Origin of the sequence: Vibrio sp. YT-18 (assembly GCF_033337345.1) — a bacterium.
Classification (GTDB): Bacteria; Pseudomonadota; Gammaproteobacteria; order Enterobacterales; family Vibrionaceae; genus Vibrio; species Vibrio alginolyticus.
Genome location: NZ_JAWOQO010000017.1, coordinates 1 through 90,543 on the forward strand (window position 1 = coordinate 1; position 90,543 = coordinate 90,543).

At 45.0% G+C, this 90,543-nt stretch carries 82 protein-coding genes and 1 tRNA gene; 32 read left to right on the forward strand and 51 right to left on the reverse strand.

All coding sequences use genetic code 11. From position 1 onward, the window contains the following. Nucleotides 1-529 precede the first annotated feature (529 nt). The 7 genes from R7M72_RS19125 to R7M72_RS19155 all read right to left on the reverse strand — a co-directional run bounded on the left by R7M72_RS19125 (nucleotide 530) and on the right by R7M72_RS19155 (nucleotide 7,216). Complete coding sequence (locus tag R7M72_RS19125) at nucleotides 530-1,783, reverse strand: HD-GYP domain-containing protein (protein WP_005381029.1); 1,254 nt, start codon at nucleotides 1,781-1,783, stop codon at nucleotides 530-532. A 130-nt stretch (nucleotides 1,784-1,913) separates the two neighbouring features. Further along, nucleotides 1,914-2,912, reverse strand: a complete 999-nt coding sequence (locus R7M72_RS19130) for a LacI family DNA-binding transcriptional regulator (protein ID WP_315956594.1) — start codon at nucleotides 2,910-2,912, stop codon at nucleotides 1,914-1,916. Nucleotides 2,913-3,016: 104 nt separating this feature from the next. Then, nucleotides 3,017-3,772 (reverse strand): chitin disaccharide deacetylase, encoded by a 756-nt coding sequence (gene chbG, locus R7M72_RS19135; protein WP_315956596.1) that lies wholly within the window; start codon nucleotides 3,770-3,772, stop codon nucleotides 3,017-3,019. Between the two features lie 17 nt (nucleotides 3,773-3,789). Then, nucleotides 3,790-5,112: a 6-phospho-beta-glucosidase gene (locus R7M72_RS19140; RefSeq protein WP_005381048.1), complete on the reverse strand. Its 1,323-nt coding sequence runs from the start codon at nucleotides 5,110-5,112 to the stop codon at nucleotides 3,790-3,792. A gap of 12 nt (nucleotides 5,113-5,124) precedes the next feature. Then, nucleotides 5,125-5,436, reverse strand: a complete 312-nt coding sequence (locus R7M72_RS19145) for a PTS lactose/cellobiose transporter subunit IIA (protein WP_031777269.1) — start codon at nucleotides 5,434-5,436, stop codon at nucleotides 5,125-5,127. A gap of 51 nt (nucleotides 5,437-5,487) precedes the next feature. Further along, nucleotides 5,488-6,822, reverse strand: a complete 1,335-nt coding sequence (locus tag R7M72_RS19150) for a PTS sugar transporter subunit IIC (RefSeq protein ID WP_005381064.1) — start codon at nucleotides 6,820-6,822, stop codon at nucleotides 5,488-5,490. An 88-nt stretch (nucleotides 6,823-6,910) separates the two neighbouring features. After that, nucleotides 6,911-7,216, reverse strand: coding sequence for a PTS sugar transporter subunit IIB (locus R7M72_RS19155; protein WP_025767645.1), 306 nt, complete (start codon nucleotides 7,214-7,216; stop codon nucleotides 6,911-6,913). Nucleotides 7,217-7,463: 247 nt separating this feature from the next. Here R7M72_RS19155 and R7M72_RS19160 point away from each other — a divergent pair, with 247 nt between their 5' ends. Beyond that, a complete protein-coding gene (locus R7M72_RS19160; RefSeq protein WP_315956597.1) occupies nucleotides 7,464-8,747 on the forward strand; it encodes a carbohydrate-binding protein in 1,284 nt (427 codons plus the stop codon). A gap of 247 nt (nucleotides 8,748-8,994) precedes the next feature. Here the strand turns inward: R7M72_RS19160 and R7M72_RS19165 are convergent. Together R7M72_RS19165 and R7M72_RS19170 are read right to left on the reverse strand one after the other, a co-directional pair. Next, nucleotides 8,995-9,079, reverse strand: a tRNA-Leu gene (locus R7M72_RS19165). Nucleotides 9,080-9,269: 190 nt separating this feature from the next. Continuing rightward, entirely contained in the window at nucleotides 9,270-9,935 is a 666-nt protein-coding gene (locus R7M72_RS19170) for an SDR family NAD(P)-dependent oxidoreductase (protein ID WP_017636177.1), read from the reverse strand. A gap of 227 nt (nucleotides 9,936-10,162) precedes the next feature. Here R7M72_RS19170 and R7M72_RS19175 point away from each other — a divergent pair, with 227 nt between their 5' ends. Together R7M72_RS19175 and R7M72_RS19180 are read left to right on the forward strand one after the other, a co-directional pair. Continuing rightward, nucleotides 10,163-11,431: a DUF2254 domain-containing protein gene (locus R7M72_RS19175; RefSeq protein ID WP_017636178.1), complete on the forward strand. Its 1,269-nt coding sequence runs from the start codon at nucleotides 10,163-10,165 to the stop codon at nucleotides 11,429-11,431. Between the two features lie 184 nt (nucleotides 11,432-11,615). Next, nucleotides 11,616-12,095, forward strand: coding sequence for an RDD family protein (locus R7M72_RS19180; protein ID WP_318056294.1), 480 nt, complete (start codon nucleotides 11,616-11,618; stop codon nucleotides 12,093-12,095). 87 nt (nucleotides 12,096-12,182) lie between these two features. Here the strand turns inward: R7M72_RS19180 and lptG are convergent, their stop codons facing one another. Both lptG and lptF read right to left on the reverse strand, forming a co-directional pair. Next, nucleotides 12,183-13,253 carry an LPS export ABC transporter permease LptG gene (gene lptG, locus R7M72_RS19185; protein ID WP_005381071.1) on the reverse strand — a complete coding sequence of 357 codons (1,071 nt, stop codon included), beginning with the start codon at nucleotides 13,251-13,253 and terminating at the stop codon, nucleotides 12,183-12,185. Nucleotides 13,254-13,256: 3 nt separating this feature from the next. Beyond that, nucleotides 13,257-14,357: an LPS export ABC transporter permease LptF gene (lptF, locus tag R7M72_RS19190; RefSeq protein ID WP_170897657.1), complete on the reverse strand. Its 1,101-nt coding sequence runs from the start codon at nucleotides 14,355-14,357 to the stop codon at nucleotides 13,257-13,259. Between the two features lie 200 nt (nucleotides 14,358-14,557). On the opposite strand from lptF, the gene pepA reads away from it, so the two are divergent. The 5 genes from pepA to R7M72_RS19215 all read left to right on the forward strand — a co-directional run bounded on the left by pepA (nucleotide 14,558) and on the right by R7M72_RS19215 (nucleotide 21,214). Then, nucleotides 14,558-16,066, forward strand: a complete 1,509-nt coding sequence (gene pepA / locus R7M72_RS19195) for a leucyl aminopeptidase (RefSeq protein WP_005381073.1) — start codon at nucleotides 14,558-14,560, stop codon at nucleotides 16,064-16,066. Nucleotides 16,067-16,181: 115 nt separating this feature from the next. Next, a complete protein-coding gene (locus R7M72_RS19200; protein ID WP_025998737.1) occupies nucleotides 16,182-16,631 on the forward strand; it encodes a DNA polymerase III subunit chi in 450 nt (149 codons plus the stop codon). Nucleotides 16,632-16,727: 96 nt separating this feature from the next. Continuing rightward, a complete protein-coding gene (locus R7M72_RS19205) occupies nucleotides 16,728-19,586 on the forward strand; it encodes a valine--tRNA ligase (protein ID WP_042523474.1) in 2,859 nt (952 codons plus the stop codon). Between the two features lie 202 nt (nucleotides 19,587-19,788). Continuing rightward, nucleotides 19,789-20,193: a DUF2061 domain-containing protein gene (locus R7M72_RS19210; protein WP_005381078.1), complete on the forward strand. Its 405-nt coding sequence runs from the start codon at nucleotides 19,789-19,791 to the stop codon at nucleotides 20,191-20,193. A gap of 115 nt (nucleotides 20,194-20,308) precedes the next feature. Continuing rightward, a complete protein-coding gene (locus R7M72_RS19215) occupies nucleotides 20,309-21,214 on the forward strand; it encodes a bifunctional helix-turn-helix transcriptional regulator/GNAT family N-acetyltransferase (protein ID WP_085570022.1) in 906 nt (301 codons plus the stop codon). 19 nt (nucleotides 21,215-21,233) lie between these two features. Here the strand turns inward: R7M72_RS19215 and R7M72_RS19220 are convergent, their stop codons facing one another. Together R7M72_RS19220 and rraB are read right to left on the reverse strand one after the other, a co-directional pair. Next, nucleotides 21,234-22,034 (reverse strand): glycosyl hydrolase 2 galactose-binding domain-containing protein, encoded by an 801-nt coding sequence (locus R7M72_RS19220; protein WP_005381080.1) that lies wholly within the window; start codon nucleotides 22,032-22,034, stop codon nucleotides 21,234-21,236. A gap of 154 nt (nucleotides 22,035-22,188) precedes the next feature. Then, on the reverse strand, nucleotides 22,189-22,602 hold the full coding sequence (gene rraB, locus R7M72_RS19225; RefSeq protein WP_005381081.1) for a ribonuclease E inhibitor RraB: 414 nt from the start codon (nucleotides 22,600-22,602) through the stop codon (nucleotides 22,189-22,191). Between the two features lie 583 nt (nucleotides 22,603-23,185). Here rraB and arcA point away from each other — a divergent pair. The 6 genes from arcA to R7M72_RS19255 all read left to right on the forward strand — a co-directional run bounded on the left by arcA (nucleotide 23,186) and on the right by R7M72_RS19255 (nucleotide 27,775). Further along, the gene (gene arcA, locus R7M72_RS19230; RefSeq protein ID WP_005381082.1) at nucleotides 23,186-24,406 is read left to right on the forward strand and encodes an arginine deiminase; all 1,221 of its coding nucleotides are present in this window, start codon (nucleotides 23,186-23,188) and stop codon (nucleotides 24,404-24,406) included. Between the two features lie 156 nt (nucleotides 24,407-24,562). Then, nucleotides 24,563-25,567, forward strand: a complete 1,005-nt coding sequence (locus R7M72_RS19235; RefSeq protein WP_213915392.1) for an ornithine carbamoyltransferase — start codon at nucleotides 24,563-24,565, stop codon at nucleotides 25,565-25,567. A gap of 99 nt (nucleotides 25,568-25,666) precedes the next feature. Then, the gene (locus R7M72_RS19240; RefSeq protein WP_005381084.1) at nucleotides 25,667-25,762 is read left to right on the forward strand and encodes a hypothetical protein; all 96 of its coding nucleotides are present in this window, start codon (nucleotides 25,667-25,669) and stop codon (nucleotides 25,760-25,762) included. An 86-nt stretch (nucleotides 25,763-25,848) separates the two neighbouring features. Next, the gene (pyrB, locus tag R7M72_RS19245; protein ID WP_005381085.1) at nucleotides 25,849-26,778 is read left to right on the forward strand and encodes an aspartate carbamoyltransferase; all 930 of its coding nucleotides are present in this window, start codon (nucleotides 25,849-25,851) and stop codon (nucleotides 26,776-26,778) included. Nucleotides 26,779-26,793: 15 nt separating this feature from the next. After that, a complete protein-coding gene (gene pyrI / locus R7M72_RS19250) occupies nucleotides 26,794-27,255 on the forward strand; it encodes an aspartate carbamoyltransferase regulatory subunit (protein ID WP_005381086.1) in 462 nt (153 codons plus the stop codon). A gap of 130 nt (nucleotides 27,256-27,385) precedes the next feature. Continuing rightward, the gene (locus R7M72_RS19255; protein ID WP_005381087.1) at nucleotides 27,386-27,775 is read left to right on the forward strand and encodes a RidA family protein; all 390 of its coding nucleotides are present in this window, start codon (nucleotides 27,386-27,388) and stop codon (nucleotides 27,773-27,775) included. A gap of 85 nt (nucleotides 27,776-27,860) precedes the next feature. Here the strand turns inward: R7M72_RS19255 and R7M72_RS19260 are convergent, their stop codons facing one another. The 8 genes from R7M72_RS19260 to mlaF all read right to left on the reverse strand — a co-directional run bounded on the left by R7M72_RS19260 (nucleotide 27,861) and on the right by mlaF (nucleotide 33,302). Further along, the gene (locus tag R7M72_RS19260) at nucleotides 27,861-28,586 is read right to left on the reverse strand and encodes a 1-acylglycerol-3-phosphate O-acyltransferase (protein WP_005381088.1); all 726 of its coding nucleotides are present in this window, start codon (nucleotides 28,584-28,586) and stop codon (nucleotides 27,861-27,863) included. Between the two features lie 155 nt (nucleotides 28,587-28,741). Then, nucleotides 28,742-29,998 (reverse strand): UDP-N-acetylglucosamine 1-carboxyvinyltransferase, encoded by a 1,257-nt coding sequence (gene murA, locus R7M72_RS19265; RefSeq protein WP_005388419.1) that lies wholly within the window; start codon nucleotides 29,996-29,998, stop codon nucleotides 28,742-28,744. Between the two features lie 9 nt (nucleotides 29,999-30,007). Beyond that, nucleotides 30,008-30,262, reverse strand: coding sequence for a BolA family iron metabolism protein IbaG (ibaG, locus tag R7M72_RS19270; RefSeq protein WP_005381092.1), 255 nt, complete (start codon nucleotides 30,260-30,262; stop codon nucleotides 30,008-30,010). Nucleotides 30,263-30,265: 3 nt separating this feature from the next. Continuing rightward, complete coding sequence (locus R7M72_RS19275; RefSeq protein ID WP_005381093.1) at nucleotides 30,266-30,586, reverse strand: lipid asymmetry maintenance protein MlaB; 321 nt, start codon at nucleotides 30,584-30,586, stop codon at nucleotides 30,266-30,268. Then, complete coding sequence (gene mlaC, locus R7M72_RS19280) at nucleotides 30,586-31,224, reverse strand: phospholipid-binding protein MlaC (protein WP_033907408.1); 639 nt, start codon at nucleotides 31,222-31,224, stop codon at nucleotides 30,586-30,588. Before mlaC ends, R7M72_RS19275 begins: the two co-directional genes overlap by 1 nt. 2 nt (nucleotides 31,225-31,226) lie before the next feature. Beyond that, nucleotides 31,227-31,715 (reverse strand): outer membrane lipid asymmetry maintenance protein MlaD, encoded by a 489-nt coding sequence (mlaD, locus tag R7M72_RS19285; protein ID WP_005381099.1) that lies wholly within the window; start codon nucleotides 31,713-31,715, stop codon nucleotides 31,227-31,229. A gap of 2 nt (nucleotides 31,716-31,717) precedes the next feature. Beyond that, the gene (mlaE, locus tag R7M72_RS19290) at nucleotides 31,718-32,509 is read right to left on the reverse strand and encodes a lipid asymmetry maintenance ABC transporter permease subunit MlaE (RefSeq protein ID WP_005381100.1); all 792 of its coding nucleotides are present in this window, start codon (nucleotides 32,507-32,509) and stop codon (nucleotides 31,718-31,720) included. Further along, a complete protein-coding gene (gene mlaF / locus R7M72_RS19295) occupies nucleotides 32,499-33,302 on the reverse strand; it encodes a phospholipid ABC transporter ATP-binding protein MlaF (protein ID WP_005388422.1) in 804 nt (267 codons plus the stop codon). The genes mlaE and mlaF overlap by 11 nt, the downstream gene beginning before the upstream one ends. 374 nt (nucleotides 33,303-33,676) lie before the next feature. Between mlaF and R7M72_RS19300 the strand changes: the two genes are divergently transcribed. The 11 genes from R7M72_RS19300 to mgtE all read left to right on the forward strand — a co-directional run bounded on the left by R7M72_RS19300 (nucleotide 33,677) and on the right by mgtE (nucleotide 42,439). Next, complete coding sequence (locus R7M72_RS19300) at nucleotides 33,677-34,642, forward strand: calcium/sodium antiporter (protein WP_005381102.1); 966 nt, start codon at nucleotides 33,677-33,679, stop codon at nucleotides 34,640-34,642. A 29-nt stretch (nucleotides 34,643-34,671) separates the two neighbouring features. Beyond that, on the forward strand, nucleotides 34,672-35,643 hold the full coding sequence (kdsD, locus tag R7M72_RS19305; RefSeq protein ID WP_005381104.1) for an arabinose-5-phosphate isomerase KdsD: 972 nt from the start codon (nucleotides 34,672-34,674) through the stop codon (nucleotides 35,641-35,643). An 86-nt stretch (nucleotides 35,644-35,729) separates the two neighbouring features. Then, complete coding sequence (gene lptC / locus R7M72_RS19310; protein WP_005381106.1) at nucleotides 35,730-36,293, forward strand: LPS export ABC transporter periplasmic protein LptC; 564 nt, start codon at nucleotides 35,730-35,732, stop codon at nucleotides 36,291-36,293. Continuing rightward, on the forward strand, nucleotides 36,274-36,768 hold the full coding sequence (gene lptA, locus R7M72_RS19315) for a lipopolysaccharide transport periplasmic protein LptA (RefSeq protein ID WP_005381109.1): 495 nt from the start codon (nucleotides 36,274-36,276) through the stop codon (nucleotides 36,766-36,768). The genes lptC and lptA overlap by 20 nt, the downstream gene beginning before the upstream one ends. Before the next feature lies 1 nt (nucleotide 36,769). Beyond that, complete coding sequence (lptB, locus tag R7M72_RS19320; RefSeq protein ID WP_005381111.1) at nucleotides 36,770-37,495, forward strand: LPS export ABC transporter ATP-binding protein; 726 nt, start codon at nucleotides 36,770-36,772, stop codon at nucleotides 37,493-37,495. Between the two features lie 50 nt (nucleotides 37,496-37,545). Next, nucleotides 37,546-39,015 (forward strand): RNA polymerase factor sigma-54, encoded by a 1,470-nt coding sequence (locus R7M72_RS19325; RefSeq protein ID WP_005381112.1) that lies wholly within the window; start codon nucleotides 37,546-37,548, stop codon nucleotides 39,013-39,015. Nucleotides 39,016-39,039: 24 nt separating this feature from the next. Further along, on the forward strand, nucleotides 39,040-39,327 hold the full coding sequence (gene hpf, locus R7M72_RS19330; protein ID WP_005381114.1) for a ribosome hibernation promoting factor: 288 nt from the start codon (nucleotides 39,040-39,042) through the stop codon (nucleotides 39,325-39,327). Nucleotides 39,328-39,329: 2 nt separating this feature from the next. Continuing rightward, nucleotides 39,330-39,776: a PTS IIA-like nitrogen regulatory protein PtsN gene (gene ptsN / locus R7M72_RS19335; protein WP_005381116.1), complete on the forward strand. Its 447-nt coding sequence runs from the start codon at nucleotides 39,330-39,332 to the stop codon at nucleotides 39,774-39,776. A gap of 14 nt (nucleotides 39,777-39,790) precedes the next feature. Continuing rightward, complete coding sequence (rapZ, locus tag R7M72_RS19340; protein WP_005381118.1) at nucleotides 39,791-40,654, forward strand: RNase adapter RapZ; 864 nt, start codon at nucleotides 39,791-39,793, stop codon at nucleotides 40,652-40,654. A 2-nt stretch (nucleotides 40,655-40,656) separates the two neighbouring features. Next, entirely contained in the window at nucleotides 40,657-40,932 is a 276-nt protein-coding gene (locus tag R7M72_RS19345) for an HPr family phosphocarrier protein (RefSeq protein WP_005381120.1), read from the forward strand. Between the two features lie 148 nt (nucleotides 40,933-41,080). Further along, the gene (gene mgtE, locus R7M72_RS19350) at nucleotides 41,081-42,439 is read left to right on the forward strand and encodes a magnesium transporter (protein WP_005381121.1); all 1,359 of its coding nucleotides are present in this window, start codon (nucleotides 41,081-41,083) and stop codon (nucleotides 42,437-42,439) included. Between the two features lie 64 nt (nucleotides 42,440-42,503). On the opposite strand, the gene pmbA is transcribed toward mgtE, so the two are convergent. Further along, on the reverse strand, nucleotides 42,504-43,847 hold the full coding sequence (pmbA, locus tag R7M72_RS19355; RefSeq protein WP_025767615.1) for a metalloprotease PmbA: 1,344 nt from the start codon (nucleotides 43,845-43,847) through the stop codon (nucleotides 42,504-42,506). Nucleotides 43,848-43,957: 110 nt separating this feature from the next. Between pmbA and yjgA the strand changes: the two genes are divergently transcribed. Next, the gene (yjgA, locus tag R7M72_RS19360) at nucleotides 43,958-44,485 is read left to right on the forward strand and encodes a ribosome biogenesis factor YjgA (protein ID WP_025767614.1); all 528 of its coding nucleotides are present in this window, start codon (nucleotides 43,958-43,960) and stop codon (nucleotides 44,483-44,485) included. A gap of 89 nt (nucleotides 44,486-44,574) precedes the next feature. Here the strand turns inward: yjgA and R7M72_RS19365 are convergent, their stop codons facing one another. Further along, complete coding sequence (locus tag R7M72_RS19365) at nucleotides 44,575-45,537, reverse strand: D-2-hydroxyacid dehydrogenase (protein WP_318056295.1); 963 nt, start codon at nucleotides 45,535-45,537, stop codon at nucleotides 44,575-44,577. A 103-nt stretch (nucleotides 45,538-45,640) separates the two neighbouring features. Next, nucleotides 45,641-46,393: a pseudouridine synthase gene (locus tag R7M72_RS19370; RefSeq protein ID WP_318056296.1), complete on the reverse strand. Its 753-nt coding sequence runs from the start codon at nucleotides 46,391-46,393 to the stop codon at nucleotides 45,641-45,643. Between the two features lie 342 nt (nucleotides 46,394-46,735). Between R7M72_RS19370 and R7M72_RS19375 the strand changes: the two genes are divergently transcribed. Next, nucleotides 46,736-48,001 (forward strand): NRAMP family divalent metal transporter, encoded by a 1,266-nt coding sequence (locus tag R7M72_RS19375; RefSeq protein WP_005381130.1) that lies wholly within the window; start codon nucleotides 46,736-46,738, stop codon nucleotides 47,999-48,001. 109 nt (nucleotides 48,002-48,110) lie between these two features. Here R7M72_RS19375 and rapA read toward each other — a convergent pair whose 3' ends face one another. Beyond that, the gene (gene rapA / locus R7M72_RS19380; protein ID WP_005388434.1) at nucleotides 48,111-51,020 is read right to left on the reverse strand and encodes an RNA polymerase-associated protein RapA; all 2,910 of its coding nucleotides are present in this window, start codon (nucleotides 51,018-51,020) and stop codon (nucleotides 48,111-48,113) included. Nucleotides 51,021-51,581: 561 nt separating this feature from the next. Here rapA and R7M72_RS19385 point away from each other — a divergent pair. Further along, nucleotides 51,582-52,958 carry a PhoH family protein gene (locus tag R7M72_RS19385; protein WP_005381133.1) on the forward strand — a complete coding sequence of 459 codons (1,377 nt, stop codon included), beginning with the start codon at nucleotides 51,582-51,584 and terminating at the stop codon, nucleotides 52,956-52,958. Between the two features lie 66 nt (nucleotides 52,959-53,024). On the opposite strand, the gene tldD is transcribed toward R7M72_RS19385, so the two are convergent. The 26 genes from tldD to R7M72_RS19515 all read right to left on the reverse strand — a co-directional run bounded on the left by tldD (nucleotide 53,025) and on the right by R7M72_RS19515 (nucleotide 83,646). Further along, nucleotides 53,025-54,470, reverse strand: coding sequence for a metalloprotease TldD (gene tldD, locus R7M72_RS19390; RefSeq protein ID WP_005381134.1), 1,446 nt, complete (start codon nucleotides 54,468-54,470; stop codon nucleotides 53,025-53,027). An 11-nt stretch (nucleotides 54,471-54,481) separates the two neighbouring features. Next, complete coding sequence (locus tag R7M72_RS19395; RefSeq protein WP_315956602.1) at nucleotides 54,482-55,303, reverse strand: carbon-nitrogen hydrolase family protein; 822 nt, start codon at nucleotides 55,301-55,303, stop codon at nucleotides 54,482-54,484. Nucleotides 55,304-55,336: 33 nt separating this feature from the next. Further along, complete coding sequence (locus R7M72_RS19400; RefSeq protein ID WP_213885803.1) at nucleotides 55,337-59,218, reverse strand: YhdP family protein; 3,882 nt, start codon at nucleotides 59,216-59,218, stop codon at nucleotides 55,337-55,339. A 12-nt stretch (nucleotides 59,219-59,230) separates the two neighbouring features. After that, nucleotides 59,231-60,700: a ribonuclease G gene (gene rng, locus R7M72_RS19405; RefSeq protein ID WP_005381138.1), complete on the reverse strand. Its 1,470-nt coding sequence runs from the start codon at nucleotides 60,698-60,700 to the stop codon at nucleotides 59,231-59,233. 18 nt (nucleotides 60,701-60,718) lie between these two features. Then, a complete protein-coding gene (locus tag R7M72_RS19410) occupies nucleotides 60,719-61,288 on the reverse strand; it encodes a Maf family protein (protein ID WP_025767607.1) in 570 nt (189 codons plus the stop codon). A 4-nt stretch (nucleotides 61,289-61,292) separates the two neighbouring features. Beyond that, nucleotides 61,293-61,781 (reverse strand): rod shape-determining protein MreD, encoded by a 489-nt coding sequence (mreD, locus tag R7M72_RS19415; RefSeq protein WP_005381141.1) that lies wholly within the window; start codon nucleotides 61,779-61,781, stop codon nucleotides 61,293-61,295. Continuing rightward, on the reverse strand, nucleotides 61,771-62,667 hold the full coding sequence (gene mreC / locus R7M72_RS19420) for a rod shape-determining protein MreC (RefSeq protein WP_005381142.1): 897 nt from the start codon (nucleotides 62,665-62,667) through the stop codon (nucleotides 61,771-61,773). The genes mreD and mreC overlap by 11 nt, the downstream gene beginning before the upstream one ends. A gap of 150 nt (nucleotides 62,668-62,817) precedes the next feature. Next, nucleotides 62,818-63,861: a rod shape-determining protein gene (locus tag R7M72_RS19425; RefSeq protein WP_005381144.1), complete on the reverse strand. Its 1,044-nt coding sequence runs from the start codon at nucleotides 63,859-63,861 to the stop codon at nucleotides 62,818-62,820. A gap of 151 nt (nucleotides 63,862-64,012) precedes the next feature. Continuing rightward, nucleotides 64,013-67,906, reverse strand: a complete 3,894-nt coding sequence (locus tag R7M72_RS19430; protein ID WP_315956606.1) for a DUF6701 domain-containing protein — start codon at nucleotides 67,904-67,906, stop codon at nucleotides 64,013-64,015. A gap of 4 nt (nucleotides 67,907-67,910) precedes the next feature. Continuing rightward, nucleotides 67,911-68,342 carry an MSHA biogenesis protein MshP gene (locus R7M72_RS19435; protein WP_149191732.1) on the reverse strand — a complete coding sequence of 144 codons (432 nt, stop codon included), beginning with the start codon at nucleotides 68,340-68,342 and terminating at the stop codon, nucleotides 67,911-67,913. Continuing rightward, nucleotides 68,332-69,060 carry a PilW family protein gene (locus R7M72_RS19440; protein WP_149191731.1) on the reverse strand — a complete coding sequence of 243 codons (729 nt, stop codon included), beginning with the start codon at nucleotides 69,058-69,060 and terminating at the stop codon, nucleotides 68,332-68,334. The genes R7M72_RS19435 and R7M72_RS19440 overlap by 11 nt, the downstream gene beginning before the upstream one ends. After that, nucleotides 69,060-69,644, reverse strand: coding sequence for a prepilin-type N-terminal cleavage/methylation domain-containing protein (locus tag R7M72_RS19445; protein WP_149191730.1), 585 nt, complete (start codon nucleotides 69,642-69,644; stop codon nucleotides 69,060-69,062). Before R7M72_RS19445 ends, R7M72_RS19440 begins: the two co-directional genes overlap by 1 nt. After that, nucleotides 69,641-70,189, reverse strand: a complete 549-nt coding sequence (locus R7M72_RS19450) for a type II secretion system protein (RefSeq protein WP_005381149.1) — start codon at nucleotides 70,187-70,189, stop codon at nucleotides 69,641-69,643. Before R7M72_RS19450 ends, R7M72_RS19445 begins: the two co-directional genes overlap by 4 nt. Nucleotides 70,190-70,304: 115 nt before the next feature. Continuing rightward, complete coding sequence (locus tag R7M72_RS19455) at nucleotides 70,305-70,538, reverse strand: type II secretion system protein (RefSeq protein WP_005381152.1); 234 nt, start codon at nucleotides 70,536-70,538, stop codon at nucleotides 70,305-70,307. Nucleotides 70,539-70,609: 71 nt separating this feature from the next. Then, nucleotides 70,610-71,077: a type II secretion system protein gene (locus R7M72_RS19460; protein WP_005381181.1), complete on the reverse strand. Its 468-nt coding sequence runs from the start codon at nucleotides 71,075-71,077 to the stop codon at nucleotides 70,610-70,612. 291 nt (nucleotides 71,078-71,368) lie between these two features. Further along, entirely contained in the window at nucleotides 71,369-71,830 is a 462-nt protein-coding gene (locus tag R7M72_RS19465) for an MSHA biogenesis protein MshF (RefSeq protein WP_149191729.1), read from the reverse strand. A 3-nt stretch (nucleotides 71,831-71,833) separates the two neighbouring features. After that, a complete protein-coding gene (locus R7M72_RS19470) occupies nucleotides 71,834-73,057 on the reverse strand; it encodes a type II secretion system F family protein (protein WP_005381186.1) in 1,224 nt (407 codons plus the stop codon). Nucleotides 73,058-73,065: 8 nt separating this feature from the next. Further along, a complete protein-coding gene (locus tag R7M72_RS19475) occupies nucleotides 73,066-74,790 on the reverse strand; it encodes a GspE/PulE family protein (protein ID WP_005381188.1) in 1,725 nt (574 codons plus the stop codon). Continuing rightward, nucleotides 74,787-75,881, reverse strand: a complete 1,095-nt coding sequence (locus tag R7M72_RS19480) for a tetratricopeptide repeat protein (protein WP_315956607.1) — start codon at nucleotides 75,879-75,881, stop codon at nucleotides 74,787-74,789. Before R7M72_RS19480 ends, R7M72_RS19475 begins: the two co-directional genes overlap by 4 nt. Continuing rightward, on the reverse strand, nucleotides 75,878-76,723 hold the full coding sequence (locus tag R7M72_RS19485) for an ExeA family protein (RefSeq protein ID WP_176311176.1): 846 nt from the start codon (nucleotides 76,721-76,723) through the stop codon (nucleotides 75,878-75,880). Before R7M72_RS19485 ends, R7M72_RS19480 begins: the two co-directional genes overlap by 4 nt. A 44-nt stretch (nucleotides 76,724-76,767) precedes the next feature. After that, nucleotides 76,768-78,408, reverse strand: a complete 1,641-nt coding sequence (gene mshL, locus R7M72_RS19490) for a pilus (MSHA type) biogenesis protein MshL (RefSeq protein WP_005388471.1) — start codon at nucleotides 78,406-78,408, stop codon at nucleotides 76,768-76,770. Nucleotides 78,409-78,428: 20 nt separating this feature from the next. After that, nucleotides 78,429-78,761 (reverse strand): hypothetical protein, encoded by a 333-nt coding sequence (locus R7M72_RS19495; protein WP_005381196.1) that lies wholly within the window; start codon nucleotides 78,759-78,761, stop codon nucleotides 78,429-78,431. Next, on the reverse strand, nucleotides 78,754-79,404 hold the full coding sequence (gene gspM, locus R7M72_RS19500) for a type II secretion system protein GspM (protein WP_005381197.1): 651 nt from the start codon (nucleotides 79,402-79,404) through the stop codon (nucleotides 78,754-78,756). The genes R7M72_RS19495 and gspM overlap by 8 nt, the downstream gene beginning before the upstream one ends. Continuing rightward, complete coding sequence (locus R7M72_RS19505) at nucleotides 79,401-80,846, reverse strand: MSHA biogenesis protein MshI (protein WP_167415479.1); 1,446 nt, start codon at nucleotides 80,844-80,846, stop codon at nucleotides 79,401-79,403. The genes gspM and R7M72_RS19505 overlap by 4 nt, the downstream gene beginning before the upstream one ends. Nucleotides 80,847-80,857: 11 nt before the next feature. Further along, nucleotides 80,858-82,867: an RNase E specificity factor CsrD gene (gene csrD / locus R7M72_RS19510; protein ID WP_171346111.1), complete on the reverse strand. Its 2,010-nt coding sequence runs from the start codon at nucleotides 82,865-82,867 to the stop codon at nucleotides 80,858-80,860. Nucleotides 82,868-83,109: 242 nt separating this feature from the next. After that, nucleotides 83,110-83,646, reverse strand: a complete 537-nt coding sequence (locus tag R7M72_RS19515) for a single-stranded DNA-binding protein (protein ID WP_315956608.1) — start codon at nucleotides 83,644-83,646, stop codon at nucleotides 83,110-83,112. Nucleotides 83,647-83,923: 277 nt separating this feature from the next. Here R7M72_RS19515 and R7M72_RS19520 point away from each other — a divergent pair, with 277 nt between their 5' ends. The 4 genes from R7M72_RS19520 (at nucleotide 83,924) to R7M72_RS19535 (ending at nucleotide 90,421) form a co-directional block, all read left to right on the forward strand. Further along, entirely contained in the window at nucleotides 83,924-84,568 is a 645-nt protein-coding gene (locus R7M72_RS19520) for a LuxR C-terminal-related transcriptional regulator (protein ID WP_005381237.1), read from the forward strand. Nucleotides 84,569-84,727: 159 nt separating this feature from the next. After that, on the forward strand, nucleotides 84,728-85,600 hold the full coding sequence (galU, locus tag R7M72_RS19525; protein ID WP_005381239.1) for a UTP--glucose-1-phosphate uridylyltransferase GalU: 873 nt from the start codon (nucleotides 84,728-84,730) through the stop codon (nucleotides 85,598-85,600). 149 nt (nucleotides 85,601-85,749) lie between these two features. Continuing rightward, on the forward strand, nucleotides 85,750-88,572 hold the full coding sequence (gene uvrA / locus R7M72_RS19530; protein ID WP_005381241.1) for an excinuclease ABC subunit UvrA: 2,823 nt from the start codon (nucleotides 85,750-85,752) through the stop codon (nucleotides 88,570-88,572). Between the two features lie 67 nt (nucleotides 88,573-88,639). Next, the gene (locus R7M72_RS19535) at nucleotides 88,640-90,421 is read left to right on the forward strand and encodes a PglL family O-oligosaccharyltransferase (RefSeq protein WP_053350598.1); all 1,782 of its coding nucleotides are present in this window, start codon (nucleotides 88,640-88,642) and stop codon (nucleotides 90,419-90,421) included. Nucleotides 90,422-90,543: the final 122 nt, after the last annotated feature.

Consider the following 90,543-nt stretch of genomic DNA (forward strand, 5'->3'; position numbering starts at 1 on the left):
GCCGCCAGCGTTCAATCTGAGCCATGATCAAACTCTTCAATTTAAGATTTTGTTCGGCTCAATGAATACTGAACATTACATAAGTAATGTTTGAATTGACTGTGCTGAATCTTTCGATTCAATGGTCACTTCGTATCATTGAAACCTAAATTGTTTCCGAAGAAACTATTTGGATTATCATCAACGAGTGCCCACACAGATTGATAGGTCTATATTGTTAAAGAGCTTGCTTTGCGAGAAGTTTTTCTCTCAAAGCGGAGGTGCATTCTAGCGATTTAGTTGTTAGTGTCAAACACTTTTTTAAACTAATTTTTTGTAGAAGCTTTTTACCTCTTCGACCCTGCTAAAGCCTTGTGGCGTCTGCCGTGTCGATGGATGCGCATTATAGGGAGAAGATTTTCTTTGGCAATACTAAAAATGCATTTTTTCTAAAAAAACATGCCAAATGGATACTTTCCATCCAACCCTAAAATTACCCAGAAATAACACTCAGGATTTATACAATTTACCCACAAAAAGCTGTGGATAACTACTCATCACTATCAAAGAAATAAGAAATACGCGAACGCGGATTTAGATACTCTTTTACTTTATCCGGTAATTTTGACGGATGAATCGCGTTAACTATCTTTATATCTTTTGAGGCAAGATCAATGATTGGCGCTTGCGTCCTTGGTACTGATGGATCGTAAACCAAGACATTCGGGAATAATAAATGCGATGCATTCACTGAGATAACCAGGCCGACCATATTATTAGAAAGCTGAACTACGGTACCCGGAGGAAACACGCCCATAAACTTAATTAGGATGTTCAGGTTCTCTTCTTTATATAGGTGTTTACAGTTCTTATATAAATGAGAGAGTGCGGTATAAGGAATCTTTTGATCTGAGACTATCGGTGTATGACACAAGTTATCAAACGCATTGGCTACAGCAATAATTTGAGCAAACTCGTTGATCTCATCTCCTTTCAGGCCTTTAGGATAACCAGACCCATCTCTTAGCTCATGGTGCTGCGCGATCACAATTCTCGCGACTTCGGGAAAAGCCTCGATTTGACTCGCAAGATCGACGCCATATTTAGTGTGCAACTTTAAGTAGTTGGTTTCTGGCTCTGTTAGAGGTAGTTGCTTTCTTAATATTGCAGTCGGGATTTTTATTTTCCCGATATCATGGAATAGTGCGGAGAAGGAAAGCTCTTTCAACTGTGCTGCTGAGTACCCTTTAGCACGGCCAATCATCATCGAGATAACAGCCACGTTCAATGAGTGGAAATAAATATCTTCAAACTCATTTTTTCCGTTCATCAGATGTAACGTAACATTATCATCGCACATTAACTTCTCGACGATATCTTCAATAAGAAGCTTTGCTTCATCAACTGCTGCTGTCGGACGGTTACGGATTTTAGTCATGACTGAACGCATACGTGCCAGAGAGCGCTCAAACTCTTTTTCACACTGAATCACGCGTCGACGGTATGCACTTAACTTTTCTATGCGGTTCTGTTTTTCTTGCCACATTTTTTGAGTTTCATGATCTAACGACGCTTCATTTGTTACTCTGTCAGCTTGTCTTTGATCAACAGGGAGTGGAACGGCATCGCTTTGCTCTGGATTAAAGTAAACGAACTTTACGCCGAGGTGGCGGATCATCTCGACTTGCTCTTGGTCTTTAATCTTAAAGCTATTGAGTAGAAAGGGGTGATCGTTCCACTTTAGCGGAAGACGGATATGTAATCCGGGTTGAATACGATCGACCGTTAGTTTAATGGCTGCCACTTATTCACTACTGATTTATATTTCTTAAGAGAGTTAGAATACTAGTAAATTTTGTGAATAAATTCATCAGTAACTATCAAAACATCAAACCGTTATTTCTAAGCGACTCACTTAATTAGATAGAAGTAAGCTACTTTAAGGAGCGATCTGCTTTGCGTATTTTAAGCTTGGCCTCGAACACTGGCTTGTCTATTACTTCTTGATCTTTGACTAGCCCCATTAACGTTTGTACCGCTAGACGGGCCATGTCACTGATAGGAAAGTGCACTGCTGATACTGTAGGGTAAAGACTTTCACAAAGATCAACACTGTCAAAGCTAGTTAATGAGATTTGCTCTGGTACAGAAATACTGTGCTCGTGTAAGTACTGCATTGCGCCAACCGTCATTTCTTCACTGCACGAAAAGACAGCCGTCACATCAGGGTGTCGTTGTAAAATTGCAGCCATTGCATCATAACCACTTTGCCGACCATAATTCCCTTCTTCACACCAGCTTTCATCAATATCTATACCAGCATCCTTCATTGCATCAATATACCCAAGCTTTCTCAATACACTGTTATGACGTTGGGATGGACCGGCAATACAAGCAATCTTTCGATGACCACCAGCTAAAAGGTGCTCAACGGCAATACGGCTTGCATGATGATGGTTAAAGGTAACACAACGCTCTTCTATTCCTTCCACGTAGCGATCCAGAAGAACGAAAGGTGTTGGCTGTTTAGCTAATTCACGTAAGTCATCATCTGACAAATAACGACTATGAAGTACATAGCCGTCACAACGTAAATCATTAAAACGCTGAATTGCCTCTTTTTCACCTTGTGCAGAATGATGGCCTTGAGCTGTAATCAAAAACTTCTTATGAATATCCAGCTCGGTCTGAACCTGCTCCATCATCTCGCCAAAGAAGCCCCCCGTATAGTAAGTCACCAATAACCCAACCATATTACTGGATGAGGTTGCGAGTGAACGAGCAATTGCACTAGGACGATAATTCAATTGCGCCATAGCTTGCTCTACTTTTTTTCGAGTTTCCTCGCGAAATTTCCCCTCTCCATTAATAATTCGAGAAACGGTAGAGCGATTTACACCGGCGAGTTCGGCTACATCTTTAATCCTTGCCATAATGCTATTGGGTCCAACTGCAATTGTTATTAAATATTCGTTTGTGTAGAACGGCTGCCAGCAATTCGTAAGGTGCTATAGGGGGCGAAGCTGGCAGCCTTTAATCATACACCGACCATTTGATTGGTAGAAACAAGCTCAGAGTAATCCGTAACAGTTATACCATGATGAGCTAACTGTTCTTTTAAAATGGGAGAGGTAAGAACTTGTAACTCTAGCTCTCGCTGAAGCGCATAGCCACTCTTTAAGATAAGCGCCTGATCGGCCTCTGCCGGGTGGCACATCACCTCAACCAAGTCATAGTCAGCTTTTAAGCTCAATAGATGTGCCATTAAGCCATCCAAGCTCACTTTTTGATCATAAAACTCATCAGTAAAGATATACCTGATTGTCATCGATTCTTGACACAAGCCACTGCCCCGCAGTGGCACTCGGTATTCATTCGCTACTTCTTTAATAACGGGCAAAATTTGAGGGTGAGTATGCGCGTGATGATGGCTATCTAAGTGGCTTAGCTCTAACCCAAGCGATAAAAAATGTTCCACCTGAGCTTTTGCTTCATCATAAATGACCTGAGTTTCGAAGTCCTGCTTACTCCAAAGTTCGTCATAGTTGATAAAGTGCGCTCGGCCGTTGGTCAAGTTAGGATGCTTCGTTATAGGCACACCTGCTGTAAACCTAAGATGAACGCCAATTTTCAAGTCTGGATTATGGCGAGCTAGTTCTAAGGCATGTTGCTCAGCATCCATACCCACCATCATGGTGGTTGAATGAACCACACCTTGCTGATGAGCTTTAACGATGCCGCTATTTACACCTCTCGTTAAACCAAAATCATCAGCATTAAAAATGACTTTCATCGGCGCCCTTCCTTGTCTTACAACGTCGTTAGTTTAAATTGAGGTAAATACGGAGCGTTCACCGCTAGGATATCATCCAGGATTGACTTGGCGCGGCCAATGTCAGGCACCAATGGGTTATTGGTTAATGCCATAAGCGCCTTGTCATAATTACCTTCGACAGCAGCTTCTATTGTTAGCTGCTCATACGCTTTAACTTGATGGAGTAATCCTTTGATATTGTTTGACAACTCGCCAACCGCAAGAGGTTTCGCCCCCCAGCTACCAATCACGGCACTACATTCAATCACAGCATCGTCAGGTAGGCCGTTGATCGCTCCATTATTTAAAACGTTAACAACATGAATACTATTACGATTGTTATAAATTGAATCAACTAGGTTCAGTGATGCATCAGAATAATAAGCACCACCCCGCTCCTCTAACTCTTTCGGCTTATGATCGAGGGTAGGATCTTGATAGAGCTTAAATAGCGCATTTTCTGTTTCCATTACCTGCTCAGCACGAGTGCCTTTTTCATCGGCACTTTGTTTCTCTTCAGCAAGCATGGCATCAGTTTGGTAGAAGTAACGATGATAAGGACATGGTATCGCCCCCAGTGCTTTTAGAAATGCCGGATCCCACGGCTCTTCCCAGATATTCTTCATACTGAAGTTGGCACCATCACCGACTTTCTCTAATACCGTTTGAGTAATATCTTCCCCATTGAGCCATGCTTTGTGTACCCACACGAGATGGTTTAACCCAGCAAACTCAAGTTGCAGCTCTTTTGGCTCGCACTCCATCATTTCTGCAATCATCATTTCCATTGAAACGGGCACATTGCATAAACCAATACTCTTTACTTTGGTGTACTTACTGACCGCTTCGGAAACTAAACCCGCTGGGTTGGTGAAATTGAGCATCCATGCGTTTGGAGCCAACTCTTCAATGTCTTTACAGATATCCAGAATGACCGGAATGGTTCGCAGTGCTTTAGCAAAACCACCAGGGCCCGTTGTTTCTTGGCCGATGACGTCGTACTTGATTGGGATTCGCTCATCGTTAGCGCGTGCAGCAAGGCCACCAACACGAAACTGCGTCATCACAAAATCCGCATCTTTTATCGCAGCACGGCGATCGAAACCGGCTTTTATCTCAATTTTTGCTCCGGCTTTATCGACCATTCGCTGAGCCAATCCTTTGATGATCTCAAGCTTCTCAGCTCCTGACTCAATGTCCACAAAATGAATCTTCTTAACGGGTAAATATTCTAAGCGCTTAATAACCCCTTCAACCAATTCCGGGGTATAGCTACTACCACCGCCAATAATGGCAAGTTTGATCGCCTCTCTAGACATTTTCATCCCCCTTTACTTGTTCGAGATTTTTTTGTTCAGTGCGACGATTTCTACAGCCATCTCTTGAGCCAAAATCGTAGTCATCAGGTGATCTTGAGCATGCACCATCACTAACGTCATCGGGACTTTCCCTTCTCCCTGATCTTCTTCAATAAGCTGAGTCTGTATTAAGTGGGCTTTATTAATGCACTCTCTTGCTTGAGAGAGCTTCTCATCAGCCGCTTCAAAATCTTGTTCTCGAGATAAACGCAATGCCTCGTAGCTTAAACTTCTGGCTTCACCAGCATTGCAAATGATCTCCATTACAACCAATTCTTGTTCCATCATTTTCTCTCCGAAAATCGGGCCGCGGTAATTGCGGCCCATTAAGCACAGTTAAGCAGTAACGCCTTCGCCTGACGGCTGCGTGTCACCTTTAGTTTCCTTCGTCGTTGGTAGTTCTTGCTCCAACATTTGCTTCTCAAACATTTTGAAGAATGGGAAGTAGATGATTAGATCAAGAATCAATAAACCAATGACGAGCAATACTGGCGCAAAGGTCCAACCGCTACCCCACGAAGCACCTATCAGTGCCGGTGTTGTCCAAGGTGTTGTAGCGACACCCATACCCACAAAGCCGACATGCACAGCAAAATACGCAATCGTAGCGTTGATGACTGGAGCGAAGACGAACGGGATAAACAAGGTCGGGTTCATCACAACTGGGCTACCGAAGATCACTGGTTCGTTGATTTGGAAAAAGCCAGGCACCGCACTCATTCGACCAATGCTCTTAAGGTGAACAGAACGGCTAAACGACATCAGCATAACAAGAGCAAGTGTTGCACCAGAGCCGCCAATAAAGATGTAAAAATCCCAGAACGGTTGAGTAAATACGTTTGGAATCGGTTCACCTGCAACAAAGGCTTCAATGTTGGCACCAATGTTGGTCAAAAAGATTGGAGAAAGCAGTCCAACAACAATTGCAGCACCATGAATACCCGCAAACCAAAGCAGCTGGCAAAGCAATAAAGCGCCAATAATGGCAGGCAATGAGTTAGACGCACTAATTAGCGGTTTAAAGATAGCCATAACAGCGTCTGGAATCAGCATGTCGTACTGGGTTTGTACGAAAAGGCTAAGTGGATATAAGGTAATGAATATCGCTAAGACTGGTAGCAATACTTCAAATGATCGCGCAATCGCCGGTGGCACCTGCTCTGGCATGCGAATCGTAATATTGTGCTTTTTCATAAAACGGTAGAGCTCCACCGAGAAAAATGCACACATCACTGCGGTGAAGATCCCGGTTCCGCCCATGTGAGACATAGACAACGCGCCATCTTTAGCTGGGGCCGCAATGAGTAAAAAAGACATTAGTGACAATACAGCACTCGTGATCCCATCCATCTTGTAAGCCTTCGCTAAACTATAAGCAACGCCCAGCGAAACAAAAATGGTCATGATCCCCATCGACATGTTGTAGGGCATCATTATGGTATCAAAATGTGTAGTGGCGAAATCGAGCCAAATTCGACCAAAAGTAAAGGTTGTATCTTCGGCAAATGGGGGGAATGCAAAAATCAAAATGAAACTACCAACAATAATAAACGGCATTGCGACAATAAAACCGTCTCTCATTGCGCGAACATGGGGCTGATTCCCCACTTTAGCTGCTATAGGGGCTATATGCTTTTCGACTGCGCCTATAATTGCGTCATAAAGCTTCATAGAATCCATCCTTATTTTAGGCAAAAGAATCCCGCATCAAATATTTATATTTGATGTACAGTTATCTTTTTTAATTTAAAACTATGGTTTAGTTAATTAATTCTAATGCTTGCTCTAGTACTTCCTCTCCCTTCATCATTCCATAATGCTGAGGAGAAATCGCGTCAATGTTTTTACCATGCTCTTGCGCCGTTTTTCTTAGCTCTTCTAGCTGAAAACGTACTTGAGGCCCGAGAAGACAAACATCGTACTCTTTAATTGCATCTTCAAATGCATTCACTGACATCGCATCAATTTTGCATTCAATTCCTTTATTTTCAGCAGCTTGCTCCATTTTCTTAACAAGCATACTGGTTGACATCCCTGCGCTACAGCATAAAAGGATCTTTTTCATAGCCTTACTCCCGTTGTGTAAATTTCAACCTGCAAAAACTGTAGCAAAAATAACCAAGACAAAAAAGCGCAACCGGTTGCATTATTCGTGAACACAATCCCAATTTAGAAAATACCACCTATTTTTTTGTAATTATTTAGGTCTAGGATAAAAGTCATAAAATAATTTAAGACATCACATTAAGTTTCAAATTATCAATATTTTACTACTGACAACGTCGTTATTAATTTCTTAAAAGGAATAGAGAATGAAATTTAATAAATTGGCTATTGCAACGCTTGTAAGTGCCGCACTATCACAACACTCATTTGCTCAAACCGACTCTAAAGGCACAATTTATCTAACGTTTGATGATGGACCAATCAATGCATCTATTGACGTTATTCAAGTACTTAACCAGGAAGATATCAAAGCGACGTTTTACTTTAATGCTTGGCATTTAGATGGAATTGGTGATGAGAATGAAGACCGTTCCCTAGAAGCCTTAAAGCTTGCATTAGACACTGGTCATATTGTTGCGAACCACAGTTACGATCACATGGTGCACAACTGCGTGGATGAGTTTGGACCGAACAGTGCTGCGGAGTGTAATGCGACCGGGGACCACCAGCTTAACTCGTATCAAGACCCTGTTTACGATGCCTCAATGTTTACGGAAAACTTATCTGTGTTAGCAAAGTATTTGCCGAACATTACAAGCTACCCGAACTACAAGGCAACAGAGTTTGCTAGACTGCCCTACACCAACGGTTGGCGCGTGACGAAAGACTTCAAAGCAGATGGGTTATGTGCCACGTCTGATAACCTGAAACCTTGGGAACCAGGATATGTATGCGATACATCCAACCCATCCAACAGTGTAAAAGCAGCTATCGAGGTTCAAAATATCCTAGCGAATAACGGCTATCAAACTCACGGTTGGGATGTGGACTGGGCACCCGAAAATTGGGGCATTGAAATGCCAGCAAACAGCCTTACAGAAGCAGAAGCATTTCTTGGATATGTGGATTCCGCGTTAAACACTTGTGCACCAACAACGATTAACCCGATCAACTCCAAAGCTCAAGAGTTCCCATGTGGTACACCTTTACACGCCGATAAAGTTATCGTATTAACTCACGAGTTCCTATTTGAAGATGGTAAGCGTGGCATGGGTGCAACGCAAAACCTACCTAAGCTCGCTATGTTTATACAGTTAGCAAAACAAGCGGGTTATGACTTCGACACAATGGATAACTACACACCGAACTGGCAAGTTGGTCATAACTACGACGCTGGCGATTACGTCTTACACCTAGGTACTGTATACCAGGCTGTAACAAACCATACTGCACAACAAGATTGGGCACCGTCTCCAACCTCTAGCCTCTGGACAAATGCGGACCCAGCCACTAACTGGACTCTGAATGTTTCCTATAAACAAGGCGATGTGGTGACTTATCAAGGTTTGCGTTATCTAGTTGATGTACCGCACGTGTCCCAAGCAGACTGGACTCCGAACACTCAGAATACCTTGTTCACTGCTCTATAGGCTGTTCCTACTATCACCATGTAGTAGTTTGCGCGAGGCATACCCCTCGCGCTTTTTTGTTTTGAAGATCAATATACAACAAAGCCCCGACTTTCATCGAGGCTCTGTCTTAAAATATGGTACCGGTGGACAGAGTTGATTGGACTGGCATCCCTGCCGCCACCGCGAAGGCAACGCTAACTTCCTTTTGATATTTACGAGCACCTAAAACGACGAAAGGCCGCTATAAAAGCGACCTTTCTATGTATGGTACCGGTGGGCGGACTTGAACCGCCACGCCCGAAGGCAACGGATTTTGAATCCGTCGTGTATACCAATTTCACCACACCGGCATCTTTGGGCTATTGCCCTTTGATGGTTGGCATTATACGTAAGCTTTTGACCTGCGCAAGCAGAAATACCTTAAATAACTATCGTTTGCTGATAATTTCGCCACAAAGTGTGACAAAGCTGTACTCATAAGAAACGTACGCTCCATTTTCTACTACTCTTCCAGATGAAAAAGAGTATACGAAACTCTTTTTAAGTTCTATTCACTGTAATATCAGAAACATAACCATTCCCAATGCTCGACAACGCATTATGGAGCATCTCTGCGGCATCTTGTGCTTGCATGAAGTGACTCGTGTCCATCGTATTGCCGCTTGTTTTCCAGAATTCCGTATCCATTCCACCAGGATAAACCGCGATAATTTTCATAGGTTTTCCTTTTAGCTCCAAACGAACCGACTCAATTAATCCTTTGATGGCCCATTTCACTGCACAATACGTAGACTCTTGCGCTTTAGGTTGTTGCGCGGCTGTGGACATGATCATGACCACTTTTATTGGATGATCTTTGTAACGCTTTACTAACTCTCTTAGCACATGAATCGCAGAATTCAGGTTGTTATCAATCAACTTTTGAATCTCTTTCGGCTCCTGCTCTTCCAGTAAGCCAAAATAACCACTTCCCGCACTATGAATGACCATTTCAGGGGACTGTTTCACCCCATCAAAGAGCTGTTTCACATTTTGGTGCAATGAGAGGTTGCAAGCTTGATAACCAACGTTATGAGAGAGTTGTTTTGCTAGTGCGGATAGTTTTTCTGTATTTCTTCCTATTACATACGTCTCTTTGCCTTCCGCATCATAACGCTTTGCTAGTTCCGCCCCTAAGCCGCTACTTGCACCTGTAATTACAATCATGCGCTACCTCTTTTCAATCACATACTTTTAATTCATCTATCAATTAAGGTAACAGAATCGTGGTAATTCACACCTCAAGAGCACCATTCTTTGAAGCAAGCAGCTTTCTTACTTTCGTGATGCATGAAATATCAAGCAGAACGACGGGCATTTAACCTATGCTTAAGCAAGAATAACTTTCTGAATTTTCTATCGACTTTCTAGTGAGAACTGAATAGGAGCAAAGAATGACTGGGTCCAAATGGCAGTGGTTACTGAAACAGATGACGCGAAAACTGTGGGTCCGGACGTCACTCTACGCATTACTTGCTGTTGCTACCGCCTTAATGTCGATTGTTTTAAACCAGTTCATTACTCTGCCCCCTGCCATCAACGTCAGCAAGGATTTGTTGAACAACATATTAAATATCCTCGCAACCTCCATGCTTGCAGTGACTACATTCTCTCTCAATATTATGGTCTCAGCGTACAGTGCCGCTAGTGCAGGGGTAACGCCGCGAGCGACAAAACTGTTGATGGAAGACAGCACAACACAAAATGCCTTAGCAACCTTTCTTGGCTCTTTTCTATTTAGTTTGGTAGGAATTATCGCGCTAGGTATTGGGGCCTATCATCAACAAGCACAAATTTATCTGTTCATCGTGACTATCGCCGTAATCGTGATGATCATACTCACTCTGCTACGTTGGATTCAGCACCTTTCCGTACTAGGAAGGGTCAGTGAAACTACTTCATACGTGGAGCAAGCCTTGTTAGATGCGATAAGAAAACGGGGCAAAGAGCGTTGGCTAGGTGCTCACCCGTGGAGCCACCCAGAACATAAACCCAGAGGAAGTAAACCTATTTTGAGCCAAGAAATTGGCTACTTACAGCATGTTGATATGCATCATCTCGATAGTATTGCTGAAGCAAACCAATGCACCATCTACCTTGAGCGACAACCGGGAAGTTTTGTGTACGTAGGTCAACCATTGGCTTGGGTTTGTGGAGAATTGCCAGACGAAAGCGAAGTAACGGCAGCCTTCACGATTCGAACAGAGCGTTCATATGATCAGGACCCTCGCTTTGGTTTAGTCGTTATGGCGGAAATCGCCTCACGAGCACTATCTCCGGCTGTAAATGATAATGGCACCGCAATTGACGTTCTTGGGCGTTCTGTACGAGCACTTTCATTATGGGGAGACCTACTCAGTGAGCCGCCTACCAAAACTCGATATCCTAGACTATTTGTGCCCGCATTGAGCTGCCAGGATTTGTTTGATGATGTCTTTTTGCCGATAGCACACGATGGTGCAGCGCAACTCCAAATACAGATTCGCCTACAAAAGGCCTTGCTAGCTCTCTCTAGTATGCACCCTAAGTTATTTTTGTCACCAGCAATCAAGCTGTCAGAAAAAGCTTTAGAGCTTTCATTAAGCCAACATTATACCGAAGATGAGAAACACCAACTCTCTCAGCTATCTAATCTGGTCACAGACCAAAGAGCCAATGGTTAAGAGAATCGAATTCAGTTGAAACATATTGCTGCACGGCCTCGTGTATCATGACATGTGCTGATAACGTAGGGCAGAAAAGTCACTTAGTTTATACACAATTAAAGACTCTGTGCGTTAGGTCTCTTTTCTCTTGGTGAGGGAATCTATATTCTGACGCACAATTTTTAAGGTAAGTGATGGAATAATGACAACGTCTACAACTCTTCCACCTGCTGGTCTCTTTCGTCGACTTGCAGCGTTGATTTACGACACATTGATTATTATCGCAATTGAAATGATGGCCGCTGGTATTGTTATGGCCGTTGTGTTTGCACTAAATGCAGCAGGATTGTTGAGCTATGGCGAGTACGCTGATGCCGCAGATATGCTCGGAAAGCACCCTGTATTCAGCCCTCTATTTACACTTTATCTTGCGGGTGTGTGGATATATTTCTTTGTGTTCTTCTGGACGCGAGCAGGACAAACTCTTGGGATGCGCGCTTGGAAGCTTCGAGTTCGCAATGCCAAAGACGGAGCACCAATTGCGGTAACTCAAGCTCTGATTCGTATTTCGACATCTGGCTTTGGCTTGGCAAATCTGACTGTACCGATTGATCCGAAGAAACGTGGTTTCCACGACATTTGGGCCAAAACAGAGGTTGTTGTATTACCTAAGGCAAATTAACTTGTCTAGGAACACAAAAAAGGAAGGCGTAATGCCTTCCTTTTACATTTGGTTCGGTAAAACTTGGTTTATTCGATGATGCTTCAGTTATAGCTTTCTTCGTAGCAGTGCAATCGCAATAGCTAAGAACACCAAACTCGGGGCCAAAGCACCAAACACTGGGGATATGCCATACACCAAGCTTAATGGGCCAAAGAACTCACTGGATATGTAAAAAGTAAACCCGGCAACCACGCCCGACAATACCCTTGCCCCCATGGTCACGCTTCTGAGTGGACCGAAAACAAAAGATAGCGCCATTAACATCATCACAGCAATTGAAAGCGGCTGAGTCAACTTACGCCAAAACGCCAACTCATAGCGAGATGCATCTTGTTCCGATGCTTTTAGGTAAGTCACATAATCATACAAACCGCTCAGTGACAGTTCTTCTGGCTTCACGGTCACCACGGCTAGCTTATCTGGTGCCAAAGAGGTGTGCCACTCCATCTGTTCGATGTCTTGCTTCGAAATTACGTTTTCATTTTCCATGTCCGTAATTTGTACGTAGCGCATCAGCCAGTTGTTATCTTGTTGGTAGTCGACTTCTTCGGCGAAAATAACTTTTTGTAGATTCTTATCATCATCAAAACGCCACATATTTAAAGCATAAAGCTTGTCGTCTTCGACTTTACCTATAAAGATAAAGTCGTTTGCGTCACGAGCCCACACACCTGAGCGCACAGACACAATGCTACCACCTGATATCGCAAACGCACGTAAGTCACGGGCCATCTTCTGGGCCTCAGGAGCGCCCCATTGACCTAACGCCATAACGACTATCATGAGCGGGACGGCCGTTTTGAGTACCGATAACCCGATATCTAGCTTAGAGAAACCAGCAGCTTGCATCACCACCAGCTCAGAGCTTGAAGCCAACATACCTAAGCCGATCAGGGCACCGAGTAATGCCGCCATTGGAAAGAACATTTCGATATCACGCGGCACACTGAGTAACACAAAGTACAACGCATGAGTGAGGTCGTACACACCTCGCCCTACTTTACGTAGCTGTTCTACATATTTGATGATGCCCGATAAGCCAACAAACGTCGCTAAAACCAAGGCAGTGGTAGAGATGATGGTTCTACCGATGTAAAGGTCTAAGATTTTGAACACAGCTTACGCGAGCCTCTTCTTGCGGAATTTGTCTTTTATTCGTCTAGCAGCAACGCTGTCCATCATATTCGCCATGATAGCAACAATCAGCAACATCGTATTGATTGGCCACATACCAATAGCAGCCGGGATGTCACCATCTTCTAATGCAGATTTGGTTGCACTGATCGCCAAGAAATACGCTAGGTAGATCAGAATCGCAGGCCCCATTTTGGCAAACCGTCCCTGACGCGGATTCACCGCAGACAAAGGAATAACGAGCATTGTTAAGAGTGGAATACACACAAATAACGAAATTCGCCATTGTAGCTCCGCTTGCGCCTCTGGATCTGGGTGACCTATCAAGTCAACCGTTGGGTATGCTTCCCAGTCTCGCCCTTTCTTTTTGACCTCACGTTGGCCGATAACACCTTCGTATTCATCGAATTTCGTGATCATATATTCAACGCGAGTAGGCACACCTTCATAACGCGTACCTTCTTTCATAGTGATGATCTGACGACCGTCCGAAAGCTCTTTTACTTCACCAGAAGATGAGAACATCACACTCGGTAACACCGAATCTCGAGGGCGCATCTGCGCAACAAAAACGTTGCTCAAGGTATTGTCTTTAATGTCATCGATGAACACAACCGATGAACCGTCTGGTGTACCTTGGAACTGGCCTTTTTTAAGTAGGTCAACGCTGTTTTCTGACGCTACCTGCTCATAAAGCTGCTCAACGCGGTCTTGAGACCACGGCGATAGCCACAACGCATTGAAAGCCGCCACCGCTGAAGTAATCAACGCTAGGTATAAGGCCGCTTGAACCAAGAATTTATTACCAATACCTGTCGCGTTCATTACGACAATTTCGCTCTCTGCATACAGACGACCAAATGTGATCAATATGCCGATATACAGACTTAAAGGCAGCATTAACAGACCCATTGCTGGCATGTTCAAACCAACAATCGAGAAAATCAATCCAGCAGGAATATCCCCATCAGAAGCATCAGCAAGAACACTTATGAATTTCTGGCTTACAAACACCAAAAAAAGTACGAAAAAAATCGCAAATTGGCTCTTGAGTGTTTCGCGGATCAAATATCTAACAATAATCACGCTGAAATTACCTATACAAAACTTGTTTTTTTGGTCGAATCACTATAGTTTCCCGTTGAACCATTTATTTTTTTAAAAATTATAAACTAGATGTTAGTCGCTTAATCAGCTCTGCATGTAAGCCTGGAGCTAAAATTCAACAAGTAAGCGATCATTATCTAACATTTAGAGCAATTTGTCTTCAGGATGTAGGAGTACGCATGGAGTTCAGTGTAAAAAGTGGCAGTCCAGAGAAACAACGTAGCGCATGTATCGTTGTTGGTGTGTTTGAACCACGTCGCCTTTCTCCAGTAGCCGAACAACTTGATAAAATCAGTGACGGTTACATCAGTTCACTACTTCGCCGTGGTGATCTAGAGGGTAAACCTGGTCAGATGCTGCTACTGCATCAAGTACCAGGTGTTTTGTCAGAGCGCGTTTTACTTGTCGGTTGCGGCAAAGAGCGTGAACTTGGCGAGCGCCAGTACAAGGAAATCATTCAAAAGACGATCAGCACACTTAACGAAACAGGCTCAATGGAAGCGGTATGTTTCCTAACTGAACTGCATGTTAAGGGTCGTGATACATACTGGAAAGTGCGCCAGGCTGTAGAAGCGACTAAAGATGGTCTATACACATTTAATCAATTCAAGAGCGTGAAACCTGAGACTCGCCGCCCACTGCGCAAGCTTGTTTTCAACGTACCAACGCGTCGTGAATTGAACTTGGGTGAAAAAGCAATCACTCATGGTCTTGCTATCGCATCAGGTGTCAAAGCCTCAAAAGACCTTGGCAACATGCCGCCAAACGTAGCTAATCCAGCTTACCTTGCTTCTCAAGCTCGTCGTCTAGCGGACGATTACGAAACTGTAACCACCAAAATTATTGGTGAGCAAGAGATGGAAAAGCTGGGTATGACCTCTTACCTAGCAGTAGGCCGTGGTTCTAAAAACGAATCTATGATGTCTATCATCGAGTACAAAGGTAACCCTGACTCAGATGCAAAACCGATTGTGCTCGTAGGTAAAGGGCTAACCTTCGATTCAGGCGGTATTTCTCTAAAACCGGGCGAAGGTATGGATGAGATGAAGTACGACATGTGTGGTGCGGCATCGGTATTCGGTACAATGAAAGCGCTGGCGAAGCTAAACCTACCAATCAACGTTATTGGTGTTCTAGCGGGCTGTGAAAACATGCCTGGCAGCAACGCTTACCGTCCAGGTGACATCCTAACGACCATGTCTGGTCAAACTGTAGAAGTTCTGAACACGGATGCTGAAGGCCGTCTTGTTCTTTGTGACGCACTGACTTACGTAGAGCGTTTCGAACCAGACTGCGTGGTTGACGTTGCAACGCTAACTGGTGCTTGTGTTATCGCACTAGGCCACCATATCAGCGGCGTAATCTCTAACCACAACCCTCTTTCTCACGAGCTAGTAAACGCTTCTGAGCAAGCGAGTGACCGTGCATGGCGTCTACCAATGGCAGACGAGTACCACGAACAGTTGAAAAGCCCGTTTGCGGATATGGCAAACATTGGTGGTCGCCCTGGTGGCACAATTACTGCGGGTTGCTTCTTATCTAAGTTCGCGAAGAAGTACAACTGGGCACACGTCGATATCGCAGGTACCGCGTGGAAATCAGGCGCAGCGAAAGGCTCAACGGGCCGTCCTGTCTCAATGCTTGTCCAATTCCTTTTGAACCGCAGCGGCCAAGAGACAGAAGAGTAATTTCTGAACAGAATCTAAAAGGGCCGCAAGGCCCTTTTTTATTTTCCTAATTTTCTAAAATGAAAGTGGGACTTAAGATGGTCTTAGGAAGAGACCCAAGGCAAGTGAGAGAATGATGCAAACTGCAACCTTCTACATCATTAACGAAGAGAGCCCGCAAGCAACGGTGGCTGGCTTTGAAGAATACATCGTGTTTTTGGCTCAGCACTTTGCTCGCCAAGGCGCTAAAGTGTATTTAAACTGCCAAGACAAACCACACGCCGAGCAGCTCGCTGAAGCCTTTTGGCAAGTTGATGCAGACAAGTTCATGGCACATAACCTCGTAGGCGAGGGACCGAAATACGCCACCAATATTGAGATCGGCCATAACGGTGTAAAACCTAATTGGAACCGTCAGCTGGTAATTAATTTGGCGGAAAATGAGACAACCTTTGCGAACAAGTTTGCTCAAGTGGTAGACTTCGTGCCCTGCGAAGAAAAAGCTAAACAACTCGCAAGAGAAAGATATAAAATTTACCGTCAAGCAGGTTACCAGCTGCAAACGATCGAAATTCAATATCCTTAACGGTCAATCCTTATAGTTAAGGCGATCTTGTTAAGATCCCTCACTTATAAAGATTGACTAAGATTCAACCATCAACGTATCCATTAAAAGAGCGCTATGGAAAAGACATACAACCCAACTTCAATCGAACAAGCTCTGTATCAGACTTGGGAAGAGAAAGGCTACTTTAAGCCACACGGTGACACTACTAAAGAATCATACAGCATCATGATCCCGCCACCGAACGTCACTGGTAGCCTACACATGGGCCACGCGTTCCAAGATACGATCATGGATACGCTTATCCGTTGTGAACGTATGAAGGGTAAAAACACCCTTTGGCAAGTAGGTACTGACCACGCTGGTATCGCAACTCAGATGGTTGTTGAGCGTAAGATCGCTGCAGAAGAAGGCAAAACAAAACACGATTACGGTCGTGAAGCTTTCATCGACAAAATCTGGGAATGGAAAGGCGAATCTGGCGGCACTATCACTAAGCAGCTTCGTCGTCTTGGCGCATCTGTAGACTGGGATCGTGAACGCTTCACGATGGACGATGGTCTATCTAACGCCGTTCAAGAAGTGTTCGTACGTCTATACGAAGACGATCTAATCTACCGCGGTAAGCGTCTAGTTAACTGGGATCCAAAGCTACACACAGCGATTTCAGATCTAGAAGTAGAGAACAAAGACACTAAAGGCCACATGTGGCACTTCCGCTACCCACTAGCAGATGGCGCTAAAACAGCGGATGGCAAAGACTACATCGTTGTTGCAACGACTCGTCCAGAGACCGTGCTAGGCGATACGGGTGTTGCAGTTAACCCAGAAGATCCACGTTACAAAGATCTTATCGGTAAAGAAATCATCCTTCCTATCGTTGATCGTCGCATCCCAATCGTGGGCGATGAGCACGCAGATATGGAAAAAGGTACTGGCTGTGTGAAAATCACACCTGCGCACGACTTCAACGACTACGAAGTAGGTAAGCGCCACCAGCTACCAATGATCAACATTCTGACTTTCGACGCGAACATCCGCGACTCAGCAGAAGTATTCAACACTAACGGCGAAGCAAGCGACGCTTACAGCACTGAGCTACCAGCTAAATACCACGGTATGGAGCGTTTTGCCGCTCGTAAAGCTATCGTTGCTGAATTCGACGAGCTAGGCCTACTTGAAGAAGTGAAAGATCACGATCTACAAGTTCCTTACGGCGACCGTGGTGGCGTGGTTATCGAACCAATGCTAACTGACCAATGGTACGTACGTACTGCGCCTCTAGCGAAAACCGCAGTTGAAGCAGTAGAAAACGGCGACATCCAATTCGTTCCTAAGCAATACGAAAACATGTACTTCTCTTGGATGCGTGACGTTCAAGACTGGTGTATCTCTCGTCAGCTATGGTGGGGTCACCGCATCCCAGCTTGGTACGACAACCAAGGTAATGTTTACGTAGGTCGCACTGAAGAAGAAGTTCGTAAGAACAACAACCTAGAGTCTGTCATTGAACTTCACCAAGACGAAGACGTACTGGATACGTGGTTCTCTTCTGCACTATGGACGTTCGGTACTCAAGGTTGGCCAGAGCAAACTGACGATCTGAAAGTATTCCACCCTTCAGACGTTCTAGTAACTGGTTTCGACATCATCTTCTTCTGGGTTGCGCGCATGATCATGATGACCATGCACTTCGTGAAAGACGAAAACGGCAAGCCACAAGTACCATTTAAAACGGTTTACGTTACTGGTCTAATCCGTGACGAAAACGGCGACAAGATGTCTAAGTCGAAAGGTAACGTACTTGACCCAATCGACATGATCGATGGTATCGACCTAGAGTCTCTCGTAGAGAAGCGTTGTGGCAACATGATGCAGCCTCAACTAGCGAAGAAGATCGAGAAGAACACTCGTAAGACGTTTGAAAACGGTATCGAAGCATACGGTACAGACGCACTGCGTTTCACTCTTGCAGCAATGGCATCAACAGGTCGTGATATCAACTGGGATATGAAACGTCTTGAGGGTTACCGTAACTTCTGTAACAAACTATGGAACGCAAGCCGTTACGTAATGATGAACACAGAAGAGCAAGATTGTGGCTTCAACGGTGGTGAGATTGAATATTCACTAGCAGACAAGTGGATTGAGTCTCAGTTTGAACTCGCAGCGAAAGCGTTTAACAACCATATCGACAACTTCCGTCTAGATATGGCTGCGAACACGCTTTACGAATTCATCTGGAACCAATTCTGTGACTGGTACCTAGAGCTAACTAAACCCGTTCTATGGAAAGGTACTGAAGCGCAACAGCGTGGTACTCGCCGTACACTCATCACGGTTCTTGAGAAGACGCTACGTCTAGCTCACCCAGTGATTCCTTACATCACTGAAACTATCTGGCAAAGCATCAAGCCATTAGTTGAAGGTGTAGAAGGCGAGACAATCATGCTGCAAGCACTGCCTCAATTCGACGAAGCAAACTTCAACCAAGAAGCGCTAGACGACATTGAATGGGTGAAAGCGTTCATTACCAGCATCCGTAACCTACGTGCTGAATACGACATCAACCCTGGTAAGCCGCTTGACGTTATGCTGAAAGCAGCAAATGCAGAAGATGCCTCTCGTCTAGAAGCAAGCAAGCAAGTACTGATGTCACTAGCGAAGCTAGAAGCAGTACGCGTGCTTGAAACTGGCGAACAAACTCCTGCATGTGCGACAGCACTGGTTGGTAAGTCTGAGTTGATGATCCCAATGGCAGGTCTGATCGACAAAGATGCTGAGCTTGCTCGTCTAGATGGCGAAATCAAGAAGACTCACGGCGAAATCAAGCGTATCGAAGGCAAACTAGGTAACGAAGGCTTCGTAGCGAAAGCACCTGAAGCAGTTGTTGCTAAAGAGCGTGAGAAGCTTGAAGGCTACAAAGAGACACTAGCTAAGCTAGAAGAGCAGAAGACAACGATCGCTGCGCTTTAAGCCTCAGTGAAAGAGAAGAATTAACACTTCTCACTTTTGGTTCAAAAGGTTGGTCATCATGGCCAACCTTTTTTGTATACATTTCACCAAAACCATCATCAATAGCTTCCCCCTATCACAACAATACTCATTACCCATTAGCATTAATGAGAATTATTATCGATAATGAACTCATCGAAACAAACACGATTGAGTAATTATCATGAAAAAGACACTAACTTTCGCAGCACTGCATTTTACTATCGCATTTAGTGTCGCTTACGTACTCACAGGCGACATTCTAATTGGTAGTTTAATTGCCATGATTGAGCCTTCAGTGAACACCGTAGCCTTCTACTTTCATGAAAAGGCATGGGCAAAAGTCCCAGCACTTAAAGCTCGTCAGTGGATGACCAAATTAAAAACCGCAAGCTTTGCGACCGTGCACTTCAGCGTCGCTTTTACCGTGGTTTACTTACTAACAGGTGATGCATTTGTCGGCGGCGTAATGGCGATGCTAGAGCCGAGTTTGAACACGGTGGCTTACTACTTCCACGAGAAAGTATGGATGCGTAAATCATCAGAAAAAGCTCCAGCACCGCAGTTTTGTTTACATCACCACGCTTAAACATGGAGGCTCACTACGCCTCCTAACGAGAAAAATGACATTTACCATTGACAAGGTTGCGCACCGCAATTAATTTAATTGCGGTGCGCAACTTTATTTTTAGAGGTAAGTGATAATGAACGCTCGTCAACTTCGACACTACTCCCGTCAAGCCGTCCGATTGCTTGGTATGCTTGATAAACAATGCGGCGATGTCGCTCTCACTCCAGTGCAAGCGCACGCATTGGGTGAAATCCAATTGCAGCCATTGACCATCAATCAGCTGGCACAGCAGCTTAATGTCGACAAGTCCAACGCGAGCCGAACCGTTACTGGTTTGATTAAATTAGGTTTGGTCGAGAGCATCGAAAACCCAAAAGACAAACGTAGTCAACTCGTAGCGATTACAGAGCAAGGCCAACAGGCGTTATCAGAACTGGACCAACAGCAAAACCACTTCTTTGAACAACTGCTTACCCAACTCGATGACAGCGAGCAAGAGCAACTCAAACTTGGTCTAGAGACTTACCTAAAAGGGCTAACAAAAGTGTGTCAGTCTGAGGAATACGTTCTTCGACCTCTTACTAAAGCAGACAACCCGCAAGTCGCAGATGTGATTCGTAAAGTCTCTGCAGAATACGGCTTAACCGCAGACAAAGGTTATGGTGTGGCCGATCCAACGCTTGATGATATGTATTCGGTTTACAATCAATTCGGGGCCGCCTATTGGGTCATTGAACATCGCGGAGAGATCGTTGGTGGCGGTGGCTTTGCCCCTTTAGCTGGCGAGCCAAATGTGTGTGAACTACAAAAGATGTACTTCTTACCTCAAACACGAGGGCACGGTTTAGCCAAACGCATCGTCGCATTGAGCTTACAATTGGCGAAACAATTTGGGTATCAGCAGTGCTATTTAGAGACAACTGAATGTCTGAGAGAAGCGGTAAGCTTGTATGAAAAGCTAGGCTTTGAGCATCTCGATGCCCCGCTTGGACAAACAGGGCATGATGCATGTGAAGTCGTAATGCTTAAAACACTGTAATAAAGAGCATTACTAAGAGTTAAAGCACAACATGGGTAACACAAAGCTCCTGGCTCAAGGCAACAGTGAAGTTTTGGTGCTGCCCATCCAACTCAACAGACAACTGGTAGAGATCACTTGGATCAGGATCAGTAAGATCGGCATACTTTGGCGCTTCGATCTGGAATAAAGCGCTCGCATGCTCCGCTCGGACATCAATAGGAATATGGTAAGTCATACCATTAAACTTAACCGATGCAGAGACCAGGCCCGGCGAAAAAGTTTGATAGTACAAGTCTACTTTAAACTCACAACCACCACCGTGGTGCCAAATCTGTTCGGTAGCCACGCGGTCTAAACGCACATTGCGAATGAACTGCAGATACGGTTCTTGCCATACCCCTAAGCGCTCATCACTTTTTTTATATTCATGATCGGACAGAGAGCACAGCTCAGGTTTATCTTCATCAAACAGAAGATCCTCTTCTTCCTCTAAGAACAAGATTTCAAAGCGGTTACGCCCCATTTGCATGAACGGACGAATGTCTTTCTTGTAGACATTTTGAGAACCGTCACAGTCGAACAATGCTACTCCGTTCAAACGCACTTCTGCATGGTAATCCACACCACCCAACACCATTTCTACCGCTGGGAATGCCATCATGGATTCGTCCACTTCAATGTCATGCATCAGGTGCCACTCTTGCTGACGAATTGCTTCTTCTGTCATTTCAGCTGGCAATACCTGACTCAAAGGAGCAGGGAAAGTAATGTCATCCTGTGGGATAGAAAGGTCCGTCAGTGGAGAGACTTGCCATAAACCGGCGAGTGAGAGTTGCATATACACCTTGAGCTAGATCAATTTTCACGCATTATAGGGAGAAATCCCCTATAAACTCAATGTGAATTATTTATCGCCTCCACATTCGTCAGTTTTTCAAGGTATAAAAAAACCAGCGTTAAACGCTGGTTTTTCCAAAAGTAGTGAGCTTTGATTACTCGTCGTCTTCATCTTCTTCAGGGTAAAGCGCATCTTCGCCTTCGTAGTACGTACCCCAACCGTCATAGATGATGTCGTATTTTTCTGCCAAGTGAATCAATTTTTCAACTTGCGCATCAATCGCTTCTGCGTCAAGTGCGGACTCCATAGTCGCATCACAGCAAAGCAACTTGTTACCATCTTCATCTTCAGTTTCTTCTGCTTCAAGAACTTCAAAGCCCATCTTGAATGCTTCAACTACCGCTTTTTCTAGCGTGTCAAAATCTTCGGCAAACAGGTGGTGCTCAATTTCGTATAGCGAATCTGGATCGCTGCCATCTTCTAGCAATGCTGCAATGATATCGCGAGTCTCTTCCTTTTGAATCTCAATTAATTCTTCTACTGATAGATATTCATCTTCGTGAGACATGTTTTGGCTCCAGATTAGTTACTTGATGGAAACACAATACCCGATACTGAGTATGCTGATCCGGTGAAATATGGCATGGATTGCGATGAAAAGCCACAAACAAACATCATACCACTGCGATTCTTATCGGTTATTTGAATCTAAATATTAAACCGACCACACAAAGAAACAAAAAATTAACAAAGAATGGCATTTTTTAATATTCAGAACATCCTAATTGACACTTAATGTGGTTATTTTCTCTTTCTATGCGTGTTTATGATGCTTTCTTGAATACACTCACGTGTAAAACGAAGAAGCATAACGAATAAATTCACTTTAATAATGCATAATTTAGAATAAAAATGCACGTTTTATGCACTGTGCGTGTATTCTTTCTCAACGGGAAAATTAGAATAAAAACGCACGCACTCTAATTTTAGTAAAATAGCATTTATATCTAATAATAAATTTCATAAGAATAAAAATAAAAATAAAAAACTCACAAAACCAGAAACACCAGAATATAAACAAAGCTTGATAACTTGCATCTTTCTAGGAAGCTTGTCATAACTAATGGCTGGAAAATTTGTAAGGATACAAAATGAGCAAGCTGTACGTTGGATCAGAAGTTGGTCAACTTCGACGAGTTCTATTAAATCGCCCTGAACGCGCCCTAACCCACTTAACTCCGTCAAACTGTCATGAGTTGCTATTTGATGACGTTCTTGCTGTAGAAGCGGCAGGTGAAGAGCACGATGCATTCGCACGTACGCTGCGCGAGCAAGACGTTGAAGTGCTTCTCCTCCACGATTTACTGGTCGAAACCCTCGCCGTTCCAGAAGCAAAACAATGGCTGCTGAACACTCAGATTTCTGACTTTCGCTACGGGCCAACATTTGCGCGAGACCTACGCCAATACTTTTCAGAAATGGATGATGAACATCTTGCCTGCATCTTTTTAGGTGGCTTAGCTTACTCAGAGCTACCGATCTCCTCATCTTCTATGCTTCCAAAAATGAAGCGTCCTCTCGACTTTGTTATTGAGCCGCTACCTAACCACCTATTTACGCGTGATACCTCGTGTTGGGTTTATGGCGGCGTTTCTCTTAATCCGATGATGATGCCTGCACGTCAACGTGAAACAAACCACCTACGTGCGATTTATCGTTGGCACCCAATTTTTGCTGGCCAAGATTTTATCAAATACTTCGGTGACGATGATCTGCATTATGATAACGCGAATGTCGAAGGCGGTGATGTGTTGGTTATTGGTAAAGGTGCAGTTCTTATCGGTATGTCTGAGCGTACGACTGCGCAAGGTGTAGAGAACCTTGCAGCGAGCCTATTTAAAGCAGGCCAAGCGACCGAAGTGATTGCAATTGATCTGCCTAAACACCGCTCATGTATGCATTTAGACACCGTGATGACCCATATGGATGTAGATACTTTCTCTGTCTACCCTGAGATCATGCGCAAAGATCTCGACACATGGCGCTTAACACCAAAAGGCAACGGTGAAATGCATGTTGAAGCCTCACATAACTATCTGCACGCGATTGAGTCCGCTCTTGGCTTAGATCAGCTGAAAATCATCACCACTGGTGGCGACAGCTATGAAGCGGAACGCGAACAATGGAATGACGCCAATAACGTTCTAACTGTAAAACCGGGCGTAGTAATTGGTTACGAACGCAACGTATACACCAACGAAAAATACGATAAAGCTGGCATCAAAGTACTGACAGTACCTGGTAACGAGCTTGGTCGTGGTCGCGGTGGCGCTCGCTGTATGAGCTGTCCAATAGAACGAGACGATATATAACTTACTCGTCCCTTTACATTAGGTGAATCAAAACTAAGGTTGATGTGAATACATCAACCTTTTTTAGCTTTAATTAAAAATAATTATTCACAATAAAAGCATTTATATGTTTTAATGAATTCTATTAATCTAATCACATGTACTAAGGGACGAGCTATGGCTTTCAATTTACGTAACCGCAACTTTTTGAAGCTATTGGACTTCTCAACCAAAGAAATCCAGTTTTTGCTCGAACTGTCTGCAGAGCTGAAAAAAGCTAAATATGCAGGAACAGAGCAGAAGACACTTCAAGGTAAAAACATCGCACTAATCTTTGAGAAATCTTCGACTCGTACCCGATGTGCGTTTGAAGTCGCTGCCTTTGACCAAGGTGCTCAAGTCTCTTACATCGGCCCTTCTGGCTCGCAGATCGGTCATAAGGAATCGATGAAAGACACCGCTCGCGTCCTTGGTCGTATGTATGACGGGATTGAATACCGAGGCTTTGGCCAATCCATTGTTGAAGAGCTTGGTACTTATGCTGGTGTTCCAGTGTGGAATGGTTTAACGGATGAGTTCCACCCAACCCAGATCCTTGCTGACTTCCTGACCATGCAAGAGCACGGCCGTGGTAAACAGCTACATGAAGTAACCTTCGCTTACCTAGGTGATGCGCGCAACAACATGGGTAACTCACTTATGGTGGGCGCAGCGAAAATGGGCATGGATATTCGCCTTGTCGCGCCAAAAGCGTTCTGGCCTGAAGAAGATCTCGTGGCAACTTGTCAAACTATCGCGCAACAAACCGGTGCAAAAATCACGTTAACAGAAAGCGTTGAGGAAGGTGTGAAAGGTTGTGACTTCCTATACACCGACGTTTGGGTGTCTATGGGTGAGTCTGCCGAGGCATGGGATGAGCGTGTAGCGTTAATGACACCTTATCAAATCAATATGAACGTGATTAAGCAAACGGGTAATCCACATGTGAAATTCATGCACTGCCTTCCAGCTTTCCACAATGATGAAACCACCGTCGGCAAAGAAGTCGCTGAAAAATACGGTATGAAAGGCCTTGAAGTAACAGAAGAGGTATTTGAATCGGAATACTCCATCGTATTCGACGAAGCTGAAAACCGTATGCATACCATCAAAGCCGTGATGGTTGCGACGCTAGGAAGCTAAACCAGCGCGCAAAAACAGCCGATAAAAACCATGATGTAATCGCTTGCGCTCACGAAAGTTAAGCGTATAATGCTCGGCAATTTGTCTGAGGATTAAGAAATGACCACGCTGATTGCTGACGTAAAAACGCGATTTGCTCTCGCTAAGCGACTACGCTTACGTGGTGTTATTTTCGTTAATTCTATTGAATTTTAAAACCTCCCCATTGGGGAGGTTTTTTTATGTCCAAAATTCCTTTCGGTTATTTGGATGTAGTCATCAATGTTATAGGGAAGAAGATCATGGCGAACTCGCTTTACCAGAAGCACATCATCTCTATTCCAGAGCTTTCACGCGAAGAACTGGAACTTATCGTAGAAACAGCAGGTAGCCTTAAAAAAGCACCTCGACCAGAACTGATTAAAAACAAAGTCGTTGCAAGTTGTTTCTTTGAACCATCAACACGTACACGTTTATCGTTTGAAACAGCGATTCAGCGCATTGGTGGTGACGTGATTGGCTTTGATAATGATGGTAATACCTCTCTGGCGAAAAAAGGCGAAACACTCGCAGATTCAGTACAAGTCATCTCTTCTTACGTCGATGCCTTTGTGATGCGTCATCCACAAGAAGGCGCCGCTCGCTTGGCCTCTGAATTTTCAAATGGCGTGCCAGTGATCAACGCGGGCGACGGTGCAAACCAACACCCAACTCAAACGCTACTCGACCTATACACCATCGCGGAAACACAAGGGCGTCTAGACAACCTGAACGTCGCATTCGTAGGTGATCTAAAATATGGCCGCACAGTGCACTCACTGACTCAAGCCTTAGCAAAGTTTAACAACATCCGCTTCTTCTTTGTTGCACCAGATGCGCTGGCAATGCCAGATTACATCTGCGAAGAACTAGATGAAGCTGGCATTCAATATAGCCTACACACAGACATGGAAAGTGTGATTCCTGAACTGGATATTCTGTACATGACACGCGTACAGAAAGAACGTTTTGACGAATCGGAATACGCACATATTAAGTCGGCTTACATCCTAACAGCGGCACTACTAGAAGGCGCGCGTGAGAACTTGAAAGTGCTGCACCCACTACCACGTGTGGATGAAATCACAACTGATGTTGATAAAACGCCTCATGCCTACTTCTTCCAGCAAGCTCAAAATGGCGTGTATGCTCGCCAAGCACTGCTGGCGCTTGTTCTAAACGAAACGCTGTAATCGAGGGGAAAAATCATGGCTAAAGAAACTCAATTGCAGGTAGAAGCAATCAAAAATGGTACGGTCATCGACCACATCCCTGCGCAAATCGGCATCAAAGTATTAAGACTGTTCGATATGCACAATTCATCACAACGCGTAACGATTGGACTGAACTTGCCATCATCAGCACTCGGTCATAAAGATCTACTCAAAATCGAAAATGTGTTTATCAATGAAGAGCAAGCGAGCAAGCTAGCGTTGTATGCTCCTCACGCGACCGTGAATCAAATCGAGAATTATGAAGTGGTGAAAAAGCTCGCGTTAGAGCTTCCTGAGCGCATCAATGATGTATTTGAATGCCCGAATTCAAACTGTATTTCTCATAATGAACCAGTAGAAAGCAGCTTTAGCGTGTTCGAGAAGAAACAAGAAATCCGCCTAAAGTGTAAATACTGCGAGAAAGTGTTCTCACGCGAGATCGTAACCGAGCGATAAACACGCCGCACGACTAGGCTGTGATACGTTTAAAATACCCTGCAATGTCAGGGTATTTTGCTCTTTACCTACCGAGGGTTTAGAGGCAAACTGAGAATCTTTATTCCCTACAACTGATGGAAAAAATCAAATGACGAAAGTACTTCACACTGAGTCTGCACCAGCAGCAATCGGTCCTTACGTTCAAGGCGTAGATCTAGGTAACATGGTTCTTACTTCAGGCCAAATCCCAGTAAACCCAGCGACAGGTGAAGTGTCTGCTGATATCGCAGAACAAGCTCGTCAGTCTCTAGAAAACGTAAAGGCTGTAGTTGAATCTTCAGGTCTTAAAGTATCTGATATTGTAAAGCTAACGGTTTTTGTTAAAGACCTAAATGACTTTGGCACAGTGAACGAAGTTTACGGCAAGTTCTTTGATGAGCACGGCGTAGCAAACTACCCTGCACGCTCTTGTGTAGAAGTGGCTCGCCTACCAAAAGATGTTGGCATCGAGATTGAAGCAATCGCTGTTCGCAAATAATTGCACTTGCTGACAAACATAAAAAAACGGGTAGCTCAGGCTACCCGCTTTTTATTGTCTTTTCGTGATGATATCGCAGTAAAACTTAAGCAGCGTTGCGCTGTTTGACTTCTTCATCTAACGATTCAAGCTTCTCTTTCATCTGTTCACGACAGATATTCGCTAACTCGCGAATGCCCTCTTTACCATAGCCTTCAGTGCTGATTGGAGGTAGCATTTCAACAATCACATGACCATTGTTCCAACGGTTCAGCTTAATTTTATTCGTCGAGCTACATACGATAGGAATGATTGGCACACCTGCACCAATTGCCGCATGAAAAGCACCTGTTTTGAATGGAAGCAAACCACGCCCACGAGAACGCGTGCCTTCTGGGAACATCCACACCGAAACATCACTTTCTTTCATGCTGCTCACGACCTGATCGATAGTACCTTTTGCTTTAGAACGATTCGCTCGGTCAATCAGAATGTTACCCGTAAGCCAGTAAAGCTGACCAAACAGTGGCATCCAAGCCAAGCTCTTTTTACCTACTGTCACAACTTTCGGAGTCACAGCCGCAGAAACAGTAAACATGTCCCAGTTGTTCTGGTGGTTAGCAATGTAAACATGTTGGCCGCGTGAATACGCATCTTCAGGGATACGCAACTCTAACTTAATCCCAAACACACGAGACATCTTGGCAAACAAACGGCCAAAAGTGAAAACGTGCTTAGGGTTTCTAGGGCTTAATAGGCAGTAACCACAACCACCAATAAACATAACAATCGCAAAGATAGCGACAGCAAATACACGTAACAGTGCAATCATTCTTGTTCTCCAGGAACCGGCTTTTGCCAGATACAGCTATTAATATCTCTCTTTCCATAAAGGGAAAATATGGTCATGAGAGTGATATAAAAAAGCCGAAACTCAGGTTTCGGCTCTCTTGATATCCAAGTTACCTGCGGTGCAGTTTAACTTGCCTAGCTCACTCGCTCAATATTTGCGCCAAGTGCAGCCAGTTTATTTTCGATTTTGTCGTAACCACGGTCGATATGGTAAATACGATCAACGACGGTTTCGCCTTTAGCAATGCAACCTGCAATAACCAAACTAGCCGAAGCTCGTAGATCGGTTGCCATCACTTGCGCACCGCTGAGTGACTCAACATCACCACAGATAACCGTATTGCCTTCGATCTCAGCTTTAGCGCCCATACGCATGAGTTCTGGTACGTGCATAAAGCGGTTTTCAAAGATAGTCTCAGTGATTACGCCGCCACCTTTCGCCATCATGTTCAGTAGCGTAAATTGAGCTTGCATATCCGTCGGGAAACCAGGATGTGGCGCAGTACGTACACTTACCGCTTTTAGCTCGCGGTCGGTCATATCAACGGAGATCCAATCTTCACCCGTTTCGACAAGCGCGCCAGCTTCTTCCAGCTTGGCGAGAACCGCTTCAAGCAAATGAGCATTAGTGTTGCGACATACCACTTTACCGCCAGATACTGCTGCTGCGACAAGGAATGTTCCCGTCTCAATACGGTCAGCAACCACGTTGTGTTTACAACCGCCTAGGCGCTCAACACCTTCAATCGTAATGGTATCTGTGCCAGCGCCAGAGATTTTTGCGCCAAGCTTATTTAGGAAATCAGCGGTATCGACGATTTCAGGCTCACGCGCAGCGTTATCTAGTGTTGTTGTGCCTTCCGCCAGCGCAGCGGCACACATGATGGTGATCGTCGCGCCTACGCTGACTTTATCCATCACGATGTGCGCGCCTTTTAGACGACCATCCACTTCTGCTTTCACATAACCATCTTCTAATGTAATGGTTGCGCCAAGCTGCTCTAAACCAGAAATATGCAGATCCACAGGACGAGCGCCAATAGCACAACCGCCTGGTAAAGAAACCTGACCTTGACCAAAGCGCGCCACCAAAGGACCCAAAGCCCAAATAGAAGCACGCATGGTTTTCACCAAGTCATAAGGCGCACAGTATTCTGTAATACTGCTTGGATCAACATGAACAGAGCCATTGCGGCTTACTTTCGCGCCTAAACGCTTAAGCAATTCCATGGTTGTATCGATATCACGAAGGTGTGGTACGTTTGCCACTTCTACTGGCTCTTCCGCCAAGATAGACGCAAATAAAATCGGCAGTGCTGCGTTTTTTGCACCTGAAATGGTCACTTCACCAACTAGTGGTTTATCTGACCCAATAACTCGAAACTTTTCCATCAATAAACCTTAAAGCGACATCAATTTCTTATCACGAGCCCACTCTTCTGGTGTGAACGCTTTGATTGATAATGCGTGAATGTCGTTACGCTGGATGTATTCCATCAGAGGAGCATAAATTAGCTGCTGCTTCTTAACGCGGCTCATTCCATCGAAACAAGCATCAACAGCAACCACTTCATAGTGGCTACCTTCACCTTTCACATGCACTTCTTGAAGGTTTAGTGCTTCTTCTAATAACTGTTGTACTTTTGCGCTATCCACAATTTACCCCTGATAATTCTGTATGTGTTTGGCCACTAAAGATTCAACATTGCTCAGTTGAAACAAAGTGCGCAGTTGCGCCGGCACGAAACTGAGCATTATATGACAGTTTTGCTTTTTTGCATGCTCTAATAAGTGGATTAACATCACCATTCCTGCAGAGTCGACGCGCTCTATCTCTTTTAGCGAGCATTCCAGCTCCGATTGAGCAGGTTGCCATTGCTGTGCATACGCCCACAATGAAGGCACTGTATCTCTATCAAGTGCCCCTGTTAGCTTAAGAATGTTTTGATCCAATTGCCACTGAGCGGGAGTCTGGGCCATTATTTCTTCGCCTCGAAGCGGATCGGTTCTGCGGCCAATTTTTCTAGGTCTTTAGCAACAGATAGAATACCTTCTTGACGAATTTTACTGTTCCATTCGGATTGTTTACTAGAAAGCAAACTAATGCCCTCTGCAATCATATCGAATGCTTCCCACTCACCAGACTGGTTGTCTTTACGCAGTTTAAACTCAAGTTTGATGTTTGGACGCGGAGTATCGATGATATCAACTTTAATGCTTGTAATACGCTTAGAGTCATCAATGCTAGGCTCAGGACCAAACTCAATTTTTTGGTCAGAGTATTGCGTCAACACTTGTGCATAAGACGCAATTAGGTACGCACGAAATGCATCGATAAACTCAAGTACATCTTCACGCTTAGCACCTTTTAAGTTTGGACCAAGAAGTTTTAACCCTGCATAGCGGTAGTTGACGTAAGGCATTAGCTCTTCTTCAACGATCACTTTAAGTAAATTTGGATCTTGTTTGATTTTCGGCTGTTCGGCTTTCAATCTTTCGAACGTGACTTCAGCTACCTGCTTCATCATCTTATAAGGTTCAGTTTTATCCACCTCTGCTGCTGTTGTTCCAAAGACGCTAAACACAGCACAAACTGAAAGTAGTAATCTCGCTAACATAGTTATTCCTTACTTGAGTCGTCTGAACCACCTACGCTGTATAGTACTTGACCAATTAAGTCTTCAAGCACAAGCGCCGATTTGGTGTCTTCGATGGTATCACCATCCACCAGCATGACTTCATCATCAAAAACGAAGCCAGGTACTAAACCAATGTATTGCTCACCAATCAGGCCAGATGTCAAAATTTGTACGCTCGACGTTTCTGGGAACTGATTGTATTTGCTATTGATAGATAGTGTTACAACTGGCAATAAGTTGTCTGGGTTAAGCGAAATACTACTTACTCGACCAATCACAACGCCCCCCACTTTTACGGGCGAACGAACTTTTAAACTGCCAATATTATCGAACTCGGCTTTGAGGGTATAAGTATCACCAGAGCCAATGCTTTTTACGTCAGCAACTTGAAAAATCATCACAAGAATCGCGCAAATTCCCGCTAATACAAAGCTGCCAACCCATAATTCAGTTTTACGTGTTTGTTGCATGATTAATTCCCAAACATCAATGCGGTCAGTACAAAGTCTAATCCTAGTACTGCTAAAGAAGAATGCACAACAGTGCGCGTAGTTGCTCGGCTGATCCCTTCCGATGTTGGAATAGCATCATAACCGTTAAATAGAGCGACCCAAGTAACCGTAATTGCAAACGCAAAACATTTGATCATACTGTTACCAATGTCTTGCCCTAGCTCAACAGAGGACTGCATCGCTGACCAAAAACTGCCGTGATCAACGCCTTTCCAGTCAACACCAACAAGCTGAGCGCCCCAAATTCCCACAGCCATGAAAATCATAGCCAGTAAAGGCATTGAGATAACCCCAGCCCAAAACCGTGGTGCAATCACTCGTTTCAATGGGTCTACCGCCATCATTTCAAGGCTAGACAGTTGTTCCGTTGCTTTCATTAGACCTATCTCTGCGGTTAACGCAGAACCGGCACGACCAGCAAACAAAAGTGCAGTAACAACGGGTCCTAATTCACGGAGTAACGAAAGCGCTACCATTTGCCCCAAACTGCCTTCTGCGCCGTAATCCACCAACACAACATAGCCTTGTAGACTCAAAACCATTCCAATGAACAGACCAGATACGACGATGATCGCCAGCGACTGAACACCAACAGAATACAGTTGCTTAACAAGCAGAGGAAAGCTTCTGATCGGTTGTGGCTTAGAAAATAGCGCCCCAATCAACATGAAAGTCGCACGACCAAATGCTCCGCAAATAGAAAGCGTGCGTCGACCCAGCGAGGCGACAAAGTGAATGAAGTTATCGACCATCAAATAAGTCCTTTTCGATACTTTGAGAAGGGAAACGAAACGGTACAGGACCGTCGGCATCACCTTGTAAGAACTGCTGGACACGAGGATCAGAGTTTTGAGTCAGCTCTTCTGGCGTACCATAGGCGATGATTTTTCCATCGGCCATCAGGTATACCCAGTCAGCAATACTCATGACTTCAGGTACGTCGTGAGAAACCACAATAGAGGTCAAACCTAACGCTTGGTTTAGATTGCTAATTAGCTCAACCAAAACGCCCATAGTGATTGGGTCTTGCCCCACAAACGGCTCATCGTACATGATCAGGTCAGGATCAAGTGCGATTGCACGAGCCAAAGCAGCGCGTCTTGCCATACCACCTGAAAGCTCACTCGGCATTAATTGCGCCGCGCCGCGCAGACCGACAGCTTCGAGCTTGAGTAACACCATGGTGCGAATCAAATCTTCCGATAAATCGGTATGCTCTCTCAATGGAAAGGCGACATTATCAAAAACATTCAAATCAGTGAATAAAGCCCCTGACTGGAACAACATGCTCATTTTCTTTCGAGCATGGTAGAGTTTTTTACGCGAGAGAGAGGGAATATTGTCGCCATCAAACCAGATCTCTCCTTGCTCGGGATACAACTGACCACCAATCAAACGCAGCAGTGTTGTTTTACCAATTCCCGATGGTCCCATAATGGCCGTCACTTTGCCCTCAGGAACATGCAGATCAATATCATCAAAGATCATGCGTTCTCCCCGTGAAAAAGTGAGGTTGTTCACGGTGACTAAATCGTTGTTCGACATATCATCTCTTCTACTGTAGGAGCGTTGCAACTCACGGAATCATCAAGCAGATACTCATCGGAGTTGAATTCTACGTTTAATAAAGTAACGTCGGTACATTTATTAGGCTGCAATCATAAGCACATTGGCGTTGAATTTAAAGCACTGTTCAATTAAATAAAGTCGAGTATATCCCTGCAATTTCTCATGGTTTATGACCGAATTAGCACGAAGTGTTTAAATCCTAGACCAGAATTGCTCATTTAAATGAGTGAGATTTACATACATTTTCGTTACTAACCTTTAATTTATTCTTCGTTTATCTTCCATTTTAGGCCGCAAAAGGTCAAAATTAGCGGTTATTCATTTTACTTATTTAATACTTAGGAATTCTCATGCTCGAAGCCGTTGCGTTGCTTATAGTCGGTCTTGTTTTGCTTGTTTGGAGTGCAGATAAACTTGTTTTTGGCTCTGCAGCGATAGCCCGCAACGTCGGTATTTCCCCGCTTGTCATCGGCATGACAATCCTCGCGATGGGCTCATCCGCCCCTGAGATGATGGTATCTGCAACCGCTGCTTGGGATGGCAAAACAGATACAGCGGTGGGTAACGTATTAGGCTCAAACATAGCGAACATTGCGTTAATCCTAGGTATTACAGCGCTGATCAAGCCTTTGTCGATTAGCTCCGCCGTCATCCGCCGAGAACTTCCACTCATGATAGCCGTAACCGTACTCGCTGGTATTCTGCTTTGGAATAGCCATCTCGGTTTTTATGAGGGTGTCTTATTGTTTGTACTCTTTGGGGCATTTTTATTTGCTATGTTGCAAATCAGCCGCAAAGAGCAAAAATCAGGTGATGTTTTTCTTGATGACCAAGAGTCAGAGATCCCAGAAGGCGTCAGTAACCCTAAAGCAATCATGTGGGTGGTTATTGGCTTGATACTGCTTCCTTTGGCAGCCAGCATGCTGGTTGATAACGCGGTAATTATTGCTAAACACTTTGGTATGAGCGACCTTGTTATCGGTCTAACTATTATCGCCATTGGCACTAGCCTGCCAGAACTAGCCGCATCACTTGCGGGAGTTTTAAAGGGTGAAGACGACATGGCTGTCGGTAACATTATCGGTTCGAATGTGTTTAACATTCTGGCGGTAATGGGGATTCCTGGCATCATTAATCCATCGGTGCTCAGTGAGTACGCGATGGGACGTGACTTCTGGGTCATGTTAGGCGTTTCATTGTTACTTGTCGCGATGTGTTTGGGTAAATCACGCAGTATTAACCGTATTGAAGGTGCCATCTTGTTTGTGTGCTTCTTAGGTTACCAAGTGTACTTATTCGCAAACATGACCGCTTAATTACCACGATCAATAAGTAGAGATCTGATATGTCCAATCAATTTGATTTTCGCGCTGCTGCTAAACAAGTTCTTGATATCGAAGTTGCTGCTCTGCAAGAGCTAGATACCTACTTTGATGATCAATTTGAAAAAGCGTGTGAACTTATCCTTTCCAACAACGGCAAAGTTGTCGTTATGGGTATTGGCAAGTCAGGCCATATTGGTAACAAGATTGCCGCCACTCTGGCAAGCACTGGGACTTCGGCGTTTTTCGTTCATCCAGGCGAAGCCGCACATGGTGACTTGGGTATGATTAGCCCTGGTGACATTGTGCTGGCAATTTCTAACTCTGGTGAATCAAACGAAATTCTGTCTCTATTTCCAGTATTAAAGCGCCTGAATATTAAGATCATCAGCATGACAGGTAAGCCAGAATCAAATATGGCCAAGCTGTCTGACTTACACCTGCAAATTACGGTACCTCAAGAAGCTTGTCCGTTAGGCCTGGCGCCAACTAGCAGTACGACTGCCACATTAGTGATGGGAGATGCATTAGCCGTAGCTCTGCTTCAAGCTCGTGGTTTTTCTGCCGAAGATTTTGCCCTATCTCACCCAGGTGGTGCACTGGGGAGAAAACTGCTACTTAAGTTGTCTGATATTATGCACTTTGGAGAAGCGTTACCTAAAGTTTCTCCTGACGCATTAATTCGCGATGCCCTGCTTGAAATTTCAGAAAAGGGGTTAGGCATGACAGCCATCGTCGATGAGCACGATGCTATGCTTGGTATATTCACCGATGGTGATTTACGTCGTACCTTAGACAAGCGTATCGATATTCATACGACGGCAATTGGCGAGGTCATGACGACAAACCCAACCACAGCACACCCTGATATGCTGGCGGTTGAAGGTTTGAACTTGATGCAGAATAAAAACATTAACGCTCTGATTTTATGTAAAGACGAAAAAATTGTGGGTGCACTGAACATGCACGATTTACTAAAAGCTGGCGTGATGTAATATCAGCACAAACATTTAAATCATTTATTAGACGAATAAAGGCAATGGTCAGGGAAGTACTGAGCTAAACGATAGGCCTTCATTATATGAGTTTTACTCGCCTTATTTATTTGCTCTTGATCTTCGTTGTAGCGTGGTGCGGTTATTACCTACTAACCCCAAAAGGCAACGACGCAATTCAAGTAGCACCAGATTCTGAACTGCCCATGTTCAGTGGTTCTGGATTAGAAAACATCACCTACGGTGAAGATGGTGTCCGCAGTTACATCATTCGCTCCACTAACTTAGACCATTATGCTAAGAGTGGAGATACTATTTTTAATAACCCGACTTTGATGGTTTACCGTGAAGGTAGCGTCATTGAATGGAAGGTGACTGCCACAAGAGCAGTGTTAGATGAAGACCAAGTTTTGACTTTATATGACAAAGTCTTAATGCAAAATCTTCTGCCTGGTGCGAGTTTTGATACCATGGCAACAGACAAATTGGTCATTAATCTAACCAATCGTGATTTTAAAGCTGACCAACAAGTGATGTTGGTTGGACCACAATTTGAAACTACTGGAGGCGCAATGCAAGGCAACTTAAAACAGCATACTGCGACTCTGACAGATGAAGTTCAAGGTCGATATGAAACCGTTACACCTTAGCCTACTGGCACTGGTATTGGCGGCGCCTCAAGCGCTGGCACTCAAGTCGGATACTCAACAGCCGGTTTACATAAACTCTGACACCCAACAGGTGGATATGAAGAGTAACCAGGTTGTTTTTGAAGGCGATGTATCTCTTAAGCAAGGGAGCATCAATATCGATGCTGATAGAATCGTGGTAACTCGCGATCCTAAAACCGAAGCAATTAAACAGATTCAAGCATTTGGTAAACCTGCGAAGTTTTCTCAGCTGATGGACGATGGTAAAACACTTAGTGGTCAAGCTACGGAGTTGGATTACCGTATTTCTACAGACGAACTGACCATGAAAGGTCAAGCGCAGCTGGCGCAAGACAACAACACCATCAAAGGTTCTTCGATTCGTTACCAAATTGGTAAACAAAAGCTAGTCGCAGATAGCTCTAAGGAAGAGCGCGTTACGACCATTTTGCAACCCAATCAGATAGAGAACTAATATGGCAGTACTGAGTGCGAAAAACTTGGCGAAAAGCTACAAAAAACGCAAAGTCGTCACTGATGTTAGCTTAGAAGTTGAATCTGGTCAGATTGTTGGGCTACTCGGTCCAAACGGCGCGGGTAAAACCACCTCGTTTTACATGATTGTCGGCTTAGTACCTCGTGATGAGGGCACCATTACCATTGACGACAATGACATCAGTATTTTACCGATGCATAGCCGTTCACGCCTTGGCATTGGCTATCTTCCGCAAGAAGCGTCGATTTTCCGTAAGCTTTCAGTAGAAGATAACATCATGGCCGTACTTGAAACTCGTCAAGAAATGACGAGGGAAGAGCGCCAAGATAAACTGGAAGATTTGTTGGAAGAATTCCACATCCAGCACATCAGAACCAGTGCTGGTATGGCACTATCAGGGGGTGAGCGACGCAGGGTGGAAATCGCTCGAGCTTTAGCGGCCAACCCTCAGTTCATTTTATTGGATGAACCTTTCGCTGGTGTTGACCCAATTTCGGTTAATGACATCAAGAAAATCATTGAGCATCTGCGCGATCGTGGTCTCGGAGTGTTAATCACTGACCATAATGTACGTGAAACACTGGACGTATGTGAAAAAGCCTATATCGTGAGCCAAGGGCACCTAATTGCATCGGGAACTCCGGCAGAAGTTCTCAATAATGAACAGGTGAAACAAGTTTATCTCGGCGAACAATTCCGTCTATGATTATATTAGGAACGGTAAGATTCTGAGCATTACAAGGTAAGTAACACTGAATGAAACCTTCATTACAACTCAAGCTAGGTCAGCAGTTAGCCATGACGCCACAGTTGCAGCAAGCGATTCGCTTATTGCAATTGTCGACACTCGATCTTCAACAAGAAATCCAAGAAGCGTTGGACTCAAACCCATTATTGGAAGTTGAAGAAGGCCAAGACGAGCCTCTAGCAAACGGTGAAGATAAGTCAGCGGTCGAGGCTGCTGATAGCAACAGTGCTAGCGAACCAACAGAAATTGACGTTCCAGATAGCTCCGATGTGATAGAGAAATCAGAAATTAGCTCTGAACTTGAAATCGACACGACTTGGGATGACGTCTACAGCGCGAATACTGGTAGCACCGGCTTAGCTCTTGATGATGATATGCCCGTCTACCAGGGTGAAACCACTGAATCATTACATGATTACCTCATGTGGCAGCTTGACCTAACACCATTCAGTGAAACCGACCGCACGATTGCATTAGCGATTATTGACGCTGTTGACGACTACGGCTATTTAACTTTGTCGCCTGAAGAGATTCATGAGAGCTTCGATAATGAAGAGATAGAGTTAGACGAAGTAGAAGCCGTTCGTAAACGCATTCAACAATTCGATCCTCTTGGCGTAGCATCGCGTAACTTACAAGAATGTTTGTTACTGCAATTGACGACCTTCCCAGAAGACACGCCGTGGCTTGCTGAAGCCAAAATGATACTTGCGGATCACATTGATCACCTAGGCAACCGAGACTACAAGCTCGTCATCAAAGAGACTAAGCTGAAAGAAGCCGATCTTCGTGAAGTCTTAAAGCTTATCCAACAGTTAGATCCTCGTCCAGGTAGTCGCATCACTCCTGATGATACCGAGTACGTAATCCCAGACGTATCCGTTTTTAAAGACAATGGCAAATGGACCGTTTCTATAAACCCGGATAGCGTGCCAAAATTAAAAGTAAATCAACAATATGCTCAATTAGGCAAAGGTAATAGCGCGGATAGCCAGTACATCCGCAGCAATTTGCAAGAGGCAAAATGGTTAATTAAGAGCTTAGAGAGTAGAAACGAGACGCTACTCAAAGTTGCAAGATGTATTGTTGAACATCAACAAGATTTCTTCGAGTATGGTGAGGAAGCCATGAAGCCAATGGTGCTCAATGATGTCGCTTTGGCTGTGGACATGCATGAATCCACGATTTCTCGTGTAACAACGCAAAAATTTATGCATACACCACGTGGTATTTTTGAATTGAAGTACTTCTTCTCTAGCCATGTTAGTACTGACAACGGCGGAGAATGTTCGTCAACAGCAATTCGTGCACTCATTAAAAAACTGGTCGCAGCAGAGAATACTGCCAAACCACTGAGTGATAGCAAGATTGCTGCTCTTCTGGCTGACCAAGGGATTCAGGTCGCAAGACGTACGATAGCCAAATATCGCGAATCCTTGGGAATTGCCCCTTCAAGTCAGCGTAAACGCCTATTATAAGGCACTAACTGAAAAGGAAAGTCTATGCAAATCAATATTCAAGGCCATCACGTTGATCTTACCGATTCAATGCAAGACTATGTAAATTCTAAGTTTCAGAAGCTCGAAAGGTTCTTCGACCACATCAATCAAGTGCATGTTGTACTAAAAGTTGAAAAAATTACTCAAATCGCGGAAGCTACGCTTCACATAAATCAAGGCGAAATCCACGCATCAGCCGATGACGAAAATATGTATGCCGCGATCGATTCGCTGGTAGATAAATTGGTTCGCCAACTTAATAAGCACAAAGAAAAACTAAACAGTCATTAATCATGCAACTGAGCGAAATACTGTCATTGGACTGCACCAAAAGTGCGGTCCACTGCACGAGTAAAAAACGCGCCCTTGAAATGATCAGCCGTATCGTGGCTGATCAAACGGGCCAAGATTCTACCGAGCTGTTCGAATGCATGCTCAATAGAGAAAAAATGGGCAGTACCGGTATCGGAAACGGTATTGCGATCCCTCACGCGAGAATGCAATCAAGCGACAAGGCCATTGCTGTCTTACTGCAATGTGATGAAGCAATCGAATTTGATGCGATTGACAATCGACCTGTCGATCTTCTTTTTGCGCTCCTTGTACCAGAAGAACAGTGCAAAGAGCACCTCAAGACTCTATCCTCTATGGCAGAACGTCTGAGCGATAAGCAAGTATTAAAACTACTGCGTAATGCTCAGAGTGATGAAGAACTTTACGACATCATGATTCACCAATAAGCAGGACTAACTCCATGCGACTAATCGTTGTTAGCGGGCACTCAGGTGCCGGTAAAAGTATTGCGCTTCGTGTACTGGAAGACTTAGGTTACTACTGTGTTGATAACCTACCAGTTAACTTGCTGGACGCATTTGTTCATTCTGTTGCTGACAGCAAACAGAATGTTGCAGTCAGCATTGATATTCGCAATATTCCTAAAAAGCTAAAAGAACTGACGAGTACACTAGAACAGTTAAAAACTGAGCTTGATGTGACCGTGCTTTTCTTGGACGCCAATAAAGAAACGCTACTCAAACGCTACAGCGAAACACGCCGAATTCACCCGTTATCTTTAGGTGGCACCTCCCTCTCGCTCGATCAAGCCATCGAGCGTGAGAAACAAATTTTGACGCCACTCAAAGCGCATGCAGATCTGGTCCTAAATAGTAGTGGGCAGTCTTTGCATGAATTGAGTGAAACCGTGCGTATGCGCGTTGAAGGCAGAGATCGCAAAGGGCTCGTTATGGTATTTGAGTCTTTTGGTTTTAAATACGGCCTGCCTTCCGATGCCGATTACGTATTCGACGTTCGCTTCTTACCTAACCCACATTGGGAACCAGCGCTACGCCCGCTTACAGGTCTGGATGCTCCTATCGCCGCATTTTTAGAGCAACACCAATCGGTGTTAAGTTTGAAATATCAAATTGAAAGCTTTATAGAGAATTGGTTACCTCTGCTTGAGAAAAACAACCGCAGCTACCTGACCGTTGCAATCGGTTGTACTGGTGGTAAGCACCGCTCGGTGTACTTAACTCAGCAAATCGGTGAATACTTCGCCAACAAAGGACACCAAGTACAAATTCGCCATACCTCACTAGAGAAAAACGCTAAGGAGTAGCCGTGGAGTTAAGTCGTAAAGTATTGATTCAAAACCGCCTTGGCTTACATGCTCGTGCAGCAGTCAAACTGGTCGAACTGGCACAGAGCTTTGAAGCGGTCATCACCATCGACAATGAAGAAGACAAAACCGCCACAGCAGACAGCGTAATGGGCCTGTTAATGCTAGAGTCCGCTCAAGGACAATACGTCACGATCCACGCAACGGGTGGGCAAGCGGAAGAAGCACTGGATGCCGTTTGCCACTTGATCGAAGATAAATTTGATGAAGGCGAGTAGTTTACTCGCTTTTTTCTTACCTCCCATTATCTTTCTCTTCCCTGACCTAATAAATAAATTTGCTTAGTATCATAAGTTGTTATTAAAAGGCGCCTAGAATTAAGTTATTATTCAACGCATTGTAAATATCAGGAATTGGGAGGAATGAATGGCAGAGCAAATTGAATTCGACCAAGCTCACCAAGCCCTCCAAGAAGTCACAGAAGCGCTAGAAAATGGTCGCTTCGTCCATGTTCGTCGTCAATTACAGGACATGGAACCTGAGGATATCGCTCACCTTTTAGAAGCCTCCCCACGGAAGAGCCGTGAAGTTCTTTGGCAACTCACCGACCCTGAAGATTATGGTGAAATCCTTGACGAGCTGAACGAAGATGTCAAAGACAGCCTCGTATCCAAAATGGCACCAGAAGCGCTTGCAGAAGCGACAGAAGGCATGGATACCGATGACGTGGCTTACGTACTGCGTAGCTTGCCTGACAACCTGTCACGCGAAGTCCTGTCGCAAATGGACTCCTCTGACCGTCTACGGGTCGAAACCGCCCTATCCTACCCAGAAGACACTGCGGGTGGACTGATGAACACCGACGTCATCACAATTCGTGGTGACGTCGATGTGGACGTAGTTTTGCGTTATCTACGTATGAAAGGCGAGCTTCCAGAAGCTACGGATGCCCTGTATGTGATCGATGAAGAGAGTAAGCTCATCGGTGAACTGCCGATCACGACGCTTATTACCACTCAGCCAGACGTAAAAATCATTGATGTAATGGAAGACGCGGACGAGGCCATCACCGTCGATACTAGCGACTCAGATGTTGCGAGTCTGTTCGAACGCCGTAATTGGGTATCTGCACCTGTTGTTGATGAAAACTTGCATTTGGTCGGTCGTATCACCATCGATGACGTGGTTGACGTTATTCGTGAAGACGCGGAACACTCGATGATGAGTATGGCGGGTATGGACGATGACGAAGATACTTTCGCGCCTGTTGTAAAATCAGCTCGCAAACGCAGTATCTGGCTTGGCGCTAACGTATTAGCCGCCCTTGCTGCTGCTTCCGTTTCTAATATGTTTGAGGCCACATTAGATCAAATGGCGGCCATTGCAGTATTGATGACGATTGTTCCGTCCATGGGTGGTGTCGCTGGTAACCAAACCGTCGCACTAGTGATTCGTGGTCTTGCTCTTGGTCATATCGGTGACTCAAACAAACGTGAACTGTTAATGAAAGAAGCCTCGATCGGCTTACTCAACGGTATCATGTGGGCGCTGATTATTGGTGGTATTGTTGTTGCTTGGAAAGGTAACTGGATGCTCGGAGGAATCATTTCCGCCGCCATGCTGACCAACTTATTGGTCGCAGGTATTGCCGGAGTAACGATTCCAATCCTATTGAAAAAAATGAACATCGATCCTGCTTTAGCTGGTGGTATGGCATTAACAACGGTGACGGATGTGATTGGTTTATCTGTCTTCTTAGGGCTTGCCACAATACTGATTACCTAACAGAAAAAACGAAAAAGCCTGATGAACACATCAGGCTTTTTTGATTCTGAATTGCTAGAAAAGCTTATTCACCCGCCACTTTCATGGTATCCAGTAGGATAGAGCCCGTTTGGATTTGTGAGCGCGTTTCAATATCACTACCAACCGCTACAATCTTGGTGAACATGTCTTTTAGATTACCTGCGATGGTAATTTCTGATACTGGGTATTGGATCTCGCCGTTCTCAACCCAGAAGCCTGCGGCACCGCGAGAGTAATCACCCGTTACCACGTTCACACCTTGTCCCATAACCTCTGTCACTAGAAGACCAGTACCGAGCTCTTTAAGCATTTGCTCGAAGTTTTGGCCTGTCGACTTCACGTACCAGTTATGAATCCCACCAGCGTGACCTGTCGGCGTCATCTTCATTTTACGTGCGGCATAACTGGTTAACAGATAAGTTGCTAGCACACCGTCGGTAATGATCTCACGGTCTTGAGTGTACACACCTTCACTATCGAATGGACTTGATGCCAAACCACGCAATACATGCGGACGTTCTGAGATATTGAACCATTCAGGAAGCACTTGTTTGCCTAGATGGTCAAGTAAGAAAGAAGATTTTCGGTACAGGTTACCACCGCTGATCGCCATAACGAGATGGCCAATCAAGCCTGTCGCAACATCAGCCGCAAACATGATTGGGTATTGACCTGTTTTTAGACGCTGCGCATCTAGGCGGTTAACCGTATTCTCTGCCGCCTTACGACCCACCGTTTCTGGGGTCCATAAGTCATCACGATGACGTGCCACGGTGTAGCTGTAATCACGTTCCATCTCGCCGTTTTGACCAACGCCAATTACACAACAGCTAGTACTATGTCGGCTAGACGCATAACTAGCTAATAAGCCATGGCTATTGCCATACACTTTCACGCCGTAATGACTATCATAACTCGCGCCATCACTTTGTTTGATTGCACTATTATAATTTAGCGCCTCTTTTTCTGCTGCAATCGCCACATTGGCAGCATAGTCTGGATCGGGTGCGTCAGGGTGGAAAAGATCAAGCTCAGGGATCTCTTGCACCATGTATTCTTTCGGTGCAGGGCCTGCAAATGGGTCTTCAGATGTGTAATGTGCAATATCTAGCGCCGCTATAACGGTTTGCTCGATTGCAGCTTCACTTAAATCAGACGTGGAAGCACTGCCTTTGCGTTGACCTCGGTAAACGGTAATGCCCAGCGCACCATCGCTGTTGAACTCGACATTTTCTACTTCACCCATACGAGTTGAAACACTTAAACCAGTGCTTTTAGTAATTGCGACTTCGGCGGCGTCAGATTTTGCCGATGCAAGCTTTAAGGCTCTTGCGACGGCTTGCTCTAGCTCGGTACGTTGCTCAGCAACCTGCTGTTTAATATCCATTGTCTTTCACATCTTGTCTTTGATGAACAATAGGATAACAAGAATTTCGCTTTCTCCCCATGATTCTTGTTAAAATAGTCATAATATTAATCAAAACACAGGCAACTGAAATGGCACGTAAGAATCAAAAAGCGCCATGGGAACCAGAAGAAGAGATCATCTGGGTAAGTAAATCCGAGATGAAGCGAGACATGGAAGAACTGCAAAAGCTAGGTGAGGAGCTTGTCGGCCTCAAACCTTCAGTTCTAGAAAAGTTTCCATTGAGCGAAGATTTACGAGAAGCAATTGCTGACGCGCAACGCTTTAAAAATGAAGCGCGTCGTCGCCAATTACAACGTATCGGTAAATTGATGCGTTACGAAGATCCAGAGCCAATCCAAGCCGCACTGGATAAAATTCGTAATAAGCACTCTCAATTAACGGCGGTATTCCACAAACTTGAAGCGTTGCGTGATCGCGTAGTGGAAGAAGGCGACAAAGCCATTGATGACGTAATGGAAATGTACCCAGAAGCGGATCGTCAGCGTCTACGCCAACTTGCTCGCCAAGCAGCGAAAGAGAGAAAAGCTGGGAAACCAGCAAAAGCGTACCGCGAAATCTTCCAGATCCTAAAAGGTCTCAACGAAGAAGAGTTTTAATTCGAGGGCTCAAGCAATGAGCATTCGATTTAAACGCAAAAAGCAGACGTCAATGTCTGCTTTTTTTATCTTTGGTTTTACAGTCAGCGTTACACTAAGCGATTAACGCGGTCTCCGCGCTCGAAAGCGTTAATGTTCTCAATCAAGATTTCCGCTAAACGTTGGATAGATGAGTCGCTGCCCCATGCAACATGCGGTGTCAGTAACAAATTAGGTAAACTCATATTGGCAATCAGCGGATTGCTCTCATCAGCCGGTTCTTGTGTAAAAACATCAAAACCAGCCGCTGCAATTTCTTGCTGTTTTAAGGCATCCACCAGTGCGCTCTCATCCACCAAACCTCCACGCCCTGTATTAATCAAAATGGCGTTGGACTTCATTTGTTGCAACTCTGCTTGACCAATTAAATTCTGAGTATGATCGTTAAGCGGGCAATGCAAAGTCAGCGCATCGGAGCGTTTTAATACTTCCTCAAACGACACATAACCAGGCCGACATTCTGCCGTCCCTTTACGCTCAGAAAACAACACGGTCATTCCTAACGCTTGAGCCAGATTCGCCGTCGCTTGCCCTAGCGCCCCACTACCAACAACACCTAACGTGCTACCACCAATATCCCCGATTGGGTGAGTAAAAAAACAAAACTGCTGGTTACGCTGCCACTCACCTGCGGCAATATCTTGGTGGTACCCAAATAAATTCCGTCTTAAAGCGAATAACATTGCCATCACGTGCTCGGGCACCGAACGCGTCGCGTAACCACGTACATTAGCAACCGCAATATCATGATTAGCACAGTAGTTTACATCGACGTTGTTAAAACCAGTTGCGGCAACCGCGATCATCCGTAATTTTGGTAGTTGCTCTAATACATGTTGGTCAAGCACGACTTTATTGCTAATCACGATATCGGCATCTGCTAACCTTTCTATTACCTGCCCAGGCGCAGTTAGGTCGTACTCACGCCAGTGGTGCGGAAAGCCAGGTCGTGGGATCTCAATATGTTCTGGGATGGTCGCTCGATCTAAAAATACGATGCTTGGCAAAGACATAACAACTCCTTGTTCACGGCTGAAAGACAGGATACATCAACCACAGTAACGAAATAGCCAAAAATAGCGAACTAGAAAGAACCGCTGTTGAGTGCAATTGGCATTAAGGGTGTGGCAACGTTTTATAATCAGGCAATGTACGCTCTGGCGAAAAATAGTTAAAGATCATCGCCTCGGCTTCAGGATAAAAGTCACAGGGTACAAAAATACTGCTCAACTGTTCTGTGACTGGGTGATAAAAACTTAACTCCGCAGCGTGCAACTCTAAACGCTCTGAAAACTGATACGCCTTTTCAGTTGCATAAAACTCATCACCAATAATCGCATGACCAATCGCCATCAAATGCACGCGTAACTGATGCGATCGACCAGTAATGGGCAGTAGTCGCACAACGGTCGTATGGGTGCCATCAGGGTGCACTTCACGCTTCACTACTTGGAATAAAGTTTGAGATGGTTTGCCGTCGTCAAAACATACTTTTTGTCGTGGACGATTTGGCCAATCACAAATTAATGGAAGATCAATATTCCCTTCTTGCGGCTCAACATGCCCCCAAACACGTGCGTAATACACCTTGTGAGTGAGGCGATATTGGAACTGCTTTTTTAATGCTCGCTCCGCGGGTTTGTTTTTCGCCAGCAACATCAACCCTGATGTCGACATATCCAAGCGATGCACAACTTGAATTTCTGGATGCAACTCTTTGAGGCGGCTCCACATGCTGTCGTAATGCTCTGTAAGGCGACCAGGGACAGACAGCAGCCCTGATGGCTTATTCACTGCCAGAATGTCGTCATCCTCAAAAACGATATCAACCCAAGGGTCGGTGGGAGGGGTATATTCAAGCATTGCCATGGGAGATCTCTACAAAATAAAAACGCCGCGATTATATACCCAAATAGCACCCAGATGCAGGGTTCGGAAGAAAAGTTCAACCCAATAAAACAAAGTCAATCCTTTAGCATAAAAACTAAAAATAGCACGTTGTAAATTTAGTTTGACAACAAGACGCATAACTGAATAGAGTGCTAGATGCACACAGCATGATATTCGCAAAGAATACTTAAAATAAATACACCAAAACACAGCATTTAAAAGACATTACCGTTGCGCAGTATAGGGCGATCGCTCAGCCTGTCATGTACTGCGGTATGTATCTCTTTAGAAAGATACATAAGATAAAAAGGACAATAAGCAATGGACTCCGCCGTTATAGATAAACCCCAATCCAAACTTTCCTTATTTTTTCGTTCGCTAGGCCCCGGCATATTAATGGCATCTGCTGCGGTCGGTGGCTCTCACCTCGTCGCATCAACCAAGGCTGGTGCGATTTATGGTTGGCAATTGGCTGCACTGATTCTGCTCGTAAACCTGTTTAAATACCCTTTTTTCCGAGCGGGCGTACAGTACACCATGGGGACAGGGCTCACCTTGGTTGAGGGCTACGCGAAATTAGGTCGGCCTTATCTATGGCTATTTCTATTTCTGAGCGTGGTATCGGCCGTCATCAATACCGCCGCTTTGTTGATGTTTAGTGCTAGCTTGCTGGGCTACTTCATTCCGTTTTCACTATCAATGGCATCACTCAGTATCATTGTGATTGTCACCTGCCTGATCATATTATTTGCTGGCCATTACAAAGCGCTCGATACGCTATCTAAAGTGATCATGTCGGTGTTAACCATCGCGACTTTACTCGCTGTTTCTATCGCCTTTGGTAACCCTGTTGAGCAAGTAGCCAACTTCGAGCCGCCGTCACCTTGGTCTATTGCGGCTATTGGTTTTATCGTCGTGACAATGGGGTGGATGCCTGCACCGATAGAGATCTCCTGTTTAACCTCAGCGTGGCTAAAACGCCAATCAAGCCAGCAAGAAGTAACATACCGCTCTGCTCTATTTGACTTTAATGTCGGTTATATTGGCACGGCGTTTCTTGCCATTATCTTTGTATCGCTAGGCTCTTTGATGCTTTATGGTTCTGGCGTTGCGCTTGAAAGCTCTGGCGTTGGCTTCTCCCACCAATTGGTTGGCTTATATGCGGCAACAATTGGCGAATGGTCTCGTTACTTAATCGCGGTAATTGCGTTTTTCTGTATCTTTGGCAGCACGATTACCGTTATTGATGGCTACTCACGCGTTATTTCTGACTCTCAACGTCTACTGCGCTCACAACCAGACACTAACCCTAAAACCACTTCAGCGATCATGCTGGTAGTCTCCTTACTTGCATTAGGTATTGTGGTTTTCTGGGCTTCTGCGTTATTGCCTATGCTGAACTTTGCGATGATTCTCGCCTTTATGACCACGCCATTCTTTGCTCTGCTAAATTACACCTTAGTGAGCAAAACTGAGTTACCTGAGCCTTTGGCTGTTGGACCTAAACTAAAGTGGTTGTCGATTGCAGGCCTGATTTACTTGTTTGGCTTCTTGGCTGTATTTATCTGGTGGAAGTGGTTAATGTAAATGAGGTAGCTATCAGTGATTAATGCATTCCGCATAAAGAAACTAAACCGTAAATAAAGAAAAAGGTCTTCAACTGAAGACCTTTTTTTAATGAGCAATAAATACTTACTTAGTTGTGGCTCACCACAATCAAACGCAGCGAGTCGAGCTGAACCTGAGCTTGGTTGATATAACCAGTAAGCTCTTTAATTTGTGCGTCGATAGCTTCAATTTCTTCGTCACGAATATTTGGGTTCACCGCTTTCAGTGCTTGCAAACGCTCAAGCTCTGCATTCAAACTGTGCTGCATATCTTGATGAGCTTGCTTGCGTACTTCTTCGACCTTCTCTTCAATAAGAACATCACCGGCTTCAATTAAGCGGTGTACGTCTTTCTGTACCGACGTAACCAACTTGCTACCTAAGTGACGGTTTACAGGGCTGAGCTGGCGGTTAAAGCTTTCAAACTCCACTTGAGCAGACAAATCATTACCACGCGAGTCCATCATCAAACGGATTGGCGTTTTCGGTAAGAAGCGCGCGATACCACTGCGTTTTGGCGCTTGCGCATCTACCGCGTAAATCAACTCAAGAAGAATAGTCCCGACTGGTAACGCTTTGTTTTTCAATAGAGATACCGCAGACGTCCCCACCCCTTCACTCATAAGAAGATCGATACCACCCTGGATCATTGGGTGTTCCCAACTGATAAAGTGCATATCTTCACGAGATAACGCTGTATCACGATCAAACGTGATCGTCGCTCCTTCGTATGGCAGACCTGGGTAGCTTGGCACCATCATGTGCTCAGATGGGGTCACAATCAGGGCGTTTTCACCTTTATCGTCTTGATTCAAGCCAATCGTGTCAAATAGAGAAAGTGCAAAGGTGACCAGATTGGTATCGCCGTCGGTTGATTCAATTTTCTCAACGATTTGTTGTGCTTTTTCCCCGCCATTTGAATGCATTTCTAATAGGCGATCACGGCCTTGCTCCAATTGGGATTTCAGCTCTTTATTCATTTTTGCTGACGCTTCAATGATCTCATCTAGCGTGCTGGTATCACCAGAGGCAAGAATTTCAATCAGATCATCGGAGTACTTATCGTAAACAGCACGGCCTGTTGGGCAGGTTTCCGCAAAAGCGTTCAGGCCTTCATCGAACCAACGTGCTAAGATCGCTTGCGATGTGCCTTTCAGGTAAGGAACATGAATGTCGATATCGCGATTTTGACCGATACGGTCCAAACGACCAATACGTTGCTCAAGCAAGTCTGGGTTGAATGGCAAGTCGAACATGACAAGTTGGTTGGCAAACTGGAAGTTACGACCTTCAGAGCCGATTTCGCTACAGATAAGAACTTGTGCTCCACCTTCTTCTTGCGCAAAGTAAGCCGCCGCTTTGTCACGTTCAAGAATCGACATACCTTCGTGGAAAACGGTGGCGCGGATACCTTCACGCTCACGCAGTGCTTGCTCCAATTGCAGCGCGGTACTCGCACGAGAAGCAATCACGAGGATTTTCTCGCTGCGCTTCTCTTTTACTTTTTCAAGCAACCAATTCACACGCGAGTCAAACTGCCACCAGCTCGCGTCATCGCCTTCAAATTCTTGGAAAATTTCTTCCGGGTAAAGGTTCTTCATCGCACGTGCTTCAGAACTCATCTTACCGCCAATCATCCCAGCAACACGCATTGATGTAGTGTATTGCGGTGGAATATCCATTGGCATCAGATGCACGTTACGCGTAGGGAAGCCTTTGATGGCCGCGCGCGTATTACGGAACAGAACACGCCCTGTACCATGACGATCCATCAAGTTATCGATCAGCTCTTGGCGTGCCGACGCTTTAGCTTCTTCGTCCGCTTCACTTTCGATAATACGGAAAAGTGGTTCTACGTCTTGTTCAGACAACAACTCAGTGATCTGGTTTTTTGCTTCATTAGGTAGCTTTTCACCGGAAAAGAGTGAAGTAATCGCATCTGCTACGGGCGCGTATTGCTCTTCTTCCTCAACGAACGCTTCGTAATCATAGAAGCGGTCTGGATCCAACAAACGCAGACGAGCAAAGTGACTCTCACGACCAAGCTGCTCTGGCGTTGCAGTCAGTAGCAACACACCTGGAGTACGTTCAGCCAAGCCTTCTACCACTTGGTATTCACGGCTCGGTTTATCTTGGCTCCATTCAAGGTGATGCGCTTCATCGACGACCAGTAGGTCCCATTCACCTTCCAGTGCTTGTTCAAAACGCTTGCGGCTCTTGCGTAGGAAATCCAAAGAACACAGCACATATTGCTGAGTATCAAATGGGTTTTCTGCATCCGCAAAAGCTTCGATACAGCGCTCTTCGTCAAAGATAGAGAAATGCAGATTGAAACGACGCATCATCTCAACCAGCCATTGATGCTGCAGTGTTTCAGGCACCACAATCAAAATGCGTTCGGCACGACCAGACAGAACTTGTTGGTGGATGATCATGCCCGCTTCGATGGTTTTACCCAAACCTACCTCATCCGCCAACAAGACGCGTGGCGCGTGACGACGGCCAACTTCGTGCGCGATGTAAAGCTGATGAGGGATCAAACCTGCACGCATACCACATAGGCCACGCATTGGGCTCTTATGCTGCTCAAACTGGTTGGTTAGCGCACGGTAACGCAGAACAAAGTTGTCCATACGGTCGATTTGACCGGCGTACAACTTATCTTGAGGTTTGTTAAAACGAATTTGGTTGCTAAGAAAAATCTCACGCAGAACAACAGCGGTTTCTTGCGTGTCTTCACGAGTACCGAAATAGGTGTAAAGACCTTCATCTTCCAGTACTTCTTCTACTTTTAGAGACCAACCTTCTTGGCAATCGATGACATCCCCAACATTAAAGGTGACTCGGGTAACAGGTGCATCGTTACGTGCGTAAACTCGGTTTTCCTCTGACGCTGCAAACATCAATGTCACAGTACGAGCATCCATTGCTACAACGGTACCTAAACCTAAATCGCTTTCCGTATCGCTAATCCAGCGCTGCCCCAAAGCAAATGTCATGAATTGACTACCTCGTTATTAGTTCTTGATTCGTATTTCTTGTTGGTCTACTCATGCCCGTAGGCATGGATAATAGTTTAGATCTGATTCTGGCTTCTGCTATGCCGATAGCATTCGTCATTCCAGTATGAACTGAGTATTTTTTAAGCCAGCTCAACATGATAAATCGGACGTAGCCTATACGCAGAAAAAGGTCGCTAATCTTACTTGAAGCTGTGATTTAGGTCACGCCGAAACCGCACCAAGCAGAAACTTTTTTTCCCAAACTCTAAATGCAATCAAATTGTAAAATACTCATGCCAATTATTAAGTTGTAGAACGTAAATATTACGTATACTTCTAATGAGGGGCGTTTAAAACCATTGCATATGATTTAAGCGCGTTAGTACACGATTAGGATCAACACGGGTTTGCAGTAAGTTGTCTTGCTACTCGGTTGCACACTAGCCGACATCAGCCCGACAACCTCTATTGCAAGCAATCAGAGTTAGGTCACTTCACACCTATTTGGAAACGACCTAACAACTCGCATGCAGAGCCGTACTACGGCAAGGAGACGCTATGGGCGATACCGATCGGAAACTGTTTGTACTCGATACCAACATTCTTCTTCATGAACCCTTTGCCATCTTCTCTTTCCAAGAACACGATGTCGTTATCCCCATGACCGTGTTGGAAGAACTCGACCGAATCAAAGACAGTAAGCGCGACGTTGCAAGAGATGCGCGCGTGGCTATTCGCACCTTGGAAGATTTGTTTAAAGAAGCAACGCCAGATGAAATCTCTGAAGGCATTCCTGTTTCTAAAGACAACCCCGACCAAGGTACTATTTCCATTTTGGCGGATTTTGAACTGCAGGAAACTGTCAAAGCCTTCGCCGACAAAGCCGGTGACAACCGTATTCTCAACGCGGTGCTTTATCTGCAAAATAAACGTGCACCACGTGAAGTGGTACTGATCACGAAAGACATCAACATGCGTCTGCGAGCCAAAGGGGCTGGTGTACGCTTTGTTGAGGACTATAGAACCGACCAACTGATTGACGACATTCAATACCTAACCAAAGGCTTTCAATTGCGTGAAGGTGATTTCTGGAGCGGTATTGAGGAAGTAGAAAGCTATGCTCTGGGCGGAAAAACTTACCACAAACTCAGTCGCGAACCCTTCGACCCAACCTTTATCAACCAATACGTTATTGATGAAGACAGTGACTTTGCTGGTCGCGTAGAAACCATCAATGAAGACAAGCTAACGCTTCTCGACCTGAGCCGCGAACGTCTAATGCATCGTAAGGCTTGGGACATCACACCTAAAAATATCTACCAGGGAATGGCGTTAGATGCCTTACTCGATCCAGAAATTGACTTGGTGATTCTAACGGGTGCGGCGGGTAGTGGTAAGACATTACTGGCAATGGCAGCAGCATTGGAGCAAACCATTGAAAAAAGCATGTTCGATAAAATTATCGTAACACGTAACACGCCAGATATCGGTGAATCCATCGGCTTCTTACCCGGCTCCGAAGAGGAGAAAATGATGCCGTGGTTAGCGGCGGTGACCGATACCTTGGAAGCACTACATAAACACGATCACTGCACTGAAGGCTCATTGAAGTACATCTGCGATAAAGCCAACATTCAATTTAAATCGATCAACTTTATGCGTGGCCGTTCGATTCAAAATGCGTTTGTACTGCTTGATGAGTGTCAAAACCTCACTGCATCACAAATCAAAACCATCATTACCCGCTGTGGCGAAGGAACCAAAATCGTCTGCTCCGGTAACTTGGCGCAGATTGACTCTCATTACCTCACCCCAGTGACATCAGGATTGACGTACATGGTTGAGCGCTTCAAGAACTTTGAAGGCAGCGCAAATATTCACCTCAACGGCGTGGTTCGTAGCCGCTTGGCGGAATTTGCTGAAGAAAACCTGTAATTGACACCGACTCACAAAGCAAAAGAGCGCTCTAATGAGCGCTCTTTTTATAACGATTCGACTGAGTTACTCCGTGCCACCCACTGTCAGTGAGTCCAGCTTCAAGGTCGGCTGACCAACACCAACTGGCACACTTTGACCTGCTTTACCACATACGCCAACGCCCTTGTCGATACTTAGGTCGTTACCGACCATAGACACTTGCTGCATTGCTTCGATACCTGAGCCAATCAACGTCGCACCTTTAACAGGGCGCGTAATTTTACCGTTTTCAATCAAGTACGCTTCCGATGCAGAGAACACAAACTTACCCGAAGTAATGTCCACCTGGCCGCCACCAAAGTTTGGCGCATACAACCCTTTCTCGACCGTCGAGATAATTTCTTCTGGCGTATGTTCACCTGGAAGCATGTAGGTGTTGGTCATACGAGGCATTGGCAAGTGTGCATACGATTCACGACGACCGTTACCCGTTGGATTTACACCCATTAGCCGCGCGTTTAGCTTGTCTTGCATATAGCCTTTCAGCACACCATTCTCGATAAGCGTGTTGTACTGACCGTTTACCCCTTCATCATCCACATTCAGTGAACCACGAAGGTCTTTTAACGTGCCATCATCGACGATGGTACACAACGAAGACGTCACTTGTTGACCCATTTTGCCAGAGAAAACCGAAGATTCCTTCCGGTTAAAGTCACCTTCTAGGCCATGACCTACCGCTTCGTGTAGCAACACGCCAGGCCAACCTGAGCCCAATACCACTGGCATCATGCCAGCTGGTGCGGCTTCTGCTTCAAGGTTGATTAACGCCATGCGAATCGCTTCGTCTGCGTAATGAAAAGCTTGTTTCACACCATTGCTTTCCGTTAAAAAGAAATCGTAACCGAAACGGCCGCCGCCACCAGCACTACCGCGTTCACGTCGTTCACCTTTTTGTGCGAGCACGCTAATAGACAAACGCACCAAAGGACGAATATCGCCTGCATAAGTACCGTCTGTTGCCGCAACAAGCATCTGCTCATGCACACCGCTGATGCTGATCGAAACTTCTTTAATCAATGGTTCTTTAGTGCGGATGTAAGCATCTAGAGATTTGAGTAATTCTGTTTTTTGCTGCTTTTCCCATTCAGCTAGTGGATTCACAGCCGCGTAGTACGCTTGGTTTTCGGTGCGTTTAAACGCTTGGACTTTGCCATTTTGCCCTTGCTGAGCAATACCGCGCGCCGCCATTGCACTCTGCTTCAGGCCTTCAGGCTGGATTTGATCAGAGTAGGCAAAGCCTGTTTTCTCGCCAGTTACTGCACGGACACCAACACCACAATCAATGTTAAAAGAGCCATCTTTGATGATGCTGTCTTCTAGAACCAGAGACTCATGCCAGCTGGACTGAAAGTAAATGTCCGCATAATCGATCTGGCGCGTCGCAATGCTGGCAAGCGTGTCAGCAATGTCTTGTTCTGTCAGACCATTTGGGGCAAGGAGTGCCTGTTCTATTTGGTTTGTGCTCATAGTTAGCTCTTTTATTTCCGTCTCAATTCATTTTGAAAGCGACTGTGTTGAGTCAGCGGCATATTCTGCCTTACTTGTTGGCTTTGTGACAAATCTATCTCAGTCACCAATAAACCTACTTCATCCTGAAGCTGTTTATGGATACGTCCCCAAGGGTCAACGACCATTGAGTGTCCCCATGTTTTTCGTCCACATGGATGCGTTCCAGTTTGTCCGCTTGCCAAAATCCAACATTGTGTCTCAATCGCTCTAGCTCGCAATAATACTTCCCAGTGAGCTTGCCCCGTCACAGCGGTAAACGCAGCGGGCACCACAATGATATCCGCCCCTTTTTGACGCAATACTTTATAAAGTTCTGGGAAACGTAAATCATAACAAATACTCAATCCAACACTGCCGATATCAGTTTCCGCAACGACTATTTGATTACCCGCCATAAACGTATCCGACTCACGATAACTACCATAACCATCGGCTACGTCGACATCAAACATATGCAGTTTGTCATAGTGAGCAATGCATTTACCGTGCGGCGGAAATACCAGTGTTGTGGTGGTGACACCTTTTGCGGTTTGAATGGGCATGCTTCCGACAATTAGCGTTAACTGGTTCTTTCTAGCGATTTCACAGAGCCGCTGTTGAATCATGCCACTGCCAAGTGGCTCTGCATGTTGATGATAAGCTTCGCGACTGGAAAATAGCACTGTATTTTCAGGAGTAAGAACAAGTTTGGCACCTTGCTTGCTCGCTAAAGCACACTGTTTTTCAATGAAGTCCAAATTCGCGTTAATATCCGGACCCGAAGTCATTTGAATAATGCCAACACGCTCCATGTGTTTCCTCCCTATTCCATTATATTCGGTGAGTTATTTGGCCTGTTCACGCAGTTTTTCTGGCAGCTTGTATTCACCTTTACTTCGCGAAATTTCTTTCACCGTTGGTGAATCTAGTGGGCCTTTCACTTCATAATTGACTTGAGTGAAGACCTCAACCACCGGAGATATCACCGTAGAGATGGCCAAGACATACAAAGCAGTTTGAGGCGCAACGGCAAACGCGGTCAGCATTGGTAAGCCTGATGTGATGTCTGGTGTGAATTTCACTTCCGCATCAACCATTCTGCTGTTCATATTAGCGATACCGCGGATTTGCATTTCCCCTGCTAACGCATCCATTACGATATCATTGGTGATAAACACACCGTCTTGGATTTTGCCCGTTCCCGAGATCGAGTTGAATGCCATGCCTTTATCGAATACATCGGTAAAGTCGAGCTGCATCTTACGGATGATAGAATCCAAGCTGAACAAGCCTAACAAGCGTGCCGCACCACTAACTTCACTGATCACGCCTTTACCAAATTCCGTTGAGACGTTTCCTTGCAAGGTTTGTGTCTTCATTGACCAAGGTGCGCCGTCCCATTCCATATTGGCATTGATCTCAAATGGTGCTTGTTGAATGCCTGATGTAATACCAAAGCGCTCCATAAGATCGGTGTTGTTATCACCTTTCATTTTCATGGTTAAGTTGGAATGGCTACTCTCTTTCGTCAGGTCCCACCAACCACTCATATCAATGCGGTTTTTGCCGCTACTAAAGGTGATATTTTTCCACTCCAAGCGGTTCTCACGACGCTGTAAATCAACATTAACTTTGCCCACTTTGTAGCCTTGCAGCCAAAAATCATCGATGTTCAAAGTTAAGTTTGGCATCTCTGCGTGAAACTTGCGGTCAAAATTGGTAATCAAAGGTGCGTTTTGATCTTCACTCGCAAAGATTGAACTGCGCTCTTTGGTCATCTCTTCAAACCCTGGGATGTACAGATGCAAGTGCTCTAGAGAGACCGATAGATCATAGGGTTTCAGATAGTTAGCTTTCCCTTTAACCTCTTGACTGTCCACATCGAGTTGCCAACTCAAATTTTTCTTGCTTGCTGAAAAATCCACATCATGAAACTCAATCCCACCGAGCTGTAAGTTTGGCGTTTCAACTTCAATGCGTGTCGGCAATGGAATGGTCGGCGTTTTCATGCTTGCCAAAACAGACGATGAAGGCTTGCTCTCAGAGACCTGCGCAAGCTCAGCCCATTGGTCTAAATTCAGTTCTTCGACACGCACCGAAGCATCGTGCCCGACAATAGGACTAATCCGGAAGCCACCTTTGCCAACCATTAAATGAGTCGCAGTCAGAACCGGGACATCGCCAGCGATATCTATCTCAGTTTGATACTTCACATTTGGGATCTGTAGTCTTGCTGAAATACTCTCTTGGTTGCCGGATGCTTGCAGTTTCGCTTGTCCAGACTCGCCAATTTGTTTCGCTAAAGGATAAGGATATTGACTAGCCAGACGATTTAGCTGCGCCAGCACTTCAAGCTGATAAGTGAAACCAACATCATTGAGTTGCAAGTCAATGTCCATTTGCCACGGCGCATGGCCAGAAACAAGGTTTAACCAACGCTCACCGACATAGGGTTTGAGAGGCTCGACATCCCAATCTCCTAATGTATTAATTGTCACGTTGTAGCCTTGCTCCGCACTCTCTCCATGGAAATCAAGAGAGATAGGCTGTTGTAATAATTCGGCCGACAAACCCGATGTGGTAACCACATCATTGTCGAAGGTGATGCGCCCTGTGGCGTTTTCAAGCGTCATTGGCGGCGCTTCAATATCAACACGATTTTCTGTTAAATCTGCATAACCCCAAGCGCGAGACTCTTTCTCAAAATCAAACGGTATATTGAGTTGAAACTCAGAGTAAACGGGACCACTCACTTGCAGCGCTGTCAATGCGGCACCGACTGAATCCACTAATGGCGTCGCCATCATGTAGTCACGGACTTCATTACCCGGCGCGCTTGCTTTCGCTTCAATCTCGATGTGTCCACCTTCTGCCAACTCAGGGATTCGCCCAGTGATACGCTTGGCATGAACGCCATTTAGTGTGGCTGATTTTGAATCCAAATACATGGCATCATTTTCAAACAGCAAGTCTAGCTGCAAATCCGTGATGGTTGGCCATGCCGTATCAAAGCTAAATTTCGCGTCTTTTAATCCAACCCAAGCTTGGAACATGCCATTATGTTCTTTGTAAGGAAAATCACCTAACTCGCCATACCACAACAATTTCGCTGTATTCACTTTTCCGCCCTGAATCGCGGTCGAAAGATAGTCGGTCAAGTCTTGTCCAAGTGCCAGAGTCGGTAGATAGCGCCATGTTTCACCCGCGTTGTAGAGATCCGCTTCGGCATAGAACGATAAAAATGGGCTTTGTTCTTTTGGGAAATCAAGACGAAATGCCCCCAAAACTTGAAGATCAGGCGTTGCTGCCGTCACTTTATCCGACCACAAACGCCAACCCGCATCATCTTGCTGCCAGATAATATCGACTTCACCTTGTTTGATATTCAGCGGAGCTTGGAATACATCACCGTACGGAAAGACATCATCAATGACGGTGACTTTTGCTTTAGCTTGATTCACATCCCCCGATACGCTGCCCTGTACGTGATGAAACCCGGGTAGGAGCTCCCATTGTGTCATCGCGAGTTCATCCAGTTCAGCCGAGTAGCGTAAGGTGTCTAAACCACCGTTCATTGACAATCGGACATCTTCGACCCGACCTTTCGGTGCTAGTTTGTTAATAAGGTCACTGGTCGACTCTGACTCCGGAGCCAGCTTGATGAGCGGAATGAGTGCTTCGATGTCGAGTTGAGAGAGATTAAGCATCCAGCCGTTTGGTTGCCAATCAAACGCGACGTCTAGCTCTGGCCAAGGGGTATTATCGGTTCTGATCTGAAGTGAGTGGCCATTTACTTTCCAGCCTTGTTTATCTGGTCGAAGATTGAAAATTCCAGACTCAATAAACAGCTCATGATGTCCATCTTCATTCCACACCAACTCGGAAGGCAGCAATTCAACATAAGCATCATGCGGTTGGCTATGTTTGAGCGTTAGCCAAGTATTTAAGCTGACTTTACCCGACTCTGCTCCTGACTCTTCTTGCATGTAAGTGGTCAGCCAAGGTGTGACCGAGACATCTTGAGCACTCACGTAAAACTCACCAGATACATCACGCAACGAGCCATGATCTTTAAAGTTAGCGCTTACTAACAATGAGTTCAGGCGAACATCGGCAATGCTAACCGTGCCTTCGGCTACGTGACGTTTCCCTTGATTGCTCCAACGAAGCTGCTCAATATCTAAACGGCGAGTTTCACCTGACACAGACTTATACCAAATCCGTGAATCGCTAATAGTGAAATCTTCGAACTGACGTAAAAGAAGTGAGTCGAGTTGGTCAATGAGTTTCACTTCGCTCTTATCCACTTCAGGCTTCGGATCTTGACGATGAGAAGTCGGCAGAATGTCTACCGTGTGAATGTCTAAAGCGAGGTTATGAATGGTAAGGTCTGCAACTACAGGTTTAAGTTGAAAAAGAGATTGAATAAGATCGAACTCAATTTGGACTTCTTCAACAGCGAAGCGTGCATCTTGCACGTTTGGTAGATTTGCCTCTAAACCCAGTAACGCAATTGAGGGATGATTATTGCGCCACGTCCCTGCGACATTGGCAATAGAAACGTCAAAACCTGTGCCTTGTTTGACCCAGGTTTTGATCTCATCTTGGAAATGGTTAAGTTGCGGCAATGTGACGCGCAGCGTGGTCACTAATATGGCTAATAACACCAATACAGTAACTAAACTCCACGCACAAAAACGCCCAAAACGGTTAACACCAGAATTCACAAATGTTCCAAATTACATCATTACGACGTCAAACTGTTCCTGAATGTACAGGGGTTCAGCCTGAACTCGCACTTGCTTGCCAATAAATACTTCGAGCTCTGCCAACGCATGAGACTCATCGCCCAACAGCGCTTCAGCAACAAACGGCGATGCGTACACGACAAAATTATCGGCGTCGTAAGCACGGTTCACACGAGTAATCTCACGTAATATCTCAAAGCATACGGTTTCGACCGTTTTCACGCTGCCACGGCCTTCACAAGTAGGACAGCCAGAACACAAGATATGTTCAATACTTTCTCGCGTACGCTTGCGCGTCATTTCAACTAAACCAAGCTGGGTAAAGCCGTTGATGTTGGTTTTTACTCGGTCTTTCGCAAGTGCCGTTTCCAGTGAGGTAAGTACTCGCTGACGATGCTCTTCGGATGCCATATCGATAAAATCAATAATGATGATACCGCCGAGGTTACGTAAACGTAGCTGACGCGCAATAGCTTGCGTTGCCTCTATATTGGTATTGAAGATCGTCTCTTCGAGATTACGACGACCAACAAATGCACCTGTGTTGATGTCGATGGTGGTCATGGCTTCGGTTTGATCGATGATCAAATAGCCGCCCGATTTTAGCTCGACCTTGCGCTCTAAAGAACGCTGAATTTCGTTTTCGGTGTCGTACATGTCAAAGATTGGCTTGTCACCTTCGTAAAGCTCAAGCTTATCTGTTAACTCCGGTACATACTCAGAAGTGAATTCTTTCAGGTTTTCATATTCAAGGCGGGAGTCGACCATGATCTTATCGAGCTCTGTGCCAACAAAGTCACGCAGAATGCGTTGAGCTAAGCCGAGTTCACCGTAAAGTGTTGAACGCGTTTTGTATTTTGAGCGACGCTCCATGACTTTTAGCCACAAACGCTTTAGAAATGCCGCATCTTGAGAGAGCTCTTTTTCATCAGCGCCTTCTGCCGCGGTACGAATGATAAAACCACCGTGCTCATCGCAGTAATGGTTCACCACCTTTTTCAAACGCTCACGCTCTTTCTCACTTTCAATACGCTGCGAAACACCGACATGGCTAGCCCCCGGCATAAAAACAAGATAACGCGAAGGTAAGGTGATATCCGTCGTTAAACGCGCACCTTTCGTGCCGAGCGGATCTTTGACCACTTGCACAACAATGTCTTGTCCCTGGCGTACCAGCTCAGAGATATCACGGACTTGAAACTGCTGTTTTTCGTTTTCTGCCACACATTCGGTATGGGGAACAATATCTGACGCATGTAAAAATGCCGCTTTATCTAAACCAATGTCGACGAAAGCCGCCTGCATACCTGGTAACACTCGGCTTACTTTGCCTTTGTATATATTGCCCACAATACCGCGACGCGATTCGCGCTCGATATGTATTTCTTGTAGTACTCCACCTTCAATCATGGCCACACGAGTTTCACTCGGGGTCACGTTAAGCAGCAATTCTGCACTCATGTGCACACCTCAAAACAATTATAAAAATTCTTGAATTAGCTGATCGGTTTCGAACAAAGGTAAGCCTACTACAGCGTGATAACTGCCTTCGATTCGGGTGACAAATCGCCCTCCGAGTCCCTGAATACCATAACTTCCAGCTTTATCGCATGGCTCTCCTGACTGCCAATATTGTTCGATTTCTTCGTGAGTCAGTGGTTTGAACCACACGTCAGTGGTAACGACCACTGAATGTTGTTGTTCCGATGATACAACGCTCACCGCAGTCATCACTTGATGACGACGACCCGATAAGCCAGTAAGCATACGCTTTGAATCTTCAAAACTTTTTGGTTTTTCTAGCACACGGTCATCGCATACCACGACCGTATCAGAGCCCAATACAACGGAATCAGGCTTAGCCAACGCTAAGCCTGCCTGAGCTTTTTCCAAAGAAAGACGCAACACGTAATCTCGTGCTTGCTCATGAGCCTGTTTGGCTTCCTCAATATCAGGCAATACGATCTCAAAATCATAACCCAGTTGAGCAAGCAGCTCTTTTCTTCTCGGAGAACCCGATGCGAGAACGAGAGATAAGCTTTTCTTCACCGCTTTACCTTACGTGCCATGCACGACGAACTCGTCGCATTAATAAAAACATCCATGGCCAAAGTATACAGTTTATTGCCGCCGTCCACAGAGATAATGGATTAAATACTACGTCCTGGTTCAAATATTCCCCACAGAATATCAAAACTTCCAATAACGCAGTAAAAAAGGCAATTAAAATCGACTGTTGCCACAATGCCATGTTACGAATCAACAGGAAATTCAGCGCAACGAGGTAGATAACGATCGACATCATCATGCCACGAATTCCAAGCGTTGAGCCGATCAAGATATCCCACAATAAGCCTAGCACTAGCGCAGTTCCGACGTTCACTCGGTGCGGTAGTGCCAACACCCAATAACACGTAACAAGGAACAACCATGAAGGGCGTAACACATCTAACACACCTGGCCATGGAATGGTTTGCAGTACCAGTGCAACGAAGAAACTGACGCCAATCACCATTCGGCTACTCAATACATTATTGGCCATCGGTTACCTCTTGTTCTTGCTCTAACCCTTCATCTACATTGGACCGCAGTACTTTGTGTTGGCGGTCTTCATTCGGCCAAATCAGCAGTAGGTAGCGTAAGCGATCAAACTCCACAACCGGCTCAGCCTTGATTGAAGCGAACTCTTGACGCGTATCGTGATCCACATTGGTAACCGTCGCGACTGGGTATCCCTCAGGGTAAATGCCACCTAAACCGGATGTCACCAATAAATCACCAACCTGAATATCTGTGCTGGTTGGAATGTGTTCTAGTTGGATTTCATCCATTTCACCATTGCCCGATGCGATCACTCGGATATCATTGCGGATCACCTGGACAGGAATTGCATTTTTCGCGTCCGTTAGCAGCAGAACACGTGCGTTGTGCGCTGCGACAAACGTGACCTGACCAACGATGCCTTTCTCATTGATAACAGGCTGACCAACGTAAACACCATCAATACGGCCTTTATCGATCACCACTTGATGACGATAAGGTGAAGTATCCACCGCCATTACTTCTGTCACGACTTTCTTTTCATCACGGACAAATGAAGATCCTAACAACTTACGTAAGCGTTGGTTTTCTTCTTTATATTGGTCGAGCAAGATAAGCTCGCTTTTCAGGCGTAGCACTTCTCGCTTTAAGCTGCGATTGCCTTCAACCAATGCCTGATGAGAATTAAAACGTTCAAATACGCCATCGAACATACTACGAGGTAAATTCGCTGCGTACTGAATCGGTGCAACCATACTGTTTAGTAGGTATCGAACGTTGGAAAACGTATCTAGACGACTATCGGCCAGCATTAAGCTCGCCGACACGATGACAGCAAAAAACAGACGTAATTGCAGAGACGGACCTCTGCCGAAAATCGGTTTCATCTTGTTTTTGACCTGATTGCTTCCATAATTATTGAGCCTTACTTGGCAACCTAAAAATACTTAACTAAATACTTTTAGGTATGGAGCATGTTTGAATTACAGAGAGAGCAGAAATGAAGGTGAAGCCCGACATGAGCTTCACCTAAACCTTTATTCTTCAGAGAACAGATCGCCACCGTGCATGTCGATCATTTCTAGTGCTTTACCGCCACCACGCGCAACACACGTTAGTGGATCTTCCGCGATAACCACAGGAATACCAGTTTCTTCCATTAGTAGACGGTCTAGGTCTTTAAGTAGTGCACCACCACCGGTTAGTACCATACCGTTTTCAGAAATGTCTGAAGCAAGCTCTGGTGGACACTGTTCTAGTGCAACCATGACTGCTGATACGATGCCAGATAGCGGCTCTTGAAGCGCTTCTAGGATCTCGTTTGAGTTCAAGCTAAAGCTGCGTGGCACACCCTCTGCAAGGTTACGACCGCGAACTTCAATCTCTTGAACTTCATCACCAGGGTAAGCAGAACCGATTTCGTGTTTGATCTTTTCAGCCGTTGCTTCACCAATCAAGCTGCCGTAGTTACGACGTACGTAGTTGATCACAGCTTCATCAAAGCGGTCACCACCGATACGTACAGACGATGAGTAAACCACACCGTTTAGAGAGATAACGGCAACTTCAGTTGTACCACCACCGATATCGACCACCATTGAACCTGTCGGCTCAGATACACGAAGGCCAGCACCAATTGCCGCCGCCATTGGCTCGTCGATTAGGTAAACTTCACGCGCACCAGCACCAAGTGCTGATTCACGAATTGCGCGACGCTCAACTTGGGTAGAACCACAAGGAACACAAACAAGAACACGTGGGCTTGGCTTTAGGATGCTGTTATCGTGCACTTGCTTGATAAAGTGCTGAAGCATTTTTTCGGTTACGTAGAAGTCAGCGATTACGCCGTCTTTCATTGGGCGAATAGCGGAAATGTTGCCAGGTGTACGACCAAGCATCTGTTTTGCTGCGTGACCGACTGCAGCAACGCTTTTTGCAGAACCTACACGATCTTGACGAATAGCAACTACAGAAGGTTCATCAAGGACAATTCCTTGCCCTTTTACGTAAATTAGAGTGTTGGCTGTACCTAAATCGATAGATAGATCGTTAGAAAACATGCCACGAAGTTTCTTAAACATACTCTTCGCTCATCCTGCAAAAATATAGAAGACAAAAATTGCTCTAAATGTACCAATGCCTCGCTGTCACAGCAAGGTATTGGTACACAAACATGAGCAGAAAGCCTCAATTTCTTGCAGTTTCCTAACTTAAGGGCAAAAACCTAAGTTGTTACTGTCCGGTTAACCCTGGCTCACCACGGTAAATCACGCGATCGTTACCACGATGAATACCAAAGGTGACGACGGATGATGGGTTTTCTTCGGAGCCATCATTGTCCCAATCATATTTGAGCCATGGTAAACCATTTTCAGAGTCATCAAGATCTAACCAAACGCGTGTTTGCTGACGGTATGGTTCTGCTTGAGTTGCAGTAATAGAACGAGAAGAACCAGAAGCAACTTCTCCACCAGCTCCTAACGTGACTGCTTTGGGAGTGGCTCCAGCACCTGTTGGCCAAATATGCGTTTCAGCGGCAGTGACACCTTTCACATCGGTTTGATTGTCATTAGGGTTGGCGATAAAGCGGCTACCATTCCAGTACTCAACTCGAAGTGGCACATGCAATGTCGAACCTTGGTTACCACCTACATCATCTAGGTCAACACGACCAAAGCGGATGTCGGGTTGCCTAACTAAGCGGGAGTTGAAATCTCCGTCAGTAATGTACTCAACAGGGTCAGCATTGTTGGTATATATCAAACCTATCTCTGATTTGGCAGTACCAGTCACAGAGTTAAATGGTCCATCAGGGTAGCTACCACCAAGATCTTTGTTCCAACAAGCACTGCCGATACACTGACCACTATTACCGACTGAGAAGTCTCCGATACTTTTATCAGATTCGTTACTCCAGTCTCCTGCGCCAAAATCAGGCGCATCGAATCGATCAGAGTAATGGTCAATATCGTCTAGGTTGAACTCCGCTTTTGTAACAAAGTCTGCATAGTTCTTAATCGCAGATTTGTTAGCATTCAATGCCTCCACGCTAAACTCGACCCCATCAAAAGGCTGATTCATATAAGCAAAACTTTGTGAACCAGGGTAATTCCAATCGCTGGCGATGACTTGGAAGTATTTAGGATAGAAACGACCAACGGTGACGTCATATTCATCTAATTTCTCTCCCAAATACGTTGCTTTAGTTTTAAGGTTTAAAGCGCCAACTTCATCCCAAACGTATTCAACTGTTTTACCCGATTTAGCTTCTTCAGAGCTAAAGTCTAAACTTGAACCTTTACTTGGATCTAAGTTGGCGATATCACCACCCGATGGGTACAAGACAGAAAACTCAGCATCAAGTGGCGCAGCCGTATTTGAATCAGAGAAATAGTTTTGTGTCAGTGGGTATTCACAAACATTGGTAGCATTACCACGTGAGTCGCTATGAACGACTGGTTTATAGGTCACATTAAAGCTTTCAGCAGAGGCAATAAAGCCATCACCAGTAGCTTGTGTCGCAGGGTTAGCTTTTCCACCATTTTTCGCCACAATATTACATGCGGCAATTTTCCATGGTCGAGACTTAACGCTGAATGAGCCATTGAGAACCACTGATTCTTGCTCACCTTTATCTTCATCCGGAGCTATTGGACACTCATCTGAGTACTGAGGATCACACGTGAAATTCGCATCTTCGAGTTTGATTGTGTACAAGCCCGACTCCATTAGCTTAAAGGTATCTGATGTCTTACCTTGCTCTGAGTCAATAAATTTAGGCTCATATGTTAATAAGCTCGCGTCACTGCGCCCGTCAGCTGGTGTTTCGATTTCCAACTGAACACTTGGTGAGCCCGTGTAACTTTTCACTACCGTTTGCTGACCATCGCTACAAGCTAATATTCTTGTTTCTATTTGATAATTTTTACCAGCTACGATTGCTTGGTCATCTACGTCAAACTTGAATGGTACAAATTTGAAGGTAGACGTCTGCGTTTTTGATGGATCATTGTCCACCGTAACCTTTAACGTATATTCGTCATTAAGCTCAATACCATTTTGATCTGTAACGGTAACTTGTAGCTTCAACTTACCAAGCTTCGAAGACACATTGCTTGTAGTAAAGCTTGGGTAAGTGCCTGTACCAGTGCTATCAGCGACTTCTACAGAGAACTTATCGGCATCAGGATAAACCTGCACAGTAACCCCTGTACTTTCCGCATAGCCATCATTCTTGGTTTCTATTTCAAAGCTAGGTTGCTCTGTCCCGCACATCAGCGCATATTGTGTTGCTGGTGATAGCGTTACTTCATAGTTGTCAGAAGGCGTAAAACAGTGGTTATCGGTCGCTATAATTTGTGAGCTGTTGTTCATCTGAATTCGTCTTGCAGTGATCGCACCATTTACAATCGTTGAGTTGCTCAGGTAAACATCTTTTTCACTATATAGTAGACCTGTAAAAACTGCGTTTTGACTAAGTACAACCTGCCCATCACTTGAACCATGTACAAGCACAACTAACTCAGCGTCTCCCACTTCACCAAAGTGGCTATCGTTATTACTTATCGATAGGCTTTTTGTATGGATAGTAACTTTCTCTCCATCAGGTATTTCAATGACTCCTGAATTGTTTAAGTTGATACTCCCCACCCAATAAGTACCTGTTTTAAAAGTTACCTTGCCTTTACCTACAGTTAGGGTGCCAATCACCTCATTATTGCTAAACTCACGCTCATCTTGCCATATATTCACATTAGTTAAGTTCGGATCATCAGGAGACCGAAAACTTTCAAGCTCCTGTTTTTTCACTCTCAAACCTGAGTCACCCAGACAGCTTTGGCCATCACAGTTAGCTTGGTTATGCATCGTAATATCTGCTGGGCGGAAACCAACGTAACGCTTACCGTTACTTAATTGCGCGCCAGAAATTTTGGCAGTATTACTCATCTCAAGCTTGGCATTATTATTTGAATCCCATGTTTGAGCTGGCGAAGGGAAAAGTTCACAAACTCCATCAACTGGCGGTTTATCGAAAAGGAAGTATGAGAATGGTTCGACAACGTGACCACGCTCCGAGTCTCTCTGCATATCTTCTTCATTGATAAGGGCTACACCTGTTTTTGTCACTGAGCAGCGACGTAGCCAACCACCATTGTTACCATTACGCGTTCTTTTAGACGCAAGTAATACAGGTGCAGACTTAAAGCCAGAAACAGGAAAATTACTCACTTGTAAGCAACCCTCTGTAATTGGTTTAATGACGTTGTCGTCCAATGCTCCCAACGTATTTCGTGTAGAGCCATCCCCTAACCAGAACTTACGACCATTCACAAAGCCTTGCCCGAGACCAGCAACAAAAGCTACGTCCTCAGATTTAGCTAGCACAGCATTCTTCGTAACTTCTGAACGATCTAAAATCAATGAGAAGCCTTGCACTGTAGGATTAAGTGCAATTGAACTCAGCCACAAAGGTTGCCCATTAATGTAGTTATTCTTAGTTTGTAATTGAACTAAGACGCCAGGGGCAGACGCAAAAGAAGTATTTAGACCAAAGTCCCTAAATAGCACATTTTTACTTTTGTAGGTTGTACCGCCAATATTCGAATAAGTAAGGTCGGAGCTTACCTTACCTGCAACAATCATGGCATCCCCATCAAACTTGATAACACCAGGTTCGATAACGAGGTAGTCTATGTCTTCCATGGGAGCATCAACGAAAGTCACCCTCTCACCTTGATTATTGTTGTCCGTGCATCGCCACTTCCCGTTATTGTTTTGCTTCAATCGCTTACATGCCGCGCTATGTGGCGGAAACAACTGCTTTACTGTGGCCTGAGTTTTGGACTTTGACCATATACGTAAATTTGAAGGATACTCCGTCCTCTTATCCGCGAAGTTAGACATTGACGCATCAATCGTCGACATCACAAAGACAAGCGGCTCTTCATCGTAGGTGTTCTGAAACTCGATATCACATGTAACACCACGCTCATTATTCAATACCTTACAATTTTCAGCAGGGATGGTGCCAAATTCAAACTGAGGGTTGTTATTTACTGCAGCAAAACTGATTGACGAAAAAAGGAAAAGAGCTACCGCAAGTAACGATATTATTATTTTTTTCATTATCTTACTCCCTCACCCAAACTTCTTGCTGTCGTTGAACTTGTGATAAACCTGAGCCACAAATGGCCACGCTTTTGATTACATAAAGGCCAACACTCTTACCATTATCGGTTAATACCCCAGTATTTTGGCAATCCAACTGAGTAATTTGGCATCCCTTGTCGAATAAACCGCTGCCCGGTGCTCGCGAGCCATCTTTAATACCGTTACACACACTCACTACGGCCGCCGATCGATTAACAGGGAAAAACTGCGTTAACAGCCAGTCATTACTCGACTGAGCGGTAAACCATGCTTTAGTCCCCAAAAATTCCCGTGTTACTCCGCTTTGGTTAGACCAAGTCACTTTCATTAGTGATGCCGCCAAATACCCCATCACGATAATGACAAAGAGCGTCACAATTAACACATTGCCTTTTTGCTTATTATGGAACATTCAGCACCTGCACATCTTGTTGATACACACTACTTTCACCGGACTGTTCAAACACGAACCTAAGATGCACAAGCCCGCCTCGATGAAGCGATGTATCGTCATATTTGAAATAACTCTGAGATTGATCATTAGCATACACAAGGTTGTCGGCAATTATTTCGCCGTTACGCTGTATCTGTGTGCCTACAAAGCAATATTTCACTGACTTAGATGGATCATAGAGATAGTGTCGATTAGAAACGGAGCGACTAGTTACTGAACTAGCGCCGTTAATGATCTTGTATGATTTATTCGAATCTGGAGAAAGGGCTCCGACATCAACACTATGAGTGGATGAGGTTAAATCACTTAACCGTGTTGGGTTAATCACCATTTTCAAGCCACTATCAAATTCGGGAGCATTATTACCAAAAAAACCCACCACAAACTGTATATCATTACCAGAAATCGCATAAAAACCAGAGTGCTCTATAGGCATAAAAATCAGGCAGTTTTTCTCTTTCTCATCGATAAAAAAACTATTCGGCACCGCATGACGAATCTCTCGAGATATTTTCTCAATAACGAATTGCGCCTGAGTTTGTAGTCTCTGCCTATCAATAGTATCAGCATAGCCCTTTGCTCCTAACTGCAAATAACCAGCAATTCCGAGCATGATAAAACTACCAACCACAATAGTGATGACCATTTCTATTAAAGTGAAACCACGATTTTTCATTAGTAGTTTCCCCTTATCGAAGACAGTGTTAAAGACTGTGTTTGTCCGGCGTAAATAGTCATAGTGATTCGTTTATAAGCCGTGATATCTTCCAGTGAAGGATTATTGACACCCGTTCCATCTGATTCAGCATATTGCACTTTCACTTCAACTCGAAAGTTCTTGTAATCATTTGCCATAGACGTGCCAAGAACGTTACTCAGCTCGTATAACGGCGTAGAGTTACAGCTGGCCTTTGTACCTTGTGTATACCAGCAACCGATATAGTCATCGACATCATTAAAACTAGCTGGGTTTGATTCATCGCTATCTGCCCCAAGACTTGTGGAACAATCCTTACCACCAAGGACAGTCTCACCACAGCGGACTAAACCACCATCAAAGTCACTGTTTTCATCGAAGCCTCGCGCCAATATCTGAGACATGAAACCTTGGCCTAATGCGGCCGCGCGGGTTTGATAATGAGGGATGGCGGAATCTCGAATTTGAGGGACAAGAAAAGAAGTAAACGCCACCATCGCAATGCCCATTAAAACAATCGCGATGATCATTTCTATCAAAGTCATGCCACTAGATTTCTTCATGAGCATGTACCTTTAGAAACATAGCCTTGAGTATTAATTTCAACTTGGCAGCGGCTTCGACCATGCTTATCTTCAATCAGGATTGAAACCCCACCACTCGCTGAGTTTATTGGATTACCCAATAAATCAAACTCGATTGGATTAGTTACAGCATTGGTCAGTGAAAACTTTGCGGATTTATCAACAACCATGTCACTACGAGTGTCTTGTTCCTTGCTAGCCAGGCCGCATGCAGCACTAGACCCGATGCAAGAGCTTGTAATCGACAAACAAAAATTAGTGTAGCTAGAGTCCTCTCCAGCTTTGTAGCTACTGGGTAGACATCTTTCAGGATAAGGCTTGTTTGGGATGCTGATATTCGACTGCATACGATTCACCTGCACTTGGCGAATAACAGAAATCACGCGTTCTTGTAATGCATATGCAGAGAAACTGCCAGAGCCCATAAAACGGCTGGCTGCAAAAAGTGAAAGGATAGAGAGGAGAACAATCACGAGGATTAACTCCATTAACGTAAACCCTAATGCAGAGCTGCGAATTTTCATAACCCAACCTTAGGCTTAGAACAAGCGAGATAAGTATACGATGAAATTATGAGATTAATGATAGGTTTATAATTTTTCGATTCGAAGTGTGAACAGACGAACAAATAACCAATATCTAGTTATTTTGCCCTTTTGAACGACTAATCTCTTCTTCAATTCGATCGTAAGTTTCTTTGTTGCTTAGCGTCTCAGAAACGTGCTCAGCGGTCTGCTTGGTTTGCTCCCACTTCGCTTCGTAAGTTTCTGGTTCAAAGCTGATAAATCTTGGTAATACCACATAACCGATCATACCTAAGATAATCAGTACAACTACAAACTCTATTGCACTAAGACCCGATGATTTACGCATATGAACTATTCCGAAATTAATCAAAATAAAGAGATAAAGGCCAGACTAGCTGGCCTTTTGAGTAATATTTATTACTTACACTCATTCGCAGTTTTAGTAACAGCGACTGTTGCTGGAGTATCTTTGTCTTTAGCTTGAGTGTATTTAACACATTTCGTGTCGTAGTTATCGAAACCGTATGAAATGTATTTAGGGTCAGCATTAGTATCTACTTTCTTAACAACCCAATCTTCCGATAGACCATCAACAACTAGAGATAGCGCTGCCGAAGTTGCTTCTGGGTAACCAAACTCTAGGTTTAAAGTTGAAGTACCGATACTGATTGCACCGTCAGCTGTTGCCTCTTGACCTTCAATTGCTGCTTTACCGTAAGTAATGCCAGCAGCACCAGTCATAGCACCTTTCAAACCATCAAGAGCTGAATCACGAGCATCATCTTGCAGGTTAAGGAAACGTGGTGCTGCAGTGACCGCTAGAATACCTAGGATTACAATTACCACTACCAATTCGATAAGGGTGAAACCACCTTGTCTTTTCATTGTTTACTCTCTCTATGTAAGCATGCAGTACAACTGCAAAGTTTTGTTTAGGTCACGCGACCATTTTGGATATTGTCAAAACGGTTTGGGGCAGCAACGTTCACTAAAACTGACCGTGAAGTGGATACTGTATCTACCGCTTGAGCAGAATGACGATTCGCCATTATTCAGTTCATGCTGCAATGAGAAAAACACATTATTGTTTACCCACTATTACAGCCTGTTACTTATGGTAATGATTGCATTATACCGACTTTCATTACCAATTATAGTGATTAGGTGTCAAAAAATTCACTCCGCCGACATTTCGACGTCTATTTTCAGTTGATTAGCAGTTGAGATAACTACAATCGACTGACCATTTTCATAAGTGTAGTGACAGACATAACGATCAGTTTTGATGGCTCCACTGATATCTATTAACTTGTTGGTCATTATTTTACGTTGGGGGTAATGCACCGCTAGCCAATAACCACAATCTAATACACCTTGCTGAGTAAAGGGAGACACTAACCCGTCCTCAGTCATAGTAAGGTTAAAACCATCCATCAGCATATGCTCTGGCTCGCCTTGTACTAGCCAAGCTTGACGATAACGCTGAACACTATCTTGCATCCAAACTCTCGCCAACTTAGCCCCAGTTACTTGTGCTTGCTCGGTCACAGGACGTAATTTGATCGCCAAACCCACCGCCATAATCGTAGCAATAACCCCAAACACAATAAGCGTTGCTCGGCTTTGATTTTCAACCACCTATTAGCCGCCTTTGATGATGTCGAGCATTCCCCACATTGGTAAGAAGATACCCAATGCCAGCACCATGACCATGCCTGCGACAATCACCAAAAGTAATGGTTCTATTCTTGCGGTCAGCGTTTTTAGATCGTAATCGACTTCTCGATCGTAAAAGTCCGACACCTCCAGCAGCAACTCATCAATACGACCAGTTTCTTCACCTACTGCAATCATCTGAATCACCAATGGGGTGAATATTTTACTGTTGATGGCCGTCACTGAAATGGTGCTACCCGCTTCAATTGCGGACTTCATCTCAAGAATTCGGTTTTCTAAAAAACGGTTCCCTAAGGCTTCCCCGGCCAAAGCCAAAGACTGGTTAAGTGGCACACCTGATTTCAGCATCAACGAAAAGGTTCTGGCAAAACGAGAAAGCTGCGCACGATTAACGATATCGCCTACAATTGGCAGCCGAAGCCGAAACTTATCGAACTTCTCCCGACCATCAGCCGTCGCCACCCACGCTCTGAACACTGTAAACGCGCCAATCATTGCCACAACCAGCAACACCCAATAATTAACAAAGAAATTAGAAGTCGCGATCAAAATACGCGTCGGCAATGGTAGCTCAACCCCAAAGCGCGTGAACATCGATGCAAACTCAGGGATCACCAAGATATTCAATACAAACATGGCGATGGTGATAAAGATAATGACAAACGTCGGATAACGCATCGCCGCTTTAATGCGTTTGCGAGTCTCAAGTTCCTGTTCGTAGTAATTCGCCAGTTGCAATAGCGCTTGGTCAAGCCGACCCGTATTCTCACCGACGTTGATCATAGAAACAAATAGTGGGCTGAATACTTTGCTGTGTTGCTGCATCGCAGAAGACAAACCTCGGCCATTACTCAGTTCAGAAACGACATCTTCTAGCGCCTCTTTGAGCTGTTTGTTTTCGCAATTTTGCAACAAGCCACGCATAGAGCGCAGCAAAGGTACGCCAGCTTTAGTCAAACTAAACAACTGGCGAGAGAAAAGAATAATTACTTCCAACGGAATAGCAGGCACAAACAGCTTAGATAAGCTCACTTGGCTTTTTGCCGACTCTTTCTCTAAACGTACATTGAGCGGGATGACCCCTTTATTCATCAATGCTTCCGCCGCAGCTTCTGAGTTCACTGCTTCGATTTTGCCGTTAGTGGATGAGCCGTCTAACGTGCGGCCTTGATAACGAAAAGTTGGCATTCACTTACCTATATGAAAATGGGATCAGTCTTACCAGAAGCATCGCCCTCACCTAGGGTCATCACTTCATCCAAACTGACGGTGCCTTGTAGCGCCAGTTCCATTGCAGAAGCAAGCAGTGGCTTATAGTTTTCTGAGCGGCGCGCGGCTTGCGCAAAGCCAACCGCATCATTAGCGCGCAATTTATCCATCATCTCTTGCTCAAGTTCGAGCATTTCAAACACACCGATTCGGCCTCGATAACCAGTCAAGTTACAGTTTTGGCAACCTGCGCCTTTATAAAAAATGGTGCTAACTTGATTTGGGAAACGCCCAGCTAACCACTGCTGGCGAGACTCATCTAAGTGGTCTTCTGTTTTACAATCTGGGCAAACTCGGCGCACAAGACGCTGCGCCACCACGGCTCTGACCGCACTAGCAACCAAGTAACCCGGCGCCCCCATATCGATCATGCGTAACGCACTGTCGACAGCATCGTTGGTGTGGAGAGTGCTCAATACTAAATGCCCCGTTAGTGCAGCTCGCAGACCAATTTCTACCGTCTCTTGATCACGCATCTCACCAACAAGAATTATGTCTGGGTCTTGACGTAAAAAGGTTCTAAGAACACGCGAGAAAGTTAGATCGATCTTACTGTTAACCTGTACCTGAGTGATGCGAGGCAGACGATATTCAACCGGGTCCTCTGCTGTAATGATCTTTTTCCCAGGTTCGTTGAGCTCACTCAATGCGCCGTAAAGCGTGGTGGTTTTACCTGAACCTGTCGGCCCGGTAACCAAAATCATGCCGTGCGGACGCGCCAACTGTCGACGTAAGCGAGCAAGCAAGTCTGGCGGCAAGCCCGACTCTTCTAACGGACGCAAACCAGCGGACTGGTTAAGCAGACGCATTACCACAGATTCTCCGTACTGCGTTGGTAACGTCGACATACGAATATCAATTGATTGGCCACGAACTTTGATATTGAATCGGCCATCTTGTGGCAAGCGCTTTTCAGAAATATCTAGGTGTGCCATCAACTTCAGTCGAAGAACCAAAGCCGATGCAATGTTCACTTCATTTAAGAGCGTTTCATGCAATACGCCATCAATACGCTGGCGCAAACGCAATACTTGATCGTCTGGCTCAATATGAATATCCGAAGCTCCAACCTGTACCGCATCTTCAAACATGGAATTAACCAGCTTTACAACGGTAACCTCTTCACTATCGGCTTCATCAATACCGTAATCAAAGCTTTGTACATCTTTATGCTCTTCATGCAGCTGCTCAGCAAAGGAGGCGATCTCTTTAGTACGGCGGTAATAGCGGTCAAAGCTTGAAATGAGCTGACGCTCTGAAGCCACAATGAACTCAAGGTTGTATTGGCCCAACAAGTTCATCAATGATTCTTGGATGAACAAATCCGCTGGGTCGCTCATAGCAACGCGCAGTGTGTCCCCATTTCGAGCAACGACCATCGCACGTAAGCGACGTGCGTGTACCTCAGGTAGAATCTGCACGGCTTCGGCATCCACAGGCGCACGACCAAGATCGATCAGTGGCAAACCAAGCTGCTGAGACAAGAAGTCCAACATTTGCTTTTCGGTAATAAAGCCAAGGTCAATTAACGCATCCCCTAGCTTCTGCCCGGTACTGCGTTGTGCGTTTAGTGCTTGCTGGATTTGTTCTTCAGAGACGATACCTTCCTCAACCAGAAGATCGCCCAAGCGTTTTCTCAACTGAATTTTCATTGTGCGCTCTCCAACTCTTTTAAGATGCTCAAACGGTCACGGATAAATGCTTGCGATTGATTCGAAATGCCAACTTTACCCAGAGCTTGGTTGTAAGAGTTAATCGCGGCAGTAAAAGCCAGGGCGCGCTCTTGTTGAATAGCCAAACCTAACCACCAGCGCGCGTTTTCCGGCTCACGCTGAGTTAGGAGTTGATAGCTCTCAAGCGCAATGTCATTTTGCTTGTGTTTTTGTGCCAATGCAGCACGCATCGCCAAGTAATCTCGACTTGGTACTGGAGGCAAATGAACAAGCGGGCTCAGCGCCGCTTCAGGTTGATTAGCTTTCACTAACAACTTAGACAAGGCCAAGCGAAGTACTTGGTTGTTCGTATCTAGGTTGATACCTTCTTGAATAATCTCATATGCTTTACGCGTGTCACCTTTACCAAAGTACAACGCTGATAGCTTTTGACGCGTGTCTGCATTCATTGGCTCATAACGCAACGCCTCGGCATAAGCCGACAACGCCGTTTGCATATCGTTAGCATCCAGTGCTTTTTCCGCTCGGCTAACCGCTTTAAGAGATAATTGGCGGTGAGTAAGCTCAACCTGCTCAATACGCATTGAGCTGTTTTCTGATGTCGTGCGGGTTACGTGATTAGATTGTTCCTCGCTCGACATCGTTGCTAACTGCGCGAGTAAAACTGCCTCTTCAGAGGCGATATTTATCTCAGATCTTAGCGTGAACCTATCAGTCTCTTGCATGTGAGGCTGTTGCGCTACCGGCTGTGTGGCTGGTTTGGTGTAAACCACTTGAGTTGTATCGGGCGTCATTTTACTCGTTGGCGAGTGAGTGCGCTCCGATGAAACAATTGGTGAGACATTCACAGACGACAGTGGCATAGCGTCGGTTTGAAACTGTGATAGCTCGCCTGAAGGGACAGGACCGCGAGAGACCGCCCAGCTACCAACCGCAAGGCTTAACGAAAAACCGGCGACAAGCCAAAGCCAAGGTTTACTACGTGAGACTCTTGGAATCTCCGCACGAGTAAGCTCTGACGGCGATGTTTTTTCAGCAAGTTCTGATAATGCTTTATTGATGGCACTCAAGGTTGACTCCATCCCCAAAATACGGGTGTTTTAAACTTAGGTTTACGGGCATCAAACGTATCGTGCATAGCGGCGTAAACGTGATGATTTTTCAATAGTGTGCAACGCTCATTAAATGCAGCAAGCAACGACTTGTGGCTAATTTGGTTTATCAAGCGCGGAATCCCCATGGATGAACGCCAAATCGCTTTTTTCTGTTCAATAGAAAAAATGTGCGCCCCATTTCCTGCTTTATCTAAACGATTATTGATGTAAGCCACGCCTTCATCGATAGAGAGAGGACGTAACTGGCAGCTAAACGTAATGCGTTGACGAAACTGCCTTAGCTCATGGTTAGCCAATCTTTCATCCAACTCAGGTTGTCCGAATAACACCAATTGAATGAGCTTATCTTGTCCCGTTTCTAGGTTGCCAAATAGACGCAATGTTTCTAAAGCTTGTGGGGAAAGAGCTTGCGCTTCATCAACGATCAAGACGGTTTTCTTTCCCAAGGCATGTACTTGAATCAAGTGCTCTTGAATGAGGGAAACGATGCGCAGCGGATCATCGTTCTCGATACCTAACTCTCTGGCGACAGCAAACTGCAACTGCTCCCCATTCAACACTGGATTGGGTAAGTAAATAAGCTCAACTTCAGATTCAATCTGCTCGATCAGCTTACGGCATACCATGGTTTTTCCAGTGCCGACTTCTCCCGTCACCTTAATCACCCCTTCTCCCATTTGCACGGCAGCTAGGATGGTTTGGATCGCCTCATAGTGAGGGACTAACCCCAAGAACATTTCTGTATTTGGGGTTAACGAAAAAGGCTGAACTCGGAACCCAAAGTGTGACAAGTACATACTCGAATCACAAACCTATTGAAAAACAGAACCTTTCCCAGCGCTTATTGCGCATCTGGGAACCACTCTTGCAGCAGATCACGAGAGCGCTCTAGCTCTTTCTGCCAAGAGTTCACGCCAACTACGGTCGGTTTTAGCAAGATGACCAATTCTGTTTTCTCAGTTACGTTATTCACGTTGCGGAACAAATGCCCCAGTGCTGGTACATCGCCCAAAAATGGGACTTTAGAAACAAGCTCACGATTTTGCTGTTTCATCAACCCGCCGATAACCACAACATCGCCATCTTTAGCACGAATAACCGAGTCTGATTCACGAATAGAGCTTTTCGCTAATGGCAGTTGGATGTTTTGGAAATCTCCGCCCAAGTTCAATTGCTTCACTTCTTCCGTGACTTCAATAACTGCGGGGTGAACATGCAGGAACACATTGCCTTTGTTATCAATTTGCGGAGTCACATCGAGGGAAATACCCGAGAAGAATGGCGTCAGTTCCACTTCAGGAACTGCATTTGAGTTTTCACCGTTGCCTGCATTGCTCGATAGCTCGGTAACAAAGTACTCATCGGTACCCACTTTGATGACAGATTTTTGGTTGTTGGCAGCGGTAATACGAGGGCTCGAAAGGACGTTCAAGTCACCTTGCGTAGACATGAAGCTCAACACGGCATTGAAGTTACCATCCGAAATAGTCACGTTAGTTTGACCGCCCAATAGCGTGCCAATCGCATCCAATGGTGGTAATGTCGACGCAGGGCGGTTGACTACGATACTACCCGAGTTACCAATTGACGCCGATAAGTTTGACCAGTTGATGCCTTGTTGGTAGCCATCATTCAACGTCACTTCTAGGATTTTAGCTTCAAGAATGACCTGGCGCTGCATGCGCTCCTGCGATACACCTAAGAACTCGCGTACTTCGCGAATATCATCTGGAAATGCTCGAACCGTAATAACTCCCGCTTGTGGCGTTACAACCACACTTTGCCCTTTGCCTGAACCAATTAGATTCGCAACGGCTTGCTGCAGCATCGGCCAGAAGTCACTTTCAGTGATGGTTTCGATGCGTGTACCGCCCGTAGATGTGGTCGAGCTATCGTTGTTGTTTCCATTGTTAGAGTCTGACGAGTCAGAACTGTCTGAGCTACCACCAGAATTAGACGTACCAGCCGAGGTTACAGAGCCCGTAACAATGCTGGTTAATGAGCGACCAGAACGCTTGAACTGCAGGTAATCGACTGGAATGGTCACCGTACGCATACCTGCTGGGTAGATTTGAATAACTTTGCCAGACTTCACCACGTCATAGCCATACATATTCTGTACGACATTCAGAACTTCATCCAATGTCACATCTGACAAGTTGACGGTGATATTACCTTGTACCGATGGGTGAATCGCCACGCTGTACTCTGTGCCTTTCACCAACGAGGCGAAAAAGCTTCTTGCATCGACCGCATTCGCTTGAATACGAAAACGCTTCGAGGTGCCTTGCTCTGATGCAACGTTCGAGTCTAAATTTGGCATCAAGTCTGCCTCAACAGAAGAAGGAATTTCTTCCAATGTGCGGCTGTTCGCTTGATTGATCGATTCATTGAGCGCTTCTTTAACTTCCACTGGATTCCGATGACCCATTGAACATCCCATTAAAGAAGCAATCGTTATTCCTACAACTAATTTGCGCATATCTGATCGGGCTCTGGTTATTATTGTTTTACGTTTAAATCAAAAAGCTCTAGGTCCCACTGACGGTTACCACGCTTTAAAGTTACAAATTCACTATTAATGCTCGCGACGCGATAACCCTTAAATAGCTCGCCTTTTTCGACAAGTTTGTTATCCATAATCGCGATACAATCAGTACTTGGCTTACACACAATACTGTTGAGCTTAGGCAGTCGGTACCGTTTAACTTTTGGTTTCGCTGACGTTTCAACCGCTGGCTTTTCCCAACCAAGTGGGGCCGTTGGGTCCTGGTTTGCCCAAGCGGTTCCTGCCGCTGCCATAACAAGCAATGAGATGATGAGTTTGTTAACCACCAATAAACTCCTCTCTAGATCCTAGTGTGTAGACTTCTAACACAAGCTTCGCTTTCGGGTACTCTTCGACTTTATAACTAAAGCTGCGCCAGTAATAACTCGCAGGAAGGCTCTCCAATTTATTCAGATAATTAGCAATAGAAAAATAGTCACCAGTCAGTTCCATACGAACAGGATGCACGTAGTAACCAGAGTATTGCGATGCTTCTTTATCTTCCGTTATTGGCTCAGATGGCAAGGTTTGCAGAGACAAAAGGTGAATGCCACTTTGCTGCTCCAACACATTTTCAAGCAGCTCAGCCATTTGCGAAGGTGTAATAAGATGCTCGATGATCTCCGCTAATTGCATCGAAAGATGCTGACTCTCAGCTAACAGATTAGATATCGCGCGATCAATCTCAGCATTTGGATCTTTCTTAAGTTGCGCCTGAATACGTAGCGTATCGATTTCAATCTTTTGATTGGCTTGCTTTAAATTACTTAGTTGCCTCTCATTACTGATGATCTCGTTAAGCTTTGGCTCCAATACCAGCGTAAAGAGCAACATGATCACGACAACTAAACCGCACAATGCGGTGAGCACTTTTTCACGCGTACTCATTTCGCCAAAGCGCCCTTCTAATGAGAGCCAGAATTCGTTCATTTCTCTTTATCCTCGCGCGTTTTTAGTTCAAACGTCACAATATCCTTATCATTTCGACCTATTTTGACGTCGTCAAACGTTCGGCCAACCAAGCTAATTTCATTTTTAAATTGGCTGACCCAATTTGGCACTGAGCTCGGTTTTTTCGCTAGTCCCTTCAGGTCTAAGGTATGGGTATTGATTCGAATTTCGGACAAAGAAATTTCTTGGTTTCCTAGCTTCGCTAATGATTGCATCACGCCAGAGTAACCCGTGCGTTGCGAGTCATCGTATTTCCCGACAGCTTTAAGCGAGTCTCGCTTCGCCTTGACTTCACGCTCTAAGCGGGCTTTAGCTGCCAGCTTATTATTGTCAGGTTGATGCTTACGTAGCTTGACTTGATAACGTTCAAGCTCTGACTTCATGATATCGCCTTTACTTTTTACAATAGCAATCTCATCTTCCAAACCGCTGCTCTGCCAAGTGACATAACCGTAAGAAAATAGAATTGCAGCCGCCGCAACGCCCCAAGATAACGCGATATTTTTTAGCGTCAGGAGCTCTTTTTTCGGTTTTAAGTAATCGGGATATAAGTTGACGCGTCGAGTATTTGAAGTAGCCGCAGTGTCAGCCAAAACATGTCCTGATAGCTCATGTTCTGGTGGTAATAACGGTGAAACCTTAGTACTTAAACGGTAGTTCAGAGCCTGAACAAGCTCGCTCTCATCCTCTTCATCACAGCACACTTTCAATTGATGTAATTGCACGTGGCGTAACTGAGATGAAAGATAGTCAATCGAACGTTGCAGTTCTAACGACAGACTGTCCATCTGTAAATCGCTAGACGGAACCCCCGTTAACGGTGGCGTCACACTGCGAATAGAGCGGTGGAACGCAATAGTATTTTCGACAAAAGCGCTTATACGGAAATGACCACGCACACTGCGTTGTAATAATAGGAAGTTTCCTAGTTCACCCGCAGTCTCTCCCCAAATATCGTCTTCAGGAAGAATGGCTTCTAATGGTAACTGGGCTCGACTGGCCAGTAACACAATCTTATCCAATATTTTTCGCGATAAGACGTATGCTTGCACTTTGGTTGAATTCGGTAACTCGACCGCATCGGCAATAATGTCGATAGCACGCTCAGAGATCAGTTCTTTCAACAAAAACGGTAATGCGGCTGGCCATTCTTGACGCGGCATGACCGGTTTGTCGATTTGGTACATCTGGTAATAGTTATGAGAAAGAACAACCGTTAATGAATCATACGCACTCGCTGCAACGCTCAATGCTTGCTCAACGGCTTTTTCCCAATTGGACTCAGAAATATCAAATTGGTATGGACGACTACTTTTGATTGAAGATGATAAATAAACGGCGTCTGGCTGAATAACCAAAAAGCAGGAGCGACCACCACTAGATGATCGCTTAAGCTTGTCGAATAGTGCTTTGAAATCCATGATTATTATCTTTATTTTTTCCGCCAGCGATTTCGTCTTCCCAATTTAACTTGGGATTCTGATTGAGAATTCGGCAACGCTTGGGGACGAGGAAGAAACTGCTGCTCCGCAGAAAAGTAACGCCCTTGCCCACCATAAACCCCGAGCTCAACTAATGTGTTGAGCTCGTTCTGATTCTCAATACCCACTGCTATAATTTTAGTTTTACTGTTTGCCGCCGCACCTAGCATACTGCGGACAAATAGCTGGTTTTCATGTCGTTGGTCGATTTTTGCTACTAAACTGCGATGAAGTTTTAGGTAACGAATGTCCACTTCTTTTAAATAGTGAGTGCTGACGATGGTACGCCCAGCCTGCCCAACCATTAAGTGGCACCCCAAACCGGCCAGCATTTTAGCGACTGGTCGCATAAAGTCTAAGTGTCTTACAAATTGTGCTTCAACAAACTCAAAACTGAGACACTTTCTCTGCTCACGTGACAACTGTAAGAGTTCATCACGAAACCATTTAAAGTACTCTCGGTTAGAAAATGGCGTTACATTCAAATTGAGCGCATACGATCTTGAGTTATCAAAATTATCCTTAAACTCTCTTAAGAATTTATTAATAACTGACTTATCCATTTGCGCTTCATAACCAACCTGTCTGATCGCAGAAATGAACCGAGACGCTTTAACAATCCCATTCTCAGGATCGCGAATCCGACATGTTAACTCTTCATATAATGATTTTTTATGCGTCGCGTCACTTATTGGGTGCACAGATTGTGCGTAGAGTATCACACTTTCAGGTGTAAGTGCTGTGTCAAATAACGTTCTCCACCTCACACTTCCGCGAGCTTCTTCATCGTGGTTCCATTTTTTGAAGCGACTCCAATTATTGTTATTTTGTAGTTGCGCACTACGCAAAGCAGTCTCGGCTTCATCAATGATTTGGCTGTGTCGCTCACCTTCTTTATAAGTGGTGATGCCAATATGGCACCAGTTGTCTGGATCAAGTGGCTCTGGCGGCATTAACTTTTCTAACTGGCGAATGCATTGCGAGGCGAGGTTAGCCACATCTTTCGCACTTTGGTGCGGTAGAAAAAGCGCAAAATCAGCATCGTAATAACGGGAAAATACAACATCTGGGTATCGTTGAACTAAATTGGACAATAAACTCCCAACTTCAACAATAAACTCATCCGTAATTTGCTTATCTTGCTCTTCTTCAACCAGTTTCCAGTCTTGAATACGAACTAGCAACACGGCGCCGCGAGCCCCACTTTCTAGTAACGCCGATTCCAACTTGCTATCAAATAACACTCGGTTAGCGGTACCGGTTAGCTTATCAAGGAAGGTTTGAGTTCGAATAAAGGTATCAAATCGGCTTCGCTCTTGACGCGCATCTTGTAACTCTTCGATTAATACATCGAGCGCTTCACTGGCGGTGTAAGGCCATTCTTTTTTGTCACCTTTGGCATACTGCTCTACCCTACCAGCCAGGATCATTCTGCCTCGCTCTTCGAGCATTTCGGAGCCTTCTAATTGTTCCTTAAGCCATGCCACGCCGCGCATTAAGCAGAAGATGATCAATATAACGGCAAGCGTGATCGACCAAAGCGCCTGCATTGAGTAGCTGTAACCTAAGTAAGGGGGAATTGCTTTAAAGTGAATCGTGTAATCTTGATTGTGAGTCAACTGGTACTCAGCCTCAAACAAGACTGACGCTTCCATTTGATGAGAAGTATCTTTGAAGCGATAAACAACGGCGTTGTTGGTCGACAACGTCATTTCGACAATATTGGAAGCCTGCAGCATCTTCGGCATCCAGCGCTGCATAGAATAAGCAGCGTCAGGATCTTCCATCTCCTTGTCGACCACCTCTACGATCCCTTCTAAATAATGGGTGAGATATTCCTGCCCAAGACGTTTAAAAGAGAGGGTGCCACCGACAAACAAGATAAACATGGCGCAGATAACGATCATGGTGACAAAGGCCACCAGCCGTGTGCTTAACTTAAGAGTTGGGGTATACCTCATGAATACCAAATTCCTTTTTTATTCATCATATACCTTATTGAAATATTTATACTTGATAAGAGTTCATCAAACAATCGGATTAGTCTGATAGTGAGAGGCTGGAGCATAAAGAAAATCACACTCATTGATAAGTTTTATTGTTACGCCTAACCTTGCCAAGATAAGCCTGTGAGATCATTAGATTGCGACAATAAAAAAGGCCGCGATATTCGCGGCCTTTTCGATTCAAGCATAAGCAGAATTTAGAACGGGATATCGTCGTCAAAATCCATTGGTGGCTCATTGTACTGCTGCTGTGATTGCTGCGGAGCCTGTTGTTGTGGTTGCTGTTGCTGAGGCGCATTGTACTGCTGCTGAGCTGGCTGTTGAGGCTGACCCCATCCACCTTGCTGCTGTTGACCGCCCATAGGTGCGCCGCCACCTTGAGCACGACCGCCAAGCATTTGCATCACACCATTGAAGCCTTGAACAACGACTTCAGTTGAGTAGCGATCTTGACCACTTTGATCTTGCCATTTGCGAGTTTGCAGTTGCCCTTCAATGTAAACTTGAGAGCCTTTACGCAAATACTCACCTGCTACTTCCGCAAGTTTGCCGAACAACACAACACGGTGCCATTCCGTTTTTTCGCGCTGTTCGCCAGTCGCTTTATCACGCCATGAATCAGAAGTCGCAATAGTAATGTTTGCTACTGCACCGCCATTCGGCATGTAACGAATTTCAGGGTCGTTACCTAGATTCCCCACCAAAATAACTTTGTTAATTCCACGGCTGGCCATGATGTGCTCCGTTTCACTCTGGATATATAAAATTTTAGCGCATTAGAATAGCACGCTTTAATGTTTTGATTAAAGTCTAATACCATTGTGATCTATTGAGTCATCCTCTAGAACCCAAATCGTATTTCAACTTACGTGTGTAGCATTTTTGATTCGCGTTGCAGACATCGTTTCGTGAAGCTTTGAATTCGAACGCATTTATTCAGTAAAGCGATGGTTATGGCCTCTCTTTAATGCCAGTTTATGGCTTCTATTGAACCCAGGGAGATTGGAACACGTGAGAAAGTCGGCTTACGCAAGAAAGCTATTTCTGATCAGTATGGAAGATAATGCGCAAAAAAAAGTGGCGGCACTCGAAAAGTACGTTGATATGAGCATCCCGGTGATTTCAACCGCAGCACTCATGGAAGCCAAGCCACAACACCGTAATAAAATTCTACTGATCGACTTCAGTGAACATAAATCACTTGTTCAATCGATCAAAAACTTGCCTCTTGTATGGAAAAACTTTGAAACCGTTGTCTTCAACGTGCCTAAAAGACTAACCACAGATGAACTTCTTTCATTTGGTCAATTAAAAGGTGTGTTTTATTCTGAAGATACGCTAGAGCAAATTGGAGAAGGGTTAAAAGGCATTGTTAACGGTCAAAACTGGCTGCCGCGTAATGTAACCAGTCAACTTTTACACTATTACCGCAATGTCATTAATACTCATACTGCACCAGCTACGGTAGACCTAACCATTCGTGAGCTACAAGTACTGCGTTGCCTACAAGCTGGCGCCTCGAACAGTCAGATGGCCGAGGAGTTATTCGTCAGTGAATTCACCATCAAATCGCACTTGTATCAGATATTCAAAAAGCTATCCGTAAAGAACCGAGTACAGGCAATCGCCTGGGCAGACCAAAACTTAATGTCTTGATGCAATGTTAGCGGCTCTGATAACTGAAATGACGAGTCGCTCATCTTTTTTCCGCACCGAGTCTCACATTTTTTCCTACTTTATTCATGATTCATTGATACCTCTCGTGTTAAAGTTATGCGCAGATTCTTGATAAAAACGAGATAGGATATTCCCCCAATGATAAAAAAATGTCTGTTCCCTGCTGCAGGCTATGGCACACGCTTCCTACCGGCAACGAAATCTATGCCAAAAGAGATGATGCCAGTTGTGAACAAACCGCTTATTGAATACGGTGTCGAAGAAGCAATCCAAGCTGGTATGAACGGCATGTGTATTGTGACAGGTCGTGGCAAGCACTCGATCATGGACCACTTTGATAAGAACTACGAACTGGAACATCAGATTAGCGGTACCAACAAAGAAGAGCTGTTGGTAGATATCCGTGAAATCATTGAATCTGCAAACTTCACTTATATACGTCAACGCGAAATGAAAGGCTTGGGCCACGCGATTCTAACTGGACGAGAATTGGTAGGCGATGAGCCATTTGCTGTTGTTCTTGCTGATGACCTTTGTGTGAACGAGCAAGAGGGCGTACTGGCTCAGATGGTGGCACTATTTAAGCAGTTCCGCTGTTCTATCGTTGCAGTACAAGAAGTACCAGCCGAAGAAACACACAAATACGGCGTTATCTCTGGTGAAATGATCAAAGACGACATCTACCGCGTAGACGACATGGTAGAAAAACCAGAGAAAGGCACGGCGCCTAGTAACCTTGCTATCATTGGCCGCTACATCCTGACTCCCGATATTTTTGAACTGATTGAAAACACCGAACCTGGTAAAGGTGGTGAAATTCAAATCACTGACGCGCTGCTAAAACAAGCAAAAGCGGGCTGTGTATTGGCTTACAAATTCAAGGGCAAACGCTTTGACTGTGGTAGCGTTGAAGGTTACATCGAAGCAACTAACTATTGTTTTGAAAACCTGTATCTAAAAGATGAAAAAACCTCTGAGCTAGGTAAGCACGCAACACAAAAAGCAGTATAAAGCATCGTCGTAGTACGAAATTACTGTATCGAAAGCCCAGCACAACGCTGGGCTTTTTACTTTACTGTTTTTTTATCCAGTAATTTTCTTTGCACATTTCTCACACTATGTAATACTTGCCCCACTTGGTTATACATAGAGCAAAAACGATGGATAAAATAGAAGTTCGCGGTGCCCGAACCCATAACCTTAAAGACATTAATCTTACAATCCCTCGCGATAAACTGATTGTCATTACTGGACTAAGTGGCTCCGGTAAATCCTCTCTCGCTTTCGATACATTGTATGCAGAAGGCCAACGACGCTACGTAGAGTCTCTCTCTGCCTACGCTCGTCAGTTTTTGTCTCTGATGGAAAAACCCGATGTCGACCACATTGAAGGGTTATCACCCGCGATTTCTATTGAACAGAAATCTACTTCTCATAACCCGCGTTCAACCGTCGGTACAATTACCGAAGTCTACGACTACTTACGTCTATTGTATGCTCGTGTGGGCGAACCCCGCTGTCCAACGCACCATGCCCCTCTTGCTGCGCAAACCATCAGTCAAATGGTGGACAAAGTCCTAGAGATGCCGGAAGGCAGCAAAATGATGCTATTGGCGCCTATTGTCAAAGAACGTAAAGGTGAGCATGTTAAAACGCTTGAGAACTTAGCGGCTCAAGGCTTTATTCGTGCGCGTATTGATGGAGAAACTTGCGATCTTTCCGATCCTCCAACCCTTGAGCTACATAAAAAGCACACCATTGAAGTCGTGGTAGACCGCTTTAAAGTTCGTCCAGACTTACAACAGCGCTTGGCCGAATCTTTCGAGACCACGCTCGAATTATCAGGCGGAATTGCGGTTGTCGCGCCAATGGATGGCGACGGTGAAGAGATTATTTTCTCCGCCAACTTCGCTTGTCCACAATGTGGTTACAGCATGCAAGAGTTAGAGCCGCGACTTTTCTCATTCAACAATCCTGCTGGTGCATGTGGCACTTGTGATGGCTTGGGTGTTCAACAATACTTCGATCCAAGCCGAGTCATTCAAGATGATTCATTAAGCTTGGCACAAGGTGCGATTCGCGGTTGGGATCAAAAGAACTACTACTACTTCCAAATGCTCACCTCATTGGCCGATCATTATGGTTTTGACCTCCATGCCCCTTTTAATTCTCTGCCAAAGAAAACGCAAGATGTCATTCTAAAGGGCTCAGGTCGTACTGAGATTGAGTTTAAATACATCAACGATCGTGGCGATATTCGCGTTAAACGCCATCCATTCGAAGGTATTCTGAATACCCTAGAACGTCGCTATCGTGATACAGAATCCAACTCTGTCCGTGAAGAGCTTGCAAAATACATCTCCACTAAATCTTGTTCAAGCTGTGGCGGTACTCGTCTACGCCTTGAAGCACGTAACGTGTTTATTGCTGATACGACACTACCTGAGATTGTTGAACTCAGCATTGCTGATGCATTGGAATTCTTCCATTCCTTGAAACTGGAAGGTCAACGCGCCCAAATCGCTGAAAAAGTGATGAAGGAAATCAACGACCGTCTGCAATTCTTAGTTAACGTCGGTTTGAACTACCTAAACTTATCACGCAGTGCTGAAACCTTATCAGGCGGTGAAGCTCAACGTATTCGTTTAGCAAGCCAAATTGGTGCAGGTCTTGTTGGTGTCATGTACGTCTTAGATGAACCGTCGATTGGCCTCCACCAGCGTGATAACGAACGACTCCTAAAAACACTGACTCATTTGCGCGATTTAGGTAATACCGTACTTGTGGTAGAACACGATGAAGATGCGATTCGCTGTGCAGATCATGTCATAGATATTGGTCCTGGTGCTGGCGTACATGGTGGTAATGTTGTTGCGGAAGGCACCATGGAAGAGATAGTCGCGAATCCGAATTCTCTGACAGGTCAGTACTTAAGTGGTGTTAAAGAAATCGCAGTACCGAAAGATCGCACGCCGCGAGATCCGAAAAAAACGGTTGAGCTATTAGGCGCTACAGGTAATAACCTTAAAAACGTTAACCTTTCAATTCCTGTTGGGTTATTCAGCTGTATTACAGGAGTATCTGGCTCAGGTAAATCAACGCTGATTAATGATACTTTCTTTAAAATTGCGCATACCCAACTTAACGGAGCAACAACGGCTCAGCCTTCACCTTATAAATCGATTAAAGGTCTAGAGCACTTCGATAAAGTCATCGATATCGATCAAAGCCCAATTGGCCGTACACCTCGCTCTAACCCTGCAACCTATACGGGGATCTTTACCCCAATCCGTGAACTGTTTGCAGGCACACAGGAGTCGCGTTCTCGCGGTTACAAACCGGGCCGTTTTAGTTTTAACGTACGCGGTGGTCGTTGTGAGGCCTGTCAGGGTGACGGTGTTATCAAAGTAGAAATGCACTTCCTACCAGATGTTTATGTGCCATGTGATGTGTGTAAAGGTAAACGCTACAACCGTGAAACGCTCGAAGTACGTTACAAAGGTAAAACTATTGATGAAGTGCTAGAAATGACGGTCGAAGATGCACGCACCTTCTTCGATCCAGTTCCTGCCATCGCTCGCAAACTACAAACACTGATGGATGTCGGTTTGTCGTACATACGATTGGGTCAAGCGGCAACAACACTCTCCGGTGGTGAAGCACAGCGTGTGAAACTGGCGCGAGAGCTATCCAAACGTGATACAGGAAAAACCTTGTACATTTTGGATGAACCAACAACCGGCCTTCACTTCCATGATATCCAGCAGTTGCTCACTGTACTGCACAGACTTCGCGACCACGGAAATACTGTCGTGGTGATCGAGCATAACCTGGACGTCATTAAGACTGCGGACTGGATTATCGATCTTGGTCCTGAAGGGGGTCAAGGTGGCGGCGAGATAATCGCTCAAGGCACTCCGGAAGATGTGTCGCAAATCGAGGGTTCGCACACAGCTCACTTCCTCAAGCCTATGTTGAAGTAGAAAAAACAGGTAAAGTATCGAGACCAGCAAGTGCTGGTCTTTTTTCATTCAAAACAACGCAATAACTATGGCTACTATACATGTAAGTGGAACAAAGCTTTCTCCCGAAAAAGTACAGGTTCCCCTCAATCGCAAGTTTCTCATTGCCTTGGCAACACTATTTGTGTTGGCAATGCACTTTTTCATGCCCAACCCCGGCGGTTCGGGGCTTTCGCTTTCGTTCAATGCGACAACTTGGATTGCTTTTAGCTTTGCATTAGGCATTGGGTGTTACCAACTAGCGAATAATCGAGTGCTACGTTACTCAAAACTAACCATCGGCTTGTTCATTAGTGCTCTTATCATGACAGTGCCCATTCTGTACCCAAATGCGAATAGCAGCTTGGCAGCCAATAAGCTCATTGGCCTGTGGTGTGGTGTCCTGTTCTTTATTGTTTTACAACAATTTCATTTCAGTAATAAACATCGCCAACGCCTATTATGGTTCATTGTCCTTGCGGTTGTTATCGAAGCCATTTTTGGTCTGACACAATATCTGTATCTCAAACCAGGTAATCCGTTTGGTTACGACACGGTGGCCAATCGTCCTTATGGTATTTTCCAACAGCCCAATGTAATGGCCAGCTTTCTTGCGACAGGGTTGGTGATTGCCAGCTATTTACTTGCACGTCAGCCCTACAAATACGACCGTAAGTTAAGCGATGTTTACCTTCTCTATGCCGTGCCAGTTTTAACTTTACCACTAATTGTGGCGTTGGCTTCACGCACTGGTTGGTTAGCCTCGGTCATCGCCGTGTTGTTGGTCATTCCATACATGTACCGTTTTGCAACCAAAGGGCGCTTTATCCGCTGGGTTGTGTCACTTGTAAGTGGGCTCTTATTCTCCGTCGTTGTCATGCATCTTGCCTTTCCTGATGGAGGTGGGTTAGCCGCAGAAAAAGTAAATATGGAGTCTCCTCGAGCGTATACTTTTCCGCAAACATTAGACATGGTGATTGAAAAGCCTTTTACTGGTTATGGATATGGTAAGTTTGAATCTGAGTACATGCTGTATACGGCTCGTCAACATGCCCTAAATGAGAATTACCCAGCTGGTTTGCCAGCCATGGATCATCCGCATAACGAGCTGCTTTACTGGGGAGTAGAAGGTGGCTTGCTGCCAATACTCGGCATCTTCTTAGCGATGGCACTGGTACTGTATCGAATCTATCAAGCCAAACGCGGAACTCGTCTTGCGTTGCTGGCCTTGTTTATACCTATCGTATTGCACTCGCAACTGGAATACCCTTTCTACCACTCTCTCGTGCATTGGTTGATCTTCGTTATCCTACTGTACTGGGTCGATCAGCGCGTCTCTCGTTATCGACAAGTCGGCTTTAGTAATGTGACCAAAAGCTTGCTGCGTGTTTTTAGTTTGGTACTTCCCGTTGCGTTTACGTTTTACATGGTAAGCGCATTACATACGAACTATGTATTGACGAAGTTTGAGACCACTAGACCAACTAACCCTGATATTCTGAATCAAGTCAGTAACCCTGTGGTTTGGAAAGACAGGTTTGATTGGGATGTCTATAGCACGTTTTTAAACCTTGGGCTGTACCAACAAGACGCAACCTTGATTCAGCCTTATATCGATTGGTCGCTAAAAATCATCAAAGATAAGCCTCGCCCTGCATTTTATAATAATTTGATTTTGGCCTACCAAGGCTTAGATGACTCAAGTAAAGCGGAGCAAATTAGAGCTGAAGCGCAGTTTTTGTTCCCGAAGATTGATTTCAGTGACGTCAATTACCAACCACCTTCTCAAGCAATCTCTGCCTCACCAGCCCCCACTTCAGGTGCAGAGTAATAAGTACAAAAAAGCGAAGGGATGACCTTCGCTTTTCTTTATCTCATTGTGCCGTCCTAAATAAGGTTGACACTTTCCACCCCCAAAATTGGAGAGTGTTATGAAATCAACAACTAAAAGAA

Excerpts from the sequence above, each read along its gene's own strand:
- lptA (WP_005381109.1), top strand. The coding sequence starts at position 36,274 with ATGAAACCGTTACACCTTAGCCTACTGGCACTGGTATTGGCGGCGCCT.
- pyrI (WP_005381086.1), top strand. The coding sequence starts at position 26,794 with ATGGCTAAAGAAACTCAATTGCAGGTAGAAGCAATCAAAAATGGTACG.
- galU (WP_005381239.1), top strand. The coding sequence starts at position 84,728 with ATGATAAAAAAATGTCTGTTCCCTGCTGCAGGCTATGGCACACGCTTC.
- mshL (WP_005388471.1), bottom strand. The coding sequence starts at position 78,408 with ATGCGCAAATTAGTTGTAGGAATAACGATTGCTTCTTTAATGGGATGT.
- R7M72_RS19430 (WP_315956606.1), bottom strand. The coding sequence starts at position 67,906 with ATGAAAAAAATAATAATATCGTTACTTGCGGTAGCTCTTTTCCTTTTT.
- R7M72_RS19370 (WP_318056296.1), bottom strand. The coding sequence starts at position 46,393 with ATGGCAATGCTTGAATATACCCCTCCCACCGACCCTTGGGTTGATATC.
- mlaD (WP_005381099.1), bottom strand. The coding sequence starts at position 31,715 with ATGCAACAAACACGTAAAACTGAATTATGGGTTGGCAGCTTTGTATTA.
- gspM (WP_005381197.1), bottom strand. The coding sequence starts at position 79,404 with ATGAACGAATTCTGGCTCTCATTAGAAGGGCGCTTTGGCGAAATGAGT.
- R7M72_RS19535 (WP_053350598.1), top strand. The coding sequence starts at position 88,640 with ATGGCTACTATACATGTAAGTGGAACAAAGCTTTCTCCCGAAAAAGTA.
- R7M72_RS19365 (WP_318056295.1), bottom strand. The coding sequence starts at position 45,537 with ATGTCTTTGCCAAGCATCGTATTTTTAGATCGAGCGACCATCCCAGAA.
- R7M72_RS19440 (WP_149191731.1), bottom strand. The coding sequence starts at position 69,060 with ATGAAAAATCGTGGTTTCACTTTAATAGAAATGGTCATCACTATTGTG.
- R7M72_RS19140 (WP_005381048.1), bottom strand. The coding sequence starts at position 5,112 with ATGTCTAGAGAGGCGATCAAACTTGCCATTATTGGCGGTGGTAGTAGC.
- csrD (WP_171346111.1), bottom strand. The coding sequence starts at position 82,867 with ATGAGGTATACCCCAACTCTTAAGTTAAGCACACGGCTGGTGGCCTTT.
- chbG (WP_315956596.1), bottom strand. The coding sequence starts at position 3,772 with ATGAAAGTCATTTTTAATGCTGATGATTTTGGTTTAACGAGAGGTGTA.
- lptC (WP_005381106.1), top strand. The coding sequence starts at position 35,730 with ATGAGTTTTACTCGCCTTATTTATTTGCTCTTGATCTTCGTTGTAGCG.
- R7M72_RS19260 (WP_005381088.1), bottom strand. The coding sequence starts at position 28,586 with ATGATTGCACTGTTACGTGTATTTGCTGTCGCTATCTTTGCGATTGTT.
- R7M72_RS19180 (WP_318056294.1), top strand. The coding sequence starts at position 11,616 with ATGACAACGTCTACAACTCTTCCACCTGCTGGTCTCTTTCGTCGACTT.
- mreC (WP_005381142.1), bottom strand. The coding sequence starts at position 62,667 with ATGAAACCGATTTTCGGCAGAGGTCCGTCTCTGCAATTACGTCTGTTT.
- pyrB (WP_005381085.1), top strand. The coding sequence starts at position 25,849 with ATGGCGAACTCGCTTTACCAGAAGCACATCATCTCTATTCCAGAGCTT.
- R7M72_RS19255 (WP_005381087.1), top strand. The coding sequence starts at position 27,386 with ATGACGAAAGTACTTCACACTGAGTCTGCACCAGCAGCAATCGGTCCT.
- rapA (WP_005388434.1), bottom strand. The coding sequence starts at position 51,020 with ATGACATTTGCTTTGGGGCAGCGCTGGATTAGCGATACGGAAAGCGAT.
- R7M72_RS19145 (WP_031777269.1), bottom strand. The coding sequence starts at position 5,436 with ATGGAACAAGAATTGGTTGTAATGGAGATCATTTGCAATGCTGGTGAA.
- R7M72_RS19485 (WP_176311176.1), bottom strand. The coding sequence starts at position 76,723 with ATGTACTTGTCACACTTTGGGTTCCGAGTTCAGCCTTTTTCGTTAACC.
- R7M72_RS19460 (WP_005381181.1), bottom strand. The coding sequence starts at position 71,077 with ATGAAAAGACAAGGTGGTTTCACCCTTATCGAATTGGTAGTGGTAATT.
- R7M72_RS19435 (WP_149191732.1), bottom strand. The coding sequence starts at position 68,342 with ATGTTCCATAATAAGCAAAAAGGCAATGTGTTAATTGTGACGCTCTTT.
- pmbA (WP_025767615.1), bottom strand. The coding sequence starts at position 43,847 with ATGGATATTAAACAGCAGGTTGCTGAGCAACGTACCGAGCTAGAGCAA.
- R7M72_RS19300 (WP_005381102.1), top strand. The coding sequence starts at position 33,677 with ATGCTCGAAGCCGTTGCGTTGCTTATAGTCGGTCTTGTTTTGCTTGTT.
- R7M72_RS19240 (WP_005381084.1), top strand. The coding sequence starts at position 25,667 with ATGACCACGCTGATTGCTGACGTAAAAACGCGATTTGCTCTCGCTAAG.
- R7M72_RS19385 (WP_005381133.1), top strand. The coding sequence starts at position 51,582 with ATGGGCGATACCGATCGGAAACTGTTTGTACTCGATACCAACATTCTT.
- uvrA (WP_005381241.1), top strand. The coding sequence starts at position 85,750 with ATGGATAAAATAGAAGTTCGCGGTGCCCGAACCCATAACCTTAAAGAC.
- R7M72_RS19455 (WP_005381152.1), bottom strand. The coding sequence starts at position 70,538 with ATGCGTAAATCATCGGGTCTTAGTGCAATAGAGTTTGTAGTTGTACTG.
- mlaC (WP_033907408.1), bottom strand. The coding sequence starts at position 31,224 with ATGTTAGCGAGATTACTACTTTCAGTTTGTGCTGTGTTTAGCGTCTTT.
- pepA (WP_005381073.1), top strand. The coding sequence starts at position 14,558 with ATGGAGTTCAGTGTAAAAAGTGGCAGTCCAGAGAAACAACGTAGCGCA.
- R7M72_RS19445 (WP_149191730.1), bottom strand. The coding sequence starts at position 69,644 with ATGAAGAAATCTAGTGGCATGACTTTGATAGAAATGATCATCGCGATT.
- kdsD (WP_005381104.1), top strand. The coding sequence starts at position 34,672 with ATGTCCAATCAATTTGATTTTCGCGCTGCTGCTAAACAAGTTCTTGAT.
- R7M72_RS19325 (WP_005381112.1), top strand. The coding sequence starts at position 37,546 with ATGAAACCTTCATTACAACTCAAGCTAGGTCAGCAGTTAGCCATGACG.
- R7M72_RS19130 (WP_315956594.1), bottom strand. The coding sequence starts at position 2,912 with ATGGCAAGGATTAAAGATGTAGCCGAACTCGCCGGTGTAAATCGCTCT.
- R7M72_RS19155 (WP_025767645.1), bottom strand. The coding sequence starts at position 7,216 with ATGAAAAAGATCCTTTTATGCTGTAGCGCAGGGATGTCAACCAGTATG.
- lptB (WP_005381111.1), top strand. The coding sequence starts at position 36,770 with ATGGCAGTACTGAGTGCGAAAAACTTGGCGAAAAGCTACAAAAAACGC.
- R7M72_RS19235 (WP_213915392.1), top strand. The coding sequence starts at position 24,563 with ATGGCTTTCAATTTACGTAACCGCAACTTTTTGAAGCTATTGGACTTC.
- mgtE (WP_005381121.1), top strand. The coding sequence starts at position 41,081 with ATGGCAGAGCAAATTGAATTCGACCAAGCTCACCAAGCCCTCCAAGAA.
- tldD (WP_005381134.1), bottom strand. The coding sequence starts at position 54,470 with ATGAGCACAAACCAAATAGAACAGGCACTCCTTGCCCCAAATGGTCTG.
- R7M72_RS19470 (WP_005381186.1), bottom strand. The coding sequence starts at position 73,057 with ATGCCAACTTTTCGTTATCAAGGCCGCACGTTAGACGGCTCATCCACT.
- R7M72_RS19275 (WP_005381093.1), bottom strand. The coding sequence starts at position 30,586 with ATGGCCCAGACTCCCGCTCAGTGGCAATTGGATCAAAACATTCTTAAG.
- rapZ (WP_005381118.1), top strand. The coding sequence starts at position 39,791 with ATGCGACTAATCGTTGTTAGCGGGCACTCAGGTGCCGGTAAAAGTATT.
- R7M72_RS19170 (WP_017636177.1), bottom strand. The coding sequence starts at position 9,935 with ATGATTGTAATTACAGGTGCAAGTAGCGGCTTAGGGGCGGAACTAGCA.
- R7M72_RS19175 (WP_017636178.1), top strand. The coding sequence starts at position 10,163 with ATGACTGGGTCCAAATGGCAGTGGTTACTGAAACAGATGACGCGAAAA.
- R7M72_RS19515 (WP_315956608.1), bottom strand. The coding sequence starts at position 83,646 with ATGGCCAGCCGTGGAATTAACAAAGTTATTTTGGTGGGGAATCTAGGT.
- rraB (WP_005381081.1), bottom strand. The coding sequence starts at position 22,602 with ATGTCTCACGAAGATGAATATCTATCAGTAGAAGAATTAATTGAGATT.
- arcA (WP_005381082.1), top strand. The coding sequence starts at position 23,186 with ATGAGCAAGCTGTACGTTGGATCAGAAGTTGGTCAACTTCGACGAGTT.
- R7M72_RS19395 (WP_315956602.1), bottom strand. The coding sequence starts at position 55,303 with ATGGAGCGTGTTGGCATTATTCAAATGACTTCGGGTCCGGATATTAAC.
- rng (WP_005381138.1), bottom strand. The coding sequence starts at position 60,700 with ATGAGTGCAGAATTGCTGCTTAACGTGACCCCGAGTGAAACTCGTGTG.
- R7M72_RS19475 (WP_005381188.1), bottom strand. The coding sequence starts at position 74,790 with ATGAAAATTCAGTTGAGAAAACGCTTGGGCGATCTTCTGGTTGAGGAA.
- hpf (WP_005381114.1), top strand. The coding sequence starts at position 39,040 with ATGCAAATCAATATTCAAGGCCATCACGTTGATCTTACCGATTCAATG.
- R7M72_RS19210 (WP_005381078.1), top strand. The coding sequence starts at position 19,789 with ATGAAAAAGACACTAACTTTCGCAGCACTGCATTTTACTATCGCATTT.
- mreD (WP_005381141.1), bottom strand. The coding sequence starts at position 61,781 with ATGGCCAATAATGTATTGAGTAGCCGAATGGTGATTGGCGTCAGTTTC.
- R7M72_RS19450 (WP_005381149.1), bottom strand. The coding sequence starts at position 70,189 with ATGAAAATTCGCAGCTCTGCATTAGGGTTTACGTTAATGGAGTTAATC.
- R7M72_RS19205 (WP_042523474.1), top strand. The coding sequence starts at position 16,728 with ATGGAAAAGACATACAACCCAACTTCAATCGAACAAGCTCTGTATCAG.
- R7M72_RS19505 (WP_167415479.1), bottom strand. The coding sequence starts at position 80,846 with ATGGATTTCAAAGCACTATTCGACAAGCTTAAGCGATCATCTAGTGGT.
- mlaF (WP_005388422.1), bottom strand. The coding sequence starts at position 33,302 with ATGTCGAACAACGATTTAGTCACCGTGAACAACCTCACTTTTTCACGG.
- R7M72_RS19425 (WP_005381144.1), bottom strand. The coding sequence starts at position 63,861 with ATGTTTAAGAAACTTCGTGGCATGTTTTCTAACGATCTATCTATCGAT.
- mlaE (WP_005381100.1), bottom strand. The coding sequence starts at position 32,509 with ATGGTCGATAACTTCATTCACTTTGTCGCCTCGCTGGGTCGACGCACG.
- murA (WP_005388419.1), bottom strand. The coding sequence starts at position 29,998 with ATGGAAAAGTTTCGAGTTATTGGGTCAGATAAACCACTAGTTGGTGAA.
- R7M72_RS19200 (WP_025998737.1), top strand. The coding sequence starts at position 16,182 with ATGCAAACTGCAACCTTCTACATCATTAACGAAGAGAGCCCGCAAGCA.
- R7M72_RS19160 (WP_315956597.1), top strand. The coding sequence starts at position 7,464 with ATGAAATTTAATAAATTGGCTATTGCAACGCTTGTAAGTGCCGCACTA.
- ptsN (WP_005381116.1), top strand. The coding sequence starts at position 39,330 with ATGCAACTGAGCGAAATACTGTCATTGGACTGCACCAAAAGTGCGGTC.
- R7M72_RS19150 (WP_005381064.1), bottom strand. The coding sequence starts at position 6,822 with ATGAAGCTTTATGACGCAATTATAGGCGCAGTCGAAAAGCATATAGCC.
- R7M72_RS19375 (WP_005381130.1), top strand. The coding sequence starts at position 46,736 with ATGGACTCCGCCGTTATAGATAAACCCCAATCCAAACTTTCCTTATTT.
- yjgA (WP_025767614.1), top strand. The coding sequence starts at position 43,958 with ATGGCACGTAAGAATCAAAAAGCGCCATGGGAACCAGAAGAAGAGATC.
- R7M72_RS19215 (WP_085570022.1), top strand. The coding sequence starts at position 20,309 with ATGAACGCTCGTCAACTTCGACACTACTCCCGTCAAGCCGTCCGATTG.
- R7M72_RS19220 (WP_005381080.1), bottom strand. The coding sequence starts at position 22,034 with ATGCAACTCTCACTCGCCGGTTTATGGCAAGTCTCTCCACTGACGGAC.